Here is a 115,343-nt window from a genome sequence, read left to right as displayed (position 1 = left end):
GCGCCCACGTCTCGCCCCGTACGCGACCGGCGGACGTGCACGTGGACTTCGACGAGGGGCGGCGTTGGCTGTACCTGCGCCACGGCGGGCTGCACGTCGCGGTGAACCTGGCCGGGGAGGGCGCGGCGGAGATCCCGCTGACGGTGCACACGGCCACCGAGCTGGCCTCCTGGGGCGAGTGCCGGGTGCCGGAGGGCGACGGGCTGCTGCGGCTGGGGCCGCACTCGGCGGCGGTGTTGCGGTAGGGGCGGAAGGACGGAGGGCCGGGACCCGTGCGGATCCCGGCCCTCCGTCCTCCCGCCCCGGTCCGTACCTCGGTGTCCGAGGTGTCCTCGGCGGTTCCGTCTCAGCCCCGACTCTCGCCCGCGTCCTCCTCGGGGACGAGCCGCAGCGAAATGGAGTTGATGCAGTAGCGCTCGTCCGTCGGCGTCGGGTAGCCCTCGCCGCGGAAGACGTGGCCCAGGTGGGAGCCGCAGCGCGCGCAGCGGACCTCGGTGCGGACCATGCCGTGGGAGCGGTCCTCCAGCAGCTCGACGGCCGAGGAGTCGGCCGGGTCGAAGAAGCTGGGCCAGCCGCAGTGGGACTCGAACTTCGTGTCGGAGCGGAACAGCTCGGCCCCGCAGGCGCGGCACTCGTAGACGCCGGTGGCCTTGGTGTGGGTGTACTCGCCGGTGAAGGCGGGCTCGGTGCCCGCCTCGCGCAGCACGTGGTACTCGGCGGGGCTGAGCTCCTGCCGCCACTGCTCCTCGGTCTTGTCGATCTCGTACCCCATGGGTGGTGCCTCCTCAGTTCGCCGGACGGTCCGCCAGGCGGTCCAGGACGACCGCGCCGAGCTCGGTGACGTCGCCCGCCCCCATCGTCAGAACGAAGTCACCGGGCTCGGCCATTCCCGCCAGCAGCGCGGCGGCCGTCGGCTTGTCGGACTCGTGCCGCACGTCCGCGCCCGCGGCACGGGCGGCGTCGGTGACGACGGCGCTGGTCACGCCGGGGATCGGGTCCTCACGGGCCGGGTAGACGTCCAGGACGACCGAGGCGTCGGCCAGGGCCAGGGCCCGCCCCATCTCGGCGCCCAGCTCCCGGGTGCGGCTGAACAGGTGGGGCTGGAAGAGGACCAGCACCCGACCGTCGCCGGCGGCGCCCCGGATGGCCTCCAGATCGGCGGTCATCTCGGTGGGGTGGTGGGCGTAGGAGTCGACGACCCGCACGCCGCGCGCCTCGCCCTTGGGCTGGAGGCGGCGGTTGACGCCGGTGTAGGAGGCGAGCGCGGCGGCCAGGTCCGCGGCCGGTACGCCGAGCGCCGCGCCGGCGACGAGCGCGGCGACGGCGTTGTGGGCGTAGTGGCGGCCGGGGACGGAGACGGTGAAGGCGATCTCCCCGTCGTCCATCGAGACGGTGACCTCGCTGGTCAGCCCCTGCGGGAGGACCTTCCGAACGCGCACGTCGGCGTCGTCCGCCTCGCCGTAGGTGACGACCCGCAGGTCGCGGCCCTCCTCGGCGGCGCGGGCGCGGACGCGGGCGGTCAGTTCGCGGGCGCCCTCCTGGTCGGCGGCGACGACCAGGGTGCCGCCGGGGCGGACGCGGCCCACGAACGTCTCGAACGACTCGTGGATCTCCTCCATCGAGGCGTAGTTGGCGTGGTGGTCCAGCTCCACGTTGAGGACGATCGCGACCTCGGGGGCGTACTTGTGGAAGCTGCGGTCGCTCTCGTCGGCCTCGGCGACGAAGATCTCGCCGCCGCCGTGGCGGGCATTGGTGCCGGGGCCGTCGAGGTCGCCGCCGATCGCGTACGAGGGGTCCAGGCCCATCGTGTCCAGGGCGACGGCGAGCATGGAGGTGGTGGTGGTCTTGCCGTGGGTGCCGGCGACGGCGATCGGCCGCAGCCCGTCCATGAGGGCGGCCAGCGCGTCGGAGCGGTGCACGACGGGCACGCCGCGCTCTCGTGCGGCCGCCAGTTCGGGGTTGTCGTCGCGGATGGCGCTGGAGACCACGACGGCGCTGGCGTCGGCCGCGAGGTGGGCGGCGTCGTGGCCGACGTGGACGGTCGCCCCGAGGGCGCGCAGCGCCTCGGCGGTGGCGGAGTCCCTGGCGTCGCTGCCCGCGACCTCGGCGCCGCGCTGGGCGAGGATCTTCGCGATACCGGACATGCCGGCGCCGCCGATGCCGATGAAGTGGGGCCGTTCCATCGCGGGCGGCAGGCCGGGCGCCATGCGGTTTCCTTTCGGACGTGCCCTCGGGCCCTGGGGCCCGGGGGCTTCGTGCGTGTCGGTGTGCTGGTCCTTCGGGGCGCGTGCCCGCGGCGGACGGCCGGGCCGTCCCCGTCCGCCGCGGCACGGGGTGCGGGGGCGGTGCGGGGCCCGTCGGGCGCGCGGCCCCAGCCTATGCGAGCGGGCCGGGTGGCCGCGGCAGGCGTCCGCACCGCCGCTCGCTCACCGCTCGCTCACTCCCCGTGCGCGAAGAGCTTGAGGACCGGGACGCCGACCTTGTGGCGGGCCCGGGAGGCCCAGTCGCGGTGGAAGAACTCCTCGACCAGGTGGGGCGCCGTCAGCACGATCACCTCGTCGGCGTCGGTCTCCCGGACGACGGAGGTGAGCAGGTCGAGCGGATGGTCCTGGACGATCTGGCCGACGGCCTCCGCCCCCGCCGCGCGCAGCGCCACCAGCGAGTGTTCCAGGGCGCGTTCGGCCGGGGAGACCGGGCCGTCGTCGTCCTCCCCCTCTCCGGCGGCCTCGCGCACCGCGTCGTCGAGTTCGCCGAGGGCCACGTCGTCCAGGGCGCGCAGCAACCGGTCCTGGTCGCCCCGGGGCTGCATCAGCACCACGAACGAGACGGGTTCCTCTCCGTGGAGGGTGGTGACGAGCTCCACGTCGGTGGGCACCAGCGGCTTCTCGATCATCAATACGGACGTGAACACGACAGGTGCCCTTCCTCCCGGCGGGTCCGCTGACCCATGTGGAAAACCATCCCGCCCCGCACGCGCGGGGCTGCACATTTCACTCTGCGTATCTCATTCTGTGCACGTCACACCTTCTTGGCGCGGGCAAACGGTTTCGGTCACCCCGGTGGCACCGCGCCGGCGCGTCGGTAGCGCGTGAAGAGGAAGCCGTCCTCCTCGACCAACGACACCAGCGCGTACTCCGCGGGCGCCGCCAGGCCGGGGCCGTCGGTGATCCGTGACGCGTTTCCGACGGTGATCCGGGGGGAGAGCGTCAGGCACAGTTCGTCCAGCACGCCCGCCGCCGCGAACTGGCCCAGCAGCCTGGGCCCGCCCTCGGTGAGCAGTCGGGTGTGACCGTGCTCGGCCAGCAGTCCCGGCACCCGGGCCGGGTCCACTCCCGTGCCCTCGCCCGCGTGCACCACCACCGCGCCCGCCGCGCGCGCCGCCGCCTGGCGGTCGGCCGGGGCCGCGGCGCCGGTGAGGACCAGGGTGGGCACCAACGGTTCGGTGAACAGCGGCAGGGAGAAGTCCAGGTCCAGCCCGGCGCTGACGACCGCGATGGCCGGTGCCGGGCCCTGTCCGGCGGCTCGGCGCCGGGCGGCGAACGCCGCCCGGGCGCGGGCGGGCCGGTAACCCTCCTGACGTACCGTTTCGGCACCGACGACCACGGCGTCCGCCAAGGCCCGCAGCACCCCGAAGACCCGCATGTCGGCGTCCGAGGAGAGCGGCTGGGAACGACCCCCGTGGTGGGCGGCGCCGTCGAGCGAGGAGACCATGTTGCCGCGCAGCCAGGGCGTCGGCCCGCCGGGCGCGTCCGGGGCCGCGCTCGCGGGGTAGGCGTAGGCGTCGGCGAGTTCCTCCAGCGGCCACGGGGGGCCGGACGGTCCGGGGCGGACGCTCGGCGCGGCTCCCTCCCCCGGCCCGGCCGGGGAGACGGAGGGGGCGGCGACTTCGGGGGGTGTCGGCTGGGGGAACAGACGTCGCATACGGCGCAGTGTGGCACGGCCCACCGGCGCGTTTTTCACCCCGCCACGCCCCGTAGAGTGAGAAGGGTGTCCTCCTCCACCTCCGCGAAACGCCCGATGACCGACGGGAGCCGGCCGCTGTCGCTGTGCGCCCGCGAGCCGCACGTCCCCGCCGACCGGCTGGTGGCCGAGATGGTGCCGCCGCCCCGTTTCGACTCGGTCCGCTTCGACAACTACATCCCCGACCCGGACCGGCCCAGCCAGGCCGAGGCGGTGAGGGTGCTGGAGGAGTTCGCGGCCGGACTCGGCGGCGGGCCGACGAACGGCGCCGGCGCCGGCGGCATCCGACGCTGGTTCCGCCGCGGTGGCCGGAGCGCCGACGGGCCGGCGGCCTCCGCAGGCCCGCGCGGGGTGTACCTCGACGGCGGTTACGGCGTCGGCAAGACCCACCTGCTCGCCTCCCTGTGGCACGCCACCGAGGCGCCGCCCGAGCGCAAGGCGTTCGGCACCTTCGTGGAGCTGACCAACCTGGTGGGCGCCCTCGGCTTCCAGCAGACGGTGGCCACGCTCAGCGGGCACCGGCTGCTGTGCATCGACGAGTTCGAGCTGGACGACCCGGGCGACACCGTGCTGGTCTCCACCCTGTTGGGCCGGTTGGTGGAGGAGGGCGTGGCGCTGGCGGCCACCTCCAACACCCTGCCCGGCAAGCTCGGCGAAGGCCGTTTCGCCGCCGCCGACTTCCTGCGCGAGATCCAGGGCCTGGCGGCGCACTTCCGCGCGCTGCGCATCGACGGTGAGGACTACCGCCACCGCGGTCTCCCCGACGCGCCGCCGCCCAGCGACGCCGAGACCGTCACGCGCTTCGCGCACACCACCCCCGGGGCGTCCCTCGACCACTTCCCCTCCCTCCTGGACCACCTCTCCCGTGTCCACCCCAGCCGCTACGGTGCGCTGTGCGACGGTGTGGAGGCGGTCTGCCTCACGGATGTCCAGCCGGTGCCGGATCAATCCACCGCGCTGCGCCTGGTGGTCCTCGCCGACCGGCTCTACGACCGCGAGGTGCCGGTGCTCGCCTCCGGGGTGCCGTTCGACGCCCTCTTCGGCGAGGACATGCTCAAGGGCGGCTACCGCAAGAAGTACTTCCGGGCGATATCCCGGCTCACCGCGCTCGCGCGCGACGCCCGGCGGTCCGTGGACACCTGACGGCCGGCCGGCGACACCGCCTCCGCCGCCGGGCGCCGCCCCGTCCGTACGCCGGGCGGGTTGCGCGGGCCGGTGTGCCGGGCCGCGTCCGGTTCCCGCGCGGCGGACGCCGTGGTACACCATCCGGGACATCGTCCCGTCCGCCGGCAGGGAGTCGCTCATGTCCGCAACGCGACGCCAGGTCCTGGGAAGCGCCGGTGCCGTGGGAGTGGGCATCGTCTTCGCGGGAGCCGTCTCCGAACTGTTCGCCGGCACCGGTCCCGCCCACGCCGCCGGTCGGGGCGGCTACGGCCCCCTCGTCCCCGACCCGGACGGTCTCCTCGACCTGCCGAAAGGTTTCCGCTACCGGGTGCTGTCGCGCGAGGGCGATCCGATGCGCTCCGGCGAGGGCCCGGTGCCCAGCAACCACGACGGCATGGTCGCCCTGGCCGGCCCGGGCGCCGGACCCGTGCGGCTGGTCCGCAACCACGAGAACAGACCGGACGGCGGCACGTACCGCGTCCCGGCCGTCGAGGGCCTGACGTACGACCCGGAGGGGCGGGGCGGCTGCACCGTGCTGACGCTCGACCGGGACGGCGAGGTGGTGGACGAGCGGGTCGGCATCGCGGGCACCGCCGTGAACTGCGCCGGCGGCCCCACCCCCTGGGGGACCTGGCTGACCTGCGAGGAGACCGAGGACAAGGCCGGCACGGCCGGCTACACCAGGGACCACGGCTTCGTCTTCGAGGTCGACGTCCGCCCCGGCCGGCGCACCGTCCCCGAGCCGCTCACCGCGCTGGGCCGCTTCCAGCACGAGGCCGTCGCCGTCGATCCGCGCACCGGGATCGTCTACGAGACCGAGGACGCCTTCGACCACCCCTTCGGCCTCTTCTACCGCTTCCTGCCCGACCGGCCCCGCGGCGGCTTCGGCTCCCTGCGCGCGGGCGGCCGGTTGGAGGCCCTGCGGGTGCCGGACGTCCCGGACCTGTCGGCCGTCCGGGAGCCCGGCACCCGCTTCGACCGCGTCGAGTGGGTGCCGGTGCCCGACCCGTCGGCACGGGAGACGCCCGTCCGCCTCCAGGACTTCGGTCGGCGCGGCGTCACGCACGCGCAGAAGCTGGAGGGCTGCTACTGGGGCGGCCACCGGGGGGAGGGGGCGGTGTACTTCGTCTCCAGCTACGCCCGCGGCTCCGAGGGCTCGGCGGCCGACCACTTCGGTCAGGTGTGGCGGTACGAGCCGCGCCGCCGCAGGCTGACCCTGGTGGTGATCTTCGGCCCGGACACCGGCGTGGAGATGCCGGGCGAGTCGCCGGACAACATCTGTCCGGCCCCCGGCGGCGGCCTGATGGTCTGTGAGGACGGCGGCGGCGCCCAGCACGTGTACGGGGTGGACCGGGACGGCGGGGTCCACCCCGTGGCGCGCAACGCCCGCAACATCGGCACCGTCGAGGAGCCGGAGTACGGCGAGTTCGCGGGCGTCACCTTCGCACCCGACGGCCGCACCCTGTACGTCAACTGCTACACCCCGGGGACCACGTTCGCCGTCACCGGACCGTGGCGGCACCGATCGGCCGTCACTCCGACCGGGGACGGCCGATAGTCCGACAAGAGCAGCACGCCGAGCGGCCGCACCGGAACGTCGTTACGTTCCGATCATGACCGTCTCCGTGCGCCGTACCCCCCTTTCCCTGACCGCCCTCACCCTGGTCACCGCCGCGGTGGCGGGATGCGGCGGCCCGGTCGGGGACACCCCCCGGGCCGCGTCCCCGGCCGCGGCCTCCCCCACCGGCAGCGCCTCCGCCTCCCCGGGCCCCTCGGCCTCCGGCGCCCCGGACGCCGAGGGGGCGGTCTCCGAGTACGCCGTGCTGCCCACCTCCAACGGCGGCCGCGTCGCCGTCTTCCGGCACGGCCCGCGCCCGGAGGACTCCGAGGCCGACCGGGACGAGGCCGAGAAGCGGGAGAAGCCGGAGGAGCGGGAGAAGAACGACGACGAGGGCGACAAGGTGGTGGCCCTCACCTTCGACGCCGCCCTGTCGCCCGAGGACCCGGAGGGCTCGAAGAAGGCGGCGGAGGAGGGCGGGGAGCAGACCGAGAAGGCGACCGCCCGGGAGGAGTCGGAGAAGAAGCCGAAGGAGAAGGGCGAGCGCCACGACAACCCGGGGCTGCTGAACACCCTGCGCCGCGAGAAGGTCCCCGCCACCGTCTTCATGAGCGGCGGGTGGGCCCGCGCCCACCGGGAACGAGCGAGCGACATCGGCCGGGACCGGCTGTTCGAGGTCGGCACCCTCTCCGACTCGTACCGCCCCTTCACCCCCGACTGCGCCGGACTGGAGGACCTGCCCGTGCTCGCCCCGGGCAAGCAGCTCGGGGACGTCCGCAAGGGTCTGGAAGCCCTCCGCGAGGCGGGAGTGGAGAACCCGACGCCCTACTTCCGCTTCCCCGGCGGCTGCTTCGACGACCGGGCCCGGAAGACGGTCGCGCCGGCCGGGGTGACCGCGGTGGCGGGCGACGTGGTCGCGGCGGACGCCGGAGCGTCCGACGAGAAGAAGGTCGCCGACCGGGTGCTGTCACAGGTCGAGCCGGGCTCGGTGGTGGTCCTGCACTGGAACCGCGCGAAGGCCCCGGTCACGGAGAAGGTCGTCGACCGGATCGTCCCGAAGCTGCGGGAACGCGGCTACCGCTTCGTGCGCGTCTCGGAGATGATCGCGGCGGCCGTGGGACGCGGCTGACCGGGGGCCGGAAGGACCGGGGGCGGCGAGGAAACCGTCACGAGCAGGCACAGGAGAAGCGCTCGGCCTCCTGCCACTCGCACACCGGGCACAGTGTCGCCCCGCGCGCGTGCTCCGGGTACTCGGTCGGCCCGCCGCACATCACACAGGCGGCGTGCTCCCCGCTCTCCTCGGCCCCGGGCCGTTCGGCGACGGCGGTCCGTTCGGGGGCCCGTTCGGGTGCTGCCCAGCCGGATACGAACTCCATACCTGTGAGCCTACTCCCCGGCGGCCGTGCCCGGCCGGTCCCGACGGACGTCTTCCGTCCGCCCCCTCCCACCGGGACGGAGGGGCCCGCCCCACCACCCCGCGCGGGACGGGCGCGGCGGGACACCCGACACGGGGCGGCCGGCAGACTGGGCCCGTGACCAGTTCCGACCACACCGCTCCCACCAGCGCGTTCACCGCCACCGCGGCCGATCGCGACACCGCCCCGCAGTTCGTCCTGCCGCTCGTCGTCCGGATCGAGCGCACCACTCCCCCGGGCCCGCCGGCGCGCACCGACGCCCTGGAGACGGCGGCGCGCGCCGTCCTCGCCCTGCTCTCGGACGAACGGGCGGTACGGGAGGACGGCGCGTGGCGCCGGGCGGTCGACGACTGGCAGGACGGACGCATCCGCAAGGTGGTGCGCCGGGCGCGGGGCGCCGAGTGGCGCCGGGCCTGCGCCCTGCCGGGCATCACCGTGACCGGGAACGGAACCACCGGGGAGGCGGGCGCCGGGGACGAGGGCGTCGCGGACGGCGCGTCCCCCGCCGAGGTGCGGGTCTTCCCGCCCGTGCCGCTGGACGGCTGGCCGAGGGAGTTGGCCCGCCTCCAGGTCTCCGGCACCGAGCTGGACGATCCCGTGCCGCCCGCCGAGCCCGGCCCGCGGCTCCCCGTGCTGTGGCTCAACCCGGAGCTGGAGATGTCCGCGGGCAAGGCGATGGCCCAGGCGGGGCACGGCGCCCAGCTCGCCTGGTGGGAGCTGGACGGCGAGGCCCGCGCCGCCTGGCGGGCGGCCGGTTTCCCGCTGGCGGTCCGCACCGCGCCGCCCGGGGCGTGGGAGCGTCTGACGTCGGCGGGGCTGCCGGTGGTGCGCGACGCCGGCTTCACCGAGATCGCCCCGGGGTCGGCCACCGTCGTGGCCGACCACCCGGCGCTGCGCCCCTGACGGCTCCCCGCCCCCGTTCCTCACTCCTTGTCGGCGCTCCACTCCCTGGTCTTCCGGTCCCGCTCCAACCGCCGGCGCAGCGCCGGCGGCGGGCCGGTGAGTTCGGGGAAGTCGGTGCGCAGCGCGCGGACGAGGGAGTACATCATCAGGAACGCCAGGACGAAGAACGGCAGGCCGAGCACCGTGATCACCTCCGCGAGCGCGTCGAGGCCGCCCTTGCCGGTGGCGGCGATCAGCGTGCCGGCGACCACGCCCTCGGTCACCGCCCAGAAGACGCGCTGCCTGGTCGGCCCGCCCTCCTCCCGCTGGCCCGCGCAGAGCATGTCCACCACCAGGGACGCCGAGTCGGAGGAGGTGGTGAAGAAGACGACCACGATCAGCACCGAGACGGCCGAGACGAACGTGGTGAGCGGGTAGTTCTCCAGGAAGGTGAAGAGCGCGCCGGGGATGTCGCCCTCCTCGACGACCTCCCGGACCAGATCGCCCCCGCCCCCCAACTCGATGTCGATGGCGGACAGGCCGAAGACGCTGAACCACACGATCGTGAAGGCGGTGGGCAGCGCGAGCACCCCGAGGACAAACTCCCGGATCGTGCGGCCCTTGGAGATACGGGCGATGAAGATGCCCACGAACGGCGACCAGGTGATCGTCCAGGCCCAGTAGAACACCGTCCAGGTGCCCTGCCAGCCGGTGTTGGCGAAGGTGTCGTTCCAGAACGCCAGGGAGACCAACGAGGAGAGGTAGACGCCGACGCTCTCGATGATCCCCTTGGCCAGGAACAGGGTCGCGCCGGTGGCCAGGACGAACAGCATCAGCGCGACGGCCAGCCCGATGTTCAGGTTCGACAGCGTCTTGATGCCCTTGTCCAGACCGAGCACCACCGAGGTGGTGGCGATGGCCGTGATCACGGTGATCAGCAGCACCTGGACGAGGGGACTCTCCGGCAGGCCGAAGAGCCGCGCGAGCCCGCTGTTGATCTGGAGGGTCCCCAGTCCGATGGAGACCGCGACGCCGAAGAGGGTGCCCATGACGGCCGTGATGTCCACGATCCGGCCGGCGGTGCCGTACACGCGGTCGCCCAGCAGGGGGTACAGCACCGAGCTGACGCGGAACGGCATCCCGCGCACGTAGACGAAGTAGGCGAACGTCAGCGCGGGCAGACAGAAGATCGACCAGGTGTGCAGGCCGAAGTGGTACAGCGAGTAGGCCATCGCCATCTGGGCCGCCTCGGTCGTCTGCGGCGCCACGCCCTGCTGCGGCGGCTCGGCGAAGTGGCTGATCGGCTCGGCCACGCCCCAGAACATCAGGATCGTGCCGATCCCGGCGGCGAACAGCATCGCGAACCAGGTGCCCCTGCCGTACTCGGGGCGATCGTCCTGCGCTCCCAGCCGCACGTGGCCGTAGCGGCTGATCGCGGCCCACAGCAGGAAGATCAGGAAGGTCGTCACGCCCAGGATGTAGAACCACCCCAGGTTGGTGAGGAGCCAGTCCGAGGCCGCCGCGAAGACCCGGTCCACCCAGTCCGTCAGCGAGATCGCCGCCACGACGAACAGCACGGTCAGTCCGGCCGAGGTGAAGAAGATGACCGGGTCGGTGCGGAGCCCCAGCAGGCGGCACAGTCTGTCCAGCATCGACGTCTCCCTGAGGGCTCGTGCGGCTCTGTCCGATTCTCCCGCCCGCGCGAGGCGGGGGTCGCGGGGTGTTGCTGCGCCCGGAGGAAGGCGAAGCTCAGAAGAACCTCTGAACCCGCCTCCCGGGCGGTTGATCATCCCTCTGCCCGGAGATGGGAAGAACACACGGGGAGGAGCCGTCGATCGGGGGGACGGACATGGCGCGACTGGGCACGGGCATCGGCTGGCGTCCGGAGATCGCCGGGGGGATCGAGGCGCTGCCGGACGTCGAGTGGGTCGAGGTGGTGGCGGAGAACGTCTGTCCCGACCACCTTCCCCCGGCACTGGAGCGACTGATGGACCGCGGTGTCACGGTGGTGCCGCACGGGGTGGGGCTCGGGCTGGGGGGCGCGCGGCGGCCCGACCCCGACCGGCTGGCGGCCCTGGCACGCCGGGCCGAGGTTCTGGGCGCGCCGCTGGTCACCGAGCACATCGCCTTCGTGCGGGCCGGAGGGCCGCCGACCGGCGCCCCCCGAATGGAGGCCGGGCACCTGCTGCCGGTGCCGCGTTCCCGCGACGCGCTGGAGGTGCTGTGCGAGAACGTGATGATCGCGCAGGACGCGCTGCCGGTGCCGCTCGCCCTGGAGAACGTCGCCGCCCTGTTCGGCTGGCCCGACGACGAGCTGTCGGAAGGGCGGTTCCTCACCGAACTGGTGGACCGCACCGGCGTGGGGCTGCTGATCGACGTCGCCAACCTCCACACCAATCACGTCAACCGCGGCGAGGACCCGCTGGCCGTCCTGGACGAGCTGCCGCCGGACGCCCTGGCGTACGTCCACGTGGCGGGCGGCGTGGAGCGGGACGGGGTGTGGCACGACAGCCACGCCCACCCGGTGCCGGACGCGGTGCTGGAGCTGTTGGCCGAGCTGTGCGCGCGCACCTCGCCGCCCGGTGTGCTGCTGGAGCGCGACGACGACTTCCCGCCCGCCGGGGAGCTGGCGGCCGAGCTGTCCGCGATCCGCGACGTGTACGAGGCGTCCGCCACCGGGAGGGGAGGGGCCCGTGTCTGACGCCACCGGGAACACCACCGGGAACGCCCACGACGAACACGGCACCGAAGCGGCCCGCCGGCGCCTGGCCCGGGCCCAGGCCGACCTGCTGGCGGCGCTGGTGGCCGACGGTCCCGTGCCCGCCGGCTTCGACCGCGACCGGCTCCGCGTCCAGTCCCGGGCGCTGACCGTCAAGCGGGCCTCGGTCGTCGCGAGGATCGCGCCCGAGCTGCCACGCCTCCTGGGCGACCGCTACCGACCCGCTTTCGTCTCCTACGCCCGCGGGCGCCCCATGACGGGCGGCTACCGGCCGGACGCCATGCGCTTCGTCGCGCACCTGCTGGAGCACGACCCCGCCCTGTCCCGGTCCGAGCGGCGCCGGCTGCGCCGCTGGTACCGCGCACGCTCCGGCGAGGCCCCTCGGGGGTGGGGCCTCGCCGGTCCGCGGGCGTTCCCCGTCCGGCTGTTCCGTCCGCGCGGTGCGCTCACGCCGCACCGCGCACCCCGGGAGGAGACCTCGCCCACGGACACCCGGCAGCACGGGGAGCGGTAGGCCGCGCGGGGTGGCTCGGACTTCGGTGGGAGCACCGAGGACGCCCCCGTCCGAACCGACGGCACGACAGCGGAACGGGCCCGCCCGGAAGGTCCGGCCCGGCGCTACTCGGCCACGAGTGCCACGAACGCGGCCCACTCGCCCCGGCCGACCCGCAGCACGGGTCCGTCGCCCGCCATCTTGGAATCCCTCACGTACACGGCATCCGAGCCGGCGGCCACCTCCACGCAATCGCCGCCGTCCGATCCGCTGTGGCTGCTCTTGAACCAGCGCAGCCCGTCCACGTTCCCGGTCACCCGCTTCACGCTCACGTCCCTCCCGCCAGCCGTTCGATGAGCCGCGCAGACTCCTCGACGTTCAGGGCCTGCGATCGCAGCTTGCCATACCGCAAGCCGAAGGCACTGATCTCGGCGGCACCCGAAACGACGCATCCGACGCCCTGGGACTCGAAATATCCGAGGTGTCGGTGTTCCTTGGTCTCCAGCACCACGAACGGACCGTTCTTACCGGGGTGGAACCCTCGCCCGGCAGGCATCACCTGCACCTCCACGTTCCGCAACGCGCCCGCTTCCAGCAGGTGCCGCCACTGCTCGCGCATGACCTCCGGGCCGCCCACCGGATCGCGCAGCGCCTCCTCGCCGATGATGAACGACAGCTCCGCGAGCGGCACCCGCGTCAGCAACTTCTGTCGGCCGAGCCGTGCCTCCGTGTGCCGATCGACGATCTCCTCGCTCAGCGGTGGGCAGTGTCCGGCGAACACCGCCCGCGCGTAGCCTTCCGTCTGCAACAGCCCCGGCACCAGCAGCGGATCGTACGAGAAGCGACTCAGCGCCTCCGCCTCCAGGAGCGCGAAGTCACGGAAGAACCGAGGCAGTTTGGCCCGGTCCACCTCGTCCTGGAGGACCTCCAGGACTCCCCTCGCCTCCAGCACCCGGTCCGCCGCCGCCGTGAACGCCGCCTTCGCCGGCCGCCGCCCCTGCTCGACCGAGGCCACCTGCTCGATCGAGTAGCCGATGGCGTCCCCGAGCTGCTGCTGGTTCATTCCATTCTGCTTGCGCAGGTGTTGGAGCAGCCTGCCGTAGGCCGACCACACCCCGGGCGGCTCGCCCCCCTCCTCCTTCGTCCGCGCCGCGCGATGGTTCCGCTTCTCCCGCACCGCCCTCACGCCCTTCCGTCCCGGATGTGCCCCCATGCCGCCGGGGCCATGTCCAACACGGGCCGGAGCGACCGGGGCACGGCAGCGGACCCGTACAACGCCCGTACAAGATCCCGCTCCATGACCCTCCGCCAACCGCGGGACTCCGAGCAGCCCCAGGCACCGTCGATCGCGAAGCCCGAATCCGGCCACGACAGGGTGTGTTCCTCCCTCCGCTGTCCGGCAACTCCGCCTTCCTCCGCATGACATCGGAGAGAAAATCATGGAACTCGCGTCCGGTCGTTCACTCCGTCGGGTGCCCAGGGGCGGAGCCACCCGGCCCGCCGATGCCCGTATCGAGGGCATTGGCGGCACGGCCCGGTCGTGGCCGGAAAAGGTCCGCGTCGTCCACTCCGCCCACGGAAAGGATCGGCTCGTCACTCGAGCGACGAGGGGGTTGCGTGAGGCTCATCGGGCGTGGCTGGAAAAAGGACTTCGCGAAGAAGTTCGATGCCTGCAACAGAGAACTGGGTGGCCTCAACGGCAAGCTCGGCGAGATCGGCCGGGAGATGGCGGCGCTCCGCGAGACGCTCGCCGAGACGGCCGACAAGCCGCCGCCACCGTCGTCGCCGCAGACGTCGGACGAGGAGCTGTACAAGCTCCGGGAAGCCGTCTCCACCGGGACCATGATCCTGCGGGAGGAGAACCGCGAACTGCGCCGGCGTCAGGAGAAGATGCTCGGCGATCTGAGGGACCTGCGCTTGGAGGTCACCGGCGGCCGGGCCGGGGCGCACCCGCCGTCCACCCCGGCTCCCGTCGAAGCCGCCGAAACCGCCGAGGCTGTCGAAACCGACGAGGCCGACGGAGCCGGAAGCGAAACAGGGGAGGCGGCGGTGGATCCGCCGTCGGACCCGTCGAACGAATCCCCCGAGACACCGGACGACCACCGACAGGAGCAGTACGTGGAGCAGCAGCGGGACGGCGACCGGCGGGAGACCGAGGGTGGCGTACCGGAGTCCCCGGGCGGAACGGGCCTTCACGAGGAGACCGCGAAGACGTCGGACGAGGAGCGCGTGAGGGCGGTGAAGGAGGCCGCCGAGCGGGCTCTCCGACACCGCTCCCCGACTTGTGGCGCCGACCACGCCACGGCGCCCCCGGACGGGAACGGCCCTCCGTCCTCCGACGTCCACACGGCCGGAGACGGAGGCGGGCGGCGGCCGGAAGACGGCCGTCAGGCGTCCCGAGACCCACTGGCGGAACACGCGGAGCTGTTGCTGACCGCCGCCGGGGTGTCGCGCGCCGAACTGGTCTGCCACCGCGACACCTGGGAGTTCCTGCTCGTCCAAGCCGCCCGGCACCCGCGCTTCCGCGTTCCGGACTCGGTCGAGAGCCTGGAAGGGGGAGGGGTGCGGACCCACCTGTCCGGACCGTCCCTCATCGCGGCCCTGATCAGTCTGTGGGAGACCCGCGGCGCATCGAGCGCGACGGTGAACGCGGACTGGGCGCTGGCCGCCATGTTCTACGACCGCATCCGGGCCCGACTGGTCGTCGCCGGGCCCGGCGACGACCGCCGTACCGTCCGCATCGTCCTGGACGACGGGGCCGAACCGGAAGGGGAAGCAGCGGCCGAGGACGACGCCTCCGAAGGCCCTGGTGCTTCCGGGAAGGAGTCGGACGCCGCGTAACCCCGCCCCGCTTACACGTCTGTGGCCCGGATGGCGTCCGGGCCACAGACGTGCGGGCTCATCGGTACCGAGGGCCTGCGTCCGCAGCATGCCGTGCGGCACAGTGCCGATGGCCGGTTCTGCCCTGCCTTGTTGAAACAGGCGTGAGCACCCCCTGATGATGTTCGGGCACCACAACCGCTCACTCCGTCCACTCTCACGGGCGCGGAGGAGTCGGTTCGGCACACGGGCGATACGTGATACGGGGGCGCACTGGTGCTGCGGAGACATGGGGACCGCCGGTCCGGGGGCGGTGCAACGTGAGGAACCGCATGCAGGTGGTCCTCCAGGTCATGCTGGCCCTGGTCGCCTGTCTGCTCGGCATCGCCACGAACTACGCCACCAGCGCGGACGACGCGCCCTGGGTATTGGAGGTCGTCCGGCGGGTCTCCGTACCGGCCATCGGGCTGCTGGTCGTGACCATGGTGGTCGGCCAGGTCGTCGTGTACCGGCTGGAGAACCCCACACCTCCACGAGTCGACTGGCCCCGTGACCGGGTTCCGTACCCGGGCCTGGACGCGTACGACGAGGACGACGCGGCCGCCTACTTCGGCCGGGAGGCGCAGGCAGCCGAACTGACCCGCAGGCTGCACGCCACCGCAACGCGGCCCGCCGACCGGTTCCTCCTCCTGGTGGGGGCGTCCGGCAGCGGGAAGTCCTCACTCGTCCGGGCCGGGGTGATGCCCCGGTTACGGGAGCGGCGCTGGAGGATCGTCCCGGCGTTCTCCCCCGGCCCCAACCCGCTCGGTGCCCTGGCAGCCGCCCTGGCAGCCGCGGCCGGGGGACAGGAGTCGGCGAGCACGGTCCTGCGACGCCTGCGGCACGGGCCGGACGCCCTGCGGAACGAGCTGGCGCGGCTGCGCGGAGGAGGGTTCCGGCGCGTGCTGCTCGTCATCGACCAGTTCGAGGAACTCGTCACCCTCGCGGGGGAGCGGGAACGGGACCAGTTCCTCACCGCCCTGCGCGCCTGCCTGGAACACGAACCGTCGATCCGGGTGCTCGCCACCCTCCGTGTGGACCTGCTGGAAAGGCTCCTCGGCAGCGGCCACGCCGAGCTCGTCCAACACCCCATTGCCATCGGCACCTTGGGCAATGCCCAACTGGCCGAGGTGGTGGAGCGGCCCGGAGCGCTGGTGGACCTCTCCTTCGCGCCCGGTGTGGTCGACACCATCGTGAACGAGACGGGCACGGACGACTCCCTGCCGCTGCTCGCCTACCTCCTCCAGGAGCTGTACTTCGCCTGCGGTCCCGGCGGAACGGTCACCGAGGAGACGTACCGCCGGCTCGGCGGCGTGCCGGGCGCCCTGGCCCGGCAGGCGGACAACACCGTGACCGCCCTCGGTGGGGTCGACGGCATCGACTTCGTCCTGCGCGTCCTGTTGAAGTTCGTCACCGTGGAGGGGCAGGAGGTCGCCCGCCGCCGGGTTCCGCCGGCCGAACTCACCGACCGGGAGCGGCGCGTGGTGGACGCGTTCATCGACGCCCGGCTGCTGCGGTCCGACGTGCAGGGGAACGCGGCCGCCCACCGGGAGCCGTACGCGCAGGTGACGCACGAGGCCCTGTTCCGCCAGTGGGCACCGCTGCGGCAGGAGGTCGAGGCCCGTGCCGAGCGGCTGCGCGAGCGCGCCGAGCTGGAGCGGTGGGCCGAGGACTGGGAACGGTCCGGGCGCAGCACCGACTACCTCCTCACCGGCGAACGGCTCACCGCCGCCCGGCGCCGGCTGGAGGCGCTGGAGGAGGACGGGCAGGCACCGGCGCGGGTCCGCGCACTCGTCGACGCCTCACAGCGCCGCGACCTCGCCTTCCTGAGCCGCGTCTCCGACAGCATCGGACGGCAGGTCCTCCGCATCGCGGAGAGCGAGCCGGAGCGTGCCCTGCTGCTGTCCCTGGCCGCGCTCGGCGAGTGCGTGCCGACCCCCGCGGCGCGGCGTGGGCTGATGGCGGCGCTGGCCGCCAGTCACCTGCGTACCCGGCTCGACGGCCACACCGACACCGTCCGGGACATCGCCTGGTCGCCCGACGGGCGGCTGCTCGCCACGGCATCCCGGGACGGTACGGCCCGCATCTGGGACGCCGGGTCGGGGCGGCCCGTGTTCGTCCTGCCGTGCGACGGGGTGATGGTCGAATCGGTCGCCTTCTCGCCCGACTCGACCCGCGTGGCCACCGCGGGCCGCGACCGGGTCGTGCGGATCTGGAACGCGGTCACCGGCGAGCCGGAACTGCTGCTCGGCGGGGCGGGGGACATCGGCAGGCAGGTGGCCTGGTCACCGGACGGGCAGCACATCGCCGCCACCTTCAAGGACCGTGTCGTGCGCGTCTGGGAGGTGCCCGGTGGCGGTTCGCCCGTGCGAGAGTTGCGCGGGCACGGTGACGACGTCTGGGGCGTCGCCTGGTCTCCGGACGGCAGCCGGCTCGCCACCGCGTCCCACGACCAGACGGTGATCGTCTGGGACCGGGAGACGGGCTCGGCCGCCGTGACCCTGACCGGGCACACGGACTTCGTCGAGGGCATCGCGTGGGCCCCGGACGGACGCTCCCTGGCCACCGGCTCGGGTGATCACACCGTCCGCGTCTGGGACGCGAACACCGGCGGACTCCGCCTCCTGGTGCGCGGACACACCGACTACGTGTGGAACCTGGCCTGGTCGCCGGACGGCCGGATGCTCGCCTCCGCCTCCTCCGACAGGACGGTGCGCGTCGTCAGTTCGGCCGACGCCAAGGTGCCGGCCGTGCTGCGCGGCCACACGGACACCGTCTGGGGTGTCGCCTGGGCACCGTCGGGCACCCAACTGGCCACCGGCTCGACCGACGGCACCGGCATCGTGTGGGATCTGCGGCCGCGTGGCGCCGAGACCGTACTCGCCGACGGGCACGACGGCCCGGTGAACCAGGCGGCCTGGTCCACCGACGGCAGCCGCATCGCCACTGCCTCGGACGACGGCACCGTCCGCGTCTGGGGCGCGAACTCCGGAGCCCCGGCCGGGCCCGTGACAGTGCTCGGCGAGCGGGTGTGGAGCGTGGCATGGTCACCGCACGGCGACCGGCTCACCCTCGGCACCAACGACGGGCTGTTCCGTGTCGTGGACGAACACGGCGGCACGCTGTTCGAGCAGCGCGGCGAGGCCGTCGAGGGCGTCGCGTGGTCTCCGGACGGCCGGCGCATCGCCACCGGCGGCCATGACGGCACCGTGCGGGTGCTGTCCGCACTCGACGGAACCGAACTGGCCAAACTGGCCGAACATCAGGACTGGGTGGGACGGGTCGCATGGGCACCGGGCGGGCGTCTGCTCGCCAGTTGCTCCGACGACCGCACCTGCCGCCTGTGGGACACGGCCGAGAGCCGGCAGCTCACCGTCCTGCGCGGGCACGACAACTACGTGGAGGACGCCGCGTGGTCGCCGGACGAGAAGCGGATCGCCACGGCGTCGGGCGACTGGACGGCCGCGGTGTGGGACACGGCCACCGGACGCCGCCTCGACGTCCTGAAGGGGCACGAGGGCCGGGTCCGCGCGGTCACCTGGTCGCCGGACGGCCGGCGCATCGCCACCGGGGCCGACGACCGGACGGTACGCGTCTGGTCCGCGGACACCTTCGAGGAGATCGCGGTCGTCGGCGTCCACCAGGACAAGGTGACCTCGGTGGCCTGGTCCCGCGACGGTGCGCGGCTGCTGACCGGCTCCGCCGACGGGACGGCCCGGGTGTGGGAGGCGGAGCCCAACTACGACAGGCTCGAAGCACGGGCGCGGGGCAGGGTCTTCCGCACGCTCACGGAGGAGGAGCGGCGGCAGCACCTGCTGCCGCTCGACACCGAGTGATCAGTAGACCTGCTCGACCACACGGTCCTCGGTGCGGACGAGGTAGTCGTCCGGGTCGAGGTTCATGGCCTCGCGTTCGGGAGACGACCAGTACGCGGCGTTGCGTTCCGCGAAGGTCTCCGGGCCGTCGCAGGAGATCAGCCACACGAACTGGCCGCGCTCCCGGTCCACCCAGGCTCCGTCGATCGTGAATCCCAACTTCAGGCGCAGTGGGACGATTTCCCTCCGCCACCGCTCCACCCACTCGTCGAGCATGCCGTCCCGGACGGTGTACGTACGCAGTTGCGTGGTCTTCGCCATGGCGGACATCCTCTCGGAACGAGGGCCGTGGTGCTACGTGATCGGCTGATCGACCGCGAGCGCCAGGAACGCGGCCCACTCGTCGCGGCCGATCCGCAGCACCGGCCCGTCGCCCGCGGCCTTGGAGTCCCGTACGTACACGGCGCCCGAGCCGGCGGCCACCTCCACGCAGTCCCCGCCGTTCGGGCCGCTGTGGCTGCTCTTGAGCCAGGACAGTCCGTCGGCCGCGTTGCCTTGCCGTTCGATGCTCATGTCTCCCCTGCCGCCCGTTCGATGAAGTCAGCCGAATCCTCGGCGTTGAGAGCCTGTGAGCGCAGCATCCCATACTGGAGCCAGAACTCGCCGACCTCGTGGCAGTCGGACCGGACGCTCACCACACCCTGCGATTCGATCACCACGAACCTCCGGCGCTCGGCCGTCTCCAGCAGGACCATGGGACCGTTGAGCCCGCTGTGAGCGGCCCTGCTGCTCGGCATCACCTGAATGTCCACGTGCCGCATGCGACGGCACTCCAGCAGGTGGGCCAGTTGGGCTCGCATCACCTGCGTCCCACCCACCATCCGGTGTAGGGCCGCTTCTTCGATGACGAACGCGAAGACGGCACAAGGTGCTGTGCGCGTCAGGAGGGACTGCCGTGCGAGACGTGCCGCGACGCGCTGCTCGACGACCTCGTCACCGAGCGGCGGGAAGTGGGTCCGGATCAGGGCACGAGCGTAAGCCTCCGTCTGGAGAAGCCCCGGAATCACGAGTTGGTCGTAGGAGAAGCGGCTCACCGCGTCCTGCTCCAGCGCCGCCACGTCCTGGAAGAAGGCGGGCAACTGCGCCCGGTCCACGTCCTCCTGCAAGGCTCTCAGGGCTCCGCCGGCCGCCAACACCCGCTCCGCCGCCTCGGTGAACGTCGCCTTCGCGGGCTGCCGTCCCTGTTCCACCGAGGCGACCTGCTCGACGGAGTAGCCGATCGCGTCCGCCGGCGACTGTTGGGTGAGGCCCGCGCGTTCGCGGAAGAGGCGGACGAGTTTCCCGTAGGCGCTCCACGCTCCGGGGCGGCCCCCGTTGCCGTTCCCCACGGCCTTCGCGCGGTCGTTGTTCCGGCCCATCGCTCCCCCTGGTCCGTTGCGGTGGTACACCCTTGTGGCGAACCGCGGCGGCGCCGGTCGGGTCACGGGCGCGGCCCGTACAACTCCCGTACGGGGACCGCGTGCCCCGACACGTACCGCTCCCCGACCTGGTCGTCCCCTTCCCGCGGCGACACGGTTGCGGCATGCGACCGCAGAATCCCGCCACCGAACAACCCACCGATATCCCGCACTTCGCCGTCCGCCTCAGCGGCACCGCGCGGGGTGCCCGGCTGGCGCGCCGACTCGCGGCCCAGCAGTTCACCGAGTGGACCGGGCTGCCGAACGACTGCGACACCACGTACGCCGTCGCCCTCGTCGCGGACGAGTTGGCGACCAACGCCGTCACCCACGGCAGCCTCCCCGGCCGGGACTTCCGGCTGACGCTGCTCCTCCCGGCCGAACCCGCCGTCGTGCGGATCGAGGTGACGGACACCCGGCCGGAGCGCCTCCCCCGTCGCCCCATCGCCGAACCGGGGTCGGCCGACGCGATGTCGGGGCGGGGGCTGCTCCTGGTCTCGGTGTACGCCACACGCTGGGGGTGCGAGGTGCGGGACGCGTTCACCAAGACCGTCTGGGCGGAGGTCTCCCGGCCGTCCTGACCACCGTCGGCGCGCGGCGGATCGCCGGGGCGGCGCGGGACGGCGGCATGCCGAGCCGTCATGGCGTGGTGACGGCTGTCACGACATTGCCACATCATGAAGTCCCGCCCGTCCGGCGGTCGTATGGTCGTGTTCGGTTCGGGTGGGACCGGTCGTCGGGGGACGGGGGTGTGGTGGAACTCGTCGAGGAGATCGCCGCGGTGCGAGCGGGGAGGGGCAACCCCCACGCGATGCTGGGGGAGTTCCGGCGTGCGGCGGTGTTGGTGCCGTTGGTGGAGGGCGGGCTGCTGACGGGGGTGTTCGGCGGGATCCGGTGGATCCACGCGTTCACCGACGAGGCCGCCCTGGCGCGTTTCGCCCGGACGCGCGGCGCGCCACCCGACCGCGCGTGGGAGTACGCGGCGGTGCTGGGGGCGCGGTTGTTGGACGTGATCGTGCCGGAGATGGACGGCCCGGCCGGGGTGGCGGTGAACGTCGCCGACGAGGACGGGGCGATGTTGTTCCCGCCGGTGAAGGGCATCGTGCCGGACGCGGTGGCGGTGGACGTCGAGCACACCGATCGGGGGGAGGAGTCGCGGTGAGCGGCGAGGGGGACCTGCAACTCTCCAAGGATGCCCTGGCTTTGATCACCAAGGGCCTCAAGGGAGCGATCGACGAGTTGAAGTCGGTGGGCGCGTCGGCCACCGACTCCCTGCAGGGCGCGGGTTTCGGCGACATGGCGCTGAGTGCCATGGAGGCCGGTCACTCGGGGCTGGCCAAGGACTTCGAAGGGTTCTGCGAGGACTGGGAATGGGGCGTGCGCGCCCTGATCATGGACGCCAACGGCCTGGCGGCCCGGCTGGGTCTGGCGGCCGGGATACTCTACTCCGAGGAGCAGTACTGGGAGGGCACCTTCAAGGTCGCCGCCAACTCCCTCGTCGGCAACCCCCACCTGTCCGAGGACGAGATCACCCAGCGGGAGTGGGGCGAGCTGGTCTCCCTGGAGAACTACAAGCCCGACTACAGCGCCGAGTCCTTCCGACAGGCCGGGGACGAGATGGCCCAGACCTGGAAGGACACCGGCCGCGCCCTGCTGACCGAGGGCGCCGGCGGCATGCGCACCGACCTGATGAACCAGGCCCTCGGCGTCGACGACCAGAGGTTCGACCGGGCCGTGGACGAGGCCTTCGGCCCCTCCCCGCAGGAGCGGGCACAGCAGCAGGCCGGAGGGCGGCAGGACGGCGGGGGTGAGGGCTGATGGGCTGGAGGGATTTCGTCCCCGACGTCATCGAGGACAAGGTCGAAGAGGGCGTCGAACTCATCGGCGAGGGCATCGAGGAGGTGGGCGACGCCGGTGCCGACCTGCTGGAGGAGGTCGGCTGGGAGAGCGGCGCGGACTGGATGCGGGACACATCCCGCTCGGCCGCCAACGCCCTGGGCGCCGACGTCGACGAACTCCAACTCGACCAGACCGACGACCCCAAGAAGCTGATCTACGGCAGCGCCGAGAAGTTGCGGTCGACCGCGAGCCACCTGCGGGACTTCCGACGGGCGTTCGACAACGTCGGCAAGGGCATCAAGGGGCTGGACTCGGCGGAGCTGAGGGGCCAGGCGGCCGACGCCTTCCGGACCAAGGCGGCCCAGGAGCCGCCGAAGTGGTTCAAGGCGGCCGACGCGTGCGAGAAGGCCGCCGGGGCGCTGGAGGACTTCGCCTCGACGGTGGAGTGGGCACAGGGACGGGCCCAGGTCGCCATCGACAAGTACAAGGCGGCGGTCAAGGCCTCCCAGGACGCGCTGGATGCCCACAACGCCAAGATCGACGCGTACAACAAGGACGTCAAGGCGTACAACGCCAAGGTGAACGCCGGCGAGGACCCGGGCACGCCGCCGGTGTGCCCGGCCGATTTCAAGGACCCGGGACCGGCGAAGATCAGGGAGGCCGAGGAGGTCCTTTCCGAGGCCCGCAAGCAGCGCAACACCGCCGCGGAGAAGGCCCGTACGGCGGTGCGGGCGGCGAAGGACGCGGCGCCGGACAAGCCGTCCTACGGCGAGCAGGTCCAGCAGGGCGTGATCGGGGTGGGGCTGCACGCCTCGCACTTCTATGCCGGGGTGATCAAGGGCACGGCCGGGCTCGTCTCCTTCGCCCGCGGCATCAACCCCACCGACCCGTACAACCTCACCCACCCGGCCGAGTACGCCACCAACCTCAACAGCACGGTCGCCGGACTGGTCCAGGTCGCCAACGACCCCTGGGGCGCCGGCAGTCGGATGGTCACCGACTTCCTCAAGGACCCCTCCGAGGGGCTGGGCCGCCTGGCCCCCGACGCGCTGCTGACCGCCGCCACCGGCGGTGCCGGAGCCGGCGTCAGGGCCGCCCGGCTCGCGGCCGAGGCCGCGGACACGGCCAACGACGCCAACCGCGCCCGCCGCGCCCTCGACGACGACGGCCCGGACCAGCACGGCACCAAACCCGAGGACCGGAACTCCGGCGGCACCGACCCCGTCGACCTGGCCACGGGGAAGATGTTCCTGCCCCAGACGGACCTCTCCCTGCCGGGCGCCATGCCGCTGGTCTTCCGGCGGTACGTGGAATCCGGCTACACCGCCGGGCGGTGGTTCGGGCCGTCGTGGACCTCCACCGTCGACCAGCGGCTGGAGATCGACGCCGAGGGCGTGGTGTTCGTCGCCGACGACGGGCGACTGCTGGCCTACCCCCACCCCGCGCCGGGGGTGCCCACGTGGCCGTCGGCCGGGACGGCGCGGATGCCGCTGGAGCGCACCGTCGACGGCGGCTACACCCTCACCGATCCGGAGACCGGCTGGGTGCGGCACTTCGCCCCACCGACCGGCGGCGGGGACGGCATCGCGCTGCTGGAGCAGATCACCGACCGGGCCGGGCACCAGATCGTCTTCGTCCACGACGAGCACACCGGCGCCCCGGTCCGCGTCGAGCACAGCGGCGGCCACACCCTGCGCTTCACCGTCGAGGACGGCCGGGTCACCGCTCTGTCGCTGGGTGACCAGGTGGTCAAGCGGTACGGCTACACCGACGGCCACCTCACCGAGGTGGCCGACTCCCGTGGTCGTCCGCTGCGGTTCGAGTACGACGACGAGGCCCGGGTGGTGGCCTGGATCGACTCCAACGACCGCCGCTACGACTACGTCTACGACAACCTGCACCGAGTCGTCGCCGAGGGCGGCACCGAGGGCCACATGCAGGTCCGCATCACCTACGACGACATCGACCCGGCCACCGGCCACAAGGTCACCACGCTGACCACCGCGGCCGGCCACGCCACCCGGCACGTGATCGACGACCGCTGCCGCACGGTCGCCACCACCGACCCGCTGGGCCACACCACCCACTTCCGCCACGGCGACCACGGGCACCCGGTGGAGGTCACCAACCCGCTGGGCCGCACCACCCGCTTCGCCTACGACGAGCACGGCCGCGTCGTCGGGGTCACCCGCCCGGACGGCCGAGAGATCACCGTCACCCGCAACGACCTCGGGCTGCCGGTGGAACTTCGTGAGGCGGACGGATCGGTGTGGCACCACGCCTACGACGAGCGCGGCAACCGCACCGCCACCACCGACCCGGCCGGCCACACCACCCACTACGCCTACGACAACCGCGGCCACCTGACCGCCGTCACCAACGCCCTGGGCGGGACCACCTCCGTCCGCTGTGACGCCGCGGGCCTGCCCGTCGAGATCACCGACCCGCTGGGGGCGATCACCCGCTACGACCGCGACGCCTTCGGCCGACCCGTCACCCTCACCGATCCCCTGGGCGCGGTCACCCGCCTGGAGTGGACGGTCGAAGGTCGCCTCGCTCGCCGCATCGGCCCGGACGGAGCCGAGGAGCGGTGGGAGTACGACGGGGAGGGCAACTGCGTCCGCCACACCGACCCGGCCGGCGGCACCACCTCGTTCGAGTACACCCACTTCGACCTGCTCGCCGCCCGCACCGACCCGGACGGGGTGCGCTACGAGTTCGCGTACGACGCCGAGCTACGCCTGACTCAGGTGACCAACCCCCAGGGCCTGACCTGGTCGTACGAGTACGACCCGGCCGGACGCCTGACCGCCGAGACGGACTTCGACGACCGCACCGTCACCTACACCCACGACGCGGCCGGACAACTGACCGCCCGCACCACCCCGCTCGGCGCCACCATCACCTACGCCTACGACGAACTCGGTCACCTGATCCGCAAGGACGCCGACGGCACCGCCACCGAGTACGAGCGCGATCTCGCCGGCCGTCCGATCCGCATAGCGAACCCCGACACGGAACTGATCTACCACCGCGACCGGCTGGGACGGGTCAAGACCGAACTGGCGGGTGGCCGCCCCCTGTCGTTCTCCTACGACGCCCTGGGACGGCGCACCCGCCGCGTCACCCCCAGCGGAGCGGTGTCGACCTACGCCTACGACGCGGCCGGCCACCGCACCACGCTGACCACCGGCGGCCACACGGTGGACTTCGCCCATGACGCCACCGGACGCGAAACACAGCGCCGCATCGGCGACGTCACCCTCGCCCAGGTCTGGGACCCGGCCGGGCGACTGACCGACCAGACCCTCACCGGCCCGAACACCCCCGGCCCCGTCCAGCAGCGCACCTACCACTACCGCGCCGACGGCTATCTCACCGGCGTCGACGACCTCCTGGCCGGCTCGCGCACCTTCGACCTGGACGCGGTCGGTCGCGTCACCACCGTTCACGCCCAGGGCTGGACCGAGACCTACGCCTACGACACGGCCGGCAACCAGACCCAGGCCGCTTGGCCCACCGGTCACGCCGCCGCCGAGGCCACCGGGGAACGCACCTACACCGGCACCCTGCTCACCCAAGCCGGACGCATCCGCTACGAACACGACGGCGCCGGGCGCCTGGTGGTGCGGCAGAAGACCCGCCTCTCTCGCAAGCCCGACACCTGGCGCTACGCCTGGGACGCCGAGGACCGCCTCACCTCGGTCACCACCCCCGACGGGACGGTCTGGCATTACCGCTACGACCCGTTGGGCCGCCGCATCGCCAAACAACGCCTGGCCGCGGACGGCCAGACCGTGGTGGAGCGGACCGACTTCACCTGGGACGGCCCGGTCCTCATCGAGCAGACCACCACCGCCCCCGACCTACCGCACCCGGTCACCCTCACCTGGGACCACGACGGCCTGAAGCCCGTCGCCCAGACCGAGCGCCTGATCGACGAGGCCACCCAGGCCGAGATCGACGCCCGGTTCTTCGCCATCGTCACCGACCTGATCGGCACCCCCACCGAACTCGTCGACGAGTACGGCCACATCGCCTGGCACACCCGCACCACCCTGTGGGGCACCACCACCTGGAACCGCGACGCCACCGCCTACACCCCGCTGCGCTTCCCCGGCCAGTACCACGACCCCGAAACCGGCCTCCACTACAACTACCTCCGCTACTACGACCCGGCCACCGCCCGCTACGCCACCCCCGACCCCCTCGGCCTGAAACCAGCCCCCAACCCCGCCACCTACGTCCACAACCCCCACACCTGGACCGACCCCCTCGGCCTCGCACCGGAGTACACGCCCGGAGACGGAATCTCGAACCGGGAACGTCCGCCGCTGGAGGGCGATACAAACTATATCGTCGACAACCCGAACGACTGGTCGGATACCATTACGGACATCGACAAAATCGAGGAGGGCGTACTATGGGAAGAGAAGAGCGCAACTGGAAACAACCCACGCATGGACATCGAAAAGTGGACGGAAAAGCACGTTTTCAAAAAACTCGACGCCTATGTCCGTGCCCGCTCACACCTTGACGGATGGGAAAATTCCCCCATTGGCTTGGACTTCACGACCCCGGGGGCAAACCCTTCATTCAGGAATGCCGTCGAAGCATCTGTCGAAACATGGCGACAGGGAAATCCTGGGGTTGAAGTAAGGATCAGGTGGAACGATTGAGTTGCTTTTTCCGGATCGGGGACAATGACGTCTGGAATCCAGCCAACTTCGTAGCCAAGGTTTTTCATGCAGAGGCCTTGGCGTTGGCTCAAGTTTTTGGCGTACCCTCCGGCCTGGGCCCTATCGTCGACGACGAGTGTCACATCGATGGCCAAACTTTCACCCGCTTCGTGATGACTCTCCTGCATGAGCATCGAAAGACCAATCACAGTGCCCTGAAATATCTGATCGAAGGGGTCATCGGAGTTGGCTTGGTGTTTCTCGAACGCGCAGGCGAAAGTGATGGAGAGGTTCCTCAGGACATCGGAGATTTCTGGGAGGAAAGGCGACGTTCCCTTTCGAGGAGAATGACACAGGGATGACGATCCCAAGGCGGCGCCGTTCAAGGGCCTGCCCGGCTTGATCACGTGACGCCGGGTATGAGTAGAGATTCTCTTTCACTCTATTTATTTGCAGGCCAAGGGGGTGTGGACGGCTTGGAAGGTGCGGCTGATGGATCAGGGTGAGCGGTAAGCTCTACACAGTGACGTTCCCTCAACGGCGATTATTTCCAGGTTCCGTTGAGGACGAGGGCGGCGCGGGTGATGTCGCCCATTCGGCCAGGGCTGAGGGTGACGCGCTGGAGGGTGCGCCAACGCTGCTTGATTCCGGTGGTGGTTCGCTCGCCCAAGGCTCGAATGCCGCGCGGGAGCCGGTTGTGGATGCGGGTGTCCGGCGCGAGCGAAGGGGCAATGTCGGGGTGCGGGCGGAACGGGGCGTGGATGCCCTTGCCGACGCCGCTGCGCTTCCCCGGCCAGTACCACGACCCGGAAACGGGCTGCACTACAACTACCTCCGCCACACGGAAAGAACTGGAAATGGAATACTGGAAAGTGGAGTGGCATCACGACTACACCGAAGAGCCTACCGTGCTCTACAGTGAAATAGGTGCCGACAGATACGAGACGCGGAAAATCCAGAGATACCGTGACGGCCGCCTCCTGAAGGCGGATGCCGAACACGAAACGGGGGATATCGGACTCGGTGAGATCCCTCTCGGACCCATTGAGGATGTGGCGGCGCAACCAGAGTTCTCCGCATTCCTGATCTCGCGGGGTGAATTCGAGAAACTCTGGCAGGAAGCCCAATGGTCGAAGAGGCGTAGAGCAACGCGTCCGTGAAGTGATCACGTTGTGGACACCCGTCCTGAGCAAGGAGTGTACTGGTCGGGTGGCGCAGGCATGTTTCGTCTTCGCCATCCGCATCGCCTTGCGCCGGAGGCGGGAAAGGCGATGCGGTCATCTGGTAATTCCGAACTTTCCGGAACCCTCCACGCCGGCTCGACGACCTCTCTCTGGCCCAGGTCTGGGACCACCACGGTCTGAAGCCCGTCGCTCGGACCGAGCGCCTGGTCGACGAGGTCACCCAGGCCGAGATCGACGCCCGGTTCTTCGCCATCGTCACCGACCCGATCGGCACCCCCACCGAACTCGTCGACGAGTACGGCCACATCGCCTGGCACACCCGCACCACCCTGTGGGGCACCACCACCTGGAACCGCGACGCCACCCCCGACCACCTGGGGCCGATGCATGAGCGTCCATGGACGAGGCCAGGAATTTCGCGGACCAAACCATCGCCGGGGCCGAACAGGAGAGGATACGGAAGTCCGGAAACTGGACACGCGTCACCGGTTCGGCAAGGAGCGGGTCCCGGAAATCCTCAAAAGCTCCGACGCGGTGCATCAGTTCCAGGGGAAGCGTGGGATCTGGTGCTCCGCGGGGGTGAGGACATCGTGGTCACCAAGTAACCCGGAACAGGCGGAGGCGGCGTTATCATCGCGTACGGTCCGTCTGGGGCCAGGAGGGAATCCGGTGTCAAGGCATTCGGCGGCTCGCCCGCAGGTCCCGGTCCGCCGGTGGTCCTCGGGGACACTGTGAACGGCAACGTGCCGGACGGTAGGAGCGGCACGATGGCTCCTGCCGACCGGATTCGGTGAGGTGGCACTCCCGTGAACATCACCTTGAACACCATGGACGTAGTGGTGACGGGTGTTCCGCTGCCTTTCGCCCCGCGCCTGGCCCTGGACGTGCCGCAGGTGATCGTCGGTGAGTTCACCAACAGAGCGGAGTTCGAGCAGCAGGCACACACCACCTTCGGCAGCCTGCAATGGCTGTGGTCGGGGGAGGACGACCTCCGGTTCGACAAGGAAAGCCGCGAACTGGTGGCCATCGGGCTCCACCTGCCGAACGAAGCCGCTCCCGCGAAAGCCGCTGTCCGTATCACCGGTGGGCTTCCAACCCGCCAAGGTGGGCTCCGCGCCACCGAGGTACGCGATTTCGGCATGCCGCAGGCAACAGTCCTGCAGTGCGACGCCGAAGCAGCCGAACTGGTCTGCCTGCGGGACTTGGCGGTCCTGGACGCGCCTGTGGAGGCGCGTATCGGTATCGCCCCCGGCTTGGCGCTACTTGTCCAAGGCGGCGCCGCCGTGGGATGGAGCCTGACCGATCCGGCACGCTACCTCACCAGCGGGTACACGACCCCCGACCCGGCCCCACCGTCTCCGGACACCCGGCAGCGTCTGGCCGAGTGCCTGACCCTGTTCACCCGTCCCCTGGTGGACGAGGTGATGGACAAGGAGTCGAACGCCTGGCACCGACTGCGTGTGACCGAGCGAGCCCTGCGCAGCCGGCGGGAGGACCGGCGCAGGGTCGAAATCCTCCACCGGCTCGTCGTCCGCGTGATCGAGGACCACGAGAGCTGGTGACGAGCACCGGTGCCGTGCGCGAGACAGGGCCGCCCCGGCCCGTGTCTCGCGTCAAAGGAGCGGCCGTCGGCCGGGAACCGGCCCGCCCCCGGCCCGCGGGGCGACGGGCGGGAGCGCGGCACGGTGCGGTGCCGTCAGGCCAGGCCGGCCACCAGGTCCGCGACCGGCTTGCGGCGGCCGGTGTAGAACGGGACCTCCTCGCGGACGTGGAGTCGGGCCTCGGAGCCCCGCAGGTGGCGCATGAGGTCGACGATGCGGTGCAGCTCGTCCGCCTCGAAGGCCAGCAGCCACTCGTAGTCGCCCAGCGCGAAGGAGGCGACGGTGTTGGCGCGCACGTCCGGGTAGCCGCGGGCCATCTTGCCGTGGTCGGCGAGCATCCGACGGCGGTCCTCGTCCGGCAGCAGGTACCAGTCGTAGGAGCGCACGAACGGGTAGACGCACACGTAGGCGCGGGGCTCCTCGTCGGCGAGGAAGGCCGGGATGTGCGAGCGGTTGAACTCGGCGGGGCGGTGCAGCGCCATGTTGGACCACACCGGCTCCAGGGCGCGCCCCAGCTTCGTGCGCCGGAAGAGGTTGTACGCCTCCTGGAGCGCGTCGGCGGTCTCCGCGTGCCACCAGATCATCAGGTCGGCGTCGGCGCGCAGCCCGGAGACGTCGTAGGTGCCGCGCACGGTGACGTCCTTGGCGGCGAGCCGGTCGAACAGCTCCTGGACCTCGTCCGCGTACCCGGCGCGGTCCTCGGGGAGCGCCTCGCGCAGGCGGAAGACCGACCAGAGGGTGTAGCGGATGACCTCGTTGAGGTCCTTGGCCTTCTTGCCCGCGTTGGGCGTCTTGCGGGGTTCAGCAGTCATACGGCCATTCTCACGCGCGCGCGCCGGGGTCCGATCACCGGGGCCCTCGGGAGCCCAGCACCTCGTCGGCGGCGGCGCGGGCGCTCGCGACGCAGGCCGGGATGCCCACGCCGTCGTAGGCCGCCCCGCACACCGCCAGGCCGGGCAGGTCGGCGAGCCGGCGGCGCACCCGGGCGACGCGCTCCAAGTGGCCGACGGGGTACTGCGGCAGTCCGTCCCGCCAGCGGGTGACGACGGTCTCGACCGGGTGCGCGCCGAGTCCGATCGCGGTGCGCAGGTCGGCCAGGGACGCCTCCACCAGGTCGGCGTCGTCGCGCTCCAGGACCCCCGCCTCCCCGTACCGGCCCAGGGAGGTGCGCAGGACGAACAGGTCCGGGTCCTGTTCGGCGGACCAGGTCCACTTGTTGGTCGAGAAGGTGGACGCCTTGATCGCCCGCCCGTCCACGGACGGCACCAGGAAGCCCCGGCCCTCCGGCACGCGCGTGAGGTCGGCGCGGCGGAAGGCCATCGTGACCAGCGCCATGGAGGCGTACTCGACCTCGGCCAGCTCCGCCGACGCCGCCGGGGACTCGGCGGCCAGCAGCCGGGCGGCGGCGGGGGCGGGGGCGGCCAGGACGACCGCGTCGGCGCGCAGCGCGCGCTCCCCCGCGACCACCGTCCACCCCTCCGGCGTGCGGCGCAGCTCCCGGGCGGGGGTGTCGGTGAGGATCTCCGCGCCCGCGGCGCGGCAGGTGTCGGCGACGGCGCCCGGCAGACGTCCCATGCCGCCGGCGATGCCCGTGAAGACGGGGCCGGTCCGGCCGCGCGCGGCGGACCGCTCCAGGATGCCGCGCACGGCGGCGAGCAGTGAGCGCTCCGTCCCGGCCGCCTCGTGGAGGGCGGGTACGGCGGCGCGCAGGGAGGTTCGGTAGGCGTCCCCGGCGTAGACCCCGCCCAGCAGCGGCTCCACGAGCCGGTCCACGACCTCGCGGCCGAGGCGGGCGGCCACGTACTCGCCGACGGCCGTGTCGTCGCCGACCTCGGTGGGCGGCAGCTCGGCGTCCTCGGCGGCGCGGGCGACGCCCTCGGGCGAGAGCACCCCGGCCAGGGCGGCCGGGTCGCCGGGCACGCCCATGACGTGGCCGGTGGGCATCGGGCGCACCGCGCCGCGGGTCCAGATCGCCGCGGTGCCGGCGGCGGGCGGCTGGAGGGCTTCGCCGAGTCCGGCGGCGCGGGCCAGCTCCAGGCCCTCGGGGCGGCGGGCGAGCATCGACTCGGCGCCGAGATCGACGGTGACGTCCGCGATCCGGCCCGCGCGCAGCTTGCCGCCGAGGCGGGAGGAGGACTCCAGGACGGTCACCCGTGCGCCGCCCTGGAGCAGGTGGTGGGCGGCGGCGAGTCCGGCGATGCCGCCTCCGACGACGATGACGTGCATGGCTCCACTCTCCCAGAAGCCCCCGAGCGACGGCGGACCGGCCCGGGACGGCCCACGGCGGCCCGATGTGATCTGCCGGCGGCCCGACCGTGACCGCTTCGCTACCGGATTCCGGCAACCCGCGCCCCGCGGTGCCCGTCCAACAACCGAGGGTCGAGGACGAGTTGGGGGAGACGATGGTCGGATCAGGTGGACGCGGCACGGTGGCCGGGGCCGCCGTGCTGCTGGCCGCCGCGCTCGCGGTGACCGGTTGCGGGGCGACGGGGGGCGGCGAGAGCACATCGGCCGTGGACCGGGGCGTGGCCGCGCCCGAGGCGGCCGATCGGGAGGCCGGAAGCGTCCGGGAGGACGCCGCGGCGGAACGGAACGCGGGACAGGACACGGCCGGGGAGCGGGGCGAGGACGGCGCCGGCTCGCAGGAGGCGTCCGCCGACGAGCTGCCCGATCCCGCCGCGACCCACATCGTCCGCACCGCGTCGCTGACGGTGACGGTGGAGGACGTGCCCGGCACACTGGCCGAGGTCCGCACGGCGGTGGAGAGCGCGGGCGGCTACGTCGCGGACGAGTCCACCGACCGCGATGCCGAGGGCCACGACCGCTCCCGGGTGACGCTGCGGGTGCCGCCGCGGGAGTACGACGACCTGCTGGAGGAGCTCTCCGGGCTGGGCGAGCTGGTGGAGCGGAAGGTCTCGGCGAAGGACGTCACCGACCAGGTGGTGGACGTCGAGAGCCGGATCGAGACGCAGAAGGCCAGCGTGGCGCGGGTCCGGGAGCTGATGGACGAGGCGGTGGCGCTCTCCGACGTGGTCTCCCTGGAGTCGGAGCTGAGCGACCGGCAGGCCGATCTGGAGGCGCTCCAGGCGCGACTGAAGTCGCTGCGGGAGCGCACCGGGATGGCGACGGTCACCCTGTCGCTGCACGAGCCGGACGGGGAGCCGGTCGCGGAGCGGAAGGAGGACGACCCCTCCTTCGGCGACGCCCTGGCGGCCGGCTGGGACGCCTTCGTGACGATGCTCCGCTGGCTCGCCGTCGTCCTGGGAGCATCGCTGCCCTTCGTCGCGGCGGGGCTGCTGGTGGCGCTGGTGTGGCGGCTGGTGCGCCCCCGGCTGCCCCGGCGGTCCTCGGGGGCCCACGGGGTGACGTCACCGCTCCCGGTGGCGGCCCCGCCCGAGACCGACGGCGACGACGCCGACGACGCCGACGACTCCGACGGCTCCGACGGCGGCGGGAACGACAGCGGGAGCGGCGGCGGGGAACGCGCCGGAAAGAGGTGACGCCGCCGCGGCGGCGAACCGGGCCGGTGCCCGTCAGCGCGCGGTCTGCTCGTGCACGTACTCCACGAGTCGGGTGAGGGCGTCGGGGTCGGTGTCGGGCAGCACTCCGTGGCCGAGGTTGAAGACGTGTCCGGGCAGGTCCCGGGCCGCGTCCAGCACCCGTCGCGCCTGGGCCTCGACGGCCTCGCGCGGCGCGAAGAGCACGGCCGGGTCGAGGTTGCCCTGGACGGCCTTGTCCGGGCCGATCCGGCGGGAGGCCTCGTCCAGCGGCACCCGCCAGTCCGCGCCGACGACGTCCGCGCCCGCCTCGGACATCGACCCCAGCAGCTCACCGGTGCCGACGCCGAAGTGGATGCGGGGGACGCCGTAGGGGGCGACGGCGTCGAAGACCTTGGCGGAGGCGGGCAGCACCGAGCGGCGGTAGTCCTCGGGGGCCAGCGCGCCGGCCCAGGAGTCGAAGAGCTGGACGGCGGAGGCCCCGGCCTCGATCTGCACCTTCAGGAAGGCGGCGGTGATGTCCGCGAGGCGGTCCAGGAGGTCGGCCCAGAGGTCCGGAGCGCCGTACATCATCGCCTTGGTGTGCTCGTGGTTGCGGGAGGGACCGCCCTCCACGAGGTAGCTGGCGAGGGTGAAGGGGGCCCCGGCGAAACCGATGAGCGGGGTGGCGCCCAGCTCCGCGGTGAGCATGCCGACGGCCTCGGTGACGTAGTCGACGTCGCCCGGCTCCAGCGGGCGCAGCCGCGCCAGGTCCTCGCGCGTGCGGAAGGGGTGGTCGACGACGGGCCCGACCCCGGGCTTGATGTCCAGCTCCAGGCCGATGGCCTTGAGCGGGACGACGATGTCGCTGAAGTAGATCGCCGCGTCCACCCCGTGGCGGCGGACGGGCTGGAGGGTGATCTCGGTGACGAGGTCGGGGCGCATGCAGGAGTCGAGCATGCCGATGCCCTCCCGCACCCGGCGGTACTCCGGCAGGGAGCGTCCGGCCTGCCGCATGAACCACACCGGGGTGTGCGGCACCGGTTCGCGGCGGCACGCCCGCAGGAAGGCGGAGTCCGCGGTGGCGGGGGGGATCTGGGCGGGGATGGTGTCGTCGGCGGTCACAACCAGAAGTCTCCCACGTGTCCCTACCCTCCGACGGCACCCGTTCCGCCTACGCTGCGGCCCATGGCAGCGGCGCGAGCACACCTGACGGACGGCACGGAGGGTCCCGGCGGTGAGGAGACCCCGCTCCCCTTCCGTCGGGCCGTGGCGGCACTGACGGGGTTCCGACCGCGGCCGGAGGTGCGGCTGGCCCCGCTGCCGGCGCCCCGGCGGCTGGCGCCGTTCGCGTACGCCCTGGAGGCGTCGGTGGAGGCGGACGGCGAGGAGCTGGCCGACGGCCGGTTCGTCCTGCTGCACGACCCGGCCGGCCAGGAGGCGTGGCGGGGGGTGTTCCGGGTGGTGACCCTGGCCCGCGCCGAGCTGGAGCCGGAGATGGCGACGGATCCGCTGCTGCCCGAGGTGACCTGGTCGTGGCTGACCGGTGCCCTGCGGGCGCGGTCGGTCGCGTACGCCGAGGTGGGTGGCACGGTGACACGGGCGGGCTCGGTCTCCTTCGGGACGTTGGAGGAGCGGGCGGCCTCGGCGGAGATCGAGGTCCGCGCCTCGTGGACACCCCTGGAGGGAGCCGGGGACGCGGCGCCGGGAGCGGCCGGGGCGAACGCGTCGGCCGCGGCGAACACCGTGGCCGGGCACCTGGGCGCGTGGTGCGACCTGCTCTCCCAGTGCGCGGGGCTGCCGCCGGAGAGCGGCGAGGGAGCGGCCGTCGTACCACTGCCGCAGCGCCGTGGCCCGCAGCCACTCTGACGGTTCCCCGGAACGGGTTGCGCGTCCGGTTTGTCGGAAATTTCCTCTCACTCATTCGTGATCGTTCCCTAAAGCCGGGCGGGGGTCCTGCCGAAGGATTCTGTGACCCTCACACAGGGGTCATCCCATCCCGACTTCCCCCCATAGTCGGCTTCCGTCCGCTCTCCACTCCCCAGGAGGCCCGGTGTCCGTTCTTCTTGAGCACCCCACAAGCCTGGTCGCCTACCGCCCGAACAAGCCGACGGCGATGGTCGTCGTCGCCGACCCTCGGGTCCGGTCCACCGTCACCCGCCACCTGTGGGCGCTCGGTGTCCGGGACGTGATCGAGGCGTCCTCGATCGCGGAGGCCCGTCCCCGCGTGGCCAACCCGCGCGACATCTGCGTGGCCGAGGTCCACCTGCCCGACGGCTCCGGCCTGACCCTCCTCTCCGAGACCCGGGCCGCGGGCTGGCCCAACGGTCTGGCGCTGTCGGCCGCCGACGACATCGGCGCCGTGCGCAACGCCCTGGCCGGCGGCGTCAAGGGATATGTCGTCACCGGCACCCGCGGCACCCCCGGCCACCACCCCGGGCGCCCCGGCGCCACCCCCATCGGCGCCACCGCCGCCGCCCGCATGCACCGCCGCCCGCCGGGCGCGCCCGGCCAGCCCAGCGGCTACCGCGAGCTGTCCGGTCGGGAGATCGAGGTGCTGCGGCTGGTGGCGGAGGGGCAGTCCAACAAGGCCATCGGCGTCTCGATGGGCCTGTCCGCCCTGACCGTCAAGAGCCACCTCGCCCGGATCGCCCGCAAGCTGGGCACCGGCGACCGGGCGGGCATGGTCGCCGTCGCCCTGCGCACCGGCATCATCCACTGAACGTCCACCGAGCCCACCGGGCCCGACGACCGTCCGCGGGAGGGCCCACCGGTCCGCGCCCGCCGACGAGCCTCTCCGTCGGACCCGCGCGGCTCCCGACCCGCTCCCGTTCCCCCTCCGATTCCCCCCGCTCCCTCGTCCTCTCCTCCTCTCCTTCCCCCCGACCCGTCGTGCTCCGGCCCGGCCCGGCCCCTCAGCGGGCCGGGCCGGGCCGGTTCCGCGCGGTGCGCGACGCGCGGCGACGTGACGTTCCGTCGGCGGACGCTGCGCACCACGTGCGCACGGCTACCCTTGTCGCGTGACCGACGCCCGAGAGACCTCCATAAGCAACGCGGTGCGGCCTCCCTCCCCGGAGGCGGGTCCGGGGCCGGTCCCCCTGCTGGAACCGCGCGAGGGCATCCCGCCCGTCACCACCACCCCCGAGGCCCTCGCCGAGGTCGTGTCCGCCTTCGCCGCGGGCCGGGGTCCCGTCGCCGTCGACGCCGAGCGGGCGTCCGGCTACCGCTACGGGCAGAGCGCCTACCTCGTCCAGCTGCGCCGCGAGGGCGCGGGGACCGCCCTGGTCGACCCGGTCGGCTGCCCGGACCTGTCCTCCCTCGGCGAGGCGATCGCGGACGCCGAGTGGGTGCTGCACGCCGCCACCCAGGACCTCCCCTGTCTACGGGAGACGGGGATGCTCCCGAGGAGGCTGTTCGACACCGAGCTGGCCGGGCGGCTCGCGGGCTTCGCCCGGGTCGGCCTCGGCGCGATGGTCGAGAACGTCCTGGGCTACTCCCTGGAGAAGGGCCACTCCGCCGTGGACTGGTCCACCCGCCCGCTGCCCGAGCCCTGGCTGCGGTACGCGGCACTGGACGTGGAACTGCTGGTGGACCTGCGCGACGCCCTGGAGGAAGAGCTGGAACGCCAGGGCAAGCTCGACTGGGCGCGCCAGGAGTTCGCCGCCATCGTCGCCGCTCCTCCCCCGGCGCCCCGCAAGGATCCCTGGCGGCGCACCTCGGGCATGCACAAGGTGCGCAGGCGGCGGCAGATGGCGGCCGTTCGGGAGCTGTGGACGGTCCGTGACCGGGTGGCGCGGCGCCGTGACGTCTCGCCCGGGAAGGTGCTCGGCGACACGGCCATCGTGGAGGCCGCGCTGGCCATGCCCACCAGCGCGCAGGCGCTCGCCGCGCTGCCCGGCTTCGGGCAGCGGATGGGGCGCCGGCAGTTGGAACAGTGGCTGGCGGCCATCCAGCGGGCCCGCGCCCTGCCCGAGTCCGAGCTGCCCCAGCCCGCCCTGGCGCCGGCCGGCCCGCCCCCGCCGAGGGCCTGGGCCGACAAGGACCCGGCCGCCGCCGCCCGACTCGCCGCCGCGCGTGCCGCGGTGACGGGGCGCGCGGAGGAACTGAACCTCCCCCAGGAGAACCTGTTGACGCCCGACACCGTGCGACGGCTGTGCTGGGAGCCGCCGCACGAGATCTCCGAGCCGGCGGTCGCGGAGGCGCTGCGCGCGCACGGCGCGCGGGAGTGGCAGGTCGAGCAGACGGCGCCGTTGCTGACGGCCGCCCTGTCGGCCGCCCCGCCGGAGGGCTGAACCGTCCCGCCCGACCTCGGGCCTCCTCTCGACAGCGCGGGACAGGAGGCCCGAGGGCCGGGAGTTCGAGCCCGAGGGCCGGGAGTTCGAGCCCGAGGGCCGGGGGATCGAGCCCGAGCGCCGGGGACGTCGGACTTCCGTTCGCGCGGCGGCGGCGCATAGGGTGATCACCCACTGACACCCCAGGGGGAACACAGGATGTCCTATCCGAACCAGCCGTACCAGCCGCAGCCGCCGAACACCTCCAACACCCTCAGCGTGGTCGGCATCGTGCTCGGCTGTGTCGCGTTCTTCTTCTGCCCGCCGCTCTTCGGCATCGCGGGGATCGTCTGCGGCGTGATCGCGAACTCCAAGGGCGAGCGGCTCGCCAAGACCGCCATCGGGGTCTCCGTCGCCGGCCTGGTCCTCGGGATGATCCTCGGTTTCTTCCTCTTCCGGAGCGTGTACGGAGCCTGACGGGGCCCTGCTCCGTCTACCGGGCCCGCCCCCGTCGGGGGCGGGCCCCTCGTCTCGCCGTCCGGCGATTCGGGTCCGCGCGGCGCGCGGGGAGTGTGACGTGCGACTCCCTCGGAGAGGCACCTGTCACCCAGGGGTTACCGACAAGTAGCATGGGCTCCGGGAAGCGCGCCGTACGGCGTACCACCGCACCCCTGGAGGAGAGCCAACGTGCCTCGTACCGCTAGGGACGTCGTCTTCGTCGACGGCGTCCGCACCCCGTTCGGCAAGGCGGGCCCGAAGGGCATCTATCACGAGACCCGCGCCGACGACCTGGTCGTCAAGTGCATCCGGGAACTGCTGCGCCGCAACCCGAGCCTGCCCCCGGAGCGCGTCGACGAGGTCGCGATCGCCGCGACGACCCAGATCGGCGACCAGGGCCTCACCATCGGCCGCACCGCGGGCATCCTGGCCGGTCTGCCGAGCACCGTGCCCGGCTACTCCATCGACCGCATGTGCGCCGGTGCCATGACCGCCGTGACGACCACCTCCGGGTCGATCGCCTTCGGCGCGTACGACGTCGTGGTCGCCGGCGGCGTGGAACACATGGGCCGTCACCCGATGGGCGAGGGCGTGGACCCCAACCCGCGCTTCGTCTCCGAGAAGCTGGTCGACCAGTCCGCCCTGTTCATGGGGATGACCGCGGAGAACCTCCACGACCGCTTCCCGCACATCACCAGGCGGCGCGCCGACGAGTACGCGGTGCGCAGCCAGGAGAAGGCCGCCAAGGCGTACGCCGACGGCAGGATCCAGGCCGACCTGGTACCGGTCTCCGTCCGTCGCACCGCCGAGGCGGCCGAGTCCTCGGGTGGCGAGGCCGGCTGGGGTCTGGCCACCGCCGACGAGCCGATGCGTCCGGGCACCACCCTGGAGCAGCTCGCGGGCCTGAAGACCCCCTTCCGTACCCACGGTCGGGTCACCGCGGGCAACGCCGCGGGCCTCAACGACGGTGCCACCGCCTCCCTGCTGGCCGCCGAGGACGTGGCCCGGGAGCTGGAGCTGCCGGTCAAGATGCGCCTGGTCTCCTACGCCTTCGCCGGCGTGGAGCCGGAGGTGATGGGCATCGGCCCGATTCCCTCCACCGAGAAGGCCCTGGCCAAGGCCGGTCTGTCGATCGGCGACATCGACCTGTTCGAGATCAACGAGGCGTTCGCCGTCCAGGTGCTGGCCTTCCTGGACCACTACGGCATCGCCGACGACGACCCGCGCGTCAACCGGTACGGCGGCGCCATCGCCTTCGGCCACCCGCTGGCCTCGTCGGGCGTCCGCCTGATGACGCAGCTCGCGCGGCAGTTCGAGGAGCAGCCGCACGTCCGCTACGGCCTGACCACCATGTGCGTCGGTTTCGGCATGGGCGGCACCGTGATCTGGGAGAACCCGCACTGGGAGGGCAAGTGAGCAGCACCGCCGAACTTCTGAAGGGCGCCGCCGACCTCTTCCCGGACGAGGTCGTCACCACCGCCCACGTACGTCACCTCGACCTTCCCCAGGGCGCCGGCCGCTTCGCGCTGATCACCCTGGACAACGGCCACGACCACACCAAGCCGACCACCCTCGGCCCGCAGTCGCTGGCCAACCTGGACAAGGCGATCGACCAGGTCGAGGCCGAGGCCGCCAAGGGCGAGATCGTCGGCGTCGGCGTCACCGGCAAGCCGTTCGTCTTCGCCGTCGGCGCCGACCTCAAGGGCGTCGAGGTCATCAGGCGCCACGAGGACGCGCTGGCCATCGGCAAGGGCGGCCACGACGTCTTCAAGCGCCTGTCCTCCCTGGCCGTGCCCACCTTCGCGTACTACAACGGCGCGGCGATGGGCGGCGGTGTCGAGATCGGCCTGCACTGCTCCTACCGCACGGTCTCGCGGGCCATCCCGGCCTTCTCCCTGCCCGAGGTCTTCCTCGGCCTGGTGCCCGGTTGGGGCGGCTGCGCGCTGCTGCCCAACCTGATCGGCGCCGACCGCGCGGTCTCGGTGATCATCGAGAACTCGCTCAACCAGAACAAGCAGCTCAAGGGCCCGCAGGTCCACGAGCTGGGCATCGCCGACGCCATCTTCGAGGGCGCCGACTTCCTGGAGCAGTCCCTGATCTGGACCGCCTCGGTGCTCCGCGGCGAGATCGAGGTCGACCGTCCGGACGTCGACCGCGGTGAGGCCTGGGACCGGGCCGTCGCCCGCGGCCGCGGCATCGCCGACGCCAAGGTGCACGGCGCGGCCCCGGCCGCGTACCGCGCGCTGGACATCATCGCGGCGGCCAAGAACGGCGACCTGCGGCAGGGCTTCGAGGCCGAGGACCGCGCCCTGGCCGACCTGATCATGGGTGGCGAGCTGCGCAGCGGCCTGTACGCCTTCAACCTGGTGAACAAGCGCGCCAAGCGACCGGCGGGCGCCCCCGACAAGTCGCTGGCCCGCCCGGTCACCAAGGTCGGCGTGGTCGGCGCGGGGCTGATGGCCTCGCAACTGGCGCTGCTGTTCGTCCGCCGCCTCCAGGTGCCGGTCGTCCTGACCGACATCGACCAGGAGCGGATCGACAAGGGCGTCGCCTACGTCCACGAGGAGATCGACAAGCTCCTGCTCAAGGGGCGCGTGAACCAGGACACGGCCAACCGGCTGAAGGCCCTGGTCACCGGTGCGCTGGACAAGGCCGAGGCCTTCGGCGACGCCGACTTCGTGATCGAGGCCGTCTTCGAGGAGATGGGCGTCAAGCAGCAGGTGTTCGCCGAGGTCGAGGCGGTCGTGCCCGAGCACGCCATCCTCGCCACCAACACCTCCTCGCTGTCGGTCACCGAGATGGCGAGCAAGCTCAAGCACCCCGAGCGGGTCGTGGGCTTCCACTTCTTCAACCCGGTCGCCGTCCTGCCGCTGCTGGAGATCGTCCGTGCCGAGCGGACCGACGACGCCTCGCTGGCGACGGCCTTCGCGGTCGCCAAGTCGCTGAAGAAGACGGCCGTCCTGGTCAAGGACGCCCCGGCGTTCGTCGTCAACCGGATCCTCACCCGCTTCCTGGGCGAGGTGCTGCGCTCCATCGACGAGGGCACCCCCGTCGAGGTCGCCGATCGGGCGCTGGCGCCGCTGGGCCTGCCCATGTCGCCGATCGTCCTGCTGGAACTGGTCGGCCCGGCCGTCGCCCACCATGTGGCGGGCACCCTGAACGCCGCGTTCCCCGACCGCTTCGGCGTCTCGGAGAACCTCGGCCGCGTCGTCGGGGCGGGCAAGCGCAACCTCTACGTGTACGACTCCGGCAAGCCGGAGCTGGACCCGGAGGTCGCCGCCCTCTTCGAGACCGGCGACACCGTCCTGACGGAGGAGCAGGTCCGCGAGCGCGCCCTGAACGCGATCGCGGAGGAGATCCGCCTGATGCTCGACGAGGGCGTCGTCGCCGAGCCGCAGGACATCGACCTGTGCCTGATCACCGGCGCCGGTTGGCCCTTCCACCTGGGCGGCATCACGCCGTACCTGGACCGTGAGGGCGTCTCCGAGCGCGTCACCGGCAAGCGGTTCCTGGCACCGGGCGTGGCGAGCGTCCCGAACTGACCGGTCGACCGGTGCGGGAGGCCGCCTCCCGCACCACCGTCCCACGGCGCCCGTCCGCACCCCGTGTGCGGGCGGGCGCCGTCGGTGCCGGCCTGTCCCGCCCCTCCCCCGCCGGGGCGACCCGCCGGGAGCACGCTCGCGGGGCGTCCGGGGCCGGGCCCCGGCGGCCGTGACACCCTGGACGCATGATCGAACGCCCTCTGCTCGTCGTGGACGCCGCCAACGTCGTCGGTTCGGTGCCGGACGGCTGGTGGCGGGACCGGCGCGGCGCGGCCGAGCGGCTGCGGGACGCGCTCGCCGCGCGGGAGGGGGACGAGGAGATCGTGCTCGTCGTGGAGGGCGCCGCGCGCGGTGTGGGCCCCGTGCCCGGGGTGCGGGTGGTGGCGGCCCCCGGCAGCGGTGACGACCGGATCGTGGAACTGGTGGCCGCCGAGGGGCGAGGCCGGCCCTGCACCGTGGTCACCGCCGACCGGGAGCTGCGGGACCGGGTGCGGGCGCTGGGCGCCGAGGTGGCCGGGCCCCGTTCGGTGCGCTGAGCGGGGTCCGGCGCCCTAACGCTCCGAGCGGACGTACACCACCGCGCCGTCCACCCGTTCCACCCGCTCGTAGCGCGCCGCCAGGACGTAGCGCAGGGACGGCATCCGGGAGGGCGCGTAGGACCTGCCGCGCGAGTCGTCGACGATCACCTTCGGCGGGTCCTCGTCCAGCTCGGCGCGGAAGACCGGCCAGCTCCCCTCGACCCCGTACCGCTGGCCCACCCGGTGCCCGTCCCGCCCGCCGCTGAAGTTGGTGAGCAGTCCGGCGGTCAGGTAGCGGCTGGCGGGGGCGCGATCGGCGAACCAGTAGCTCTCCGGGTGCATGCCCCAGAACAGCACCTTCTCCTCCGGCCCCGCGTACCGGCGCGCGGCGTCCGCCACCCGTCGGACGTGATCCAGTTCCGTGCTGTCGGCCACCACGCCCCAGCCCAGGAACGCCGCACACGTCAGCGCGGAGCACAGCGCCGACCGGAGCAGCCGGTCGACGGGCAGCAGGTGGAGGGCGCCGGTGCCCAGCAGGACCAGCGGCGGCATCAACTGGAGGTAGTAGTGCCCGAAGAAGTGGAAGCCGGAGAGCACCGCCACCGCCGACGCCGCCGCCCACACCCACAGATCGGCCGTCAGGACGCGGTATCGGCCCGGCGTTCGGGCGCGCGCCACCGCCACCAGCGGCAGCAGCAGCCCCGCGCAGCCCACGGCCAGGATCGCGGTGTTGAGCAGGCCGCGGCCGAGCACGTGCAGTTCCGAACCGGTGAAGGAGGCGTACGAGCCGGAGCCGGTGATCGTCCAGAACACGAAGCCCCGCCACCCGGTGGCCACGGCCACCGCGGCCACCGGGAGGGCGAAGCAGGCGCCGAGCCGGGCCAGCGCCGCCCGCCGCCCGCCGCCCGGCGGCACCGCGCGCCACAACAGGAACACCGCGGGCAGCAGCACCGCGCCGCCGGTCTGCTTCACCAGGAAGGCCCCGGCCACCGCGAGTCCGGCCGCGCCCCAGCGCCGCCGGTCGGCGCACCAGACGGCCGCCGCGGTGAACGGCAGCGTGAAGACCTCGAAGTTCGCCGCCTGGGCGTCCTCGGGATTGAGACCGACCGAGACCAGCACGTACAGCACTCCGGCGGTCCAGCCGGCCCGCTCGCCCCAGCGGCGTCGGGCGATGGAGGCCAGCAGGGCGGCGGTCGCCGCCACGGCCACGACGGCCGCCGCCTTCAACGGCCACAGCGACGCGTCGCCGAAGACGGCGAACGCCCCCTGGTACAGCCAGGGCAGCAGGGGCGGCTTGCGGTCCACGACGGTGTCGTAGAGCACCCCGCCGTCCGCGAGCATCCGGGCCTGGGTGGCGAGGAAGCCCTCGTCGGGGTTCCACAGCGGGCGCCGGAAGGACGGGATCCGGGTGAGCGCCGCCAGCAGCCCGAGCACCGGGAGCAGCCACGGCCAGAACGGGCGCGGCCGGGTGGTGGGCCCGGACGGCGGCCGGTGGACGACGGCGTCGGCCGATCGGCGGTCGCGGGAGCCCGGTACCCACGCGGTCCTGGGCGGTGCCGGACTGGCGGCCCGCACCCGTACGGACGTCCGGGTCGGATCGGAGGCGGTCGGCATGGGCTACAACCTATCCCGGCCCCCTCGGCCGTCCTGCGGGCACCACGGGGCGCGGCGCGTCCGGGGACGGGTGCGGAACCGTGCCGCCCGCTCCGCCCGGGGAGGCCGGGCGGAGCGGGCGGTCGGACGATCGGGAAGGGGAGGCGCGTCGGGGCCGGTGCCTCAGTCGCGGGCGGCGCCGGCGGCCCGCTCCTCGGCGTCCTCGGAGCCGTACCGGCCGTCGAGCTTGGCGACCAGTCCGGTGACCTGGCGGGCGATGTCCGGGGCGGTCAGCCCGATCTCGGCGAGCACCTCGTTCCGGGAGGCGTGGTCGAGGAACTTCGGCGGGATGCCGAAGTCGCGCAGCGGCACGTCCACGCCCGCGTCGCGCAGCGCCTGGGCGATCGCCGAACCGACGCCGCCCGCCCGACTGTTGTCCTCGACGGTGACCACGACGCGGTGGCGGGCCGCCAGCGACGGCAGGGCCTTGTCGACCGGCTTGACCCAGCGCGGGTCCACCACGGTGGTGGAGATCCCCTGCTTGTCGAGGAGGTCGGCGACCTCCAGGCACATCGGGGCCAGCGCGCCGACCGAGACCAGCAGCACGTCCGGCCGGCCCGCCGCGGCGTCGCCCGGATCGCGCAGCACGTCCATGCCGCCGGCGGTGCCCACGGCCGCGACCGCCGGGCCCACCGCGCCCTTGGAGAAGCGGACGACGGTCGGTGCGTCGTCGATCTCGACGGCCTCGCGGAGCTGGGCGCGCAACTGGTCGGCGTCGCGCGGCGCGGCGATCCGCAGGTCGGGGACGACCTGGAGGATCGACATGTCCCACATGCCGTTGTGGGAGGCGCCGTCGGTGCCGGTGACTCCGGCCCGGTCCAGCACGAAGGTCACCCCGCACTTGTGCAGGGCCACGTCCATCAGCACCTGGTCGAAGGCACGGTTGAGGAAGGTGGCGTAGACGGCGAAGACCGGGTGGAGCCCGCCGGTGGCCAGGCCCGCCGCCGAGACGGCGCCGTGCTGCTCGGCGATGCCCACGTCGTAGACGCGGTCGGGGAAGGTCTCGGCGAACTTCTGCAGGCCCACCGGCTGGAGCATGGCGGCGGTGATGGCGACGACGTCGGAGCGCTCGTGGCCGAGCTTGACCATCTCCTCGCCGAAGACGGAGGTCCAGTCCAGGCCGGCGGCCGCCACCGGCAGGCCCGTGTCGGGGTGGATGACGCCCACCGCGTGGAAGCGGTCGGCCTCGTCCTGGACGGCGGGCTGGTAGCCGCGGCCCTTCTCGGTCAGGCAGTGGACGATGACCGGGCCGCCGAAGCGCTTGGCGCGGGTCAGGGCGGACTCCAGGGCCGCTATGTCGTGGCCGTCGATGGGGCCGACGTACTTCAGGCCCAGGTCCTCGAACATGCCCTGCGGGGCGATGACGTCCTTGATGCCCTTCTTGGCGCCGTGCAGGGTCTCGTACAGCGGCCTGCCGACGACGGGGGTGCGGTTGAGCAGTTCCTTGCTGCGGGCCAGGAAGCGCTCGTAGCCGTCGGTGGTGCGCAGGGTGGCCAGGTGGTTGGCCAGACCGCCGATGGTGGGCGCGTAGGAGCGCTCGTTGTCGTTGACGACGATCACCAGGGGACGGTCCTTGGCGGCGGCGATGTTGTTCAGGGCCTCCCAGGCCATGCCGCCGGTCAGCGCGCCGTCGCCGATGACGGCGACGACGTGGTCGTCGTGGCCCAGTACCTGGTTGGCCTTGGCCAGGCCGTCGGCCCAGCCCAGCACGGTGGAGGCGTGGGAGTTCTCGATGACGTCGTGCTCGGACTCGGCCCGCGAGGGGTAGCCGGACAGGCCGCCCTTGGCCCGGAGCCGGGAGAAGTCCTGGCGCCCGGTGAGCAGCTTGTGAACGTAGCTCTGGTGGCCGGTGTCGAAGAGGACCTTGTCCTTCGGGGAGTCGAAGACCCGGTGCAGGGCGATGGTCAGCTCGACGACGCCCAGGTTGGGCCCCAGGTGGCCACCGGTCTTCGAGACCGCGTCGACGAGGAAGGTCCGGATCTCCCGGGCGAGCTGGTCGAGCTGTTCGGGGGTCAGCCGGTCGAGATCGCGCGGTCCCGTGATGCGGGTCAGCAGAGCCACCCGTGCCTCCTTGCTGGTCGAGCCGTACGGGCTGGTGCCGATCCGACGAGTCTAATGTTCCCGCCACCCGACCGTGCGGGGGGCGCCTCCTTCCCGCCGGTCCGACGGTACCGGCCGGACGACGAACCCGCACCACACGGCGGTGCCGGACCCCGTCGCGAACGCGGGGCCCGGCACCGGGCGGGTCGTGGCCGTGGACGGCGGCCGGACGGACCGGCCTGGCGGCCGCGGCGTCAGGTGCGGCCCGCGGAGCGCTGGGTGCGGCGGGAGACCGAGTCGATGACGACCGCGGCCAGCAGCACGGCTCCGGTGATCATGTACTGGACGGCGGCGGCGATGCCCAGCAGGGCCATGCCGTTGGCGATCGAGCCGATCACCAACATGCCCAGCAGGGCCGACCACACCGAGCCGCGCCCGCCGAAGAGGCTGGTGCCGCCGATGACCGCCGCGGCGATGGCCTCCATCAGCAGGTTGCCGGTGCCCGCGCCCTGGTTGGCCGCCAGGATGCGGGAGGCGATCATCAGTCCGCCGAAGGCCGCCATGGTGCCCGCGATCGAGAAGACCGAGACGCGGACGAGTTCGACGTTGATGCCGGCGCGGCGGGCCGCCTCGGTGTTGCCGCCCAGCGCGAAGACCTTGCGGCCGTAGGAGGTGCGCCGGAGTACGAAGTCCAGCGACACCAGCACGACCAGGAAGATCAGCAGCGCCAGCGGCATGCCCCGGTACTGGTTGAGCATGTGGGCGGCGCCGAAGGCCAGGACGGCCAGGACCGCGGTGCGCACCACGATCTCGCTCACCGGGCGGGCGGGGACACCGGCCGCCGTACGGCGCCGGGCGCCGAGGAACTGGGTGGCGAAGAAGACGCCGACCGCGACCGCGGCGGTGCCGTAGGCGACGGAGATGTCGGTGAAGTAGTGGTTGGAGAGGGTGCCGACCAGGCCGTCGCGGTCCAGGTTGATGGTGCCGTCGGTGCCCAGCACCTTCAGCATCAGACCGTTCCAGGCGAGCAGGCCCGCGAGGGTGACCACGAAGGCCGGGACGCCGATCCTGGCGAAGAAGAAGCCGTGGAAGGCGCCGACCGCCGCGCCGGTGAGCAGGGCCAGGGGGACCGCCAACCACTCGTTCACGCCGTTGTTGACGGCGAGCACGGCGAAGACGGCGGAGGCCAGACCGCTGACCGAGCCGACCGACAGGTCGATCTCGCCCAGCAGCAGCACGAAGACGATGCCGACGGAGATCAGGCCGGTGCCGACGATGTAGACCGACAGGTTGGAGAGGTTCTCGGCGGAGAGGAAGGCCGAGTCCTGCAGTTGGAAGATGCCCCAGATGATGATGAGGCCGACGACGACCGGGACCGAGCCCAGCTCGCCGGTGCGCATCTTCCGCTTGAAGTCGCTCCAGTAGCCCGCGAGGCCCTCCTCGCGCACCAGCAGCCTGGGGTCGACGGTGGGCGCGGCGTTCCTGGCGGCGCCGTTCCCGTCGCCGTCCGCCGCCCCGGTCCCGGCGGTCGCGCTGGTCGGGGTCTTGGAAAGGTTGGTCTCACTCACGGTCGGCTCCCCGCGGTACGCGCCTTGCGGCGGGTCACGGCGTTGTCCGTGGCGCCGGTGATGGCGGAGATGATCTCTTCCTGCGATGTGGTCGCGACGTCGAAGACGCCGTTGTTGCGGCCGAGTCGGAGCACCGCCACCTTGTCGGCGACCGCCTTGACGTCCGCCATGTTGTGGCTGATGAGGATGACGGCGTGGCCGCGCTCGCGCAGTCGCTCCACCAGGTCGAGCACCTGGGCGGTCTGCTCGACGCCGAGGGCGGCGGTGGGCTCGTCGAGGATGACGAGCTTGGGCTCGCCCAGCATCGAGCGGGCGATGGCGACGGTCTGCCGCTGGCCGCCGGAGAGCGAGGCGACGGGGATGCGGACGCTGGGGATGCGGATCGACAGAGTGTCGAGCAGTTCCCGGGCGCGGCGCTCCATCTCGATCTCGTCGAGGACTCCGGCACGGATGATCTCGCGGCCGAGGAACAGGTTGCCGACGACGTCCAGGTTGTCGCACAGGGCGAGGTCCTGGTAGACGGTGGCGATGCCCAGGTCCTGGGCGTCGTGGGGGCGGTTGACCTCGACGGGCCTGCCCTCCCACTCGAAGACGCCCTCGTCGGCGGGGCCGACGCCGGCGATCGTCTTCACGAGGGTGGACTTTCCGGCGCCGTTGTCGCCCACCAGGGCGACGACCTCACCGGCGTGGACCTCCAGATCGACATCGGTGAGCGCCTGGACGGCTCCGAATCGCTTGGAGATTCCGCGCAACGCCAGTACAGGCGTAGCGGACACGTGAACCAACTCCTAGGACGGTACGGGGTGGTGGGGATCGTCCGGTGCCCGCGCCCGGGGCGGGGGGCCGGGGGGCGCGGGCACCGGAGGGGTCGAGGGGCCGGGTGCGGCTCGGTTACAGCAGACCGGCCTTCTCGCACGCCGCCTTGTACTTCGGCGTGCAGATCTCCTCCACCTCGTAGAGGCCGTCCTTGATCACGGTGTCCTCGAGGTTGTCGATCGTCACCGAGATCGGCTTGATCAGGGTGGCGGGCACGCCCTTGGTGGTGGCGCTGTCGACGGTGGTCTCCGCCTTCGGGTCCTCGCCGCGGCCCAGGGCCACGGCCATCTCGGCGGCGGTGTACGCCTCGGGCTGGAACGGCTTGTAGACCGTCATGAACTGCTCGCCGGCGACGATGCGCTGGACGCCCGCCAGCTCGGCGTCCTGACCGGTGACCGGGGGCAGCGGGTCGACGCCGGCGCCCTTGAGGGCGGTGATGATGCCGCCCGCCATGCCGTCGTTGGCGGAGTAGACGCCGACGATGTTCTCCTTGCCCAGGGAGGCGAGGGCGCCGTTCATGTTCTTGTTGGCCTCGTCGGGCTTCCAGCCGGTGGTGTCGTAGGACTTGCCCACCTTGACCTTGCCGTCGAGGACGGACTTGGCGCCCTTCTTGAACATGGCGGCGTTGGGGTCGGTCGGCGACCCGTTCATCATGACGATCTGGCCGCTGTCGGCCTTGTCGCCCAGCTCCTCCAGGAGGGCGTTGGCCTGGACCCTGCCGACCTCCTCGTTGTCGAAGGAGGTGTAGGCGGAGATCGGGCCCTCGGCGAGGCGGTCGTAGGCGACGACGGGAATGCCGGCCTCGTCGGCCTTGGTGACCGACCCGGCGATGGACTTGGCGTCCACCGCGTCCAGGATGATCACGTCCACCTTCTTGGTGATCATCGAGTTCATCTGCTGCTGCTGGGTCGAGGCGTCTTCCTTGGCGTTGACGTAGCTGACCTCGCAGTCGGAGCAGAGCTCCTTGACCCGCTTCTCTATGAGCGGTCTGTCGAAGTTCTCGTAACGGGCCGTCTGGTCTTCCGGCAGCAGCAGGCCGATGGTCAGCGGTCCGTCCTTCTTCTTCTCGCCGCCGCCGGAGCCGTCGTCGCCTCCGGCCTCCTTGGCGCTGCCGCAGGCGGCGAGCGAGACGGCCATGGCGGTCGCGGCCACGGCCACGGCGGCACGACGCAGATGCGTGTTCATCCAGAACCTCCCTGACGAGGCCGCGTCACTGCGGCCGAGGTGGCTGGAAGTCAACTCGGAGTCACCACCTGCCGTCAAGAAGTAAATTCTTAACGAGACAGCAACGATGCCATGCGTGAACAAGATGAACGCAGCGTGGCTGATGACGGCCGCATGACGATCACATGACGGCCGCGCATCGGTACCGGAAAGGCACGAAACGGATGTGGGAGCGCTCTCCGACCACCGGCGGGCGTCCCGCTGTTCCTCCGGCCCCCGGCCGGCCGTTCACGGCTCGCACATCACCTGCCCGTCGTCCATCCGTCGTCCCCTCGTGAACCAACTCTCGCCGGGGCCCGGTCCGCTCCCACCGGGCCGGGCCCCGGCGGCGCTCAGACCCCGACCGACGTCACGGCCGCGGGCACCGACCCGGTGGCGACCGGCGAACCGTCCAACAGCGTGGAGTCGCCCATCTCGCTCAACACCAACGCCAGGGCGCCCAGCACCTCCGCCCGCCCGCCGAGCGCACCGGGCACCACCGTCAGCCGTCGGGCCGCGCTGGGAATGGCGTAGCGCGAGACGGAGTCGCGGATCGGGTCGAGCGCCAGCTCCCCGGCCTCCGCCAGGTCGCCCCCGAGCACGATCCGGCTGGGGTTGAGCAGGTTGCACAGGTTGGCGACGCCACTGCCCACGTGCCGCCCGACGTCGGTCACCACCCGCCGGCAGCCCAGGTCGCCGGCCCGGGCGAGCCTGACCACCTCGGTCATGGTCAGGTCGGGGCCGTGGCTGGAGTGCAGCAGCGGCAGAACGTAGCGGGCCGCGGCGAACGTCTCCAGGCAGCCGCGGTTCCCGCAGCGGCACACCGGCCCGGACTCGTCCAGGGTGATGTGGCCGATCTCCCCGGCCGTGCCGCCCGGCCCCCGGTAGATCCGCCCGTCGATCACCAGTCCCGCGCCGACACCGCTGGCGACCTTGATGTAGGCCAGGTCGCGCGCGCCGCGCCCGCTGCCCCACACCAGTTCGCCGAGCGCGCCGAGGTTGGCGTCGTTGTCGACGTGCACCTCCACGCCCAGCCGGGCGGCCATCTCCTCGCGCGGGTTGGCCCCCGCCCAGCCCGGCAGGATGGCGGTGGAGCCCAGCGCGCCGGTCTCCACGTCGATGGGGCCGGGCACGCCCAGGCCCATGCCGATGACCTTCTCGCGGCCGAAGCCGGTGGCGGTGATCAGTCGCTCGACGAGTTGCTCGGCCCGGTCGAAGCCCTGGGGGGCGGAGGCGTCCACGTCGATCGGCTCGGACTCCTCGGCGAGCACCTGGTGGGCCAGGTTGCCGATGGCCACCCGGAGGTGCGAGTGGCCGAAGTCGACGCCGACGACGATCCCGGCGTCGCCGGAGAGCGAGACGCTGCGGGCCCGACGGCCTCCGGCGGAGGTCGGGGTGACCTCGACGGTGCCGTTGTCCTTCAGCTCCCGGACGATGTTGGAGACCGTCGCCGCCGACAGTCCGGTGGTGCGAGCGATCTCCGCCTGGGTGAGCGAACCCGCCATGCGCACGGCTCGTACCACCCGCTCCAGATTGGCCCGGTGCAGAGAGGACTGCGACCCCGGAGTCTCCACGACTCAACCACTCCCGCCTCAACGGGCGGCTCGACGGCCCACCCGTTCGACCGCTCCCACCCACCCGGGCGCGGCTTGTCTCCAACACGTGAACTCCAAGGACAGCCTGAACCGTTATCTCCCGTCAAGACCTTGAGCGGGGTGGACGCTCGGCGCGTGTTCCGGACGGAGAGTGATCACAGGGTGGCTTCACGGCACCGCTTCCGGTGCGGCGGAGCCCCTTCCCGTCGCCTTTTCCGTGTCGTGGCCGGCGCTCCGGCGAAGACCCGCGCCCGCCCCGACCACCGGAGCGGTGGCGGCGGCTCCGAGTCCCACGTGATGGACGCGGGTCGGTACGGCCGCTACGCCGCGGTCACCCGGTACACCAGGGGCCGGGTGCGTGAGGTTCGGCGCGACCGTCGACAGCGGCGGGCAGGGAGGTTCCGCCGGCGGAGGACGCACCCCCTGGGGGACCGCGACCGACGTCGCGGTGGCGGTTCCGGTGCGCTCGTCCGTCGACCGGTCGGCGGACGAGCGCACCGCGGGGCGGGCGGGTCACGTCACTTGACGGCGCCCGCGGTGAGTCCCTCCTGCACCTGGCGCTGGAAGACCATGTAGACCACCAGGATGGGGAGCATCGCGATGGTCAGACCGGCGAAGAGGGCGCCCCAGTCGCCCTGGTACCCCTGGTTCACGGACAGTTCGGCCAGCCCCTGGGTGAGCAGGGCCTTGTCCTCGTCGGTGGAGTTCAGCGCCAGGGGCAGGAAGTACTGGTTCCACTGCCCCAGGAAGTTGAAGATGCCGATGCTGATCAGCCCCGGCTTGGCCATCGGCAACATGACCTGGAAGAAGATCCGGCTGTGCGAGGCCCCGTCGATGGTGGCCGCCTCGGCGACGCTGCCGGGCAGCGTCCGGAAGAACGAGGTCATGAAGAACGTCGTGAACGGCAGCGAGTAGGCGATGTAGGCGATGATCAGCCCGTGCCGGGTGTCCAGCAGCGAGAAGTTGTCCATCACGAAGAACAGCGGCACGACCGCCAGGATGATGGGGAACATCATGCCGCCCGCGAACAGCAGGTAGACGACCCGGTTCCCGGGGAAGGTGTACCGGGCGATCACATAGGCGGCCATGGAGCCCAGCAGCATGGTGCCGGGCAGCGAACCGGCCAGGACGATCAGGGAGTTCAGGGTGTAGGTGCCGATGTTCGCCTCGGACCAGGCGTTGGCGAAGTTCTCCAGGCTCAGCGCCGAGGGCCACCCGAAGGGGTTGCCGGTGATCTCGCCGGACTCCCGGAGCGAGTTCACCATCACCCAGACCAGCGGCCCCGCCGCCATGACCACCCACAGCACCAGGAAGGCGCCGGAGAAGACGTTGAGGGTGCCTCCCTTGCCGTGCTTCCTCCTCGGCCCCTCCCCGGCTCCTCCCACCGGCCGGCCGGGAGCCGTGGCGGCCTCCTCCACGGGCGCGGGTTTGGTTGCGCTCACTGCTCGGCCTCCCCGTTCATGTCAGTACTCGATTCGTTCGCGCCGGCCGAACAGCATCATGACCGCGGCGAAGACCATGGTGACGACCAGGAGCACGACGCCGACGGCCGTGGCGTAGCCGGCCTGGCCGACGTCGAACGCCTTCTTGTACAGGTAGACCGGCGTGACCAGGGTGGAGTTCCCGGGCCCGCCCTGATTGATCGTCATGATGTGCACGATGGCGAAGGCGTCCAGGGCCTGGATGCCCATGTAGATCCATCCGGTGTGCACGGTGTCCCAGACCAGCGGAAGGGTCACCCGGAAGAAGGTCGTGGAGCGTCCGGCCCCGTCCAGCAGGGCCGCCTCGTGGATCTCCCCGGGCACGGATCCCATGGCCGCGGAGAACAGGACCACGTAGAAGCCGACGAACATCCAGCAGAGCACGAACAGGACGCACAGCAGGGCGATGTCGGGGTTCGCCAGCCAGTTCCGCGCCAGCGACCCCAGACCGACCGACCGCAGGACCTCGTTGATCGGGCCGGTGATGGGGTCGAACATCGCACCCCAGACGACCCCGACGATCGCCACGGAGAGGACCTGCGGGAAGAAGTAGACGATCTTGTAGAACTTCGCCCCCCGCACGCCCGAGAAGGCCTCGCCCCTCCGGCGCCGTCCGCCGGCCTGCAGCATGAAGGCGAAGAACAGCCCGAGCCCCAGGGTCACCACGGGTGCCACGACCAGCAGCAGGACGCTGTGCCGGATCGACGCCCAGAAGTCGGAGTCGTCCAGCATCCGGGAGTAGTTGTCCAGGCCGACGAAGCCGAACCGACTGCTGTAGCCGGACCAGTCGGTCAGCGAGTAGTAGAAGGCCTGGAGGAACGGCGAGATCACGAAGATCCCGTAGACCAGCAGCGGCACCGACAGGAACCAGCAGACGAAGCGGTACTTGTCGATGCTCCGGTAGCGCCGGTCGTTCTTCACCCCCGCCGGGGTGAGGCGGGGCGGCAGCACGAGCGCCGCCGCGAGCAGCAGGCCCCTGCCGGGGGGCGTCTCCGCTCGCCCCCGGGGTGTCGGTACCGCGGTGTCCCTGTCCGCCGCCCGGACGTCGTTCGCCATGCCGCCCCGCTCCGTATCCGCTGTTGACCCGTCCGGACGCCGCGCGCGACGGATCAGGTGTGCTTGTACTTCCTGATGGAGTCGTCCTCGCGCGTCTCGTCCGTCGCCCGCTGGCACCGTTCGACGGCCTCGTTCGGGGTGATGTCACCGGCCATCATCGCCGCCATGGCGCCGCCGATCCTCTCCTTGTGGAGCTGGAGGTACCAGTCGTGGATCCGTGGGGTGACCACGTTGTCGCCCGCCTCCTCCAGGACCTTCATGGCCGAGGCGAGCCCGGGCCGGAGTTCGAGACCCTCGGTCGCCCCCTTGACGCAGGACAGGGCGGAGACCAACCGGGTGAAGTTCTGCGCGGACTCCTTGCCGAGCATGATCCGCAGGAACTCCATGCCGCCCGGCACGTTCCTCGCCTTGGCCGGGACCATGAAGGGCTCGCTGGCCTCGGCCCATATCGTGCCGAAGGGCATGGCGTCCGAGGAGTCCAGGCCGGTCGGCGGCGCCACGGCCATCTCGAAGTCCGCGGGCGTGGTCTCCTTGGCCTCGTTCTCCACCCAGGAGCCGTTGGGGATGAACAGCGCCCTGCCCTTGTTCCACTGGGTCTGCGACTGGATGTGGTCGATCCCCGGAGTCCCCTTGAGGACGTAGCCCTTGGCCTGGAGCTCGTGGTAGGCCTCGAAGGCCTTCTTGACCGACTCGTGTCGCCAGGCGTCCGGTTCCAGGTTGTCGATCGCCCTGATGACCTCGCGTCCGCCGATCTTGGCGATGAACGGGTACATCGCGAAGGTCAGGTAGTACGGGTACTTGCCGGCGTAGGTCCACCCCGCGAGGCCCTGCTTCTTGGCCTTGGCGCAGACCGCGAGCATCTCGTCCCAGGTCTTCGGGTACTCGACGTCCAGCCTCTCCAGCGCCGTCTTGGAGTACCAGGTGCCGTAGACGGTGTAGGAGTAGTTCAGCTGGTACATCTCCTCGCCGCCGAACCGGCCCTTCTCGATCGTGCCCGGCATGAGGGTGTCCCGGACCTTCCGGGTGGGGTCGTCGAGGGACGGAGCGTCCAGCAGCGGTCCGAGGTCGGCGACCTGATCGTCCTCTATCAGCGAGGCGATGTCCATGTTCTCGCCGCCGGAGTTGTTGATGACGTCCGGGGGGTTGCCCTTGACCATCCGCGGCTGCATCTTGGTGCGGATCTTCTGGGTCGCGGAGTGCTTGACCCGGCCGTAGTCGCGCTCGTAGACCTTCTCGGCGTCCAGGGCGTACTGCTCGCCGTAGCCGCCGTTGAAGATCACGACTTCCAGCGGCGCGCTCTTGTTGACTCCGAGCGGGTTCCGGTCCGTCTTCTCGGCCTTCTCCACCTTCTCCTGGCCCGCTCCACCGCCGCTGGCGCAGGCGGAGAGCACGCCCATGGCGGGAGCTGCCACCAGACCCGCCGCGGCGGCCCTCTTGATCAGATCACGACGGTTGACGTCGGTGGATCCCATGCTCAGGTCCTCGCCTTCTCCAGGACTCCGGCGGTGTCCTGGAACCGCCGGGCACCGCTGATGAGTTGAAGCTGAGTTGTACGGAGGTGCGCCGGGTCCGTGGTTGCGCGGGTCCTTCCCGACGCCCGTCCTCCCGGGGCCCACGACCCTGTCTTCTCATATGACCGCTCGGACGCCGACAGGTATAGTCCACTCCCCTTCCCGGAGGCAAGATCGGTGCGCGTTCGGGTGCCAGTCTTTCCCGAGTTGAGACCTGGGGGAAACGCGGCGGCGCCGCACCTCCCACCAAGGGAGGTACGGCGCCGCCGTCACGGGGTGAACGCGTCCCCTCCGGCCCCTCGCGGGGCCGGAGGGGACGCGCGCGTCACTTGCGGATCAGGGACCGCAGGACGTACTGCATGATTCCGCCGTTGCGGTAGTAGTCCGCCTCGCCCGGGGTGTCGATCCGGACGGTGGCGTCGAACTCCACCCCGGTGTCCGTGGTGACCTTGACCGTGCGCGGGATGTCGCCCTCGTTGAGCGCGGTGATGCCGCTGATGGAGAAGGCCTCCTCACCCGTCAGGCCCAGCGACTCCGCCGACTGCCCCTCGGGGAACTGCAGCGGGAGCACGCCCATGCCGATCAGGTTGGAGCGGTGGATGCGCTCGTAGCTCTCGGCGATGACGGCCTTGACGCCCAGCAGCGCGGTGCCCTTCGCCGCCCAGTCGCGCGAGGAGCCGGAACCGTACTCCTTGCCCGCCAGGACGACCAGCGGGATGCCGGCGGCCTGGTAGTTCTGGGAGGCGTCGTAGATGAAGGAGACCGGCCCGCCCTCGACGGTGAAGTCGCGGGTGTAGCCGCCCTCGGTGCCCGGTGCGATCTGGTTGCGCAGCCGGATGTTGGCGAAGGTGCCGCGGATCATGACCTCGTGGTTGCCGCGGCGGGAGCCGTAGCTGTTGAAGTCACGACGGGCCACGCCGTGCTCGGTGAGGTACCGGCCCGCCGGGGTGTCGGCCTTGATGGCGCCGGCCGGGGAGATGTGGTCGGTGGTGACCGAGTCGCCCAGCTTGGCCAGGACGCGGGCGCCGGAGATGTCCTGCACCGGCTCCGGGTCCATGCCCATGCCCTCGAAGTACGGGGGCTTGCGGACGTAGGTGGACTCCGGGTCCCACTCGAAGGTGTCGCCGGTGGGCACCGGCAGCGCCTGCCACTGGGCGTCGCCGGCGAAGACGTCCTGGTAGGAGGTGGAGAACATGTCCTCGCCGATGGCGGAGGCGACGACGTCGTCGACCTCCTGCTCGGAGGGCCAGATGTCCTTCAGGAAGACGGGGTTGCCCTCCTTGTCCGTGCCGAGCGGCTCGCGGGTGATGTCCACCTTCATCGAGCCCGCGATGGCGTAGGCCACCACCAGCGGCGGGGACGCCAGGTAGTTCATCTTGACGTCGGGGTTGATCCGGCCCTCGAAGTTGCGGTTGCCGGAGAGCACCGAGGTGACGGCCAGGTCGCCCTCGTTGACGGCCCGGGAGACCTCGTCCGGCAGCGGCCCGGAGTTGCCGATGCAGGTGGTGCAGCCGTAGCCGACGAGGTTGAAGCCCATCTTGTCCAGGTACGGGGTGAGACCGGCCCGGTCGTAGTAGTCCATGACGACCTTGGAGCCCGGGGCCAGGGTGGTCTTGACCCACGGCTTGCGGGTCAGGCCCCTCTCGACGGCCTTCTTGGCCACCAGCGCGGCGGCCACCATCACCGACGGGTTGGAGGTGTTGGTGCAGGAGGTGATGGCCGCGACGGTGACGGCGCCGTGGTCCAGCTCGTAGGTCGTGCCGTCGGGGGCGGTGACGGTGACCGGGTTGGAGGGCACGTCCTCGGCCGGGCCGTCGGTGTGGTGCGGGGCGCCCGAACCGTTCTCCTGGTGGCCGTAGGCCGGGGCGTCGGAGGCCGGGAAGGACTCGGCGCTCGCCTCGTCCACCGGGGAGGCCACGCCCTTGGGCTGCTCCTGCGCCGGGACGCCCGGCTTGCGGGCCTCCCCGCCGGTGACGCCGGCGGAGACGTAGTTGCGCACGTCCTTCTTGAACTGCTCGGCGGCCTCGGCCAGCACGATGCGGTCCTGCGGGCGCTTGGGGCCGGCGATGGAGGGCACCACGGTGGAGAGGTCGAGCTCCAGCTTCTCGGAGAAGTCCGGCTCGGCGGCCGGGTCCAGCCACAGGCCCTGCTCCTTGGCGTACGCCTCGACGAGGGCGACCTGCTGCTCGGAGCGGCCGGTCAGGCGCAGGTACCTCAGGGTCTCGTCGTCCACCGGGAAGATCGCGGCGGTGGAGCCGAACTCCGGCGACATGTTGCCGATGGTGGCGCGGTTGGCGAGCGAGGTGGCGGCCACGCCCTCGCCGTAGAACTCGACGAACTTGCCCACCACACCGTGCTCGCGGAGCATCTCGGTGATGGTGAGCACCAGGTCGGTGGCGGTGGTGCCGGTGGGCAGCTCGCCGGTCAGCTTGAAGCCGACGACGCGCGGGATGAGCATGGAGACCGGCTGGCCGAGCATGGCGGCCTCGGCCTCGATGCCGCCGACGCCCCAGCCGAGCACGCCCAGACCGTTGACCATGGTGGTGTGCGAGTCGGTGCCCACCAGGGTGTCGGGGTACGCCCTGCCGTCGCGGACCATGACCACGCGGGCCAGGTGCTCGATGTTCACCTGGTGGACGATGCCGGTGCCGGGCGGGACGACCTTGAACTCGTCGAAGGCGGTCTGCCCCCAGCGCAGGAACTGGTAGCGCTCGCGGTTGCGACCGTACTCCAGGTCCACGTTCTGCTGGAAGGAGTTCGGGGTGCCGAACTTGTCGGCGATCACGGAGTGGTCGATGACCAGCTCGGCCGGGGCCAGCGGGTTGATCTTGGAGGGGTCGCCGCCCAGCTCCTTGACGGCCTCGCGCATGGTGGCCAGGTCGACGACGCAGGGGACGCCGGTGAAGTCCTGCATGATCACGCGGCCCGGCGTGAACTGGATCTCCCGGCTGGGCTGCGCCTGGGAGTCCCAGCCGCCCAGGGCCCGGATGTGGTCGGCGGTGATGTTCGCGCCGTCCTCGGTGCGGAGGAGGTTCTCCAGGAGGACCTTCAGGCTGTACGGGAGGCGAGCGGAGCCCTCCACCTTGTCCAGCCGGAAGATCTCGTACGACTCGTCGCCCACCTGCAGCGTGCTGCGGGCGTCGAAGCTGTTCGCCGACACGACAGTCTCCTTCGGTGCATGAGTTTCGCGCGTACCACCGCGATCCTGCCGCCCGGGGCCGCGGCCCCCTCGCTCAGGTTCACCTAACCCGGACGGGTCGGTGGACGCGGCGGCGGTACGTCTCTCGGTAGATATCTCGATGTCGAGATAACTCTAGTACATGGCCGCTCCGCGGTCATGCCCCGCCCGAGGTCCGGGGTACCCGCGCCCCGGACCCGACGACCGGACGACACGGAGGACACGGAGGAGGCGACGGAGGGGCGACGGGACGGCAGGGCGACGAAAGGGCCGCGTTCCCCGTCCCTCGTCGGGCAAAAGAGTGAAAGTAAGAAAAAATCAGGAAAATGCCACCACCGAAACAGTGCGCATCTCATATCTGAGATAACATCACCCTCATGACCGACGACTACCTCATGCGTATCGGCAAGCTCATCCGTGACGCCCGTCAGCACCGCGGCTGGACCCAGGCCCAACTGGCGGAAGCACTGGCCACCAGCCAGAGCGCGGTCAACCGCATCGAGCGCGGCAACCAGAACATCAGTCTTGAGATGATCGCCCGTATCGGTGAAGCTCTGGACAGTGAGATCGTCTCACTGGGCTACTCCGGTCCGATGCACCTGCGCGTCGTCGGCGGCCGCCGCCTGTCGGGCGCCATCGACGTCAAGACGAGCAAGAACGCCTGCGTCGCCCTGCTGTGCGCCTCCCTGCTGAACTCCGGACGCACCGTGCTGCGCAGGGTGGCCCGCATCGAGGAGGTCTACCGGATCCTGGAGGTGCTGAACTCCATCGGGGTGCGCACCCGCTGGATCAACGACGGCGCCGATCTGGAGATCGTCCCGCCGGCCGAACTCGACCTGGACGGCATCGACGCCGAGGCCGCCCGCCGCACCCGCAGCATCATCATGTTCCTCGGCCCGCTACTGCACCGGATGGACCACTTCCGCATCCCCTACGCGGGCGGCTGCGACCTGGGCACCCGCACCGTGCAACCGCACATGAGCGCCCTGCGCCACTTCGGCCTGGAGGTCACCGCCACCGAGGGCACGTACCACTCGGTGGTGAACCGTTCCGTCCGCCCCACCCGCCCCATCGTGCTGACCGAGCGGGGGGACACCGTCACCGAGAACGCCCTGCTGGCCGCCGCCCGGCACGACGGCACCACCGTCATCCGCAACGCCTCCTCCAACTACATGGTCCAGGACCTGTGCTTCTTCCTGGAGCAGTTGGGCGTGCGGGTGGAGGGAGTGGGCACCACCACGCTGACCGTGCACGGCGTGGCCCACATCGACCGGGACGTGGACTACTCCCCCTCCGAGGACCCGGTGGAGGCCATGAGCCTGCTGGCCGCCGCCGTGGTCACCGAGTCGGAGCTGACGATCCGCCGGGTGCCGATCGAGTTCCTGGAGATCGAGCTGGCGGTGTTGGAGGGGATGGGCCTGGACCACGACCGCGGCGCCGAGTACCACGCCGACAACGGCCGCACCCGGCTGGTCGACCTCACCGTGCGCCCCTCCAAGCTGGAGGCGCCGATCGACAAGATCCACCCGATGCCGTTCCCCGGCATCAACATCGACAACGTACCGTTCTTCGCGGCCATCGCCGCCAGCGCCCAGGGCAAGACCCTCATCCACGACTGGGTCTACGACAACCGCGCCATCTACCTGACCGACCTCAACCGGCTCGGCGGGCACCTTCAACTCCTGGACCCCCACCGCGTCCTGGTCGAGGGGCCCACCCGCTGGCGCGCCGCCGAGATGATGTGCCCGCCGGCGCTGCGCCCGGCCGTCGTGGTGCTGCTGGCGATGATGGCGGCCGAGGGCACCTCGGTGCTGCGCAACGTCTACGTCATCAACCGCGGATACGAGGACCTGGCCGAGCGGCTGAACTCGGTGGGCGCGCAGATCGAGATCTTCCGCGACATCTGAAAGGTCTCAGAAAAAGAGTGAGCCTTTCCAGTCTGACGGTGCTGGCCGCGTGTTGGACGGATCGGTGGAACGACGAAGCTCCTGGTAGACGGGTTCTCGACCAAGATCGCCCGTAGCCACCAGGAGCTTCGCGTGCTTGTCTGTCCGGCGAGGGGAGATCGGGACCCGATGGCGTCGGCTGACCGCCAACCGTCAGGCTCTCCTCGCCCTGGCCCATCTGCGATGCGGTGACACCTACGCCCAGCTCGCCGCCGGGTTCGGTATCGGCGTCGCAACCGTGTACCGCTACATACGCGAGGCCGTCGATGTGCTGGCCGCCCTCGCACCCACCCTGGCCGAGGCGATGGACATCGCCCGGACCAAGGCGTTCGTGATCCTGGACGGCACCCTGCCGCCATCGGGCGGCTGCTGTGGGCCTCACCGGCCCTGCCCGGATCGACCCACGACCTGACCGCCGCCCACACCCACGGCATCGTCGACGCGCTCACCGACGCCGACCTCAAGTGCTGGGCCGACAAGGCGTACCAAGGTGCCGGTGGTTCCATCCGAGTACCCTTCCGCGGCCGCCGCCTCAAGCGGTGGCAGCGCCGGCACAACAGCACACATGCCAAGATCCGCTCCGCTGCCTCGGCGAGCAGGCCATGGCCACGCTGAAGGGCCGGCGGCTCCTGCGCAAGCTGCGATGCTCCACGTGTGGGTGCGCAGGCACCAGCCGGCCGGCCGAGAGCCCGTGACGACGGGAGACGGAGACCGGCCTTCGGCGGGTCCCGGACAGGGGATCCGCCGAAGGCCGGGGCATCGGGCGGCGACGAGCCGTGGCACGGTCCTCGTCGGGCCTCATGGCGATCACCACAACCGGCCCGAACACCCGCGCGGTCGTTCGGGGGCGAGGGCCGGGCCGGTGCCCGTGCGATGAGGCAGCAGCCCGGCCGGTGGTCCCGGGGAGGGTTTTCCGTCACTGAGCACCCCTCACGCGTGACGGCCCGGGAGGAGCGGGGCGGCGCTCGCGCGCCCCGCTCGGTGGCAGGATCGTCGTCCGCGACCGGTGCGCGGGGCAAACGGGGGCAGACGCGAATGTCACTTTCCCGGCGGTCGCCGGGCCGCTTTGTGCGGTGTTTGGCCGCGCTTTGAGCCGCCGCCCGCAGCATGGGGACGTGGCCCGGCGGCCACCACGTCGGATTGCGAGGCAGGAGAGTCGAATTGGGCAGCGAGTGGTTCCGAACGTACGCTCCGGCCGGGTTGGCACCCGGCGACACAGGCTCACGGGCACGGCTGGTCTGCTTCCCGCACGCCGGTGGCTCGGCCAGCGCCTTCGTGCCGTTCGCCCGGCTCCTGGCGCCCGTGTGCGAGGTGCTGAGCGTGCAGTATCCGGGGCGGCAGGACCGGCGGCTGCAGGAGCCTGTGCCGGACGTCGGACGGCTCGCCGACGCCCTCGCCGAGGAGGTGGTCCGGCACGTCCCGGAGCCGTACGCCTTCTTCGGGCACAGCATGGGCTCCGTCGTCGCCTACGAGACGGCCCGCCGCCTGCAGGCGGGCAGCGCCCCCGCCCCGGTGCGGTTGTTCCTGTCCGGGCGGGGCGCGCCCGCCGCCGAGCCCAGCCCGCACGACAGGCTTCGCACGGACGACGAACTGCTGGCGGCCGCGGCCCGGTTGGGCGGCACCGCACCCGATCTGCTGGACGATTCGGAGGTGCGGGACATGGTCTTGCCGGCGTTGCGGGCCGACTACCGCGCCCTCGCCGACTACCGCTGGGTCCCCGGGCCCCGCCTGGACGTTCCGTTCACCGTGCTGGTCGGGGACAGCGACCCTGTGGTGACCGTCGCCGAGGCCGCCGCCTGGGAGGACTTCACCGCCTCGGGCACCGAGTTCCGGGTCTTCACCGGCGGGCACTTCTACCTGAACGACCACATCGACGCCGTCGGCCGGACCGTCACCGCCGCGCTCGCCGCACCGGGCCGGCAGCCGGCGCACGCCGGGTCCCCGAGCGCGGGTACTGGGGCGTGGACCGGATCATCCGCCGCCCCGGGTGACGTGCCGTCGGGGCAGGGTGGCCCGTGGCAGTGACGTTCTCCCCCGAGCCGTACGGTGCGGAGGTCACCGTCTGGCCCGACGTGTGGATCGGTGCGGTGGCCAACTCGACGGGTGCGCCGCCGCCGTACACCCGAAAGACGGAAGCGGGCCGCCGCGGCATCGGCCGACGGCGGTCGGCTGACGGGGGCGGGGCGGGTGCCGAGGAGGCCTTGCTGCGTGCCGCCCGCGCCGCCCGGCAGCAGTCGGGTGTGCCGGAGGGAGAGCTGGACCTCGTCATCCACGCCCCGGCCGGGGACGCGGGCGGGTCGGACGGCACCGCCGCCGCGGTGGTGCGCGGACTCGGGTGTCCGCGAGCCACCGCCTGGGAGGTGCGGCGACCGGCCGGCGGCCCGCTGGTGGCACTGCACTTGGCGGCGCAGTACGTGTCGGGGCGGGCCCCGACGTCGCTGACCGCCTTGGTCACCACCGCGGACAGGGGTCCGGCACTCTCGGTTCGGCCGTCCGCGAGGCGGGCGACCGGGCTCGTACTGACGGCATCGGCGGGCGTGGCGCGCGTGCTGGCGACCGCCCTGCTGGGCGGCGGCCCGCCCCACGGATCCCTGCTCCGCTCCGACCTCGCCTGGCGCGTCCCTAAGCGGCGGACGCCCCGCCGACGCAGGGGAGGTGATCGCCCTGACGCGGCCGTGGCGGTCGGGCTCGGGGAGCGACAGCGCGAGGTGGCGCGACAGGCGCTGGTCGCCTGTGGGCGCGCGACGGACGACGCCGTACGGTTCCTGCCACCGCCGACCGAGAGCGAGCCTTCACGCGATGAGCAGCTCGGTGCCCTGGCCAGGCGGTTGGAGCAGACGAGACCCCGGCACCGCGAGACCCTCGTGCTGGTCGGCGGGGACGCGGACGGCGTCGTGTGCGCCGTCCTGGAGCTGCCGTCCGTAGTTGGATGGTCGCTCTAGTTACACGCATGATCTTTTAAGTTCTTGACCAGATCTTACCCCTCACACATGGACATCCGGACATACTCCAGTGACCAACACCCAAGTTCGCCCGCTTTTGTTCCATAATAAAAAGCTTTTCGAGCTGTACAAACAACTGTGCTGATGATTTCTTGAGGGCTGATCGAACGCCCAGCGAAAAGGACGTTCGTTCTAGTCGGCGTCAGGCGATGCGGTGGGGGGCCCAGCGATGTGGCATGCAGAAGCGCATGCGCGTACGGCACGAGGACCGTACGTACCGACATCACTGATCAACGAAGCGGGCGATGACCTGTTCGCCTCCCTGGTGCGCAGCGGGTACCGGCCCAAGGCCGAGCGTTATGTGCGATCCCTGCTGGACGCGCCGGGACCGAAGACCCTACGGGCCGTAGGCGCCCAGTGGGGCGGCGCTGCGGCCGCCCAGCGGGTGCACCACTTCATCACCGCGTCCCCGTGGGACTGGCGACCGGTACGGCGGGCCCTCGCCCGGTACACACTGCGGACGCTGTCGCCGCAGGCTCTGGTGGTCGCCCCCGCCGTCCTCGGGCGCTCGGCCCGCCTGCAGGGACCGGGTCCGCAGGCGCTGGGGGCCTGGCTGACGTCGGCTGTGGGAACCGTCCCCGTGGACTGGTACCTGATGCCGTTGCGACGGTTCGGCGGCACGGCCGGCGGATGTCTGTCCGGCCGCGCCCCGACGGCCACCGGCGACCCGCACCTCCTGGATGCGGTGACCGACGCCATCGGCCTGCTGCCGCCCTGGGACGGCCCCGTCGTTGTCGACGCCGATGTGCTCGACGCTCCCGCCCTCGCCCACCGGCTCGGACGGCACGGGCATCGTTTCCTCATCCGGACCGCCCCCGGCACCGCGCTGTGGGCCCACCGGAGCCTGCTCCCACGGCACGACGCCCCGGCGCGCACGGCCGCCGAAATCGCCGATGCGCTGAGCGGGCTGCGGCGCCCCGTCGACCCGCGCGGCGCGCCCGTGACAGCGGTGGCCGTCCCGGTCGTCACCGGCCCTCCCTCCCCCGGGCTGCTGCTGCTCGGGGAGTGGGAGAGCGCGCGGCGCCCCCGCGCGCTGTGGCTGACCAACATCCGCTCCCTGTCCCTGCCGGCGCTGGTCCGCCTCGCCCGACTGCGGGGCCGCGTCCGGCAGGAAACGGCCGACCTCACCGAACCACTCGGCCTGCGCGACTACGCCGGGCGGTCCTACTGCGGCTGCCACCGCCACCTCACCCTCGTCTCCGCAGCCCAGCTCCTGGCCGTCGTGCACAGGTCGGCCGAGAGCCCACCGCGTCCCCGCCCCGCGTGACCCCGTGCCGCGGCCGGCCGGACGACGGACCCCGGCCCCGGAACGCGCCCCCACGTCCATCTCCCGCTGCACCGATTCTGCGGAAACCCCACCTGACCCCCGACATGAGCACCGGCCGTACCGGAACAGGAGCGTGCGTTGTGAAGTTCAGGCTCAGCGGACCTTTCGAAGTCGTCACCGACGACGGAAGGGTACACGCGCCCAGAGCCCCCAAGGTCTCCCGGCTCCTGGCCGTCCTCGCGCTCCAGCCGCGCACCCCGGTCGCCGTCGGCACCCTCGTTCGCGAGCTGTGGGGCGACGACCCCCCGGCCGGTGCCCCCCGGACCCTGCAGACCCACGTGTACCACGCGCGCAGGATGCTGGCCGACCTGCCCTGCCCGCCCGGCCGCCCGCTGCTGGTGACCGACAGTCCGGGCTACCGGCTCGACGTGGACGACGCCGACGTCGACGCCCGCGTCTTCGAACTCCTCGTCCGCCGCGCGCAGGGCGAGCGGGACGCCCAACTCCTCGACGCCGCCTCCCACCATGTCACCCAGGCCCTGAACCTGTGGCGCGGGCCGCTGCTGAGCAACCTGCCGGTCGGCGCGGTCCTCGCGGGCCGCACCGTCTGCCTGGAGGAACTGCGTATCCGTGCCCTGGAGCTACGCGTGGAGATCGGCGCGGCGCGGGGCCGGTCCCGGCACATGCTGCCCGACCTGCGCGCCCTGGTCGAGGAGTACCCGCTGCACGAATGGTTCCACGGCCAGCTCATCCAGGCGCTGCACCAGGTGGGCCGCCGAGCCGAGGCCCTGCGGGCCTACCGCAACCTGTACGCCGTCCTCCGCTCCGAGCTGGGCCTGGAACCCTCCGCCGAGCTGAGACGGCTGCACGCGGAGATCCTCGGCCAAGCCCCTGCCACCGAGCAGCGCCGGACGGCCCGCGAGGCCGCCTGACCGCCGTACCCTACCCGTCGTCGACACGACCTCGCCCATGCGCGCAACACCGTGCGGCAGGGCCGCCCAGGGGCCGCGAGCGGCACAGGCCCACCACCTGTGGAGCGGCTTTGACCGTCCTTTGCACCCACCGAGACCAAGGGGCCGGACGATGGCGTCCGAGCTCCCGCTGGTGACCGGGGCCGTCATCCGACGACTCGGCCCCGGTCCGAGCCACCGTGTGGACATCCGTGCTGCATCCAAGGGGGAAGCCATGCAATTTCGCATACTGGGTCCGCTGGAAGTGACTGATCAGAACAAACCGGTGGTGCTCCGCGGCACCAAGCAACGGGCCACCCTCGGGTTCCTGTTGCTGCAGGCCAACCGGGTGGTGCCCGTCAGTCAGTTACTGAACGCACTGTGGGGCATCGACGAGGCGCCCACGACGGCACGCAAGATCCTGCAGAACGCGGTGTACGGCATTCGCGGGTTCCTGTCCCCCCGGTCCGCCTCCTCGCTGCCCGACACCTACGCCCAGACCCGCCCGGCCCTGCTCACCCAGCCCGCCGGCTACATGATGCGTGTGGCACCCGAGCACGTGGACGTGCACCGCTTCCACCGGCAGGTGGCCCAGGGGCGGGAACAGCGGACGCAGGGGGCGCCGGAACAGGCGGCGGCGCTGCTGCGCGAGGCGCTCGCCCTGTGGCGCGGGCCCGCCCTCGCCGACCTGGTGGAGGCCGGCATCGACTGGCCGGAACTGGCCGCGCTGGAGAAGACGCGGCTCAACGTCATGGAGGACTACTTCGACGCCCAGCTGGCCTGCGGACGCCACTACGAGATCATGCCCGAGCTGGAGACCATGGTGCAGGCCGAACCGCTGCGGGAGAGGTCCTGCGGTCAGCTGATGCTCGCCCTGTACCGGTGCGGGCGGCAGGCCGACGCCCTCAACGCCTACACCCGGGTGCGGGCCGAACTCGTCGAGAACCTGGGGCTGGAGCCGGCCCGCGAACTGCAGGACCTCCAGCAGGCGATCCTCACCCAGGACCTGTCGCTCTCCCCCGGCCGGGGCAGCCCGCTGCTCGAACCCGGCGGCGAGGCGGAGACCCGTGAGAGCGTCCACGGGAGCGTGATCACCACCGCGCCCGCCACACCGCCCCGCCCGGCGCCCGCCCGCACTCCGGCACCGCGTCCCACCGACCCCACCCGCCGCAGCGTCGGCATCCTGTCCGTGCGCACCCGGCTGGCGCCTTCGATGGGCAGCGGCGCCCGGGAGAACCTCGACGACCTCCTGGACGGCACCAGCCTGATGGTACGGGAGCAGATCGAGCGGTTCGGCGGCAAGGTGACGGCGTCCATCGGGTCGGTGTCGCTGGCGCTGTTCGGCCTCGACAATCCGGCGGAGGAGGACCTGAGCCGGGCCGTGCTCGCCGCGCTCGCCATCCGCGAGATGCTCGACATCGGTGCGGAACCCGCCCGGCTGGCGGTGAACGCCGCCGTGACGACGGGCGACGTGCTGCTGCGCTACGGTGACCCCGGCGACGCGCCGACGGTCGTCGGCACCGCCCTGGACGAGTGCCACGCGTTGCTCTCCGCCGTGCCCACCGGCGAGGTCTGGGTCCACGAGAAGGTGTGCCGCGCCACCGCCGGCACCATCGCCTACCGCAAGCTGGAGGAGGCGCCCCACCTGTGGCAGGTGACGGGGCGCCGGCGGCCCACCGCCGACCGGTCGGATGGCCAGGACGCGGGACAGACCTGGGAACTTGACGTGCTGTGCGGTCTGGTGCGGCGGACCTGGCACCGGTCGGTGCCGCACCTGGTCACCGTTCTCGGCGAGGCGGGCAGCGGCAAGAGCCGGCTGCTGGACGACTTCCGCAGATGGACCGCGCACCAGCCGGACGCGGTGCTGTTCCTGACCGGGCGCACGCCGTCGGCACCCGACGACGACTCGCTGCGGGCGCAGGCGGAGATGCTGTCCGCCTACTGCGGCGTCCGCCCCGGCGAGGACGGCACGGCCGCCCTGGTGCGCAAGGTGCGACCCCTGTTCCGGTCGGAGCGGGACGCGGAGTCGATGGTGTCCCGGCTCGCGCCGCTGGTCGGCGGGGCGCCGGAATCGGCCGACGGTGTCACCGACGACGACCGGCTCACCGACACCCTGCACGCCTGGCACACCTTCTTCCAGAAGGTGGCGCGCCGCAGACCGGTCGTCCTGGCCCTGGAGGACCTGCACTGGGCCTCGGACCGGGTACTGGAGGCCATCGAGGAGTTCGCCAACTCCACCCGCCTGTGCCGGCTGTTCGTGGTCGCCGTCGCGGGTCCGGAACTGCTGCTGCGCCGGCCGTCGTGGGCCGGTGGGCGGCAGCACGCGACCACGGTGACCCTGGACCACCCCGAACGCGTCACCACCGAACACCTGGTGGAGTTACTGCGGTCCGCCGCCAGTAACTAGAACACCGCATCCGCCCGCCCCCTCCCGGGCTCCCCCTCTCGATCCCCCGACCCCTGGTTCCTCGGTCTGTGTCACGGGCGCGGGCCGGCCGTCGCCGCCGGCCCGCGCCGACGCATGCCCGCACGCCGTCCCGCCGGAACAACGGAAGCATCCGAAGAGCGGCGCTCCACCGCCCGGTCATCGCGCGGGAATCCATTCCACGGTAATCGGACGACCGGCTTTCCCGATGACCTCACCGTGACTGACCGCTGGTTTCCCCAAGCACAGGATGTCATGACGACAAGGAGCGCCATGAATGCGGAAACCGCAGTACCCGAACTGGCCGAACCGAATCTGCGCCGGCTGCTGGGCACCGCCGGACTCGACGTCGAGTACGTCTCCGGGGAGGGAAACGTCCTGCACCGCCGCACCGCGGACGGCTCGCTGACGCCCGTCCTCGACCTCGCCGGCGGCTACGGTTCCCTGGTCCTCGGCCACAACCACCCCGAGATCGTCGCCCGGGCCCGGGAACTACTCGACGCCCGTTCGCCCGTGCACGCCCAGTTCTCCTCCCACCCGTACGCCAACGAGCTGGCCACCGAGCTGAACCGGATCATCCACCGCGAACTCGGTGTCTCCGAGCCCTACTACGCGACGTTCGCCAACAGCGGCGCGGAGGCCGTCGAAGCGGCCGTCAAACACGCCGAGCTGGACCGGGGTCTGCGTCTTTCGAGCATTCTGGACACCATCGCCGCCCGTGCCGAGGAGGCGCGGACGGCGGTGCTCTCCGGTGCGGCGACGGTGCCCGCACCCGTCTACGAGCGGCTGGGGGTGACGCGTCCGGCCCGTGACGAGGACGGCGTCGCGCTGCTGATCGCCGAGGCCGAGCGGCGCAACACCGCGGTCGCCGGGCGGGCACCGGTGCTGCTCGCCCTGGAAGGCGGTTTCCACGGCAAGCTGATCGGCAGCGTCCAGCTCACCCACAACGAGGGCTACCGGGCGCCGTTCGCCGCGCTCGGCCTGCGGACGCGGTTCGTGCCCATGGACCGTCCCGACGTGCTCAAGGAGGTCATGGAGCAGGAGCGCGGCACCCTCTACGAGATCCGGCAGCGGGCCGGCCGGGTCGAGGTGGCCGAGCACGACCACCCCACGTACTGCGCGTTCCTGCTCGAACCGATCCAGGGCGAGGGCGGCATCCGGCCGCTGTCGCGGAAGTTCGCCGAGGACATCCAGCAGTTCGGCCGCGACACGGACTGCCCGGTCGTGGTCGACGAGGTGCAGAGCGGCATGGGCCGCACCGGCGCCCTGCTGGCCAGCTCCGCGCTGGGGCTGCGCGGCGACTATTACGCCCTCGCCAAGGCGCTGGGCGGCGGGATCGCCAAGGCCGCCGTGATGCTCGTGCGCGAGACCCGCTACCGGCCGGAGTTCGAGCTGGTGCACAGCTCCACGTTCGCCAAGGACAGCTTCTCCTGCCACATCGCCCTGAAGGTGCTGGAGCTGCTTGAGGCGGAGGACGGCCGGGCCTACCGGCAGGCGACGGAGCGCGGGGAGGCCCTCGCCGCGATGCTGCAACGGATCGGTGCGGCGTTCCCCGACGTCGTCAAGGAGGTGCGCGGCCGGGGCCTGATGCAAGGGTTCGAGTTCCACGACCAGTCCCGGGCGCGGGACGCGCGGCTCGCCGAAGCGGCGCGCTCCGGCTTGTTCGGCTACGTCATCGCCGGCCACCTGCTGCACGCTCACGGCATCCGCACCTTCCCGACCGCCAGCGCGGTACACACCCTGCGGTTCGAACCCTCCCTCCTGCTCACCGACGAGGAGATCGGCCTCCTGGACCGGGCCCTGACCGATGTGTGCCAGATCGTTCGGGAGCAGGCGTCGGAACGGCTCGCCGTTCCTTCCTGAACCGAGCGGGCCGCCCCGGAAACGGCTGTCAGAGAACGACTCTCGCAAAACGTCCGTCGGAAGCACAGCTGCCGGGAGTACGGCCCCCGCGAGCACGGCCGGCCGGAAAACGGGCAACGGCCGCCGGGTGGAGAAACCGAATTCAGCGACGAAAGGGCAGCGGAACGTCATGACGAGTGAGCAAGCTCCGGCGAGCGGCACGCCAGGCCACGACCGTACCGAGCCGATCGCCGTGGTGGGTCTGGCCTGCCGGCTGCCGGGCGCCGACACTCCGTCGGCCTTCTGGTCGTTGCTGACGGACGGCTCCAGTGCCATCGGGGAGGTGCCCGCCGACCGGTTCCCCCCGCCCGCACGGGCCGCCGTGCGACGCGGCGGTTTCCTGGACGCCGTGGACGCCTTCGACGCGGGCTTCTTCGGAGTGTCGCCGCGGGAGGCGGCGACCATGGACCCGCAGCAGCGCCTCGTCCTCGAACTGGCCTGGGAGGCGCTGGAGGACGCCGGCATCGTCCCCACCGCGCTGCGGGACAGCCGTACCGCCGTGTTCGTCGGCACCCTGCGCGACGACTACACGAGCCTCCTCTACCAGCGGGGCGCCGAGGCGGTCACCCAGCACACCATGACCGGCGTCAACCGCGGCGTCATCGCCAACCGGGTCTCCTACCACCTGGGCCTGCGCGGCCCGAGCCTCACGGTGGACGCCGCGCAGTCCTCGTCGCTGGTCGCGGTACACCTGGCCTGCGAGAGCCTGCGCAGCGGGGAGGCCACCGCCGCGTTGGCCGCCGGGGTCAACCTCAACCTGCTCGCCGAGCACACCCTGACGGAGGAGCGGTTCGGTGCCCTCTCCCCCGATGGCGTCAGCTACGTCTTCGACGCGCGCGCCAACGGGTTCGTACCCGGCGAGGGAGCCGGCGTGGTCGTGCTCAAGCCGCTGAGCAGAGCGGTGGCGGACGGGGATCGCGTCTACGGTGTCGTCCTCGGTAGCGCCGTCAACAACGACGGCGCCACACCCGGCCTGACGGTGCCCAGCGAGGAGGCCCAGCGCCAGGTGCTGCGGGCCGCCCGCACCCGAGCCGCGGTGGCCGCGGACGAAGTGCAGTACGTGGAGCTGCACGGCACCGGCACACCCGTCGGGGATCCGATCGAGGCGGCTGCGCTCGGGAGGGAGTTCGGGACGGGACGCGCCCCGGACACCGCGCTGCACGTCGGCTCCGTGAAAACCAACATCGGTCATCTGGAAGGCGCGGCGGGCATCGCCGGGCTCATCAAGACGCTGCTGAGCATCCACCACCGGCTGCTGCCGCCGAGCCTGAACTTCGACACGCCCCACCCGGCCATCCCACTGGAGGAGTTGGGCCTGACCGTACGGACCCGCACCGGCGCCTGGCCGCGTCCCGACCGTCCGCTGGTGGCGGGCGTCAGTTCCTTCGGCATGGGTGGCACCAACTGCCACGTGGTGTTGGCCCAGTCACCCGAGGGCGGCGAGCGGACCGGGGAACCGGTGCGCGGCGCGGACGGGGCAGGCGCCCGCGTCGACGGCGGCGGGCCCTCGAACACGGCCGCCGCGCCCACCGGTGCCGAAGGCATCTCTCCTGCCTGCGAGTCCGGCGACGCCGCAGCGCCCGGCCGTGCCGGCGAGGTCGGCCCGAGCGGCTCCGGCGGTCTGCCCTGGCTGGTCTCCGGGGCCGATCGCGGTGCGCTGCGGGCGCAGGCGGCGCGGCTGCACGCGTTCGTCGCCGATGCTGAACCCGCGCCGGCGGACGTGGCCTGGTCACTGGCCACCACGCGCGCCGCGCTGCGGCACCGTGCCGTCGTCCTCGCGCCGGACGCGCGTGCTCTGCTCGACGCCACGCGGGCCCTGGCCGCGGGCCGGACGCACCCGGCGGTGGTGACGGGGACGGCCCGCCCGGGCGCAGTCGGTTTCGTGTTCACCGGCCAGGGCGCCCAGCGCATCGGCATGGGCGGGGAGTTGCACGCCGCGTTCCCGGCGTACGCAGCGGCGTTCGACGAGGTGGCGGATGCCCTCGCGGCACATCTGCCCGTCTCCCCGGCCGAGGTCGTCCGCACCGGCCGGGGCCTCGACGACACGGTCAACACCCAGTCGGCCCTGTTCGCCGTGGAGGTCGCGCTGTACCGGCTGGCCGAGTCGTTCGGGCTGCGGCCCGACCTCGTGGCCGGGCATTCCATCGGCGAACTCGCCGCCGCGCACGTCGCCGGGGTGCTGGACCTGCCGGACGCCGCCGCGCTGGTCGCGGCCCGGGCACGACTGATGCAGGCCGCGCCCGGCGGCGGGGCGATGATCGCGGTCGCGGCGGACGAGGCCGAGGTGACCGAGCTGCTCGCTGGGCGGCCGGGGCTGTCCCTTGCCGCGGTCAACGCGCCGCAGGCCGCCGTGATCGCAGGGGACGCCGAGGATGCCGCCGAGGTGGCGGCGCTGCTGAGCGACCGGGGACGACGGGTACGACGGCTGACGGTCAGCCATGCCTTCCACTCGCCGCACATGGACGGCGTCCTGGACGACTTCCGCCGAGCCGCGTCCGCCCTCACTTACCACACACCGCGCATCCCCGTGGTGTCGACGCTGACCGGCGCCGTGGCCGGTGGTGACGACCTGCGCACCGCCGACTACTGGGCCGCCCAACTGCGCGGCACGGTCCGCTTCTCCGACGCCGTGCGCACGCTGCACGCCCAGGGCGTGGCCACACTGGTCGAGGTCGGCCCCGACGCGGTGTTGGCCCCGCTGTCCGGACAGTCGGTCGAGGAACTGGCCGCGGTGCCGCTGCTGCGCCGGGACCGCCCGGAACCGACCGCGTTCGTCACCGCGCTGGCCACCGCACACGTCCACGGCGCACCGGTCGACTGGACCGGCTTCCTGCACGGGACGGGCGGACGCCGTATCGCCCTGCCGACGTACGCCTTCCAGCGGACCCGACACTGGCTGGACGACGTCGACGACGAGCCGCGCACCGCCCACCGGACGCCGGACGGGCCTGCCGGGGCCGGCGCGCAGCGTCCCGGGAGGGTGCCCGTCCGGGGCGCGGCCGACGAGGCGGCACCCGCGGCGGCCCACGGCGGCGAGTTCGCCGAGCGGCTGCGGGCGATGTCCGAGGCCGACCGCCGCCGGGCCGTGGCCGACCTGGTCGCCGAGCACGTCACCACGGTGCTCCGGTACACGGGCGACGAGCCGGTCGACCGGCACACGACTTTCCAGGAGCTGGGCTTCACCTCCCTGATGACGACGGAGCTGGGCACGGCTCTCGCCGACGCGACCGGCCTGCGGCTGCCCACCGGGCTGGTCTTCGACCACCCCACCCCTCACCGGCTGGCCGCGTTCGTCGAGGCGGAGCTGCTCGGCGCCACCGACGACGTACCGGACGCCGCCGCGGACGCGTACGGTGACGAGCCGATCGCCATCATCGGCATGGCGTGTCGCTACCCCGGCGGCGTGGCCTCGCCCGAGGACCTGTGGCAGATGGTGTCCGAGGGCGTCGACGCCGTCGGCCCCTTCCCGCGGGACCGGGGCTGGGACGACGATCTGTACGACCCCGATCCGGGCCGGCCGGGCAAGAGCGCGGTCCGGCACGGCGGGTTCCTCGCCGGGGCCGGCGAGTTCGACGCCGACTTCTTCGGCATCTCGCCGCGCGAGGCGCTCGCCATGGATCCACAGCAGCGGCTGCTCCTGGAGACCTCCTGGGAGGCCGTGGAGCGGGCCGGGCTGCTCCCCGAGGAGCTGCGCGGCACCCGCACCGGCGTCTTCGTGGGCGCGACCTCCCTGGAGTACGGGCCCCGGATGCAGGACGCGCCCGAGAGCGTGCAGGGGCATGTACTGACCGGCAGCACGGCGAGCGTGATGTCGGGCCGGATCGCCTACCAGCTCGGTCTGCTCGGGCCGGCGGTGACCGCGGACACGGCCTGTTCCTCCTCGTTGGTCGCACTGCACCTGGCGATCCGGTCGCTGCGGTCCGGGGAGACGAACCTGGCGCTCGCGGGCGGCGCCGCGGTGATGTCGTCCCCCGGCATGTTCGTGGAGTTCTCCCGGCAGCGTGGGCTGGCCGCGGACGGCCGCTGCAAGTCCTTCTCCGCGTCCGCCGACGGCACCGGCTGGGGTGAGGGCGTCGGCATGCTGCTCGTGGAGCGGCTCTCCGACGCCCGCCGCAACGGCCACCGGGTCCTGGCGGTCGTCCGGGGGTCGGCCGTCAACCAGGACGGCGCCAGCAACGGGCTGACCGCCCCGAGCGGCCTCGCCCAGCAACGGGTGGTCCGCCGGGCCCTGGCCGACGCCGGCCTGGGCCCGGCGGACATCGACGTGGTGGAGGCCCACGGCACCGGCACCACGCTCGGCGACCCGATCGAGGCCGAGGCGCTCATCGCCACCTACGGCAGCGACCGCGGCGGGCTCGAACCCGTCTGGCTCGGTTCGCTGAAGTCCAACATCGGTCACGCCCAGGCCGCCGCCGGGGTGGGCGGTGTGATCAAAATGGTGGAGGCCATGCGGCACGGCGTGCTGCCGCGCACGCTGCACGTGAACGAGCCGACCCCGCGCGTGGACTGGTCGGCCGGGACCGTCGCCCTGCTGACCGAGGCCAGGCAGTGGCCCGCGACCGGCCGGCCGCGCCGCGCCGCCGTCTCCTCCTTCGGCATCAGCGGCACCAACGCCCACGTCGTCCTGGAGGACGGCGGGCAGGGCGCGCACGACCCGCACGACCCGCAGGACACAGACGGCCACCGGACGGACGGCGAGGACGCCGGGAGCCCCAAGGGCACCCGCACGGCCGGGGAGGCGCCGACCGGCGCCTCCTTCCCGACCCCGTGGGTCCTCTCCGCCCGTGACACCACCGCGCTCAGCGCCCAGGCGGACCGGCTGCGGCGGCACCTGGGGCCCGACGCCGACGACACGGCCGTCGGCTGGTCCCTGGCCGCCACCCGCACGGCATTCGAGCAGCGGGCCGTACTGCTCGGCACGGGCCTGCCCGAGCGGCTCGCCGCGCTGTCCACACTCGCCGACGGGGATGCCCCGGACCACCCGGGCCTGATCACGGGCAGCGCGGCGGGTGCGGGCCGCACGGCGTTCCTGTTCACCGGGCAGGGCGCCCAGCGCATCGGCATGGGCCGTGCGCTGCACGCGGCGCACCCGGTGTTCGCCGCCGCCCTGGACGAGGTGTGCGCCGCGTTCGAGGGGCTGCTGCCGGTGCCGCTGAGCGAGGTGCTGTCCGCCACAGCGGACAGCGAGGTCACCGCCCTGCTGGACGACACCCGTTACACCCAGCCCGCGCTGTTCGCCGTGGAGACCGCGCTGTTCCGCCTGCTGCGCCACCACGGGATGACGCCTCACCTGCTGGCCGGTCATTCCATCGGCGAGGTGACCGCGGCCCATGCGGCCGGTGTGCTCTCCCTCGCCGACGCCGCCACACTGGTCGCCGCCCGGGGCCGGCTGATGCAAGCCGCTCCGCCCGGTGGTGCCATGATCGCCGTGCAGGCCACGGAGGAGGAGATCCTCGCCGACCTCGTCGACCGGTCGGAGCCGGCCGTCGCCGCGGTCAACGGTCCGCGTTCCGTGGTGATCTCGGGAGACGCCGAGGCCACCGAGGAGGTGGCCGCGGCGTGGCGGGAGCGTGGCCGCAGGACGACACGGCTGACGGTGAGCCACGCCTTCCACTCGCCGCACATGGACGGCGTCCTGGACGAGTTCCGGGCGGTCACCGCCGAGCTGACCTACCACCCGCCGGTCCTGCCCGTCGTCTCCACCGTCACCGGCCGGCTCGCCACCACCGACGAGTTGACCTCCCCGGACTACTGGACCGGTCAGATCCGTGCGACCGTGCGCTGGCTGGACGCCGCGCGCGAGCTGCGGCGACAGGGCGTCACCGTGGCCGTCGAAGTCGGCCCCGACGCCGTCCTGGCGCCACTCGCGCGCGCCGCCGCCGACGACGACGCGTTCACCGCCGTACCGCTGATGCGGGCCGGCCGCCCGGAGGCGGAGAGCGTCGCCGAGGGCATCGCCCGCGCCCACACGGCCGGGGCGCCGCTGGACGCGACGACGTTCTTCCCCGGCGGCACGCCGGTCGACCTGCCCACCTACGCCTTCCACCGCCGCACCTTCTGGCTGGCGTCGCAGTCCGCCGCCGGAGCGCGTGGGTTCGGCCTCGACACGGCCGGCCATCCGCTGCTCTCCGCGGTCGTGGACCTCGCCGAACGCGAGGAGGCCGTACTGACCAGCCGTGTCTCGGTGGCCGCCCAGCCGTGGCTGGCCGACCACGTCATCGCAGGCACCGTGCTGCTGCCCGCCACCGCGTTCCTGGAACTGGCCTTCGCCGCCGGCGACCGGGTCGGTGTCCCGCACGTGGAGGACCTGGCCCTGGAGTCGCCGCTGCCGCTGCCCGCGACCGGGGCGGTACGGATCCAGGTCGGCGTGAAGGCGCCGGACGCCTCGGGCCGGCGGGCGTTCACCGTACACTCCGCACCGGACGGCGACGACACGCCCGTACGGGCCTGGACCCGGCACGCCTCCGGCACACTCGGCGCCCAGGCTCCCGCCGACCGCCCGGTCGCCGACCCCGCGTCCGGCACCCCGCAGCCGGTGGACGACGTCTACGCCCGCCTCGACGCGCTCGGCTACGGCTACGGGCCCGCGTTCCGCAACCTCGTGTCCGTACGGGACGACGGCGCGGACGTGTACGCCGAGGTACGGCTGCCGGAGGAACTGCACGAGGCGGCCGGCCGGTTCGGGGTGCACCCCGCCCTGCTGGACGCCGTGCTCCACCCGCTCGTGCTGGCCGCGGCACCGCCGGATGACGACGGCGCCATCCGGCTGCCCTTCGCCTGGTCCGGCGTGACCGTGCACGCGAGCGGCGCCACCGCGCTGCGGGCCCGGATCAGCCGCCTGGGTGCCGACACGGTGAGCGTGTCGCTGACCGATCCGGCCGGGGCGCCCGTCGCCGACATCGAGTCGCTGACCCTGCGCCCGGTGGCGCAGGACCGCCTCACGACGTCCGTCGCGGCCGGGTCCCTGTACCGGCTCGACTGGAAGCCCGCCGCCGACGGGCCGGCCGGGCCGCCGCCCGCGTGGACGGAGGCCGGTGAGGACCTCGCGCGGGCGGAACCGGCGGAGGTGGTCGTCCTGCGGGCGGCCGGGGTCCCGGGCGACCGGCATGCGACGGCCGCCCGGGTGCTGGCCGGTCTCCAGGTGTTCCTGGCGGACGAGCGGTTCGCGAACTCCCGGCTTGCGGTCGTCACCCGGGGTGCCGTCGCGGCGTTGCCCGCCGAGGACATCGTCGATGCGGCCGCCGCGGCCGTCTGGGGCCTGGTCCGCGCGGTGCGCTCCGAGCACCCGGACCGGCTGCTGCTCATCGACGTCGACCCCGCCGACGAAGACGGGTCGAGTGGGGCCGCGCTGCGGGCGGCGTTGGCCGGCGGGGAGCCCGAGACCGCCGTACGCGCCGGTACGGCGTTGGTCCCGCGGCTCGCTCCCGTCCGCCCGCTGCCCGACGCCGCGCCGCCGCGGCTCGACCCCGACGGCACCGTCCTTGTCACCGGTGGCACAGGCGGGCTCGGCGCCCTGTTCGCCCGCCACCTGGTGACCCGCCACGGCGTACGACATCTGCTGTTGGCCGGCCGACGCGGAGCGGACGCACCGGGCGCCGCCGACCTCGCCCGCGAACTGGGCGAACTGGGCGCCGAGGTGCGGCTCGCCACGGTGGACGTCGCCGACCGCGACTCCCTCGCCGTACTGCTCGACTCCGTCCCGGACACGCACCCGCTGACCGCTGTCGTGCACGCCGCCGGAGTCCTCGACGACGCCACCGTACTGTCCCTCACCCCTGAGCGGCTGGGCACCGTCCTCGGCCCCAAGGCGGACGCGGCCTGGCACCTGCACGAGCTGACCGCCGGGGCGGACCTGGCGGCCTTCGTCCTGTTCTCCTCGGTGTCCGGACTGCTCGGCACCGCCGGTCAGGGCAACTACGCCGCGGCCAACACCTGCCTGGACGCCCTGGCCTGCCACCGCCACGCCCTGGGGCTGCCGGCGGTCTCGCTGGCGTGGGGCCTGTGGGACACCGGCAGCGGCATGGGCGCCGCCCTCACCGACGCCGAACGCGCCCGCTGGAGGCGGGCCGGTCTGCCGCCGCTCACCGCCGAAGAGGGCCTCGCCCTGTTCGACTCGGCGCTGACGGTCGGCGACCCGCTGCTCGCCCCGGTCACGGTACGGCCTCCCGAGACGGGCCCCGCGCACCCGCTGCTGCGCGACCTGCTGCCGGGCCGCACGGCCCGGCGCACCGCGGCACACCGTACCGGCGGCGCCGACGGATCCGACTGGGTTCGGCAGACGGCGACGCTGCCCGCCGAAGAGCGGGCCGAGGTCGTGCTCGACCTGGTGCGCGCCAAGGTCGCCGCCGTTCTCGGGCACAGCGGGGCGGGGGCCGTCGTCCCCGAACGGGCGTTCAAGGACATCGGATTCGACTCGATGGCCTCGGTGGAACTGCGCAACGAGCTGGGCCGGGCCACCGGGCTGCGGCTGCCCGCCACGCTCGTCTTCGACCACCCGGCGCCACGCGCCGTCGCCGAGTACCTGCTGACCCTGGTGACGGCCGAGGAGCGGCCCGCGCCGGTCGCGCCCGTCCGCGCCCGGCCGGCGGACGGCGAGCCGATCGCGATCGTCGGCATGGCCTGCCGCTACCCCGGCGGGGTCGCCTCCCCGGAGGAGTTGTGGCGGCTGGTCGCCGATGGGGTGGACGCGGTGAGCGAGTTCCCCGTGAACCGCGGCTGGGACCTGGCGGCCCTGTACGACCCCGACCCGGAGCGCACCGGCACCAGCTACACCCGGCACGGCGGTTTCCTGCACGACGCCGACCTCTTCGACGCCGCGTTCTTCGGGATGTCGCCGCGTGAGGCGACGGCAACCGATCCGCAGCAGCGGCTGCTGCTGGAGACCGTGTGGGAGGCGTTCGAGAGCGCCGGGATCGACCCGGCCGAACTGCGGGGCAGCTCCACGGGCGTGTTCGCGGGCGCCATGTACGACGACTACGCGGCGCGGGTGTCCGCGGCGGCGGGCGAGTTCGAGGGCTTCCTGCTCGCCGGGAACCTCTCCAGCGTGCTGTCGGGCCGGGTGGCGTACAACTACGGCCTGCAGGGCCCGGCCATCACCGTGGACACGGCCTGTTCCTCCTCCCTGGTCGCACTGCACCTGGCGGCGAACGCGCTGCGCGGCGGCGAGTGCGATCTGGCCCTGGCGGGCGGGGTGACGGTGATGGCTCAGCCGACGACGTTCGTGGAGTTCTCGCGGCAGCGCGGACTGGCCGCGGACGGCCGCTGCAAGTCGTTCTCGGCGTCCGCCGACGGCACCGGCTGGTCCGAGGGCGTCGGCGTACTCGTGCTGGAACGGCTGTCCGACGCCCGGCGGCGAGGCCACCGGGTTCTGGCGGTGGTGCGCGGCTCGGCCGTCAACCAGGACGGCGCCAGCAACGGCCTGACGGCACCCAACGGCCCCTCCCAGGAACGGGTGATCCGTGAGGCGCTGGCCGACGCCGGGCTCGGCCCGGCGGACATCGACGCGGTCGAGGCGCACGGCACGGGCACCACGCTGGGCGATCCGATCGAGGCGACGGCGCTGCTCAACACGTACGGGCAGGAGCGCCCCGCGGACGGCCGCCCGCTGTGGCTGGGCTCGCTGAAGTCGAACATCGGTCACGCGCAGGCGGCGGCGGGCGTCGGCGGTGTCATCAAAATGATCAAGGCGATGGAGCACGGTGTGCTGCCCGGGTCGCTGCATCTGGAGGAGCCCACCCCGCACGTCGACTGGACGTCGGGCGCGGTGGAGCTGCTCGCCGGCCCCCGGGCCTGGCCCGGGGAGGGCGGGCCGCGCCGGGCCGGTGTCTCCTCCTTCGGCATCAGCGGCACAAACGCCCACGTGATCATCGAGCAGCCCCCTGCGCCGGCCCCTGAGGCGCGCACGGGCACCGGCTCGTCTTCGGGCGCGGTCCCCTGGGTCCTCAGCGCCCGCGACGAGGACGCGTTGCGCGCGCAGGCGGCGCGGCTGCACGCCCACCTGAACGGGCGTCCGGACGTCGAGGCCGCGGACGTCGCCCGGACACTGGCGAGCGGACGTTCCGTCATGGAGCACGGCGCCGTCGTCGTCGGCGGCGCGCGAGACGACCTGCTCGACGGGCTCGACGCGCTCGCACAGGGCCGCCCCTCCCCGCGGGTGCTGCGCGGCCGTGCCGTCCCGCCGGGCCGTACGGCCTTCCTCTTCACCGGACAGGGCAGCCAGCGACCGGGCATGGGGCGTGAGCTGTACGCGTCCTCCCCGGTGTTCGCACGGGCCCTCGACGAGGTGTGCGACCACCTCGACGGAGCGCTGGAGCAGCCGTTGAAGGACGTTCTGTTCGCCACCGAGGGCAGCGCACAGGCCGCGCTGCTGGACCGCACCGACTTCACCCAGGCCGCGCTGTTCGCGCTGGAGGTGGCACTGTTCCGCTGGTTCGAGCACCACGGCGTCACCCCGGACGTCGTCCTCGGCCATTCCGTGGGCGAGGTGGCCGCCGCGCATGTGTCGGGCGTACTGGACCTGGCCGACGCGGCCGTCCTGGTGGCCGCACGCGGCCGGCTGATGCGGGCGGCCCGCGCCGGCGGGGCGATGGTCGCTGTCGAGGCGGGCGAGGACGAGGTCCTGCGGGCACTGCAGGCGCGCGACGAGGACGCCGGGACGGTCGCCGTGGCCGCCGTGAACGGTCCGCGCGCGGTAGTGGTCTCCGGTGACGCCGAGGCCGTCGACGAGCTGGTGGCGCAGTGGGACCGGCAGGGCGTGCGCACCCGGCGCCTGACGGTCAGCCACGCCTTCCACTCACCGCACATGGACGACGTCCTCGACGCGTTCCGGGCTGTGGCGAAGGGGTTGACGTTCCGGCCGCCGACGATCCCGGTCGTCTCCGACACCACCGGTGACCTCGCCACGGACGAACATCTGACCTCGCCCGACTACTGGGCGCAGCACATCCGGCGGACGGTGCGTTTCCACGACGGTGTGCGGTCCCTGCGGGCGCAGGGCGTGGCGCACTTCGTCGAACTCGGCCCCGATGGCGTCCTGACCGCGCTGACGCGCACGGCGCTGACCGAGGAGCCCGGCGTGCTGGCCCCGGCACTGCGCCGCGGCAGGCCCGAACCGGAGACGGCCGTGGCGGCCCTGGCGCTGCTGAGGCTGCAGGGCGCCGCGCCCGACTGGTCGGCGCTGCTGCCGGGCGCCCGCCGAGTGGAGCTGCCCGGCTACGCCTTCCAACGCCGGCGCCACTGGCTCGACGTCCCGGCCGCCACCGCCGGTGACGCGGCCGGGTTGGGGCTGGGCGCGGTGGACCATCCGCTGCTCGGCGCGTCGGTCGGCCGGGCCGGCCGGGACGAGGCGCTGTTCACCGGGGTGTTGTCGCTGCGCACCCACCCGTGGCTCGCCGACCATGCGGTCGCGGGCTCGGTGCTGCTGCCGGCGACCGCCCTGCTGGAGCTCGCGACGCGCGCCGCCGGGCAGGTGGGCTGCGGCCGGGTCGCGGAACTGAACCTGGCGGCACCGCTGGTGGTGCCCGAGCACGGCGGCGTGCAGATCCAGGTGTTCGTCGGGGCGCCCGACCCGGACGGCGAACGCCCGCTGGAGATCCACGCCCGTCGCGGCGACGAGACGTGGACGCGACACGCCGACGGCACGCTGGCCTCCGGTGCCGTTGCCGCCGAGGGACTGCTGGTGTGGCCGCCGGCGGGCGCCACGGAGATCGCTCTGGACGGGGCCTACGAGGCGCTCGCCGCTCACGGGTATGCCTACGGGCCTGCTTTTCGCGGTCTGCGCCGGCTGTGGCGCGCCGGGGCGGACGTGTTCGCCGAGGTGGCACTGCCCGAGCCGGTCCGCGAGCAGGCGGCACGGTACGAGCTGCACCCGGCGCTGCTGGACGCGGCACTGCACCCGCTGTTGCCCGGCGTCGTCCAGGGGTCGGCCCCCGCCCGGCTGCCGTTCGCATGGTCCGATGTCACGGTGCACGCCACCGGGGCGTCGACACTGCGGGTCCGGCTGAGCCTGCCCGACGACGAGGCGGGGGACACGACGACGGCACGGTTGACCGTGGCCGACGGCTCCGGGCTGCCTGTGGCCCAGGTGGGCGCACTGGCGCTGCGCCCGCTGTCCGCCGAGGCCGTACGGGCCGCCGGCGCGGGACACGCGGGGCTGCTGCCACTGTCCTGGTCGCCCCACCCGGCTCCGGACGGCCCGGTGGACACGGCCGGCTGGACAGCCCTCGGCGCCTTCCCGGCGGCGTCGCTGTCCTCTTGCGCCGATCTGGAGGCGGCGGCCGGGACGCGGCCCACGACGCTGCTGTGGGAGCCGCCGGCGACGGACGGCGCCACCGTGCCCGAGCGGGCACGAGCCCACCTGGAAGCGGCGTTGGCGCTGCTGCGGGCCTTCCTCGGCGACAACCGGTTCGCGGACACCCGGCTGGTGGTGATCACTCGCGGGGCGACGGCCGTCGAGCCCGGCGAGAAGGTGGACGACCTGGAACGGGCCGGGCTGTGGGGGCTGTTGCGGGTCGCGCAGACCGAGCATCCGGGCCGGGTGGCCGTGGTCGACGTGGGCGCCGGCGAGTGCGCCGAGGCGGACCTGCACGCGGCCGTCGCCGCCGCGGAACCGCAGATCGCGATGCGCGGCGGCCGGCTGCTGGTGCCCCGGCTGACCCAGGCGGCCGGTGAGGAGCCCGCCGGGGCGGCGCCCCGCTGGGACGACGGCACCGTCCTGGTGACCGGGGCCACCGGCGCCCTGGGCGGGGTGCTGGCCCGCCATCTGGTCACCGCTCACGGGGCACGGCGGCTGCTGCTGCTGTCGCGGCGCGGAGAAGGGGCGCCCGGTGCCGCCGCGCTCCGCGCCGAACTGGAAGGACTCGGCGCGGAGGTGACGTTCGCGGCCTGCGACGCCGCGGACCGGGCCGCGCTCGCCGGGGTCCTCGCGGCGGTGCCCGCGGAAGCGCCCGTGCGGGCCGTGGTGCACACCGCCGGTGTGCTGGACGACACGGTGGTCACCGACCTGACACCCGAGCGGCTGCACCACGTGCTGCGGCCGAAGATCGACGCGGCGTGGAACCTGCACGAACTGACCCGGGACCTGCCGCTGTCCGCGTTCGTGCTGTACTCCTCCGTCGCCGGACTCATCGGCAACGCCGGTCAGGGCAACTACGCGGCGGCCAACACGTTCCTGGACGCGCTGGCTCAGCACCGGCACGCGCGGGGGTTGCCCGCGGCGTCCCTGGCCTGGGGTCTGTGGGCGGACACCAGCGCCCTCAGCGCCGGTCTCGGCGAGACGGACCGGCGACGCCTGGCACGAATCGGACTGCGCCCGCTCTCCTCCGAGGAGGGCACCACCCTGTTCGACCTCGCCCTGGCGGGCGGCCGGCCAGTGGTGGCCCTGACCGGACTCGACCTGGACGCACTGCGCCGGCAGGGCGAGCGGGCCGCGCCGGTCCTGCACGGCCTGGCGCCGCGGCCCGCCCGCCGCACACCGCCCACCGGCGGTACCGCCGGCACGGCGTCCTCGCCGGTCGCCCAGCTGGCCGCGCTGGGCCGCACGGAGCGCGAGGCCGCACTGCTGGAGCTGGTGCGCGGCCAGGTCGCCGGTGTGCTCGGGCACGCCGACGCCACGACCGTCGGGGCCGAACTGCCCTTCCAGGACATCGGCTTCGACTCGCTGAGCGCGGTCGAACTGCGCAACCAGCTCGGGCAGGCGGTCGGTCTGCGGCTGCCGACCACGCTGGTCTTCGACCACCCCAGCCCACTCGCCCTGGCCCGGCACCTGGCCGAGCTGGTCGAACAGGAGGCGGGTACGCCGGGTGACGCGGTCCTCGCCGAGCTGCACCGGGTCGGCTCGGCGATCGGGGCGCTGCCGGCGGGCGACGCCGCCCGGGAGCGGATCACGGACCGGCTGCGCGACCTGCTGTCCCAGGTGGCGTCCTACTCGACCGCTCCGGAGGCGTCCGGGCAGGACGACCCGGACGACCTGGAGGACGCCACCGACGAGGAGCTGTTCGCCTTGGTCGACGGGCTGGAGTAACCGTCCGGGGCCGGCCGGCGCGGTTGCCGGCCGGCGCGGTTGCCGGCCGGCCCCGGCCACGCCACGAACACGACCGGACGGACGCGGTCTCTTGTGGGCCGGAGTCCGTTCCACCCACCGATGAAAGGTTCCCCCATGCAGTCCTTGTCCGCCCAGGAGACCGTCGACCAGGGCCTTGCCGAGCCGCTGCCGTTGCGTGAGGTGATGGCCCGCTTCGCGACCGGTGTGATCGTGCTGAGCGTAGGCGGCGAGCACATCCACGGCATGACCGCCAACGCCTTCAGCTCCGTCTCGCTGAATCCGCCCACCGTGCTGTGCTGCGTCGCGCACGACGCGGTCATGCACAAGGCCATCCGCTCCGCCGGACACTTCGGCGTGTCCGTGCTGGGGGCCGACCAGGAGGCGCTGGCCCGGTACTTCGCCGACAAGAAGCGACCGCTCGGACCGAAGCAGTTCGACGGTCTCGACTGGCATGCGGGCCCCGTCACCCGGGCTCCGCTGCTGCGCGGTGCGACCGCCTGGCTGGAGTGCGAGCTGGCCGACGCCCATGACTCCGGGGACCACGCCATCTTCATCGGCGACGTGGTCAACGCCGTGCGCGCCGACGAGGGGTCGGGGCTGGTGTTCTTCGGCGGAGGATTCCGCTCGATCGCCGCGGAGCGGTCATGACCGGGCCGACCGACGGGCAGGTGGGCGCCGACACGGTGGTGGGGCGCCTGTTCGTCGAGGCGTTGAACGCGGGGCTGGCCAGGGCGCGGATGGTGTCGGCGACCGGTGGCGGCCGCAGGGCCGGTCCGGTGGGCGAACCGCGGCCGCCCGCCGACCCGTTCGCGACTGCGGTGCTGGTGCTGTTCGACACGGCACTGCTGACGGCGCTCGACACCGGGGAACGCCGTGACGCGTCCCTGCTGGCGGGGCTGCGCTCCCGGGCGCGGCAGATCGTGACGACGGCGGTGGCCGCCGTCCGGCAGCCTGGCCGGGCCCGGACGCTGCCCCGACCGAGCGCGCAGGACGGTCTTGGTTCGGCGCACGAGACGCTGGTGCGCACCCTGTTGCTGGAGTGCGCGGCGCTGACCGTGTGCGAGAGGCAGCGCTTCCCGGCCGGCACGGTGCGCCCGGCCGACTTGGTGCGGGAGCTGGGCCGTACGCTGCGGACGGCCCGGCACCCCTCCCCCTGGACCGACTGACACCCCACGCGGGGGACACGGCCTCGTCGGCCGGTGCCGCGGTGGCACCGGCCGACGAGGCCGTTCCGCGGGACGGTTGTCCTAGCGGTAGGAAACGATCAGGCGGGACAGGTGCTGGCCCGCCACCTCCAGGGGCCGGCTGCTGCGGGAGACCTGGGCGGCCAGTTCCGCGCCCTCCAGCGTACTGATCACCGTGTGGGCGAGGTCGCGGGCGTCGCTCTCGCCGACACCGGATTCCAGGAGCCGGTCGAAGACGACACCGCGCCAGCGGGCGAAGGCGTCTGCCGCGGCCGCCTGGATGTCCGGCAGCCGGCCCACGGTGCCCAGAGCGGTGGTGGTGATCGGGCAGCCGTCGGCCCAGTCGGAGGCGCGCAGGCTCTCCGCCAAGTTCCGGGTGAGCACGATCACCGCCCTCGCCGGGTCGGGGTCGCTGACCAGTGCGGACCTCAGGAGTTCGACGAATTCCTGGTCCCCGCGACTGATGGCCGCGAGGGCCAGCTCCTGTTTGCCACCGGGGAAGAAGTGATAGACAGAGCCGAGCGTGGCCTGGGACTCCTGCGAGATCTGTTTGATGCCCGTGCCGTCGTAGCCCTGCCGTTGCATGAGCCGCGAAGCCGCGCGGATGATGCGTTCCCGCGTCGCGGGCACCGGCTCCTCGGCGGCTGCCGATCCACTCATACCGTCCGTTGGCTTCATCTTCACCCCGTCAATGATATCAGTAGAGCGTTCTTCTCAGCAGGAACGCGCGGGGAAGTGCCCCAGGGCATCCACCGGAGGCGGTCCGCCCGGCGGGGCCGCAAGCGGTGGCGCCGGGGCACGGCTCAGACGAGTTCGGCCACCTGCTGCGCCGCGTGCAGTCCCGTCTCCACCGCACCTTCGATGAAGGCGCCGTTCCAGCCGGAGGCGATGTCGGAGCCCGCGAAGACCAGACGGCCGTACGGCTGCTTGAGCGCGGGCAGCTGTCGCAGCAGTTGAGTCGGACGCCGCAGGCCCCAGCCGCCGCGGGAATAGCGGTCGGCGCCCCACTGCTGGGCGTAGTAGCTGACGATGGTGGCGCCCGGTATGTAGGTGCGCACGGCCGCCTGCACCGCCGCCTTGTCCGCCACGTCCAGGGACGAACCGGCGAAGCCGATCATGAGTCGGCCGCCACCGGACAGCTCCTGCTGCGGGATCATCAGCGGCAGGGGGGAGTCCTCGGTGCCCTGCGCGTACACCGCGTCCACGCTGCCGCTCAGCTGCATCCAGATCTTGGTCGACAGGGCGACGCCCACGCCCTCGGTGGTGGCGTCGATGTGGGCGCTGGGCAGCCCCGGGCTGAACCGGATGGTCTTCCACACGTTCACCGGCGTCGCCACCACCACGGCGCCGGCCTTGAGCACCTCGCCACTGACGAGCTGGACCTGGACACCGCTTGAGGTGTCGGCCACCGCGGTGACCGGTGAGGACAGCATGAGAGTGATACCGGGAGTGGCCAGCATGTTCTGCAGCAGCGCCGTCATGCCGGCGGCCGGCTTGTAGGCGGTCTGCTTCTCCCAACCCTCCATGGTCCAGCCGCCCAGGGCCCACCACTGGGCCATGGACGTCATGGCACGGAGACTGTTCTCGTTGCCGGTGTAGGCGGTGAAGTAGCCGGCGAGCCACTTCTTGTCCAGATCGGGCATCGACAGCTGGGCGATGCGGTCGGTGAAGGAGAGTTGGTCGATCCGCTCGAGCAGGTCCGCGCGGTACAGCGGGTCGGATGGGCGGGGGAAGTACTCCCGGGAGCCCTCGTAGAACTGCTCGAACAGGGTGCCCAGGTGCGCGTTGGCGTCCACCGGGTTCATCGCCTGGAAGCCGTTGGTGGCCGGCATGACGGAGGTGACGGGCACGACGTCACCGACATTGGTCAGCCCGTAGCGCCGCATCTCGGAGGCGACCAGATGGTGGTCAGGACTCACCCAGCCGCCGCCAAGCTCGATGCGCTGCCCGGCGAAGGTGTGGGTCCATACACGGCCGCCGATGCGGCTGCGGGCCTCCAGAACCGTCACCTTCAGCCCCTGCGCGGCCAGTTCCCGGGCGGCGGTGCCGCCGGCGTATCCGGCGCCTATCACGATCACGTCGGATGTGGAGCCGTCCGTCGCGTGGGCGGTGGAACCGGTGTAGGGCGTCACGCCGATCGCCCCGGCGAACGCGGTGGCGCCGGCCGCCTTGAGGAACAGACGGCGTCCCGGCGACGTGATGGTGCCGTGCCGAGGTGCGGAAACTGGTCGTGAACTCATCGGCGAACCTTCTTTTTTTTCATGGAACGACCGCTTATGGCGGAGCGGAACCTGGTTCGTTTCGGCCAGTTCCAGCTAACCGGATGGGTGGCCGAAACTGGTCACCACGCGGTAATTGGATGGTTTGACTCCGCCCTCGGTGGGAGCAGGCGGCTCCCCTCCGGTACGGCGGCGGGCGCGACGCAGCGGCCGGTGCCGCGGGGACACCGGCCGCTGCTGTGGTCCCGTGGGGGTCAGGGGGCCGGGAAGTGGCCGGTGTCGACGAAGTACCGCACGTACGTGGCGAAGAGTTCCTCGTCGACGGCCGGGCAGACGATGCCGCTGCCGGCCAGAGCGGCGTCGGTCTCGGTGGTGTCCATGGGCGGGTAGAACCGGTCCGTGTCTCCGGTCATCATCTCGAAGGCGTGCAGCAACGGCAGGATCGCGTTGCCTCGGTCCGCTTCGATCCGGGCGCGCCAGCTCTCCCGGTCCGTCTCCTCCAGGGTGTAGCCGAGCGCGCGCAGCCGGCGCACGCATTCGCGCAGGCTGACCGAGCTGGGGTTGAACAGGTGGAAGGTGCCGCCGGCGGACTGCGGGCGGAGCGACATGCGCAGAATCGCCGCGCTCACGTAGTCCACCGGCAACAGGTGGAAGCGTCCGCCGATATCCGCGGGCACCGTGCCCGCCTGGAGCAGGCCCTTCAGGCTCAGCCACACGAAGTCGCTGGTCTGGCAGGCCCCGTTGACCTGGTCACCGGAGACGACGTCCACCCGGTACACGGAAACCGGCAGACCGCGCGCGACCGCCTGGGCGATGAGCTGCTCCGCCACCCACTTGCTCTGCAGGTAGCCGCTGGGCAGCCGCTCGGCGGGGCCGGTCGGGTCGGTCACCCGCAGCGGTCGTCCGTCCGGGGCCGCGTCGGCGAACACGCCGACAGTGGACACGTGGTGAACGGGAACGCTGCGCCGGTGCGCGGCCAACCGCAGCACCTCCTCGGTGCCGCGCACATTGGCCGCCCGCAACGTCTCGTACGGATGCAGCCAGTGCACTTGGGCACCGTTGTGGTACACCACGTCGACTGTCGCGGCCAGCTCGTCGAAGATGTCCTCGGACAGGCCCAGCCGGGGCTGCGCGAGGTCGCCGACCACGACGGCGAGGCGTTCCGGCGCCACCTCGTCCCACACGCCGTACCGCTCCAGGTTCTGCCGCAGCCGCTCCCGGGCGGTGTCCTCGTCAACCGCCCGGACCAGGCAGTGCACGGTGGCCCGGGTGGTGCGCATCAGCTCGCGCAGCAGGAACGCACCGAGGAATCCGGTCGCCCCGGTCAGCAGCACCTGTTCCGGATCGGTGACGCAGCGGACCGTCTCGGCGGCCGGGCGCACGTCCTCGGCGAGGACCGCCTCCGCCGCGAAGTCCGGTGTGTGCCGCTCCTGTCGGGCCGCGGTTCCGTGTGCCGTCAGGGCGGCGCGCAGATAAGCGGCGAGCGCGGCGGGGGTGGGGTGGTCGAAGACCAGGGTGGCGGGCAGCCGCACACCGGCCAGTGCGCCGATCCGGTTGCGCAGCTCCACCGCGGTCAGCGAGTCGAACCCCAACTGCTGGAACGGTCGTTCCGCCGCGACGCCCTCGGTGCCGGGGTGCCCGAGCACGGCCGCGACCTCCGCTTTGACGGCCTCGGTGACGAGCCGCAGCTGCTCCTCGGGCGCGAGGTCCGCCAGCCGGGCCGCGAGCGGTTCGGCTGCCGGGGTGTCCCGGGCGGGGCGACGGAACGTGGCACGGACCAGCTCGCGGAACAGGGGCGGGACGTCCGCCTGATCCCGCATGGCCTGCGCCCGGGCGGATGCGGCTTGTTCGCGTACGGCGGCCAGGTCCAGCGGCGAGGCCACCAGAATCGGCCGGCCGGCGCCGAGGGCCGCGTCGAGGACGGCGGGACCGGTCGTCTCCGTCACCGGACGGAATCCGCTGCGGGCGATGCGCCGCAGGTCGGTCTCGCTCAGCCCGCCGGACATCCCGCCCTCCTGCTCCCACAGGCCCCACGCCACGGAGGTGGCGGGACGCCCCTGGGCGGCGCGCAGGTCGGCGAGGCCGTCCAGGAAGGAGTTGGCGGCCGCGTAGGTGGACTGACCGGGGCCGCCGACGACGCCCGCGACCGAGGAGAACAGCACGAACGCGGCCAGGTCGGCATCGGCGGTCAGCTCGTGCAGGTGCCAGGCCGCGTCGGCCTTCGGCCTCAGCACGTTCACCAGCCGCTGCCGGGTCTGGTCCCCGACCAGCCCGTCGTCGCGGACGCCGGCCAGGTGGACCACACCGGTGAGCGGGTGTTCCCGCGGAATGCCGGCGAGCAGTTCCGCCATGTCGTCCCGGTCGGCGACGTCACAGGCCGCGATGGTGACCTGGGCGCCGAGTTCCTTCAGCTCGGCAGCCAGCTCGCCCGCGCCGGGGGCCTGTTCACCGCGGCGGCTGACCAGCAGCAACTCCTGCACACCGTGCCGGCGGACCAGATGCCGGGCGAACAGCGCGCCCAACGCGCCGGTGCCACCGGTGACCAGTACCGTGCCCGTGCCGAACCGGGGCGGGGCTCCGGCCGGGGGGACCGGGACGGGCCGCAGCCGGGGCACGTACACCTGCCCCGCCCGTACCGCGGCCTGCGGCTCGCCGCAGGCCCACACCGTGCGCAGCAGGTCACCCGGTGCGTCGGTGCCGTCGCCGGTGTCGACCAGGAGGATCCGGCCCGGCGCCTCCGACTGCGCGGATCGCAGCAGACCCCACACTGCGGCGGCACCGGGATCGCAGGCGTCCTCGGGCCGTACACGGAACGCGTTCCGGGTCACGACGACCAGCGGGACCTCGGCCAGCCGCTCCTCGGCGAGGTACCGCTGCACCGCCTCCAGCACCTCACCCGTCGTACGGTGCACGTCCGTCATGTCCGCGGCGCGTGACGGCAGGTGCCACAGCACCAACGCGTCCCACGGGACCGCGCCCGTGGCGTCCGCCGCCCGCTCCGCGTCGGCGAACCGCGGCGCCTCGACCCCGGCGGGCGTCGTCTCGCCGAGCAGCGCCCACCGCGCCGGTCCCGCTGAGGACGCCGCGGTCAGGGGTGTCCAACCGATGTCGAACAGGCTGTCGGCGGGCCGGTCCGCCGCCTGCGCGACCTCCTCCGGGGCGGGTGTCCGCGTGGTGAGGGAGCCGACCTCTCCGACGGGCAGACCGGCCCGGTCCGCCAGCGCGAGGGCGGTCACCCTGTCGCCGTCCAGGGTGAGCCGTACCCGTACGGCCGTGGCACCGTGGGCCAGGAACCGTACGCCCTGCCAGCGGGTGACGGCCCGCGGCGCGGTCTCCTCGGCGCCCCGCGCGGCGGCGCACCCGGCGTGCACAACGGCGTCCAGCAACGCCGGATGCAGCACGTACCGCCCGGCCTCGGCCGCCGCCGAGGTGGGCAGCTCCAGCTCGGCGAAGACATCGTCCCCACGCCGCCACACGGTCGCGGCCGGCCGGCCGCCGTCCGCCCCCGGCAGCGCGGGCAGGAGGACGGCGGGCAGGGGCCGGGCACCGGTGGGGGGCCACGGGACGCTCTGGGTGAGGCCGTTGTCCGCTGCGGGAGCGGTGTGCGTGCCGACGGGGCTGTGCGAACCGGGAGCGGTGGGCGGCGCCCAGGACTCGCTGCCCAGGCGGCCCCGGGCGCAGCGGGTCCAGGGCACGTCGGTGCCGTCGGGCCGGGCGTGCACGGTCACCTCGCGGCCGTCGGGGCCTGCGGGGCCGACCCGGACCTGGAGCTGCAGGCCCGCGCCGTCCGGGAGCACCACCGGCGCCTCCGTCTCCAACTCGTGCAGGACGGTGCAGCCCACCTCGTCCCCGGCGCGGACCGCCAGCTCCAGAAGCACCGACGACGGCAGCACCGTCCGGCCGGCCACGGTGTGCCGCGCGGGCAGCGGCCGGACGTGCGGGGAGAGCCGACCGGCGAAGAGCACCTCGTCGCTGCCGGCCGGGTGCAGGGCGGCACCGAGCAACGGATGCCCGCCGGGACGCAGTCCCAGATCGGCCGCGTCCTGACCGACCTGGTCCTGCGGAGCCACCCAGTAGCGCTCGCGCTGGAAGGCGTACGTCGGCAGGGGCACGCGCCGCGCGCCGGTGCCGGCGAAGAACGTCTCCCAGTCCACCGCCACGCCCCGGTTGTGCAGCCGGGCCAGACCCGCCGTCAGGGTGTCCGCCTCGGCGTGTCCGGCACGGAGCAGGGGCACCGCGGTCAGGTCGTCGTCGGTCTGCGCGGCCAGCGGGGCGAGCACCGCGTCCGGGCCGATCTCGACGACGGTGGCGGTGCCCTGCGCCCGCAGCGCGCGCACCGCGTCGGCGTACCGTACGGTGCCGCGCAGTTGCGCCGTCCAGTAGTCGGCGCTGCGCAGGTCGTCGACGCGGGCGGGCTCGCCGGTGAGGGTGGAGACCACGGGGACGCGGGGTGCGTGGTACGTCAGCCCGGCGGCGACCCCGCGGAACTCGTCGAGGACGCCGTCCATGTGCGGGGAGTGGAAGGCGTGGCTGACGTCCAGGGCGCGGGTGCGCCGGCCGCGTGCCTCCAGTACGGCCCGTACCTCGGCTGCGGCGTCCGCGTCCCCGGCGATCACGACGGCCGACGGCGCGTTGACCGCGGCGAGCGCCAGATCCACACGTCCGGCGAGGAGCTCGGCGACCTCCGCCTCGTCGGCCTGTACCGCGACCATGACGCCACCACGCGGCGCGGACTGCATCAGCCGGGCCCGGGCCGCCACCAGCGTCGCCACGTCCGTGAGGTCGAGGACGCCGGCGACGTGGGCGGCGGCCAGCTCGCCGACGGAGTGTCCGGCGAGCAGCGCGGGCCGTAAACCGAAGGACTCCAGCAGCCGGTACAGGGCCACCTCGACCGCGAAGAGGGCCGGTTGGGCACGGACCGTGTCCGACAGGCCGTGGCCGGTGCGGATCACCGAGGCAACCGGTTCGTCGAAGTGTGGGTCCAGGGCGGCGGCCACCTCGTCGAAGGCCGCTGCGAACACGGGAAAGGAATCGTGCAGCTCCTGTCCCATGCCGACGCGCTGCGCTCCCTGCCCCGTGAACACGCAGGCGACCGCGCCGTGCCGGCGGGTGTCCCGCAAGATGTGCGGGTCCCGCTCGCCGGCGGCCAGCGCGGTCAGCCCGGCGACGAGGTCCGCGTGCGAGGAGCCGACGATCGCGGCCCGGTGGTCGTGGGCGGTGCGGGTGGTGGCGAGGGAGTGGGCGATGTCCAGGGCGCGGGCCGGATCGGTGACGCGGTCGGCGCCGGCGTGCGGGACGGGGTCCGGGCGGGTGGTCAGGTGGTCGAGCAGGCGCCGGGCCTGGGCGCGCAGCGCGGTTTCGGACGCGGCGGACAGCAGCCAGGGCACGGCCGACAGCGGGCGGACGGCGGGCGGATCGGCGGCGGGCGGATCGGCGGCGGGCGCCTCCTCCAGGATCACATGCGCGTTCGTGCCGCTCACCCCGAACGCGGACACGGCGGCGCGCCGGGGGTGCCCCGTGTCGGGCCAGTCGCGCGGTTCGGTCAGCAACCGTACGGCGCCGGAGCTCCAGTCGACCATCGGAGTGGGCCGGTCGACGTGCAGGGTGCGGGGCAGGACACCGTGCCGCATCGCCTCCACCATCTTGATCACACCGCCCACGCCCGCGGCGGCGACCGTGTGGCCGATGTTGGACTTGAGCGACCCGAGGTGCAGGGGCCGGCCGGCGGGCCGCGAGCGACCGTAGGTGTTCAGCAGGGCCTGCGCTTCGATCGGGTCGCCCAGCCGCGTGCCGGTGCCGTGGGCCTCGACCGCGTCCACCTCGGCCGGCTCCAGCCCCGCGTCGGACAGCGCCTGCCGGATGACCCTCTCCTGCGCCGGACCGCTGGGCGCCGTCAGACCGTTGCTCGCCCCGTCCTGGTTGACGGCCGAACCGCGCAGAACGGCCAGCACCGGATGGTTGTTGCGCCGAGCGTCGGAGAGACGCTCCAGAACCAGGACACCGACGCCCTCCGACCACGACGTGCCGTCGGCCGCCTCCGCGAACGACTTGATCCGCCCGTCCGGAGCCAACCCCCGCAACCGGGCGAAGTCGACGAACCCGCTCGGGGTGGCCGTCACCGTGGCGCCGCCCGCCAGCGCGAGAGCGCACTCGCCCGCGCGCAGGGAGCGTGCCGCCAGGTGCAGGGCGACCAGCGACGACGAGCAGGCGGTGTCCACCGACACGGCCGGCCCCTCGAACCCGAACGTGTAGGCCACCCGCCCCGACGCCACGCTGGACAGCCGCCCGGTGAGCAGATGGCCCTCCAGGTCTCGCGGGCCGTCCAGACCGAGGTAGCTCTGCTCGATCACGCCCGCGAAGACGCCGGTCGTGCTGCCCCGCAGCGTCGCCGGGTCGAGGCCCGCGTCCTCCAGTGCCTCCCAGGCCGTCTCCAGCAGCAGCCGCTGCTGCGGGTCCATGGCCTGCGCCTCCCGGGGCGAGATGCCGAAGAAGGTGGCGTCGAACAGAGCGGCGTCGTGCAGGAATCCGGCTTCCTTGGTGTAAGTGGTGCCGGGCCGGTCGGGGTCGGGGTCGTACAGGCGGTCCAGGTCCCACCCCCGATCACCGGGGAACGGCGAGATGCCGTCGGCCCCGTCGGCGACCAGCCGCCACAGGTCGGCCGGGGAGGCGACGCCGCCCGGGAAGCGGCAGGCCATTCCGACGATGGCGATCGGCTCGCGCTGTCCGTCCTCCAGCTCGGCGATACGCTGCCGGGCCTTGTGCAGGTCGGCGGTGACCCACTTGAGATAGTCGACGAGCTTCTCTTCGGTGGTCTCGTGGGACATGCGTGATCGATTCTCCTCGACGCGGGTGAGGGGTGGGCTCGGGCAGGTGTCAGGGGGTGGACCGGCCGAGCGCGGAGTCGATGAAGGAGAAGAGCTCGTCGGCCGAGGCCGCACCGATCGCCGCCTCGGTGTCCGCCCCGTCGGCCGGCCCGGACGGGGTGTGCCCCAGGGCGTTCGCCGGGGTGGGTTCGGGGGCGTACAGGGCGGCCGCGAGGGCCCGCAGCCGCTCGGCGATCTCCGCTCGCCGCGTCGCGTCCGCGGGAGGTGCGGCGAGCAGGGTTTCCAGCCGGTCCAGGCCGTCCCGGAGCTCCTGTGCGGGGGCGCCGCCGTCCACCGGAGCCAGTCGCTCGTCCAGCAGGGCGGCGAGCGCGGCCGGTGTCGGACAGTCGAAGACGGCGGTGGCGGGCAGTGGGGTGCCCGCGGCGGCGCTGAGCCGATTGCGCAGCTCGACCGCGGTCACCGAGTCGAATCCGAGCTCCTGGAACGGCCGCTCCGGCTCGACCGTGTCCACGGACGCGTATCCCAGGACCGCGGCGACCTCGGCGCGGACCAACTCCAGTATCCGGCGCTCCCGTTCCGCCGCCGGGAGTCCGGCGAGCCGTTCCGCAAACGGGGCGACGATGTTCGAAGCGGCCTGCGCCCGTGGCCGGACGGGTGCGGTCGCGGCCAGGGTGGCCAGCAGGCGGGGCGGGCCGCCCGCCCGGTCGGTGGGAGTGCTCGGCGGGCCGTCGGCCCTGTCGGCCGATGTGGGGGCGGAGTCACCGGCCGTCCCCGCCCCCTCGGCTTCGGCCGGGCCCAGAGCCACCGCGATCGGCGCCGGGGTGTCCGCGGCCAGCGCGCGGTCGAACAGGACCGGAGCGTCCGCCGACCGCAGCGACCGGAGCCCCGCGGGCCGGGCCTCAGCGGGCTCCCGGCCTCCTTCGCCGTCGTCGCTCTGCCGGGACTCCCAGGCGAAGGCGGTCGCCGGCCGGCCCTCGGCCCTGCGTCGCCTGGCCAGACCGTCCGCGAAGGCCGCGGCCGCAGCGGAGCCGGACCGACCCGGTCCGCCGAGCAGCCCGGCGGCGTCCGAGCAGACCACGAACGCCGCGAGGTCCGCGTCCTGCGTGGCCCGGTGCAGCACCCACGTACCGCCGACGGCCGCTCGCAGCGCCTCCTGCCAGGCCGGGGAGCCCTCGGATTGGACACCGGCGGCGGGAGTGCCCTCCGCGTGCACGACGCCGGTCAGCGGACGCGCGGCGGGGACGGACGCCAGCACGCCGGCGACGGCCGCCGGGTCGGCCACGTCGCACACGGCCACCGTCACCTCGGCACCCTGGCCGTCGAGTTCGGCCACCAGCGCGGTCATCGTCTCGGCCCGCCGTGCGTCCGGCGCGGTGAGCAGCAGCCGACCGGCCCCCTGACGGGCGGCCAGGTGCCGAGCGAGCGCGGCGCCGAGCGGCCCGGTGGCACCGGTGAGCAGCACCGTGCCCGCCGGGTCCCAGGCCGGTGCCGCGGGCGGCTCGGCGACCGACAGGCGCCGCAGGCGCGGTGTCAGAACCGTGCCGGCACGCAGGGCGGCCTCCGGCTCGCCGAGGGCCCACAGGGCGGAGAGCGTCGCTGCCGAGACCTCGCCGTCGGCGTCGATCAGCATGAGTCGTCCGGGCGCCTCGGCCTGCACCGACCGCAGCAGACCCCACAGCGCGGCCCGCCCCGGCTCGGGGGGCTCCGCCCCCGGCACGGCCACCGCACCGCGGGTGAGCACGGTCAACGGCCGCCCGGCGGACCGTTCGTCCGCCAGCCAGGCCCGCACCGTCCCCAGCAGGCGCGTCGCATGGGCCGCGACGTCCGCCGGATCCGGCGTTGGGCAGGGCAGGACCACGGCCTCCGTATCCGCCCCGCCGGACAGTGCGGCGTCCACATCCGGATACGGACCGGACAGCCCCGCGGGTGTGACAGCCGCGGCTCCGTCGTCCGCACCGGCGCGCAGTACCCCCCAGCTCATCGGCGACGCGCCGGCCTCCCCGTCCACCACCACGTGACCGGCCACGGTGGCGGCCGGCGTCCACTCCACGTCCACAAGCAGCCGGCCTCCGACGCCGGACACGGCGCGGAACTCCTCCGCCGGGACGTCGCGGAAACCGACCGAGTCCGCCGTGGCGACGAGCTGCCCGGCGGGATCGGTGAGCCGTACGGACACGGTGCCCGGCGCCCGCTCGGTGACGGCGGCGCGTACGACGGTGGCCCCGGCGGCGTGCAGCCGTACGCCGCGCCACTCGACCGGGACAGGCACGTGGTCCGGGACGGGCGGATGGACGAGGGAGTGCAGGGCGGCGTCGAGGAGGGCGGGATGAATGCCGTACCTCTCGGCGTCGTCGGCCTGCTCGTCGGGCAACCGGATCTCCGTCCCGCCGGATGGGTCTGCTCCGGTGCCCCGGGACGCGGCCGGGCCGTCCGGAGCGAGGACTCCCTCGGCGTGCAGGACCCACGGGGCGTCGTCCCCTCCGTAGGACGTCGCGGCCACCGGCCGGGAGTGGACGGTCAGGTCACGCCCGCCGTCCTGCCGCGAACGGCCCGCGCGGATCTGGATCTCCACCGTGCCGTCGGCCGACAGCACCAGCGGCGCCCGCAGGTGCAGCGCGTCGATGCCCGCGCAACCGGTCTCGTCGGCGATGCGCAGAGCGAGTTCGACGAGCGCGGAGGCGGCGACGACGTCCGTGCCGAGCACGGTGTGCCGCAGCAGCGAGGGAACCGTGCGCGCGGAGACCTGCCGCGTGAACAGCACCTCCCCGGACCCGGCGACGACGGTGGCCGGCCCCAGCAGCGGGTGTCCCGCGGCCGGCGGGGCGACGGCGTCGGTCACCGGTTCCAGCCAGTGGCGCTCCTGGTCGAAGGCGTACGTCGGCAGGTCCACCGTCCGGGCCCCGGTGCCGTCGAAGAGAGCGGCCCAGTCCACGGCGTCGCCCCGCACGAACACCTCGGCCAGGGCCGACAGCAGCGAGGAAGCCTCGGCCCGGTCGCGGCGCAGCGCGGCCACCGTCGTCCTCCCCTCGGGTTCGCGCAGGCAGCCGGCGGCCAGAGCGGCGCAGACATTGTCCGGGCCCACCTCCAGGAAGGCGGTGACACCCGCCGCCTCCATGGTGCGCACCGCGTCCAGGAAGCGGACGGGCCGCCGGATCTGCTCGACCCAGTACTCGGGCGACGACCACTGCCCCTCGGTGACGGCCTCTCCGGTGACCGTGGAGACGGCCGCGATGTGCGGCTCACGGTAGGTCAGCCCGGCGGCGACCCCGCGGAACTCGTCGAGGACGCCGTCCATGTGCGGGGAGTGGAAGGCGTGACTGACGGCCAGCCGGCTCGTGCGGTGCCCCGCCGCGCGCAGCCGTCCCGCCACTTCCTCGGCGGCTTCGCTGTCGCCGGCCAGGACCACCGAGCGCGGCCCGTTGACAGCGGCGACGGCCAGGTGGTGGGCGTGCCCGTCGAGCAGGGCGGCGACCTGTTCCTCCGCGGCCCGCACGACGATCATGGCGCCGCCGGGCGGGGCGCTCTGCATGAGCCGGCCCCGAGCGGCGACCAGTGCGGCGGCGTCCGTGAGGTCGAGGACGCCGGCGACGTGGGCGGCGGCCAGCTCGCCGACGGAGTGGCCGGCCAGGACGTCGGGTACGGCGCCGAGCGACTCCAGAAGGCGGTACAGGGCCACCTCGACGGCGAACAACGCGGGCTGGGTCACGGCCGTCTCGTCCAGACGGTGCCCGGTGCGCAGCGCCTCGCCGAGCGGCCGCTCCAGATGCGCGTCGAGCGCTGCGGCGACCTCGTCGAAGGCACGGGCGTAGGCCGGGAAAGCGTCGTACAGCTCCTGCCCCATGCCGACCCGCTGCGCACCCTGCCCGGTGAACAGCCAGGCCGTCCTCCCCCTGGCAGCGGCCTCCCCCCGCACCGTGCCGGGCGCGGTACGGCCCTCCGCCAGCGCTCGTGTGCCCTCGACCAGAGCGGCCGGGTCGGCAGCGACCACCACGGCCCGGTGACGGAAGACCGTGCGGGTGGTGGCGAGGGAGTGGGCGATGTCCAGGGCGCGGGCCGGATCGGTGACGCGGTCGGCGCCGGCGTGCGGGACGGGGTCCGGGCGGGTGGTCAGGTGGTCGAGCAGGCGCCGGGCCTGGGCGCGCAGCGCGGTTTCGGACGCGGCGGACAGCAGCCAGGGCACGGCCGACAGCGGGCGGACGGCGGGCGGATCGGCGGCGGGCGGATCGGCGGCGGGCGCCTCCTCCAGGATCACATGCGCGTTCGTGCCCCCGAAGCCGAAGGAGGACACGGCGGCGCGCCGGGGGTGCCCCGTGTCGGGCCAGTCGCGCGGTTCGGTCAGCAACCGTACGGCGCCGGAGCTCCAGTCGACCATCGGAGTGGGCCGGTCGACGTGCAGGGTGCGGGGCAGGACACCGTGCCGCATCGCCTCCACCATCTTGATCACACCGCCCACCCCGGAGGCCGCCTGCGCGTGGCCGATGTTGGACTTGAGCGACCCGAGGTACAGGGGCCGGCCGGCGGGCCGCGAGCGACCGTAGGTGTTCAGCAGGGCCTGCGCTTCGATCGGGTCGCCCAGCCGCGTGCCGGTGCCGTGGGCCTCGACCGCGTCCACCTCGGCCGGCTCCAGCCCCGCGTCGGACAGCGCCTGCCGGATGACCCTCTCCTGCGCCGGACCGCTGGGCGCCGTCAGACCGTTGCTCGCCCCGTCCTGGTTGACGGCCGAACCGCGCAGAACGGCCAGCACCGGATGGTTGTTGCGCCGAGCGTCGGAGAGACGCTCCAGAACCAGGACACCGACGCCCTCCGACCACGACGTGCCGTCGGCCGCCTCCGCGAACGACTTGATCCGCCCGTCCGGAGCCAACCCCCGCAACCGGGAGAACTCGGTGAACGCCACGGGCGTCGCCATCACCGTGGCGCCGCCCGCCAGCGCGAGAGCGCACTCACCCGCGCGCAGGGAGCGTGCCGCCAGGTGCAGGGCGACCAGCGACGACGAGCAGGCGGTGTCCACCGACACGGCCGGCCCCTCGAACCCGAACGTGTAGGCCACCCGCCCCGAGGCGATGCTGCCCGCACTGCCGCTGAACAGGTATCCCTCGGCGTTGCGGGCCGGCAGACCGGGGCGGGAGCCGTAGTCGTTGTACATGACGCCGGTGAACACGGCGGTGTGGCTGCCCCGCAGGCCTCGCGGGGTGATGCCCGCCCGTTCCAGTGCCTCCCAGGCCGTCTCCAGCAGCAACCGCTGCTGCGGGTCGGTGGTCAGCGCCTCCCGCGGCGACATGCCGAAGAACTGCGGATCGAAACGGTCGGCGTCGTGCAGGAACCCGCCTTCCCTGCTGTAGCTGGTCCCCAGCCGCTCCGGATCGGGGTCGTACAGGCGGTCCAGGTCCCAACCCCGATTGTCCGGGAACGGGGTCACGGCGTCGGCCCCGTCGGCGACCAGCCGCCACAGGTCGGCCGGGGAGGCGACGCCGCCCGGGAAGCGGCAGGCCATTCCGACGATGGCGATCGGCTCGCGCTGTCCGTCCTCCACCTCGCGCAACCGGTCACGTGCCTCACGGGCCTCCACGATGGCTCGCCTGAGGTAGTCGCGAAGTCTTTCCTCACCCGCCATGGTGCTCAGCTCCCGGTGTGAAGTGTGTGTGTTCCGATGCGACACAGACCGAGGCGGCTTCCGCGTTTTCGCCTTCCTCGTCCATGCAACAGCGAACTCCCGCAATCTCCGTCCTGGTCATCCAATCGCGCGCCGATCACCTTTCGGTAATCCGACAGAACACCGCTGCCCGTGGCCGGCGATTACCTGTCAGTGGGCGGCCGGTTGTCCCGCTTTCGTTACCGTCCCGACGGGATCCGTGAAATTGACCATGTCTGGGCACTTCGGGAGAGAAGGAAATGACGAACATGGCACGACTCACCAACGATGTCGAGAAGCACACCGCCCTGTACGTGGAGGCGTTCAACGCCGGCGACGTGGACGCGGTGAACGCGATGTACACCGAGGACGCGGTCGCGGTCTGGGAGCCCGGTGTGCCGCTGACCGGTCAGGCCCGCACCGACTCCGTTCGTGACTTCCTGTCCCGCGGGCCACGGATGACGGCGGTGCCGCGGCAGTCGTTCGTCACGGACGACACCGCCCTGCTGGTCGTCGACTGGACCATCGACACCACCGACGAAAAGGGCGACCCCGAGCACCTGGAAGGCGTCGGCCTCGACGTTCTGCGCCGCGGCGCGGACGGCAACTGGCGGTACGCCATCGACGACCCGTACGGCGAGAAGTGACCCGCACCGCCCGGCCCAAAGACCCCACGAGGCAACCCGAGGTTCTCCAACCATGACTTTCACCGTCGACATCGACTTCGACAAGCCCGACCTGACCGCCGACATCGACACGCAGAACGAGATCTTCCTGCAGGTCTTCAACTCCGGTGACGGCGAGCTGTTCGACCGGCTCTACCGCGCGGACTCCATCTCCAACTTCTCCGGCCGGCCGCTGACCGGCGCCGCCCGGCGGAAGTTCTTCAAGGAGTTCCTCGCCACCAAGCCCAAGCTCCAGGCCGAGGTCACCCACTCGTGGGTGGCCGGCGACGTCACCCTGATCGGGGTGCGCTTCACCATCGACGGCACCGACCAGGACGGCAGGCCGATGCACCTGGAGGGCACCTGCACGGACGTGCTGCGCCGGGGCGAGGACGGCCGGTGGCTGATGGCCATCGACCGTCCGGTCGCCGGGAGTCTGCTCCCCGAGTAACGCGGTGACCGCCCCCGCCGGCGACCCCCGGGCCCGCTCCCCCAGCGGCCCGGGGGTTCTTCGTGGCCCGGCCGGTGGACGCCCCGTTGCCGCGCGATGAGCGGCCGGTTCCGCGCCCCGCCTACGGTGAAGTCACCGCGAATGGGAGAAGTCAGGTCCGCGGAATCAGAGAACTCGCTATCGGAGGAAAAATGATCCGGCTCGGCGCGGAAGCACAGAATATCCTCGACGCGGTGCGGGACGCGGTTCCCGCCCTTCGTCGCAACGGGGTGGAAACTGAGCAAAGGCGCTGGATTGTCGACGAGAACATCGAGCTCCTGGAGAAGGCCGGCGTTTTCCGCATGGCGGTGCCCGAACGGTTCGGCGGACTCGACCTGCCGGTGGCCGAGCAGGCGGAGATCCTCGCCTCGATCTCCCGGGGCTGCGCCTCGACGGGCTGGGTGTCCATGGTGTGGGTCTCCAGCGCCTGGATCGCCAGCCTCTACCCCGACCGGGCCCAGAAGGAGGTCTTCGCGGACGGCTCGGTGCGGGTCTCCGGCGGTTTCACCCCGTCCGGCACGCTCACCCCCGTCGAGGACGGCTACCGACTCAACGGCAGCTGGCGGTTCAACACCGGTGTGCCCGGCGCCCAATGGAACGTCTACGCGGCGGTGGTCGAGCACGCCGACGGCCGGCACGAGGAGCTGTTCGCGCTGGTGCCGGCCGAGGACATCACCGTCGCCGACGACTGGGACGTCTTCGGCGCGGCGGGCACCGGCAGCGCCACCTCCACCGCGAAGGACGTCTTCGTCCCCACGCACCGCGTCGTCGACACCTCGGTGTACGACGCCTCCACCGGCGACCGCTGGAACGCCGAGGTCAAGGGACGCAACTACAACCTGCTCAGCTACATTCTGGCCACCTGCGCCCCTGTCTACCTGGGTGTCGCCCGCTCCGCGCTCGGTCTGTTCACCGAGCGGGCCGCCGGCAAGCCCATCACCTACACCAACTGGACCGATCAGCGCGAGCACCCCCACACCCAGATCACGGTGGGGCGCGTGGCGAGCCAGATCGCCGCCTGCGAGGCACTGTCCGAGAACTGGCTGCGCGTCATTCAGGAGCGCGCCGACCGCGGCCAGAAGATGACTGTCGAGGAGAAGGCGGCGGTCCGCGGTCAGGTCGGTTACGTGGTGGAGGCCACCAAGGCGGCCGTACAGATGCTGTACGACATCAGCTCCGCCTCCACCATCGTGCGCAGCAACCATTTCCAGCGTGCCTTCCGCGACATCGCGGCGTTGTCCCTGCACGGGCTGCTGGCCCCCACCGGCTCTCTGGAGGCGCACGGCCGTGTGCTGCTCGGCCTGGAACCAGGTACCGACTACATCTGAGCCGCCCCTCGACGGCAGGCCATGGGCACCTCTTTGCAAGCCCTTGGCCTGTTCGGCCTCGCTTACCACCGCGTCCCGTACTCGGTTTACGACTGACCGCGAGTACACGACCCGGTCCACTGGTTCCGCTTCCCCGCCGGTGATGTGCCGATGGTCTTCTGTCCCGCCATGGCGACGTCAAGGCCCCGCTGAGCGACCAGCGGTTCGACAACGACGGCGAGGCCTGGGGCGGTGAGGAGTTCCGCGGCGACGGGATGGTCTTCGGCGCGGGTACGCTGATCGGCCGTATCCTCACCGTCCTCGACCCGCCGGACCACACGCGGGTGCGCGGGCCGGCGACGGGCGCGTTCACGCCGCGCCAGGTGGCGGCGTGAACGGAGCCGGTGGACCGGATCGTCGCCGCGTGTCCGGCCCGGCCGGAGGAGTCGGACCGGCCCCACGTGGTGGACTACGCGGGCCGCGTCCCGGCCGATGTGACGGAAGAGGTCCTCGGGTTCCCGCTGAAGCGTTTCGGCGAGACGCTCGACGCGATCGAGCGGGCGTTCCACGCCGCCCCCGATCAGGAAGCCGAGGTGGCCGCCGCGTTCGAGGAACTCGTGGACTACGGGCCGTGGACCCATCGTCGACGAACGCCGCACTCCGGGGGACGACCTCGCCTCGTACTTCGTCCAGGTCGGGGACGGAGAGGACCGGCTGTCGGAGAACGAGCCGGTCTCGCTGGCCGCCGTCATGATCACGGCGGGCACCGACACCATAAAGACAACCACGGCCGACAAGGCCGACACCCGCCGGGCGGCGTCCGGCAGGCGGATGCTGCTGTCGATCGACGCGGCAGCGTGCACGGGCGCCGGGACGTGCGAGGCGATGCACCCGGCGCTGTTCCGGGTGGAGCCTGCGGGCCACGCGGTGGTGAGCCGCGCCGAGCTGACCGGCCCCGCGGACGTCGAGGCCGCGACCGACGTCCTGGACGTCTGCCCGACGGAGGCGGTCCGCCCGACCTTTGCGGATCCGGTCGCGCGGTCCTGACACCGCGGCGGCCTCGCCTGCCCCGTTCGACGAAGAGGCGCCGCACCCAACCGCGTGCGGAACACGCGGTTGGGTGCGGCGCCTCTTCGTCGTGCCCTCTTCCTCGACCTGCTCGTGCCGAGGCCCTCCGGCGCCGTCGTCCGTGGCCGGAGGGCTCGTGGAGGTGTCCGATGGACACACGGCGAACGCTCAGGGCGTCATGCGGGCTTGCGCAACAGCTCGACGATGCTGGAGAAGCTGTCGGCCGCGTGGCCGGCATCCATCGCGCGGCGGAACAGGTCCACCACCGCGGCCTGGAACGAGGTGTCCACGCCCGCGTCGCCGATGGTGTGCATGACGTGCTCCACACTCGCCAGGCCCATCGCCAGGCGGTCGACGTCGCCCTCGTGGTTGCCGGCGTCGACGCGCTCGGCGTAGAAGCCGAGGAAGTGCGGCATGGCGAGCATGGTGTCGTTGGCGTGGGACAGGATGTCCGCCGCCTTCAGGCCGTTGGCGTCGGCGAGGGCGATCGCCTGCCAGTAGCTGAGCATGGACGGCCAGAACATCGCCATGCCGATCTGGTACATCAGGGCCGCGAGCCCCGGCTCCTCGCCGCGGAAGTCGGTGCCGGTGAGGATCTCCAGACTGGTGCGGTGCTTGTCGAAGGCGGCGCGGGGACCGCTGTAGAAGGTCTTCGACTCGGGCTTGCCGATACCGGCGGGCGGGACCGTCACACCACCCGTGAGGTGTGTGCCGCCGCGCTCGGTGATCCAGCGGGAACCGGCGCGCGTCTTCTCCGGGGTGTCGGAGCTGAGGTTGACGAAGACGTGGCCCGACACCGCGTCGGCCGCCGGCTCCAGGACTGCGTACATGGCCTCGTAGTCGGTCAGGCTCAGGATCACCAGCTCGTTGGCCCCGACGGCGTCCTCCACGCTCTTGGCGAGGACGGCGCCCCGTGCCACCAGATCATCGGCCCGGGAGGCGGTGCGGTTCCAGAGGGTGACCTCGTACCCGTTGTCGAGGTAGGTGTTGGCCATCGCCTGCCCCATGGGGCCGAGCCCGATGACGGTGACGGACTGGTTGCTGCTCATTGCGGAAAGGCCTCCGTTGGTCTGCTGTGTGTCACTACCGGAACGAGCGATCTACTGAGCGCCCGGCAAAAGTAGCACAGTTCTAGGACGAACGCTCTATTTAGTCGGAGCGGGGATCGGCACCGCGGATGGGCTTGGCACAGGTGCTCTTGCTCAGCGGAAGACCGGAGCCGCGGCGGACCCCCTGTCCCCGGACCTGCGCGGCCGAAAGCTCGTACGGGATGCCCTGCGCCTGGTCCAGCGCGAACCACTGCGGTCACTTGGCCGCGGCGGCGGACAGGCCGATGTCGCGACAGGGGCTCACCGACGGAACATCGCCGTCAACGGCCGCGCGCACCAACGAGGACGTCGCCGATGGAGGTGAGCGGATCGACGTGCTGCCCGACCGCACCGCCGGCGCGCTCCGAGCGTGGCTGCGCGGGCGTCCGGGGCGTCGAGGTCGTGCGCCGGAACGGCTCGGCCGCCTGCGCCGAGGCCACCCGCCGCGGCCTGCCCACAGACGCCGACTGGCCGCCGCCGTACGGTACTCCACCCGGCCTCCCCTCGCGCGGGAAGCGCCGGAGCCTCCACAAGGATCGCGACCGGCCCGCCCACACTGCTGTTGCCCACGGTCGTGCCGCGACCGTTCTCCAGCGTCGCCGTCGGCTCACGGCACGGACGGTCGGGAACCCCCTCGCGTCGGTGTCCGTGATCGGCCCGTAGACCCCGGACGACATCAGACGCAGCGCAGTGCGACCCCCGCCTGTGCCGGCGTTGCCCAAGGCCCCGTCCAGGCGACCGTACGACGGCCGCCGCACCCTCCCGAGCACAGGTCCGCGCCGTCGCCGCGCCAGCACCACTGCTCGCCCCCGTGGTCGGGACAACCTCCCCGACAGGGGCCTGGATGTGCCAGGAGCCTTTCAGCCCCCGGTGAGCCCGATCATGGTCTTGCCGCGACAGCAGCCCGTGTGGCGATCGCCTCCAGCAGAGCCGCCTGCCGGAGCACGGCCACATCGGGTGCCACCCCGCCGCGCACGGCGGCCACGAACGCCGCGACGGCCCGGGCGACCTGATCCTCCGCGGCCAGCCGTACCTCCGTGATCTCGCCGCCCCGCTCCAGGCGGAGCGACGGGATGTGGTCGGCGGGTGGCGTGAAGGCAGGCTCGACGGTCAGGCGCCCCCGACTGCCCGCGTACGTGTACACGCTGCGGTAGGCGTCGTCGAGACCGAAGGCGAGCTGGGCGCTCACTCCCGAGGGGGTGTGGAGCAAGGCCGCGCCCCCGGTGTCGACGTCCCACTCTGTGTCCCGTACGGCGACGGCACCGGCGACCCTCAGATCCTCGCCGAGCGCGAACAGGGCGGCCCGGACCGGGTAGACCCCGACGTCCCACAGCGCTCCACCGCCGAGGTCCGCGCGGTAGCGGATGTCGGTGTCCGGGCGCCGGGGAACCGTGAAGGCCGCCTGGAAGAAGCGTGGTTCCCCGATCGTGCCCGCCTCGACGAGCTCGCGTGCCCTGGCGTGCTGGGAGTGATGCGGGAACAGGACGTTCTCGACCAGGGCGAGCCCCCTCGTACGGGCGAGGTCGAGGAGGTCGGCGGTCTCGGCGCGAGTGGTGGCCAGGGGTTTCTCCGCGAGGACGTGCTTGCCCGCAAGCAGGGCCTCGCGAACCCAGTGTGCGTGAAGCCCCGCGGGCAGCGGGATGTACACCGCGTCGACGTCGTCGTCCTCCAGCGCGGCCGTGTAGCCGTGGAGGGCGCGGCAGCCGTAGGCGTCGGCCAGCGACCGGGCTCGGGCGTGGTCACGGCTGGCCACCGCCGAAAGGGCGATGTCGTCGCAGGCCGCGAACGCCGGCAGCATGCGTCGGCGGGCGAAGTCCGCGCAGCCGAGGACCGCCAGCCGCAAGGGCGGCATCACAGGCGCACCGCGCCGGTGTTGAGGAGCGAGAGCAGGGTGCGTGCCTGGACGTTCACGTAGTGACTGTGTCCCACCAGCCACCGCAGCTGTCCCGGGGTCACCCAGGCGTACCCGGGTGGAGCCTCCAGGGGAGCCTCGCTCTTGCCGGCGTCCACGAAGAGGTAGCGGCTCTCGGCGTTGAGGAAACGGCCGCCCTCCTCCGAGTGGAGTTTGTCGTACCGCACGCGTTCCGGGTCGGCCGACAGTACGAGGTCGAGGAAGGGGGGCCGGTCGTCGCCGATGCGGTCCGTGTGGTTGGTGGCGGTGTACTGGGCGGTGGGGGCCAGCTCGATTCGGTCGAGGAATCCGCCTTCGAGCTTGGCGTGCACCAGCAGGTGGGGCACGCCCCCGACGCGTCGGGTCAGGAAAGCGGTCACACCCGTGTCGCACGGCTCGAACAGGGGCTGCGACCAGCCGCGTACCTCCCGGTTACCGGCCTCGACGGAGACCGCGACGACACGGAAGTACCGGCCCTCCACGTGGTCGATGGACCACTCGCTGCGTTTCCAGCCCCTGACCTGTCCCAGCGGGACGCGCTCCGCACGGACATCGGTCTCGGAGCGCCGGGCGGTGAACCAGGAAAGCAGACCCGTGTCCGGCAGGAGCGCACCGGGTTCGTCGGAGGAGACGGGAGCGCAGGCCAGCACGGTGCGGGCGTCCATGTTCACCACGTTGTCGCGGCGCAGGAGTTCACCGATCCGGCCGAGGGTCAGCCAGCAGAAGTCCTCGTCGAGCCGTATCTCCTCATCGGTCTCCACGATCATGTTGCGATTGGCCTTGCGGTAGAACCACGCGCCGTGCTCGGACTGCAGGACGTCCACAAGGACCCGGCCTCGACCGGGGACCGTGAAGTGGTCCAGGTACTTCACGTCCGCGCCGCGGTGGACCTTGGTGTAGTTGCTGCGGGTCGCCTGCACGGTCGGGGAGAGCTGGAGCAGATTGCGGTTGCCCGGTTCCATCTTGGCCTGCATGAGGAAGTGGAGGACTCCGTCGAACTCCTTTGCCAGGATACCCAGGATGCCGACCTCGGGCTGTCTGATGATCGGCTGCTGCCAGTGCGCGTAGGGGCCGGTGTCGGTGTGGACGGACAGCCCTTCGACGGTGAAGAACCGGCCGCTGTGGTGGCCGAGGTTGCCGGTGCCGGGTTCGAAGGACCAGCCGTCCAGGTCCGCGAAGGCGATGCGCTGCACCCGGAAGTGGTGGGCCCGCCTACGGCCTTCGAGCCAGTCGTCGAAGTCCGCGGTGCGGAACACGGCGCCCTTGTCCGTGACATCCGCGGAGTACGCCAACCGCTCGGCGATCCGCACGTCCCGGCGCCGGTTCAGAGGTGGACTGATGCTCATCGACGCTCCTCCGCGAATGTCCTGATCGTGGCGATCACGTAGTCGAGCATCGGCTCGGTGAGTCCCGGATAGACCCCCACCCAGAAGGTGTTCTCCGTGACGACATCGGAGTTGGCGAGGTCGCCGACCACCCTGTGGGGCCTCCCCAGGTAGGCGGGGTGACGCGTGAGGTTTCCGGCGAAGAGCCGACGCGTGCCGATCTTGCGTTCCTCGAGGTGGTGGACCAGCTCGGCACGGCTGAAGGGGGCGTCGGCGTCCACGGTGATGACGAACCCGAACCAACTGGGCTCGCTGCCCGGAGTGGGTTCGGGCAGCAGCAGGTGCGGGACGCCGTCCAGCCCTTCGCGGAGCTGCCGCCAGTTGCGTTTGCGGGCTTCGATGAAGCGGTCGAGCTTGTCCGGCTGGGTGAGTCCCAGCGCGGCTTGCAGGTCTGTGGCCTTCAGGTTGTAACCGACGTGGGAGAAGATGTATTTGTGGTCGTACCCCTCCGGGAGCGTTCCCATCCGGTACTGGAAGCGCCTGAGGCAGGTGTTGTTCTTGCCCGGCTCGCACCAGCAGTCCCGGCCCCAGTCGCGCAGCGACTCGACGATCCGGGCGAGCTTCAGGTCGGAGGTCAGGACGCAGCCGCCTTCGCCCATGGTGAGGTGGTGGGCCGGGTAGAAACTGACGGTCGTGACGTCTCCGAAGGTGCCGGTGAGCTGCCCCCGGTAAGTGGAACCCACACCGTCACAGTTGTCCTCGATGAAGAAGAGGTCGTGCTCCCGGGCGATCTCGGCGATCTCGGCGGCCTCGAAGGGGTTGCCGAGGGCGTGGGCGATCATGATCGCCCTGGTCTTCGGGCCGACGGCTTCCGCCACGCGGTCCGCCGTGGTGTTGTAGGTGCTCAGTTCCACGTCGACGAAGACGGGGACGAGGCCGTTCTGCACGATCGGGTTCACGGTGGTGGGGAAACCGGCCGCGACGGTGATCACTTCGTCACCCGGCCGCAGCCGGCGGTGCTCGAAGAGGTGTGAGGTGTACGCGGACAGCGCCAGGAGGTTGGCGGAGGATCCCGAGTTCGTCAGGTGCGCCTTGCGGCGGCGCAGCCGGCGTGCGAAGGCGGACTCGAACTTCCGGGAGCTCGGTCCGGCCGCGATCCGCAGGTCGAGGGCGGCCTCGACGAGGGCTACCCGGTCCTCGGCCTCCAGAACGGCGCCGGAGGGCCAGATCTCCGTGACGCCGGGGACGAAGCCGTCGGTGTTCTGCTGGTCGAGGTGGTACTTGCGGACCTCGTCCAGCACCAGCGCCTTGTGGTCGTTCGTCGATCGTTCCTCAGCCACGGCCTCGCTCCATGGATGCCTTCCACCACTGCTCGTTGTCCCGGTACCAGACGACGGTCTCCGCCAGACCCGCGTCGAAGTCGACCTTCGGTGTGTACCCGAGCTCTTCTCGGATCTTGCTCTCGTCGAGCGAGTAGCGCTGGTCGTGGCCCTTGCGGTCCTCGACATGGCGGATGCTCGACCGGTCCGCCCCGCAGAGCTCCAGGAGCCGCTCGGTGACGGAGAGGTTGGTCTGCTCGTTGCCGCCGCCCACGTTGTAGATCTCGCCGGCGCGTCCCCGGGTGAGGACCAGCCGGATGGCTTGCGAGTGGTCGTCGACGTGCAGCCATTCCCGTACGTTGAGCCCGTCGCCGTACAGCGGGACCTGCTCGCCTTCGAGCAGGTTGGTGATGAACAGCGGGATGAGCTTTTCGGGGTGCTGGTGGGGGCCGAAGTTGTTGGAACAGCGGGTGATCGACACGTCCAGCCCGTGCGTGCGCCAGTAGGAGCGGGCGATCAGGTCGGAGGCGGCCTTCGAGGCGGCGTAAGGGGAGTTGGGCAACAACGGCCACTCCTCGGTCCACGAGCCCTCTGCGATGGAGCCGTACACCTCATCGGTCGAGACGTGCACGACCCGGCCCACCTTCGCGGCGAGACAGGTGTCGAGCAGGGTCTGGGTGCCGAGGACGTTCGTACGGACGAAGGCGTCGGCGAGGGAGAGCGAACGGTCGACGTGGGACTCGGCGGCGAAGTGAACGACGGCGTCGTGGCCGGGCAGCACCTCGAGAAGCAGGTCGCGGTCGCAGACGTCGCCTTCGACCAAGTCGAGGCGGGGGTGTCCCAGCGGGATGTTGTCGCGGTTGCCGGCGTAGGTGAGCTTGTCGAGGACGGTGACGCGGGCCTGTTCGTAGCCCGGGTAGCCGCCGACCAGCATGGTGCGGACGTAGTGGGAGCCGATGAAACCGGCTCCGCCGGTGACGAGTACCTTCACGCGGCCACCTCCACATGGGTGTGGTCGCCGACCACGAGGCGGTGGTGGGCCTCGGCGTGATCGCTCGGCCCGATGTTGGCGGAGCGGCCGATGAGGGAGCCGTGCAGACCGGGAACCCGGGTGATCGAGGCACCGGCCATGACGATGGAATCGGTGAGCTGGGTGGCACGCAGGACGCAGTCGCGGGCGACGGAGGTGTCGGGGCCGATCCGGCAGTCCTCGACCAGGGTGCCGGCGCCGATCACGGCCGGGCCGACGATCCGAGAACGCACCACGCGGGCGCCGGACTCGATGACGACCGGACCGATGAGTTCGCTGGTCGCGTCGATGTCCCCCTCAACGCGAGGGCGCAGCATGCCCAGGAGGTGCCGGTTGCACTCGAGGACGTCGTCCGCCTTGCCGGTGTCCTTCCAGTACCCGCCGTACTCACCCGCCTTCACGTCGTGGCCGTGGGTCAGCAGCCACTGGATGGCGTCGGTGATCTCCAACTCGCCCCGGGCACTGGGCTCGATGGCCGCGACGGCCTCGTGGATGGCGCTGGTGAAGAAGTACACCCCGATCAGGGCCAGGTCGCTGCGCGGCCGGCTCGGCTTCTCCGCCAGCGCGACCACGGCGCCCTCGGCGTCGAGTTCGGCGACGCCGAAGGCACGGGGGTCGGGCACCCTGTGGACGACTATCTGGGCGGCCGGACGGCCGGACCGGAACTCCTCGGCGATGGCGGTGATGCCGTCGGGCAGCATGTTGTCGCCGAGGTACATGACGAAGTCGTCGTCGCCCAGGAAGGGGCGCGCCAGCTCGACGCAGTGGGCGAGACCGCGCGGCTCGTCCTGGTGGATCGTGGTGACGCGCACGCCGAAGCGGGAGCCGTCGCCCAGGGCCTCGGTGATCTGCGCGGCCCGGTCGCCGACGATCACGGCGACCTCGGTCACACCGAGTGCGGCGATGTCCTCCAGGACATAGACGAGAACAGGTTTGTTCACGATCGGGATGAGCTGTTTCGGCATCGAATAGCTGAAGGGGCGCAGGCGTGTTCCCGCCCCGCCCGACAGCACCAGAGCCTTCATGGCAGTGAGGCTTTTCCATCATCGTTCTGAGCTGGCCAGATGCAGGGTGAGGACGGCCTGAACGAGGCCGGTGATGCGGGTGGTCGAGCACCGGAGCCTGCGCAGGAGGCGCCAGGACTTGAGGGTGGCCATGGCCTGCTCGACGAGGGCGCGGATCTTCGCGTGGGACCGGTTGACCGCCTGTTGACCGGTGGAAAGAGTCTCCCACCGCCCCCAGCACGGGGTGCGGACCGTGCGGCCGACGCCCCGGTAGCCCTTGTCGGCCCAGCAGGTGATGCCGACCTCGGCGAGGGCGTCGATGATGCCGTGCTCGCGGGCCGCGCGGACGTCGTGGACGGCGCCGGGCAGAGCCGGTGAGACCCACAGCAGCCGTCCGAAGGGATCGGCGAGAACCTGCACGTTCATCCCGTGCCTCTTGTGTTTCCCTGAGTGGAACGGCCGGTCGGCTGCGATCCGGTCGATCGGAAGCAGGGTGCCATCCAGCAGCACGAACGCCTTCGACGATGCCGCCCGGGCCGCGTCCGCGAGGGTGGGGGCGAGGGCGGCCAGGACCTCGACGGCCTCGGTGATGTACCGGTACGCGGTCGTGGTCCCGATGCCGAATCCGGCTGCGAGCCGGGCATGGGGGTGCCCCCGGCCGGAGGCTGGGGGAGGGTGGCCGTTGCGGAGATGGGCGAGGGTGAGCAGGGCCTGCCGGCCGGCACTCAGGCGCCGCCAGCGGGTGCCGAGCTCCCGACGGCGCTGACGGAGCTTGGCGGACAGGAAGCGCAGGGCAGAACTGGACACGTCGACGCCCGACGGGTGGACAGGCACACGAAGCCTCTGGTGGAGACGGATTTCTTGGTCGAAAACCCATCTACCAGGAGCTTCGTCCGTCTGTCACGCCAACTCCCCCGCTCCCGCAGCAGGTTGGAAAACGCTCACTGGCCCCTGAGGATCCGGGAACGGACGTCTGGTGGCCATGAAGGACCATCTCCACCACAGTTCAAGGCGGACGCGGTCGCGCTGTACCAGCCGCGCCCCGAGGCGACGATCCGGCAGGGCGCTGCCGATCTTGGCGTCTCCCCGAAACCCGGCGGAACGGGCTCACGACCCACCGGATCGCTCCGCCTCTGCGGGGCCGCTTTCGGTGCGCGAGCGAGTGAGCCGACTCGGGCTTGACAGCAAGGCTGACCAGTCAGTGGGGTTGGTCTCCGCGAAGGGGTCAGGCTCCTGGTGGATGGGGTGTCGACCGAGATCGATACTTCCGTTGGTTCTTTCGGCTGCATCAACCGGTATGAGCGTGAAAGATCCGAAAGACCATCCACGCAGGTCAGCGCCCCACAACCGGCCATCGCAGCAGGTTACGGGACTCACTGGTCTCTTCCGCGACATCCGAACGAAGCGATCCGCGGGGAGGGAACCGTACGGCCCCGTGCCCGGCGACGAAGGCCGGGTGCGGGGCCGCGACGGAAACAGGACCGGAGGGTCAGCCGAGCTTCTTCGCCTGGGCGTCGATGACCTCGGTCGGCTGTTCGTAGTCCTCGCCCTTGCCCACACCGAGCATGTTGAAGGAGGAGAAGGTGGCCAGCGTGCCGCCCTTGCGCACGACCGCCAGCTTGAACGGGGCGGGCTCGCCCTCCGCCTCGGCCGTCACCGTCCAGGCGAAGGCCTCGTCGCCGCCGGTGACCTTCCCCTCCTCGACGCCGATCACCTTCTGCTCCTCGCCCTTCACGCCTCCGGTGAACCCGCCGGAGCACGCCTCGGCGGCCGCGCGCAGATCGGCCACGGCCTTCCGCGCTCCCCCGTCCTCGTAGGAAGAGAGGGAGACGACCGTCGCCGTCACGTCGAGGGCCGAGTTCATCGCGTTCTCGAAGTTTTCGAGGTCCTCCTCGGTCAGCTCGCCGTCGCTCTGCGAACCGGTCTCCGCCGGCTTCTGGGGCTCCTGGGTCACCATGCGCTGGACGGTCGCCGCCGGGTCGCCGATCGGCACGCCCAACTGTGCGTAGGCGAGGAGCTCGCACTCCTTCTTGTCGGCGGAGACGCTCTCCGCGGGAGTGCTGTCCCCCGGGCCCAGCTCCTCGACCTTGTGACCGTCGACGTCCCCGTCGGCGAGCACGAGCTTCTCCAGTTCGGCGGCGGTCTTCACCTCGCTCGCCGGCTCCGCGGAGGCCGTCGTGTCGGCCTTGGCCTTCTCCTCGCCCCCGCCGTCGGACTCCGACCCGCCGCAGGCGGTGGCCAGCAGGGCCAGGGAGACCGCGCAGGCGGCGACGGCGGTACGGCGTATGGCGGTGGCTCGCATGGGCGTACGTTCTCTCCTGCTTCGGTGGACGATGACCCCGGCGTCGGGTCCGGTGGCCGGGGGAGATGACGGTGCTCCGGTCGTCGCGAGCCCGTGATCGGCCAACTTTAAGCCCGTGTGGCGCCCTCGCGACCATGGAATGCGAACCGGCGTTCGATCGTGATCATCACGTGATCGTTTCGAACGTCGGACGGTCATCCGCCATCAGCCACGACCGGGAAGACGGCGACGCGAAAGCCGCTCGGTCAGCTCCCGGGAGGCCTGCTCGGCGGCGTCCGTCCCCCCGCGGACTCCTGCCCGGACTCCGCCCGGGAGGCCCCCCGGGAACGTCATGCCCTGGGGGACCGGCCCGGGACGACGAACCCGTCGCCCCCCGCCGACCGCCCTTGTCCCCGGCCGGGCTTCGGGTCGCCCTCGCGCCCCCCCACCGGCTCGTCGCGGCGCCCCGCGTCACCGGCCGTCACGCACCTCGATGCCCAGCTCACGGGCGAGCGCGGGGGCCAGGTCCAGCAGTTGCGCCCCGTCGACGATCGCGCCCCGCAGGGAACCGTGCCCCGAGGCGACGCCCAGCGCGACCGCGCCGCGCAGGTCCACCCCCTTCATGCGCGCCCCGTCGAACCGCACGCCGTCCAGGGTCGAGCCCGGGAACGTGACGCCGTCCAACCGCGCCTCGGCCAGGTCCACGTCGCGCAGCAGGCAGTCCACGAAGTGGACGTCCCGCAGCGTGGCGGCCCGGACGTTGACCGAGTCGAACTTGCAGTTGAAGAACGTCACACGGCGCAACGCCGAACCGTGGACCTCCACCCCGGCGAGCATCCCGGAGACGACCTCGGCGTCCATCCAGCTCGTCTCGACCAGATCGGTGCCCACCCACCGCACGGTGTGGAACCACACGTCGTTGAACCGGACCCGGCGGCAGCGCCCGCCGGTGAAGGAGACCGAGGTGAAGGCGCACTCGGTGAAGCCGGCCCCGCCGCAGTCGACGTCCCGGAAGTCGTCACCGTCGAAGCGGAGCGTGTCGTGGGTGAGATCGCGCTCCGGCTCGCCGCCGAACGGTTCGAGGTACTCCGCGTACGGCAGGTCGTCGAGGTCACGGGGGGCCGGTGAGGTGGGCACGGCGGGCCTTCCGATGCGGGGACGCGTCGCGCGCACCCTATCCACGGCCACTGACAACGGCGGCCGAACGCGGTGGCCCGGTGCCCGGAGCCCGACGGGACGGTGTCCACGACCGTTTCCTTCACGCCACCCAGGGAGCCGTATGGGGTTTTCGGAAAGAACCACCCACCACCACGGGTTTTCCGGCGTCCCGCCCACGCTTTTCCCCGGCTGCCTCCCCGCTCTCCACCGGGCGACGTCGGAACGGACCGGCGCGAACCGTCGGGGAGCGGGGCCGGTATTTTCCGCTCGGACGGCGACGCGGCCGGATCGCCCCTTTCCGCGACACGGGGACCGTCACTAGTTTTTCCTGCGCCAGATCCGATTCCGTCCGATCAGAGAGAATCACGATGAGGCGTTTCCGTCGCTCCACCGCCACCGCGGCCGTCGTCACGGCCCTGGTCGCCGGAGCCACCACCCTGTCGATGTCCACCGCCTCCGCCGCGCCCGTCATAGAATCCGTCCCCGCGGAGAAGGCCGGGGCGCTCGCCTACTACTGCGGCTACCACGGCGCCGTCACCCCGCCCACCATCTCCCAGGGCAGCACGGGCAACGCCGTGCGCGAGGCCCAGTGCCTGCTGAGGTTCTGGGGCTTCAGCGTCGGGTCCAGCGGCGTCGACGGCATCTTCGGTTCGGCGACCAGGGCGGCCGTCGTCGACTTTCAGCGCACCTGCCGGATCTCCGCCGACGGCATCGTCGGTCCGGTGACCTGGAACCGGCTGCGCAACGGCTGCTGACCCGTCGTTCCCGAACGACCCACGTGGTCCCGGAGCACTCCGGGGCCACGCTCCCGTGTCCGCCCGCGGCCGGAAGGAAAAACGCCTCCCGGCGTCCTCGTTCTCCCCGCGACCCACTCCCTCGTGAATTCGAAACATTAGGCGGTTCGACGACTTCGGCGGCGTCGAACATTTCGACACCGTGCCCCCTTGTGATTTCCGGGATGCTCGTCCGATCCCGAACGGGCAGCCGCATCGAAGTGCCTCCTCGCTCCGGAGCCACGACCGTTTTTCGGCCCCATGTTTCGGGAACACGGACACCACCTTCTTCGCCGCCGTGTTCTCTCGCGCCCTCCCCGGGTTCGGGATTTCGTCCGGCGAGGGAACGACCGGTCCGCGCTCAGGCCCCGGCGAGGGTGGCGACCATGACCGCCTTGATGGTGTGCATGCGGTTCTCGGCCTCGTCGAAGACGACCGAGTGCTCGGACTCGAACACCTCGTCCGTCACCTCCAACGACTCCAGGCCGTACCGCTGGTGGATCTCCCGGCCCACGGCCGTA

Annotated in this window: 75 protein-coding genes and 4 pseudogenes (2 of these 79 only partly in view); 40 read left to right on the top strand and 39 right to left on the bottom strand. The window is 72.4% G+C overall.

Annotated features, from left to right (window positions below):
• Nucleotides 1–245, top strand: the final stretch of a protein-coding gene (gene treZ / locus F0L17_RS20885) for a malto-oligosyltrehalose trehalohydrolase (RefSeq protein WP_162466509.1). Its footprint begins 1,495 nt before the window's first position; the window shows 245 of its 1,740 coding nt (coding positions 1,496–1,740); its start codon lies off the left edge, out of view; it ends in the stop codon at nucleotides 243–245.
• Nucleotides 246–346: 101 nt separating this feature from the next.
• On the opposite strand, the gene msrB is transcribed toward treZ, so the two are convergent.
• From msrB to F0L17_RS20865, 4 genes are all read right to left on the bottom strand, one after another.
• Complete coding sequence (msrB, locus tag F0L17_RS20880) at nucleotides 347–772, bottom strand: peptide-methionine (R)-S-oxide reductase MsrB (protein WP_155072249.1); 426 nt, start codon at nucleotides 770–772, stop codon at nucleotides 347–349.
• A gap of 13 nt (nucleotides 773–785) precedes the next feature.
• Nucleotides 786–2,207 (bottom strand): UDP-N-acetylmuramate--L-alanine ligase, encoded by a 1,422-nt coding sequence (gene murC / locus F0L17_RS20875; RefSeq protein WP_155072248.1) that lies wholly within the window; start codon nucleotides 2,205–2,207, stop codon nucleotides 786–788.
• Nucleotides 2,208–2,437: 230 nt separating this feature from the next.
• Complete coding sequence (locus tag F0L17_RS20870; protein ID WP_162466508.1) at nucleotides 2,438–2,911, bottom strand: indole-3-glycerol phosphate synthase; 474 nt, start codon at nucleotides 2,909–2,911, stop codon at nucleotides 2,438–2,440.
• Between the two features lie 140 nt (nucleotides 2,912–3,051).
• Entirely contained in the window at nucleotides 3,052–3,921 is an 870-nt protein-coding gene (locus F0L17_RS20865) for a pyrimidine reductase family protein (protein WP_155072247.1), read from the bottom strand.
• A 96-nt stretch (nucleotides 3,922–4,017) separates the two neighbouring features.
• Here F0L17_RS20865 and zapE point away from each other — a divergent pair, with 96 nt between their 5' ends.
• From zapE to F0L17_RS20850, 3 genes are all read left to right on the top strand, one after another.
• Nucleotides 4,018–5,103, top strand: a complete 1,086-nt coding sequence (gene zapE, locus F0L17_RS20860) for a cell division protein ZapE (RefSeq protein ID WP_155073950.1) — start codon at nucleotides 4,018–4,020, stop codon at nucleotides 5,101–5,103.
• 160 nt (nucleotides 5,104–5,263) lie between these two features.
• A complete protein-coding gene (locus F0L17_RS20855) occupies nucleotides 5,264–6,682 on the top strand; it encodes an alkaline phosphatase PhoX (protein WP_155072246.1) in 1,419 nt (472 codons plus the stop codon).
• 55 nt (nucleotides 6,683–6,737) lie between these two features.
• The gene (locus F0L17_RS20850; RefSeq protein WP_155072245.1) at nucleotides 6,738–7,811 is read left to right on the top strand and encodes a polysaccharide deacetylase family protein; all 1,074 of its coding nucleotides are present in this window, start codon (nucleotides 6,738–6,740) and stop codon (nucleotides 7,809–7,811) included.
• A 37-nt stretch (nucleotides 7,812–7,848) separates the two neighbouring features.
• Here F0L17_RS20850 and F0L17_RS20845 read toward each other — a convergent pair whose 3' ends face one another.
• Nucleotides 7,849–8,058 carry a hypothetical protein gene (locus F0L17_RS20845; protein WP_155072244.1) on the bottom strand — a complete coding sequence of 70 codons (210 nt, stop codon included), beginning with the start codon at nucleotides 8,056–8,058 and terminating at the stop codon, nucleotides 7,849–7,851.
• Nucleotides 8,059–8,214: 156 nt separating this feature from the next.
• On the opposite strand from F0L17_RS20845, the gene F0L17_RS20840 reads away from it, so the two are divergent.
• Entirely contained in the window at nucleotides 8,215–9,000 is a 786-nt protein-coding gene (locus F0L17_RS20840) for a peptidyl-tRNA hydrolase (RefSeq protein ID WP_162466507.1), read from the top strand.
• 20 nt (nucleotides 9,001–9,020) lie between these two features.
• Here the strand turns inward: F0L17_RS20840 and F0L17_RS20835 are convergent, their stop codons facing one another.
• Nucleotides 9,021–10,631 carry a BCCT family transporter gene (locus F0L17_RS20835; RefSeq protein WP_202917901.1) on the bottom strand — a complete coding sequence of 537 codons (1,611 nt, stop codon included), beginning with the start codon at nucleotides 10,629–10,631 and terminating at the stop codon, nucleotides 9,021–9,023.
• 197 nt (nucleotides 10,632–10,828) lie between these two features.
• Between F0L17_RS20835 and F0L17_RS27735 the strand changes: the two are divergent.
• A pseudogene (locus F0L17_RS27735) lies at nucleotides 10,829–12,212 on the top strand (MbnB/TglH/ChrH family RiPP precursor modification enzyme).
• 104 nt (nucleotides 12,213–12,316) lie between these two features.
• Here the strand turns inward: F0L17_RS27735 and F0L17_RS27105 are convergent.
• Together F0L17_RS27105 and F0L17_RS20820 are read right to left on the bottom strand one after the other, a co-directional pair.
• Nucleotides 12,317–12,523 (bottom strand): DUF397 domain-containing protein, encoded by a 207-nt coding sequence (locus F0L17_RS27105; protein WP_202918006.1) that lies wholly within the window; start codon nucleotides 12,521–12,523, stop codon nucleotides 12,317–12,319.
• Entirely contained in the window at nucleotides 12,520–13,404 is an 885-nt protein-coding gene (locus F0L17_RS20820) for a Scr1 family TA system antitoxin-like transcriptional regulator (protein ID WP_155072242.1), read from the bottom strand. Before F0L17_RS20820 ends, F0L17_RS27105 begins: the two co-directional genes overlap by 4 nt.
• Nucleotides 13,405–13,808: 404 nt before the next feature.
• On the opposite strand from F0L17_RS20820, the gene F0L17_RS20815 reads away from it, so the two are divergent.
• Together F0L17_RS20815 and F0L17_RS20810 are read left to right on the top strand one after the other, a co-directional pair.
• Entirely contained in the window at nucleotides 13,809–15,032 is a 1,224-nt protein-coding gene (locus tag F0L17_RS20815) for a hypothetical protein (protein WP_155072241.1), read from the top strand.
• A 311-nt stretch (nucleotides 15,033–15,343) separates the two neighbouring features.
• On the top strand, nucleotides 15,344–18,886 hold the full coding sequence (locus F0L17_RS20810; protein WP_155072240.1) for an nSTAND1 domain-containing NTPase: 3,543 nt from the start codon (nucleotides 15,344–15,346) through the stop codon (nucleotides 18,884–18,886).
• Here the strand turns inward: F0L17_RS20810 and F0L17_RS20805 are convergent, their stop codons facing one another.
• From F0L17_RS20805 to F0L17_RS20795, 3 genes are read right to left on the bottom strand one after another with little or no spacing between them, the layout of a single operon-like run.
• Nucleotides 18,887–19,186 (bottom strand): NIPSNAP family protein, encoded by a 300-nt coding sequence (locus F0L17_RS20805; protein ID WP_155072239.1) that lies wholly within the window; start codon nucleotides 19,184–19,186, stop codon nucleotides 18,887–18,889.
• A 33-nt stretch (nucleotides 19,187–19,219) separates the two neighbouring features.
• Nucleotides 19,220–19,438, bottom strand: coding sequence for a DUF397 domain-containing protein (locus F0L17_RS20800; protein ID WP_155072238.1), 219 nt, complete (start codon nucleotides 19,436–19,438; stop codon nucleotides 19,220–19,222).
• Nucleotides 19,435–20,283, bottom strand: a complete 849-nt coding sequence (locus tag F0L17_RS20795; RefSeq protein WP_155072237.1) for a helix-turn-helix domain-containing protein — start codon at nucleotides 20,281–20,283, stop codon at nucleotides 19,435–19,437. The genes F0L17_RS20800 and F0L17_RS20795 overlap by 4 nt, the downstream gene beginning before the upstream one ends.
• A 164-nt stretch (nucleotides 20,284–20,447) precedes the next feature.
• Here F0L17_RS20795 and F0L17_RS20790 point away from each other — a divergent pair, with 164 nt between their 5' ends.
• The 5 genes from F0L17_RS20790 to F0L17_RS20770 all read left to right on the top strand — a co-directional run bounded on the left by F0L17_RS20790 (nucleotide 20,448) and on the right by F0L17_RS20770 (nucleotide 27,202).
• A complete protein-coding gene (locus F0L17_RS20790; RefSeq protein WP_155072236.1) occupies nucleotides 20,448–20,903 on the top strand; it encodes an ATP-binding protein in 456 nt (151 codons plus the stop codon).
• 173 nt (nucleotides 20,904–21,076) lie between these two features.
• Nucleotides 21,077–21,484 (top strand): SseB family protein, encoded by a 408-nt coding sequence (locus F0L17_RS20785; RefSeq protein WP_162466867.1) that lies wholly within the window; start codon nucleotides 21,077–21,079, stop codon nucleotides 21,482–21,484.
• Complete coding sequence (locus F0L17_RS20780; RefSeq protein WP_162466506.1) at nucleotides 21,481–22,140, top strand: hypothetical protein; 660 nt, start codon at nucleotides 21,481–21,483, stop codon at nucleotides 22,138–22,140. Before F0L17_RS20785 ends, F0L17_RS20780 begins: the two co-directional genes overlap by 4 nt.
• Nucleotides 22,140–26,840 (top strand): putative T7SS-secreted protein, encoded by a 4,701-nt coding sequence (locus F0L17_RS28115; protein WP_155072235.1) that lies wholly within the window; start codon nucleotides 22,140–22,142, stop codon nucleotides 26,838–26,840. Before F0L17_RS20780 ends, F0L17_RS28115 begins: the two co-directional genes overlap by 1 nt.
• Nucleotides 26,828–27,202 carry a DUF6086 family protein gene (locus F0L17_RS20770; RefSeq protein ID WP_155072234.1) on the top strand — a complete coding sequence of 125 codons (375 nt, stop codon included), beginning with the start codon at nucleotides 26,828–26,830 and terminating at the stop codon, nucleotides 27,200–27,202. The genes F0L17_RS28115 and F0L17_RS20770 overlap by 13 nt, the downstream gene beginning before the upstream one ends.
• Before the next feature lie 182 nt (nucleotides 27,203–27,384).
• Here F0L17_RS20770 and F0L17_RS20765 read toward each other — a convergent pair whose 3' ends face one another.
• Nucleotides 27,385–27,663, bottom strand: coding sequence for a hypothetical protein (locus F0L17_RS20765; RefSeq protein WP_155072233.1), 279 nt, complete (start codon nucleotides 27,661–27,663; stop codon nucleotides 27,385–27,387).
• A gap of 34 nt (nucleotides 27,664–27,697) precedes the next feature.
• Here F0L17_RS20765 and F0L17_RS20760 point away from each other — a divergent pair, with 34 nt between their 5' ends.
• The 3 genes and pseudogenes from F0L17_RS20760 (at nucleotide 27,698) to F0L17_RS20750 (ending at nucleotide 29,586) form a co-directional block, all read left to right on the top strand.
• Nucleotides 27,698–28,000: a DUF6881 domain-containing protein gene (locus tag F0L17_RS20760; RefSeq protein WP_155072232.1), complete on the top strand. Its 303-nt coding sequence runs from the start codon at nucleotides 27,698–27,700 to the stop codon at nucleotides 27,998–28,000.
• A 185-nt stretch (nucleotides 28,001–28,185) separates the two neighbouring features.
• Nucleotides 28,186–28,389, top strand: a pseudogene (locus F0L17_RS28540) (RHS domain-containing protein); the annotation flags it as partial.
• A 441-nt stretch (nucleotides 28,390–28,830) separates the two neighbouring features.
• The gene (locus tag F0L17_RS20750; RefSeq protein WP_338018158.1) at nucleotides 28,831–29,586 is read left to right on the top strand and encodes a hypothetical protein; all 756 of its coding nucleotides are present in this window, start codon (nucleotides 28,831–28,833) and stop codon (nucleotides 29,584–29,586) included.
• Between the two features lie 134 nt (nucleotides 29,587–29,720).
• On the opposite strand, the gene hemQ is transcribed toward F0L17_RS20750, so the two are convergent.
• Nucleotides 29,721–30,437 (bottom strand): hydrogen peroxide-dependent heme synthase, encoded by a 717-nt coding sequence (gene hemQ / locus F0L17_RS20745; RefSeq protein ID WP_155072231.1) that lies wholly within the window; start codon nucleotides 30,435–30,437, stop codon nucleotides 29,721–29,723.
• Nucleotides 30,438–30,471: 34 nt separating this feature from the next.
• Nucleotides 30,472–31,851 (bottom strand): protoporphyrinogen oxidase, encoded by a 1,380-nt coding sequence (hemG, locus tag F0L17_RS20740; RefSeq protein WP_155072230.1) that lies wholly within the window; start codon nucleotides 31,849–31,851, stop codon nucleotides 30,472–30,474.
• 89 nt (nucleotides 31,852–31,940) lie between these two features.
• On the opposite strand from hemG, the gene F0L17_RS20735 reads away from it, so the two are divergent.
• Nucleotides 31,941–33,125 (top strand): DUF4349 domain-containing protein, encoded by a 1,185-nt coding sequence (locus tag F0L17_RS20735; protein WP_338018157.1) that lies wholly within the window; start codon nucleotides 31,941–31,943, stop codon nucleotides 33,123–33,125.
• Between the two features lie 33 nt (nucleotides 33,126–33,158).
• Here the strand turns inward: F0L17_RS20735 and hemE are convergent, their stop codons facing one another.
• Nucleotides 33,159–34,226, bottom strand: coding sequence for a uroporphyrinogen decarboxylase (gene hemE, locus F0L17_RS20730; RefSeq protein ID WP_162466505.1), 1,068 nt, complete (start codon nucleotides 34,224–34,226; stop codon nucleotides 33,159–33,161).
• A gap of 63 nt (nucleotides 34,227–34,289) precedes the next feature.
• Here hemE and F0L17_RS20725 point away from each other — a divergent pair, with 63 nt between their 5' ends.
• The 7 genes from F0L17_RS20725 (at nucleotide 34,290) to F0L17_RS20695 (ending at nucleotide 41,948) form a co-directional block, all read left to right on the top strand.
• Nucleotides 34,290–34,970, top strand: coding sequence for a DUF3000 domain-containing protein (locus F0L17_RS20725; protein ID WP_155072229.1), 681 nt, complete (start codon nucleotides 34,290–34,292; stop codon nucleotides 34,968–34,970).
• A 184-nt stretch (nucleotides 34,971–35,154) separates the two neighbouring features.
• The gene (locus F0L17_RS20720) at nucleotides 35,155–35,823 is read left to right on the top strand and encodes a LuxR C-terminal-related transcriptional regulator (protein WP_162466504.1); all 669 of its coding nucleotides are present in this window, start codon (nucleotides 35,155–35,157) and stop codon (nucleotides 35,821–35,823) included.
• A 298-nt stretch (nucleotides 35,824–36,121) separates the two neighbouring features.
• The gene (locus F0L17_RS20715; protein ID WP_162466503.1) at nucleotides 36,122–37,393 is read left to right on the top strand and encodes an HRDC domain-containing protein; all 1,272 of its coding nucleotides are present in this window, start codon (nucleotides 36,122–36,124) and stop codon (nucleotides 37,391–37,393) included.
• Nucleotides 37,394–37,591: 198 nt separating this feature from the next.
• Complete coding sequence (locus F0L17_RS20710; RefSeq protein WP_155072228.1) at nucleotides 37,592–37,849, top strand: hypothetical protein; 258 nt, start codon at nucleotides 37,592–37,594, stop codon at nucleotides 37,847–37,849.
• Nucleotides 37,850–38,059: 210 nt separating this feature from the next.
• Nucleotides 38,060–39,286: an acetyl-CoA C-acyltransferase gene (locus tag F0L17_RS20705; protein ID WP_162466502.1), complete on the top strand. Its 1,227-nt coding sequence runs from the start codon at nucleotides 38,060–38,062 to the stop codon at nucleotides 39,284–39,286.
• Nucleotides 39,283–41,412, top strand: coding sequence for a 3-hydroxyacyl-CoA dehydrogenase NAD-binding domain-containing protein (locus F0L17_RS20700; protein WP_162466501.1), 2,130 nt, complete (start codon nucleotides 39,283–39,285; stop codon nucleotides 41,410–41,412). The genes F0L17_RS20705 and F0L17_RS20700 overlap by 4 nt, the downstream gene beginning before the upstream one ends.
• Nucleotides 41,413–41,597: 185 nt before the next feature.
• A complete protein-coding gene (locus tag F0L17_RS20695; RefSeq protein ID WP_155072226.1) occupies nucleotides 41,598–41,948 on the top strand; it encodes a PIN domain-containing protein in 351 nt (116 codons plus the stop codon).
• Nucleotides 41,949–41,963: 15 nt separating this feature from the next.
• Here F0L17_RS20695 and F0L17_RS20690 read toward each other — a convergent pair whose 3' ends face one another.
• The 10 genes from F0L17_RS20690 to F0L17_RS20645 form a co-directional block, all read right to left on the bottom strand.
• Nucleotides 41,964–43,544, bottom strand: coding sequence for an ArnT family glycosyltransferase (locus tag F0L17_RS20690; RefSeq protein ID WP_155072225.1), 1,581 nt, complete (start codon nucleotides 43,542–43,544; stop codon nucleotides 41,964–41,966).
• A gap of 162 nt (nucleotides 43,545–43,706) precedes the next feature.
• A complete protein-coding gene (gene dxs / locus F0L17_RS20685; RefSeq protein ID WP_162466500.1) occupies nucleotides 43,707–45,644 on the bottom strand; it encodes a 1-deoxy-D-xylulose-5-phosphate synthase in 1,938 nt (645 codons plus the stop codon).
• 233 nt (nucleotides 45,645–45,877) lie between these two features.
• The gene (locus F0L17_RS20680; protein WP_338018156.1) at nucleotides 45,878–47,191 is read right to left on the bottom strand and encodes a sugar ABC transporter permease; all 1,314 of its coding nucleotides are present in this window, start codon (nucleotides 47,189–47,191) and stop codon (nucleotides 45,878–45,880) included.
• Nucleotides 47,188–47,976 (bottom strand): ATP-binding cassette domain-containing protein, encoded by a 789-nt coding sequence (locus F0L17_RS20675; RefSeq protein ID WP_155072224.1) that lies wholly within the window; start codon nucleotides 47,974–47,976, stop codon nucleotides 47,188–47,190. Before F0L17_RS20675 ends, F0L17_RS20680 begins: the two co-directional genes overlap by 4 nt.
• 106 nt (nucleotides 47,977–48,082) lie before the next feature.
• Entirely contained in the window at nucleotides 48,083–49,192 is a 1,110-nt protein-coding gene (locus tag F0L17_RS20670; protein WP_155072223.1) for an ABC transporter substrate-binding protein, read from the bottom strand.
• A gap of 371 nt (nucleotides 49,193–49,563) precedes the next feature.
• On the bottom strand, nucleotides 49,564–50,784 hold the full coding sequence (locus tag F0L17_RS20665) for an ROK family protein (protein WP_162466499.1): 1,221 nt from the start codon (nucleotides 50,782–50,784) through the stop codon (nucleotides 49,564–49,566).
• A gap of 539 nt (nucleotides 50,785–51,323) precedes the next feature.
• A complete protein-coding gene (locus F0L17_RS20660) occupies nucleotides 51,324–52,247 on the bottom strand; it encodes a carbohydrate ABC transporter permease (protein ID WP_162466498.1) in 924 nt (307 codons plus the stop codon).
• Nucleotides 52,248–52,268: 21 nt separating this feature from the next.
• On the bottom strand, nucleotides 52,269–53,342 hold the full coding sequence (locus tag F0L17_RS20655; protein ID WP_155072222.1) for a carbohydrate ABC transporter permease: 1,074 nt from the start codon (nucleotides 53,340–53,342) through the stop codon (nucleotides 52,269–52,271).
• Nucleotides 53,343–53,395: 53 nt separating this feature from the next.
• A complete protein-coding gene (gene ngcE / locus F0L17_RS20650; RefSeq protein WP_155072221.1) occupies nucleotides 53,396–54,814 on the bottom strand; it encodes an N-acetylglucosamine/diacetylchitobiose ABC transporter substrate-binding protein in 1,419 nt (472 codons plus the stop codon).
• Between the two features lie 364 nt (nucleotides 54,815–55,178).
• Nucleotides 55,179–58,013, bottom strand: coding sequence for an aconitate hydratase AcnA (locus F0L17_RS20645; RefSeq protein ID WP_162466497.1), 2,835 nt, complete (start codon nucleotides 58,011–58,013; stop codon nucleotides 55,179–55,181).
• A gap of 395 nt (nucleotides 58,014–58,408) precedes the next feature.
• Here F0L17_RS20645 and F0L17_RS20640 point away from each other — a divergent pair, with 395 nt between their 5' ends.
• From F0L17_RS20640 to F0L17_RS20590, 11 genes and pseudogenes are all read left to right on the top strand, one after another.
• Entirely contained in the window at nucleotides 58,409–59,938 is a 1,530-nt protein-coding gene (locus tag F0L17_RS20640) for a helix-turn-helix domain-containing protein (RefSeq protein ID WP_155072220.1), read from the top strand.
• A gap of 136 nt (nucleotides 59,939–60,074) precedes the next feature.
• Nucleotides 60,075–60,672: pseudogene (locus tag F0L17_RS20635) on the top strand (transposase family protein).
• Nucleotides 60,673–61,177: 505 nt separating this feature from the next.
• A complete protein-coding gene (locus tag F0L17_RS20630) occupies nucleotides 61,178–62,002 on the top strand; it encodes a thioesterase II family protein (RefSeq protein WP_238419497.1) in 825 nt (274 codons plus the stop codon).
• Nucleotides 61,993–62,919, top strand: coding sequence for a beta-ketoacyl-[acyl-carrier-protein] synthase family protein (locus F0L17_RS20625; RefSeq protein WP_155072218.1), 927 nt, complete (start codon nucleotides 61,993–61,995; stop codon nucleotides 62,917–62,919). The genes F0L17_RS20630 and F0L17_RS20625 overlap by 10 nt, the downstream gene beginning before the upstream one ends.
• Nucleotides 62,920–63,148: 229 nt before the next feature.
• Nucleotides 63,149–64,246, top strand: coding sequence for a transposase (locus tag F0L17_RS20620; protein ID WP_155072217.1), 1,098 nt, complete (start codon nucleotides 63,149–63,151; stop codon nucleotides 64,244–64,246).
• A gap of 140 nt (nucleotides 64,247–64,386) precedes the next feature.
• Nucleotides 64,387–65,178 (top strand): BTAD domain-containing putative transcriptional regulator, encoded by a 792-nt coding sequence (locus tag F0L17_RS20615; RefSeq protein WP_162466495.1) that lies wholly within the window; start codon nucleotides 64,387–64,389, stop codon nucleotides 65,176–65,178.
• A 283-nt stretch (nucleotides 65,179–65,461) separates the two neighbouring features.
• Nucleotides 65,462–67,603, top strand: a complete 2,142-nt coding sequence (locus F0L17_RS20610; RefSeq protein WP_338018155.1) for an ATP-binding protein — start codon at nucleotides 65,462–65,464, stop codon at nucleotides 67,601–67,603.
• 291 nt (nucleotides 67,604–67,894) lie between these two features.
• The gene (locus F0L17_RS20605; protein ID WP_155072214.1) at nucleotides 67,895–69,484 is read left to right on the top strand and encodes an aspartate aminotransferase family protein; all 1,590 of its coding nucleotides are present in this window, start codon (nucleotides 67,895–67,897) and stop codon (nucleotides 69,482–69,484) included.
• Nucleotides 69,485–69,653: 169 nt separating this feature from the next.
• Nucleotides 69,654–83,543, top strand: coding sequence for a type I polyketide synthase (locus tag F0L17_RS20600; protein ID WP_155072213.1), 13,890 nt, complete (start codon nucleotides 69,654–69,656; stop codon nucleotides 83,541–83,543).
• A gap of 135 nt (nucleotides 83,544–83,678) precedes the next feature.
• On the top strand, nucleotides 83,679–84,212 hold the full coding sequence (locus F0L17_RS20595; RefSeq protein WP_155072212.1) for a flavin reductase family protein: 534 nt from the start codon (nucleotides 83,679–83,681) through the stop codon (nucleotides 84,210–84,212).
• Nucleotides 84,209–84,730, top strand: coding sequence for a hypothetical protein (locus tag F0L17_RS20590; protein WP_155072211.1), 522 nt, complete (start codon nucleotides 84,209–84,211; stop codon nucleotides 84,728–84,730). The genes F0L17_RS20595 and F0L17_RS20590 overlap by 4 nt, the downstream gene beginning before the upstream one ends.
• 81 nt (nucleotides 84,731–84,811) lie before the next feature.
• Here the strand turns inward: F0L17_RS20590 and F0L17_RS20585 are convergent, their stop codons facing one another.
• The 4 genes and pseudogenes from F0L17_RS20585 to F0L17_RS20570 all read right to left on the bottom strand — a co-directional run.
• Nucleotides 84,812–85,426, bottom strand: a complete 615-nt coding sequence (locus F0L17_RS20585) for a TetR/AcrR family transcriptional regulator (protein WP_238420766.1) — start codon at nucleotides 85,424–85,426, stop codon at nucleotides 84,812–84,814.
• Nucleotides 85,427–85,551: 125 nt separating this feature from the next.
• Nucleotides 85,552–86,988, bottom strand: a complete 1,437-nt coding sequence (locus F0L17_RS20580) for a flavin monoamine oxidase family protein (protein ID WP_155072210.1) — start codon at nucleotides 86,986–86,988, stop codon at nucleotides 85,552–85,554.
• A 233-nt stretch (nucleotides 86,989–87,221) separates the two neighbouring features.
• A complete protein-coding gene (locus tag F0L17_RS20575) occupies nucleotides 87,222–93,791 on the bottom strand; it encodes a type I polyketide synthase (protein WP_155072209.1) in 6,570 nt (2,189 codons plus the stop codon).
• Between the two features lie 49 nt (nucleotides 93,792–93,840).
• Nucleotides 93,841–99,396, bottom strand: a pseudogene (locus tag F0L17_RS20570) (beta-ketoacyl synthase N-terminal-like domain-containing protein); the annotation flags it as partial.
• Nucleotides 99,397–99,692: 296 nt separating this feature from the next.
• Between F0L17_RS20570 and F0L17_RS20565 the strand changes: the two are divergent.
• From F0L17_RS20565 to F0L17_RS20550, 4 genes are all read left to right on the top strand, one after another.
• The gene (locus F0L17_RS20565; RefSeq protein WP_155072207.1) at nucleotides 99,693–100,070 is read left to right on the top strand and encodes a YybH family protein; all 378 of its coding nucleotides are present in this window, start codon (nucleotides 99,693–99,695) and stop codon (nucleotides 100,068–100,070) included.
• 52 nt (nucleotides 100,071–100,122) lie between these two features.
• Nucleotides 100,123–100,539 (top strand): YybH family protein, encoded by a 417-nt coding sequence (locus F0L17_RS20560; RefSeq protein ID WP_155072206.1) that lies wholly within the window; start codon nucleotides 100,123–100,125, stop codon nucleotides 100,537–100,539.
• Between the two features lie 191 nt (nucleotides 100,540–100,730).
• Entirely contained in the window at nucleotides 100,731–101,906 is a 1,176-nt protein-coding gene (locus tag F0L17_RS20555) for an acyl-CoA dehydrogenase family protein (protein WP_155072205.1), read from the top strand.
• A gap of 729 nt (nucleotides 101,907–102,635) precedes the next feature.
• Nucleotides 102,636–102,932, top strand: coding sequence for a ferredoxin (locus tag F0L17_RS20550; protein WP_155072204.1), 297 nt, complete (start codon nucleotides 102,636–102,638; stop codon nucleotides 102,930–102,932).
• 197 nt (nucleotides 102,933–103,129) lie between these two features.
• Here F0L17_RS20550 and F0L17_RS20545 read toward each other — a convergent pair whose 3' ends face one another.
• The 9 genes from F0L17_RS20545 to F0L17_RS20505 all read right to left on the bottom strand — a co-directional run bounded on the left by F0L17_RS20545 (nucleotide 103,130) and on the right by F0L17_RS20505 (nucleotide 114,028).
• Nucleotides 103,130–104,002, bottom strand: a complete 873-nt coding sequence (locus F0L17_RS20545; RefSeq protein WP_155072203.1) for an NAD(P)-dependent oxidoreductase — start codon at nucleotides 104,000–104,002, stop codon at nucleotides 103,130–103,132.
• Between the two features lie 919 nt (nucleotides 104,003–104,921).
• The gene (locus F0L17_RS20540) at nucleotides 104,922–105,893 is read right to left on the bottom strand and encodes a Gfo/Idh/MocA family protein (protein ID WP_155072202.1); all 972 of its coding nucleotides are present in this window, start codon (nucleotides 105,891–105,893) and stop codon (nucleotides 104,922–104,924) included.
• Nucleotides 105,893–107,278, bottom strand: a complete 1,386-nt coding sequence (locus F0L17_RS20535) for an NDP-hexose 2,3-dehydratase family protein (protein WP_155072201.1) — start codon at nucleotides 107,276–107,278, stop codon at nucleotides 105,893–105,895. Before F0L17_RS20535 ends, F0L17_RS20540 begins: the two co-directional genes overlap by 1 nt.
• Nucleotides 107,275–108,597: a lipopolysaccharide biosynthesis protein RfbH gene (gene rfbH / locus F0L17_RS20530; protein WP_162466494.1), complete on the bottom strand. Its 1,323-nt coding sequence runs from the start codon at nucleotides 108,595–108,597 to the stop codon at nucleotides 107,275–107,277. Before rfbH ends, F0L17_RS20535 begins: the two co-directional genes overlap by 4 nt.
• Nucleotides 108,590–109,567 carry a dTDP-glucose 4,6-dehydratase gene (gene rfbB / locus F0L17_RS20525; RefSeq protein ID WP_162466493.1) on the bottom strand — a complete coding sequence of 326 codons (978 nt, stop codon included), beginning with the start codon at nucleotides 109,565–109,567 and terminating at the stop codon, nucleotides 108,590–108,592. The genes rfbH and rfbB overlap by 8 nt, the downstream gene beginning before the upstream one ends.
• The gene (locus tag F0L17_RS27710) at nucleotides 109,564–110,631 is read right to left on the bottom strand and encodes a glucose-1-phosphate thymidylyltransferase (RefSeq protein WP_155072200.1); all 1,068 of its coding nucleotides are present in this window, start codon (nucleotides 110,629–110,631) and stop codon (nucleotides 109,564–109,566) included. The genes rfbB and F0L17_RS27710 overlap by 4 nt, the downstream gene beginning before the upstream one ends.
• Nucleotides 110,632–110,649: 18 nt before the next feature.
• Nucleotides 110,650–111,444, bottom strand: a complete 795-nt coding sequence (locus F0L17_RS20515; protein WP_162466492.1) for a transposase family protein — start codon at nucleotides 111,442–111,444, stop codon at nucleotides 110,650–110,652.
• Between the two features lie 655 nt (nucleotides 111,445–112,099).
• Nucleotides 112,100–112,912, bottom strand: a complete 813-nt coding sequence (locus tag F0L17_RS20510; protein WP_155072199.1) for a hypothetical protein — start codon at nucleotides 112,910–112,912, stop codon at nucleotides 112,100–112,102.
• 450 nt (nucleotides 112,913–113,362) lie between these two features.
• Nucleotides 113,363–114,028: a pentapeptide repeat-containing protein gene (locus F0L17_RS20505; RefSeq protein WP_162466491.1), complete on the bottom strand. Its 666-nt coding sequence runs from the start codon at nucleotides 114,026–114,028 to the stop codon at nucleotides 113,363–113,365.
• A 389-nt stretch (nucleotides 114,029–114,417) separates the two neighbouring features.
• Between F0L17_RS20505 and F0L17_RS20500 the strand changes: the two genes are divergently transcribed.
• The gene (locus tag F0L17_RS20500; RefSeq protein WP_155072197.1) at nucleotides 114,418–114,804 is read left to right on the top strand and encodes a peptidoglycan-binding domain-containing protein; all 387 of its coding nucleotides are present in this window, start codon (nucleotides 114,418–114,420) and stop codon (nucleotides 114,802–114,804) included.
• A gap of 379 nt (nucleotides 114,805–115,183) precedes the next feature.
• On the opposite strand, the gene argF is transcribed toward F0L17_RS20500, so the two are convergent.
• Nucleotides 115,184–115,343, bottom strand: the final stretch of a protein-coding gene (gene argF, locus F0L17_RS20495; RefSeq protein ID WP_155072196.1) for an ornithine carbamoyltransferase. 845 nt of this gene lie beyond the right edge of the window; 160 of the gene's 1,005 nt are visible here — the last part of the coding sequence; its start codon lies off the right edge, out of view; its stop codon occupies nucleotides 115,184–115,186.

The organism is Streptomyces taklimakanensis (assembly GCF_009709575.1).
GTDB classification, from domain to species: domain Bacteria; phylum Actinomycetota; class Actinomycetes; order Streptomycetales; family Streptomycetaceae; genus Streptomyces; species Streptomyces taklimakanensis.
Note: the sequence above shows the minus strand (reverse complement) of the source record. Positions and strands in the feature narration are given on the sequence as shown.

What these genes read in the sequence shown, in the direction of transcription:
- msrB (WP_155072249.1), bottom strand. Translation starts at nt 772, where the DNA reads ATGGGGTACGAGATCGACAAGACCGAGGAGCAGTGGCGGCAGGAGCTC.
- murC (WP_155072248.1), bottom strand. Translation starts at nt 2,207, where the DNA reads ATGGCGCCCGGCCTGCCGCCCGCGATGGAACGGCCCCACTTCATCGGC.
- F0L17_RS20865 (WP_155072247.1), bottom strand. Translation starts at nt 3,921, where the DNA reads ATGCGACGTCTGTTCCCCCAGCCGACACCCCCCGAAGTCGCCGCCCCC.
- zapE (WP_155073950.1), top strand. Translation starts at nt 4,018, where the DNA reads ATGACCGACGGGAGCCGGCCGCTGTCGCTGTGCGCCCGCGAGCCGCAC.
- F0L17_RS20855 (WP_155072246.1), top strand. Translation starts at nt 5,264, where the DNA reads ATGTCCGCAACGCGACGCCAGGTCCTGGGAAGCGCCGGTGCCGTGGGA.
- F0L17_RS20850 (WP_155072245.1), top strand. Translation starts at nt 6,738, where the DNA reads ATGACCGTCTCCGTGCGCCGTACCCCCCTTTCCCTGACCGCCCTCACC.
- F0L17_RS20845 (WP_155072244.1), bottom strand. Translation starts at nt 8,058, where the DNA reads ATGGAGTTCGTATCCGGCTGGGCAGCACCCGAACGGGCCCCCGAACGG.
- F0L17_RS20835 (WP_202917901.1), bottom strand. Translation starts at nt 10,631, where the DNA reads ATGCTGGACAGACTGTGCCGCCTGCTGGGGCTCCGCACCGACCCGGTC.
- F0L17_RS20820 (WP_155072242.1), bottom strand. Translation starts at nt 13,404, where the DNA reads ATGGGGGCACATCCGGGACGGAAGGGCGTGAGGGCGGTGCGGGAGAAG.
- F0L17_RS20810 (WP_155072240.1), top strand. Translation starts at nt 15,344, where the DNA reads ATGCAGGTGGTCCTCCAGGTCATGCTGGCCCTGGTCGCCTGTCTGCTC.
- F0L17_RS20805 (WP_155072239.1), bottom strand. Translation starts at nt 19,186, where the DNA reads ATGGCGAAGACCACGCAACTGCGTACGTACACCGTCCGGGACGGCATG.
- F0L17_RS20800 (WP_155072238.1), bottom strand. Translation starts at nt 19,438, where the DNA reads ATGAGCATCGAACGGCAAGGCAACGCGGCCGACGGACTGTCCTGGCTC.
- F0L17_RS20795 (WP_155072237.1), bottom strand. Translation starts at nt 20,283, where the DNA reads ATGGGCCGGAACAACGACCGCGCGAAGGCCGTGGGGAACGGCAACGGG.
- F0L17_RS20790 (WP_155072236.1), top strand. Translation starts at nt 20,448, where the DNA reads ATGCGACCGCAGAATCCCGCCACCGAACAACCCACCGATATCCCGCAC.
- F0L17_RS28115 (WP_155072235.1), top strand. Translation starts at nt 22,140, where the DNA reads ATGGGCTGGAGGGATTTCGTCCCCGACGTCATCGAGGACAAGGTCGAA.
- F0L17_RS20760 (WP_155072232.1), top strand. Translation starts at nt 27,698, where the DNA reads ATGGAATACTGGAAAGTGGAGTGGCATCACGACTACACCGAAGAGCCT.
- hemQ (WP_155072231.1), bottom strand. Translation starts at nt 30,437, where the DNA reads ATGACTGCTGAACCCCGCAAGACGCCCAACGCGGGCAAGAAGGCCAAG.
- hemG (WP_155072230.1), bottom strand. Translation starts at nt 31,851, where the DNA reads ATGCACGTCATCGTCGTCGGAGGCGGCATCGCCGGACTCGCCGCCGCC.
- F0L17_RS20725 (WP_155072229.1), top strand. Translation starts at nt 34,290, where the DNA reads ATGGCAGCGGCGCGAGCACACCTGACGGACGGCACGGAGGGTCCCGGC.
- F0L17_RS20710 (WP_155072228.1), top strand. Translation starts at nt 37,592, where the DNA reads ATGTCCTATCCGAACCAGCCGTACCAGCCGCAGCCGCCGAACACCTCC.
- F0L17_RS20695 (WP_155072226.1), top strand. Translation starts at nt 41,598, where the DNA reads ATGATCGAACGCCCTCTGCTCGTCGTGGACGCCGCCAACGTCGTCGGT.
- F0L17_RS20690 (WP_155072225.1), bottom strand. Translation starts at nt 43,544, where the DNA reads ATGCCGACCGCCTCCGATCCGACCCGGACGTCCGTACGGGTGCGGGCC.
- F0L17_RS20670 (WP_155072223.1), bottom strand. Translation starts at nt 49,192, where the DNA reads ATGAACACGCATCTGCGTCGTGCCGCCGTGGCCGTGGCCGCGACCGCC.
- F0L17_RS20655 (WP_155072222.1), bottom strand. Translation starts at nt 53,342, where the DNA reads ATGGCGAACGACGTCCGGGCGGCGGACAGGGACACCGCGGTACCGACA.
- ngcE (WP_155072221.1), bottom strand. Translation starts at nt 54,814, where the DNA reads ATGGGATCCACCGACGTCAACCGTCGTGATCTGATCAAGAGGGCCGCC.
- F0L17_RS20640 (WP_155072220.1), top strand. Translation starts at nt 58,409, where the DNA reads ATGACCGACGACTACCTCATGCGTATCGGCAAGCTCATCCGTGACGCC.
- F0L17_RS20620 (WP_155072217.1), top strand. Translation starts at nt 63,149, where the DNA reads ATGTGGCATGCAGAAGCGCATGCGCGTACGGCACGAGGACCGTACGTA.
- F0L17_RS20605 (WP_155072214.1), top strand. Translation starts at nt 67,895, where the DNA reads ATGAATGCGGAAACCGCAGTACCCGAACTGGCCGAACCGAATCTGCGC.
- F0L17_RS20600 (WP_155072213.1), top strand. Translation starts at nt 69,654, where the DNA reads ATGACGAGTGAGCAAGCTCCGGCGAGCGGCACGCCAGGCCACGACCGT.
- F0L17_RS20595 (WP_155072212.1), top strand. Translation starts at nt 83,679, where the DNA reads ATGCAGTCCTTGTCCGCCCAGGAGACCGTCGACCAGGGCCTTGCCGAG.
- F0L17_RS20590 (WP_155072211.1), top strand. Translation starts at nt 84,209, where the DNA reads ATGACCGGGCCGACCGACGGGCAGGTGGGCGCCGACACGGTGGTGGGG.
- F0L17_RS20585 (WP_238420766.1), bottom strand. Translation starts at nt 85,426, where the DNA reads ATGAAGCCAACGGACGGTATGAGTGGATCGGCAGCCGCCGAGGAGCCG.
- F0L17_RS20580 (WP_155072210.1), bottom strand. Translation starts at nt 86,988, where the DNA reads ATGAGTTCACGACCAGTTTCCGCACCTCGGCACGGCACCATCACGTCG.
- F0L17_RS20575 (WP_155072209.1), bottom strand. Translation starts at nt 93,791, where the DNA reads ATGTCCCACGAGACCACCGAAGAGAAGCTCGTCGACTATCTCAAGTGG.
- F0L17_RS20565 (WP_155072207.1), top strand. Translation starts at nt 99,693, where the DNA reads ATGGCACGACTCACCAACGATGTCGAGAAGCACACCGCCCTGTACGTG.
- F0L17_RS20560 (WP_155072206.1), top strand. Translation starts at nt 100,123, where the DNA reads ATGACTTTCACCGTCGACATCGACTTCGACAAGCCCGACCTGACCGCC.
- F0L17_RS20555 (WP_155072205.1), top strand. Translation starts at nt 100,731, where the DNA reads ATGATCCGGCTCGGCGCGGAAGCACAGAATATCCTCGACGCGGTGCGG.
- F0L17_RS20550 (WP_155072204.1), top strand. Translation starts at nt 102,636, where the DNA reads ATGATCACGGCGGGCACCGACACCATAAAGACAACCACGGCCGACAAG.
- F0L17_RS20545 (WP_155072203.1), bottom strand. Translation starts at nt 104,002, where the DNA reads ATGAGCAGCAACCAGTCCGTCACCGTCATCGGGCTCGGCCCCATGGGG.
- F0L17_RS20540 (WP_155072202.1), bottom strand. Translation starts at nt 105,893, where the DNA reads ATGCCGCCCTTGCGGCTGGCGGTCCTCGGCTGCGCGGACTTCGCCCGC.
- F0L17_RS20535 (WP_155072201.1), bottom strand. Translation starts at nt 107,278, where the DNA reads ATGAGCATCAGTCCACCTCTGAACCGGCGCCGGGACGTGCGGATCGCC.
- F0L17_RS27710 (WP_155072200.1), bottom strand. Translation starts at nt 110,631, where the DNA reads ATGAAGGCTCTGGTGCTGTCGGGCGGGGCGGGAACACGCCTGCGCCCC.
- F0L17_RS20510 (WP_155072199.1), bottom strand. Translation starts at nt 112,912, where the DNA reads ATGCGAGCCACCGCCATACGCCGTACCGCCGTCGCCGCCTGCGCGGTC.
- F0L17_RS20500 (WP_155072197.1), top strand. Translation starts at nt 114,418, where the DNA reads ATGAGGCGTTTCCGTCGCTCCACCGCCACCGCGGCCGTCGTCACGGCC.